This is a genomic window from Veillonella sp. S13054-11, from assembly GCF_002959795.1.
GTDB classification, from domain to species: domain Bacteria; phylum Bacillota; class Negativicutes; order Veillonellales; family Veillonellaceae; genus Veillonella; species Veillonella parvula_E.
In genome coordinates, this window is record NZ_PPCY01000004.1 from 115,344 (window position 1) to 230,686 (window position 115,343).

98 protein-coding genes and 1 riboswitch (2 of these 99 cut by a window edge) are annotated in these 115,343 nt (G+C 39.6%); of the genes, 75 read left to right on the top strand and 23 right to left on the bottom strand.

Annotated features, from left to right (window positions below):
* The 10 genes from VPHSUH08_RS04440 to dcuC form a co-directional block, all read left to right on the top strand.
* Positions 1–615, top strand: the 3' end of a protein-coding gene (locus tag VPHSUH08_RS04440) for an Nramp family divalent metal transporter (protein ID WP_105086847.1). It extends 645 nt beyond the left edge of the window; only the last 615 of its 1,260 coding nucleotides appear in the window; its start codon lies off the left edge, out of view; its stop codon occupies positions 613–615.
* Positions 616–1,003: 388 nt separating this feature from the next.
* Positions 1,004–1,606, top strand: coding sequence for a hypothetical protein (locus VPHSUH08_RS04445; protein ID WP_004694153.1), 603 nt, complete (start codon positions 1,004–1,006; stop codon positions 1,604–1,606).
* Entirely contained in the window at positions 1,584–2,330 is a 747-nt protein-coding gene (locus VPHSUH08_RS04450; protein WP_105086848.1) for a YaaA family protein, read from the top strand. The genes VPHSUH08_RS04445 and VPHSUH08_RS04450 overlap by 23 nt, the downstream gene beginning before the upstream one ends.
* Before the next feature lie 4 nt (positions 2,331–2,334).
* Positions 2,335–3,453 (top strand): [FeFe] hydrogenase H-cluster radical SAM maturase HydE, encoded by a 1,119-nt coding sequence (gene hydE, locus VPHSUH08_RS04455; protein ID WP_105086849.1) that lies wholly within the window; start codon positions 2,335–2,337, stop codon positions 3,451–3,453.
* A 403-nt stretch (positions 3,454–3,856) separates the two neighbouring features.
* Positions 3,857–5,923, top strand: a complete 2,067-nt coding sequence (gene fusA / locus VPHSUH08_RS04460; RefSeq protein WP_105086850.1) for an elongation factor G — start codon at positions 3,857–3,859, stop codon at positions 5,921–5,923.
* A 282-nt stretch (positions 5,924–6,205) separates the two neighbouring features.
* Positions 6,206–6,682 carry a YhcH/YjgK/YiaL family protein gene (locus VPHSUH08_RS04465; protein ID WP_105086851.1) on the top strand — a complete coding sequence of 159 codons (477 nt, stop codon included), beginning with the start codon at positions 6,206–6,208 and terminating at the stop codon, positions 6,680–6,682.
* Position 6,683: 1 nt separating this feature from the next.
* Positions 6,684–7,628, top strand: a complete 945-nt coding sequence (locus tag VPHSUH08_RS04470; protein ID WP_105086852.1) for a DMT family transporter — start codon at positions 6,684–6,686, stop codon at positions 7,626–7,628.
* A 224-nt stretch (positions 7,629–7,852) separates the two neighbouring features.
* Positions 7,853–9,148, top strand: coding sequence for an amidohydrolase (locus tag VPHSUH08_RS04475; protein WP_105086853.1), 1,296 nt, complete (start codon positions 7,853–7,855; stop codon positions 9,146–9,148).
* A 62-nt stretch (positions 9,149–9,210) separates the two neighbouring features.
* A complete protein-coding gene (locus VPHSUH08_RS04480; RefSeq protein ID WP_105086854.1) occupies positions 9,211–10,455 on the top strand; it encodes a M20 family metallo-hydrolase in 1,245 nt (414 codons plus the stop codon).
* Positions 10,456–10,669: 214 nt separating this feature from the next.
* A complete protein-coding gene (dcuC, locus tag VPHSUH08_RS04485; RefSeq protein WP_105086855.1) occupies positions 10,670–11,923 on the top strand; it encodes a C4-dicarboxylate transporter DcuC in 1,254 nt (417 codons plus the stop codon).
* A gap of 301 nt (positions 11,924–12,224) precedes the next feature.
* Here dcuC and VPHSUH08_RS04490 read toward each other — a convergent pair whose 3' ends face one another.
* On the bottom strand, positions 12,225–13,109 hold the full coding sequence (locus VPHSUH08_RS04490; protein ID WP_105086856.1) for a LysR family transcriptional regulator: 885 nt from the start codon (positions 13,107–13,109) through the stop codon (positions 12,225–12,227).
* Between the two features lie 198 nt (positions 13,110–13,307).
* Between VPHSUH08_RS04490 and VPHSUH08_RS04495 the strand changes: the two genes are divergently transcribed.
* From VPHSUH08_RS04495 to VPHSUH08_RS04505, 3 genes are read left to right on the top strand one after another with little or no spacing between them, the layout of a single operon-like run.
* The gene (locus VPHSUH08_RS04495; RefSeq protein ID WP_105086857.1) at positions 13,308–15,605 is read left to right on the top strand and encodes a hydratase; all 2,298 of its coding nucleotides are present in this window, start codon (positions 13,308–13,310) and stop codon (positions 15,603–15,605) included.
* 24 nt (positions 15,606–15,629) lie between these two features.
* Positions 15,630–16,769, top strand: a complete 1,140-nt coding sequence (locus VPHSUH08_RS04500; protein ID WP_105086858.1) for a 2-methylaconitate cis-trans isomerase PrpF family protein — start codon at positions 15,630–15,632, stop codon at positions 16,767–16,769.
* A gap of 2 nt (positions 16,770–16,771) precedes the next feature.
* Positions 16,772–18,193 (top strand): anion permease, encoded by a 1,422-nt coding sequence (locus tag VPHSUH08_RS04505; protein ID WP_008603176.1) that lies wholly within the window; start codon positions 16,772–16,774, stop codon positions 18,191–18,193.
* A 205-nt stretch (positions 18,194–18,398) separates the two neighbouring features.
* Here VPHSUH08_RS04505 and VPHSUH08_RS04510 read toward each other — a convergent pair whose 3' ends face one another.
* Complete coding sequence (locus VPHSUH08_RS04510; RefSeq protein ID WP_004697911.1) at positions 18,399–19,577, bottom strand: MFS transporter; 1,179 nt, start codon at positions 19,575–19,577, stop codon at positions 18,399–18,401.
* 632 nt (positions 19,578–20,209) lie between these two features.
* Between VPHSUH08_RS04510 and VPHSUH08_RS04515 the strand changes: the two genes are divergently transcribed.
* The 6 genes from VPHSUH08_RS04515 (at position 20,210) to trpA (ending at position 27,321) form a co-directional block, all read left to right on the top strand.
* On the top strand, positions 20,210–21,679 hold the full coding sequence (locus VPHSUH08_RS04515) for an anthranilate synthase component I family protein (RefSeq protein WP_105086859.1): 1,470 nt from the start codon (positions 20,210–20,212) through the stop codon (positions 21,677–21,679).
* Positions 21,679–22,245: an aminodeoxychorismate/anthranilate synthase component II gene (locus VPHSUH08_RS04520; protein WP_105086860.1), complete on the top strand. Its 567-nt coding sequence runs from the start codon at positions 21,679–21,681 to the stop codon at positions 22,243–22,245. Before VPHSUH08_RS04515 ends, VPHSUH08_RS04520 begins: the two co-directional genes overlap by 1 nt.
* A 587-nt stretch (positions 22,246–22,832) precedes the next feature.
* Positions 22,833–23,843 (top strand): anthranilate phosphoribosyltransferase, encoded by a 1,011-nt coding sequence (gene trpD, locus VPHSUH08_RS04525; protein ID WP_105086861.1) that lies wholly within the window; start codon positions 22,833–22,835, stop codon positions 23,841–23,843.
* Between the two features lie 3 nt (positions 23,844–23,846).
* Positions 23,847–25,301: a bifunctional indole-3-glycerol-phosphate synthase TrpC/phosphoribosylanthranilate isomerase TrpF gene (trpCF, locus tag VPHSUH08_RS04530; protein WP_105086862.1), complete on the top strand. Its 1,455-nt coding sequence runs from the start codon at positions 23,847–23,849 to the stop codon at positions 25,299–25,301.
* A gap of 42 nt (positions 25,302–25,343) precedes the next feature.
* The gene (gene trpB / locus VPHSUH08_RS04535) at positions 25,344–26,537 is read left to right on the top strand and encodes a tryptophan synthase subunit beta (protein WP_105086863.1); all 1,194 of its coding nucleotides are present in this window, start codon (positions 25,344–25,346) and stop codon (positions 26,535–26,537) included.
* Entirely contained in the window at positions 26,530–27,321 is a 792-nt protein-coding gene (trpA, locus tag VPHSUH08_RS04540) for a tryptophan synthase subunit alpha (RefSeq protein WP_105086864.1), read from the top strand. Before trpB ends, trpA begins: the two co-directional genes overlap by 8 nt.
* A 141-nt stretch (positions 27,322–27,462) precedes the next feature.
* Here trpA and VPHSUH08_RS04545 read toward each other — a convergent pair whose 3' ends face one another.
* On the bottom strand, positions 27,463–27,759 hold the full coding sequence (locus VPHSUH08_RS04545) for a hypothetical protein (RefSeq protein ID WP_105086865.1): 297 nt from the start codon (positions 27,757–27,759) through the stop codon (positions 27,463–27,465).
* A gap of 173 nt (positions 27,760–27,932) precedes the next feature.
* Here VPHSUH08_RS04545 and VPHSUH08_RS04550 point away from each other — a divergent pair, with 173 nt between their 5' ends.
* The 3 genes from VPHSUH08_RS04550 to VPHSUH08_RS04560 all read left to right on the top strand — a co-directional run bounded on the left by VPHSUH08_RS04550 (position 27,933) and on the right by VPHSUH08_RS04560 (position 30,247).
* The gene (locus VPHSUH08_RS04550) at positions 27,933–28,820 is read left to right on the top strand and encodes a DUF805 domain-containing protein (protein ID WP_008715195.1); all 888 of its coding nucleotides are present in this window, start codon (positions 27,933–27,935) and stop codon (positions 28,818–28,820) included.
* A 3-nt stretch (positions 28,821–28,823) separates the two neighbouring features.
* Positions 28,824–29,393, top strand: a complete 570-nt coding sequence (locus tag VPHSUH08_RS04555; RefSeq protein WP_105086866.1) for a DUF805 domain-containing protein — start codon at positions 28,824–28,826, stop codon at positions 29,391–29,393.
* 218 nt (positions 29,394–29,611) lie between these two features.
* A complete protein-coding gene (locus VPHSUH08_RS04560) occupies positions 29,612–30,247 on the top strand; it encodes a DUF805 domain-containing protein (RefSeq protein ID WP_077707982.1) in 636 nt (211 codons plus the stop codon).
* 86 nt (positions 30,248–30,333) lie between these two features.
* On the opposite strand, the gene VPHSUH08_RS04565 is transcribed toward VPHSUH08_RS04560, so the two are convergent.
* Genes VPHSUH08_RS04565 through VPHSUH08_RS04575 form a run of 3 tightly spaced genes read right to left on the bottom strand, consistent with a single transcriptional unit; the run spans position 30,334 to position 32,257 of the window.
* Entirely contained in the window at positions 30,334–30,978 is a 645-nt protein-coding gene (locus VPHSUH08_RS04565) for a hypothetical protein (protein ID WP_024062209.1), read from the bottom strand.
* 13 nt (positions 30,979–30,991) lie between these two features.
* A complete protein-coding gene (locus VPHSUH08_RS04570) occupies positions 30,992–31,606 on the bottom strand; it encodes a hypothetical protein (protein ID WP_024062208.1) in 615 nt (204 codons plus the stop codon).
* A 9-nt stretch (positions 31,607–31,615) separates the two neighbouring features.
* Positions 31,616–32,257, bottom strand: a complete 642-nt coding sequence (locus VPHSUH08_RS04575; protein ID WP_024062207.1) for a hypothetical protein — start codon at positions 32,255–32,257, stop codon at positions 31,616–31,618.
* Between the two features lie 121 nt (positions 32,258–32,378).
* Between VPHSUH08_RS04575 and VPHSUH08_RS04580 the strand changes: the two genes are divergently transcribed.
* Entirely contained in the window at positions 32,379–33,035 is a 657-nt protein-coding gene (locus tag VPHSUH08_RS04580) for a hypothetical protein (protein WP_146104593.1), read from the top strand.
* A 460-nt stretch (positions 33,036–33,495) separates the two neighbouring features.
* Positions 33,496–36,330, top strand: coding sequence for an isoleucine--tRNA ligase (gene ileS, locus VPHSUH08_RS04585; RefSeq protein ID WP_105086867.1), 2,835 nt, complete (start codon positions 33,496–33,498; stop codon positions 36,328–36,330).
* 81 nt (positions 36,331–36,411) lie between these two features.
* Here the strand turns inward: ileS and VPHSUH08_RS04590 are convergent, their stop codons facing one another.
* Complete coding sequence (locus VPHSUH08_RS04590; RefSeq protein WP_105086868.1) at positions 36,412–38,784, bottom strand: tetratricopeptide repeat protein; 2,373 nt, start codon at positions 38,782–38,784, stop codon at positions 36,412–36,414.
* Positions 38,785–39,095: 311 nt separating this feature from the next.
* Complete coding sequence (locus VPHSUH08_RS04595; RefSeq protein WP_101928688.1) at positions 39,096–39,878, bottom strand: basic amino acid ABC transporter substrate-binding protein; 783 nt, start codon at positions 39,876–39,878, stop codon at positions 39,096–39,098.
* 173 nt (positions 39,879–40,051) lie between these two features.
* On the opposite strand from VPHSUH08_RS04595, the gene VPHSUH08_RS04600 reads away from it, so the two are divergent.
* The 4 genes from VPHSUH08_RS04600 (at position 40,052) to guaA (ending at position 44,582) form a co-directional block, all read left to right on the top strand.
* Complete coding sequence (locus VPHSUH08_RS04600; RefSeq protein WP_105086869.1) at positions 40,052–41,233, top strand: amidohydrolase; 1,182 nt, start codon at positions 40,052–40,054, stop codon at positions 41,231–41,233.
* 29 nt (positions 41,234–41,262) lie between these two features.
* A complete protein-coding gene (locus VPHSUH08_RS04605; RefSeq protein WP_105086870.1) occupies positions 41,263–42,444 on the top strand; it encodes an HAD hydrolase family protein in 1,182 nt (393 codons plus the stop codon).
* A 149-nt stretch (positions 42,445–42,593) separates the two neighbouring features.
* Entirely contained in the window at positions 42,594–42,791 is a 198-nt protein-coding gene (locus tag VPHSUH08_RS04610; protein WP_105086871.1) for a 4Fe-4S binding protein, read from the top strand.
* 255 nt (positions 42,792–43,046) lie between these two features.
* On the top strand, positions 43,047–44,582 hold the full coding sequence (gene guaA, locus VPHSUH08_RS04615; protein ID WP_105086872.1) for a glutamine-hydrolyzing GMP synthase: 1,536 nt from the start codon (positions 43,047–43,049) through the stop codon (positions 44,580–44,582).
* A 181-nt stretch (positions 44,583–44,763) separates the two neighbouring features.
* Here the strand turns inward: guaA and VPHSUH08_RS04620 are convergent, their stop codons facing one another.
* Positions 44,764–45,948: a HEPN/Toprim-associated domain-containing protein gene (locus VPHSUH08_RS04620; protein WP_105086873.1), complete on the bottom strand. Its 1,185-nt coding sequence runs from the start codon at positions 45,946–45,948 to the stop codon at positions 44,764–44,766.
* 338 nt (positions 45,949–46,286) lie between these two features.
* Between VPHSUH08_RS04620 and VPHSUH08_RS04625 the strand changes: the two genes are divergently transcribed.
* From VPHSUH08_RS04625 to VPHSUH08_RS04670, 10 genes are all read left to right on the top strand, one after another.
* Entirely contained in the window at positions 46,287–47,987 is a 1,701-nt protein-coding gene (locus VPHSUH08_RS04625) for a hypothetical protein (protein WP_105086874.1), read from the top strand.
* A 242-nt stretch (positions 47,988–48,229) separates the two neighbouring features.
* Positions 48,230–48,553, top strand: a complete 324-nt coding sequence (locus tag VPHSUH08_RS04630) for a hypothetical protein (RefSeq protein ID WP_105086875.1) — start codon at positions 48,230–48,232, stop codon at positions 48,551–48,553.
* 107 nt (positions 48,554–48,660) lie between these two features.
* Positions 48,661–48,858 carry a hypothetical protein gene (locus VPHSUH08_RS04635; protein WP_233189881.1) on the top strand — a complete coding sequence of 66 codons (198 nt, stop codon included), beginning with the start codon at positions 48,661–48,663 and terminating at the stop codon, positions 48,856–48,858.
* Positions 48,859–48,878: 20 nt separating this feature from the next.
* Positions 48,879–49,343: a GNAT family N-acetyltransferase gene (locus VPHSUH08_RS04640; protein WP_199176057.1), complete on the top strand. Its 465-nt coding sequence runs from the start codon at positions 48,879–48,881 to the stop codon at positions 49,341–49,343.
* A gap of 106 nt (positions 49,344–49,449) precedes the next feature.
* Positions 49,450–49,869: a GNAT family N-acetyltransferase gene (locus VPHSUH08_RS04645; RefSeq protein ID WP_105086877.1), complete on the top strand. Its 420-nt coding sequence runs from the start codon at positions 49,450–49,452 to the stop codon at positions 49,867–49,869.
* 29 nt (positions 49,870–49,898) lie between these two features.
* Positions 49,899–50,381: a GNAT family N-acetyltransferase gene (locus tag VPHSUH08_RS04650; RefSeq protein ID WP_105086878.1), complete on the top strand. Its 483-nt coding sequence runs from the start codon at positions 49,899–49,901 to the stop codon at positions 50,379–50,381.
* 56 nt (positions 50,382–50,437) lie between these two features.
* Positions 50,438–50,627: riboswitch (cobalamin riboswitch) on the top strand.
* Positions 50,628–50,828: 201 nt separating this feature from the next.
* The gene (locus VPHSUH08_RS04655) at positions 50,829–52,001 is read left to right on the top strand and encodes an ABC transporter substrate-binding protein (RefSeq protein ID WP_105086879.1); all 1,173 of its coding nucleotides are present in this window, start codon (positions 50,829–50,831) and stop codon (positions 51,999–52,001) included.
* Between the two features lie 102 nt (positions 52,002–52,103).
* On the top strand, positions 52,104–53,276 hold the full coding sequence (locus VPHSUH08_RS04660; RefSeq protein ID WP_105086880.1) for an ABC transporter substrate-binding protein: 1,173 nt from the start codon (positions 52,104–52,106) through the stop codon (positions 53,274–53,276).
* Positions 53,277–53,292: 16 nt separating this feature from the next.
* A complete protein-coding gene (locus VPHSUH08_RS04665) occupies positions 53,293–54,342 on the top strand; it encodes an iron ABC transporter permease (RefSeq protein WP_105086881.1) in 1,050 nt (349 codons plus the stop codon).
* A complete protein-coding gene (locus VPHSUH08_RS04670; RefSeq protein WP_105086882.1) occupies positions 54,339–55,118 on the top strand; it encodes an ABC transporter ATP-binding protein in 780 nt (259 codons plus the stop codon). Before VPHSUH08_RS04665 ends, VPHSUH08_RS04670 begins: the two co-directional genes overlap by 4 nt.
* Before the next feature lie 188 nt (positions 55,119–55,306).
* Here VPHSUH08_RS04670 and VPHSUH08_RS04675 read toward each other — a convergent pair whose 3' ends face one another.
* The 4 genes from VPHSUH08_RS04675 to VPHSUH08_RS04690 all read right to left on the bottom strand — a co-directional run bounded on the left by VPHSUH08_RS04675 (position 55,307) and on the right by VPHSUH08_RS04690 (position 59,184).
* Entirely contained in the window at positions 55,307–56,407 is a 1,101-nt protein-coding gene (locus VPHSUH08_RS04675; RefSeq protein WP_105086883.1) for a metal ABC transporter permease, read from the bottom strand.
* A complete protein-coding gene (locus VPHSUH08_RS04680) occupies positions 56,404–57,369 on the bottom strand; it encodes a metal ABC transporter permease (RefSeq protein ID WP_105086884.1) in 966 nt (321 codons plus the stop codon). Before VPHSUH08_RS04680 ends, VPHSUH08_RS04675 begins: the two co-directional genes overlap by 4 nt.
* Complete coding sequence (locus tag VPHSUH08_RS04685) at positions 57,366–58,097, bottom strand: metal ABC transporter ATP-binding protein (protein WP_004697906.1); 732 nt, start codon at positions 58,095–58,097, stop codon at positions 57,366–57,368. Before VPHSUH08_RS04685 ends, VPHSUH08_RS04680 begins: the two co-directional genes overlap by 4 nt.
* Positions 58,098–58,242: 145 nt before the next feature.
* Positions 58,243–59,184, bottom strand: coding sequence for a metal ABC transporter solute-binding protein, Zn/Mn family (locus VPHSUH08_RS04690; RefSeq protein ID WP_105086885.1), 942 nt, complete (start codon positions 59,182–59,184; stop codon positions 58,243–58,245).
* A 459-nt stretch (positions 59,185–59,643) separates the two neighbouring features.
* Between VPHSUH08_RS04690 and VPHSUH08_RS04695 the strand changes: the two genes are divergently transcribed.
* The 7 genes from VPHSUH08_RS04695 to VPHSUH08_RS04725 all read left to right on the top strand — a co-directional run bounded on the left by VPHSUH08_RS04695 (position 59,644) and on the right by VPHSUH08_RS04725 (position 68,879).
* Complete coding sequence (locus VPHSUH08_RS04695) at positions 59,644–60,021, top strand: energy transducer TonB (protein ID WP_012863799.1); 378 nt, start codon at positions 59,644–59,646, stop codon at positions 60,019–60,021.
* Positions 60,022–60,031: 10 nt separating this feature from the next.
* A complete protein-coding gene (locus VPHSUH08_RS04700) occupies positions 60,032–60,379 on the top strand; it encodes an energy transducer TonB (protein ID WP_105086886.1) in 348 nt (115 codons plus the stop codon).
* A gap of 229 nt (positions 60,380–60,608) precedes the next feature.
* Positions 60,609–62,225, top strand: coding sequence for a PAS domain-containing protein (locus VPHSUH08_RS04705; protein ID WP_105086887.1), 1,617 nt, complete (start codon positions 60,609–60,611; stop codon positions 62,223–62,225).
* Between the two features lie 341 nt (positions 62,226–62,566).
* The gene (locus tag VPHSUH08_RS04710; protein ID WP_105086888.1) at positions 62,567–64,195 is read left to right on the top strand and encodes a phosphoenolpyruvate carboxykinase (ATP); all 1,629 of its coding nucleotides are present in this window, start codon (positions 62,567–62,569) and stop codon (positions 64,193–64,195) included.
* Positions 64,196–64,425: 230 nt separating this feature from the next.
* Positions 64,426–65,331, top strand: a complete 906-nt coding sequence (locus VPHSUH08_RS04715; protein WP_105086889.1) for a LysR family transcriptional regulator — start codon at positions 64,426–64,428, stop codon at positions 65,329–65,331.
* Between the two features lie 400 nt (positions 65,332–65,731).
* Entirely contained in the window at positions 65,732–67,918 is a 2,187-nt protein-coding gene (gene cooS / locus VPHSUH08_RS04720) for an anaerobic carbon-monoxide dehydrogenase catalytic subunit (RefSeq protein ID WP_105086890.1), read from the top strand.
* 598 nt (positions 67,919–68,516) lie between these two features.
* Positions 68,517–68,879 (top strand): hypothetical protein, encoded by a 363-nt coding sequence (locus VPHSUH08_RS04725; protein WP_008603073.1) that lies wholly within the window; start codon positions 68,517–68,519, stop codon positions 68,877–68,879.
* A 120-nt stretch (positions 68,880–68,999) separates the two neighbouring features.
* Here the strand turns inward: VPHSUH08_RS04725 and bioB are convergent, their stop codons facing one another.
* Positions 69,000–70,028 (bottom strand): biotin synthase BioB, encoded by a 1,029-nt coding sequence (bioB, locus tag VPHSUH08_RS04730; RefSeq protein ID WP_004694042.1) that lies wholly within the window; start codon positions 70,026–70,028, stop codon positions 69,000–69,002.
* A gap of 327 nt (positions 70,029–70,355) precedes the next feature.
* Here bioB and VPHSUH08_RS04735 point away from each other — a divergent pair, with 327 nt between their 5' ends.
* The 6 genes from VPHSUH08_RS04735 to hemQ all read left to right on the top strand — a co-directional run bounded on the left by VPHSUH08_RS04735 (position 70,356) and on the right by hemQ (position 79,285).
* Positions 70,356–71,627 (top strand): DNA repair exonuclease, encoded by a 1,272-nt coding sequence (locus VPHSUH08_RS04735; RefSeq protein WP_105086891.1) that lies wholly within the window; start codon positions 70,356–70,358, stop codon positions 71,625–71,627.
* Positions 71,617–74,499, top strand: coding sequence for an AAA family ATPase (locus VPHSUH08_RS04740; RefSeq protein WP_105086892.1), 2,883 nt, complete (start codon positions 71,617–71,619; stop codon positions 74,497–74,499). The genes VPHSUH08_RS04735 and VPHSUH08_RS04740 overlap by 11 nt, the downstream gene beginning before the upstream one ends.
* A gap of 264 nt (positions 74,500–74,763) precedes the next feature.
* Positions 74,764–75,807, top strand: coding sequence for a uroporphyrinogen decarboxylase (hemE, locus tag VPHSUH08_RS04745; RefSeq protein ID WP_105086893.1), 1,044 nt, complete (start codon positions 74,764–74,766; stop codon positions 75,805–75,807).
* 4 nt (positions 75,808–75,811) lie between these two features.
* Entirely contained in the window at positions 75,812–76,711 is a 900-nt protein-coding gene (gene hemH, locus VPHSUH08_RS04750) for a ferrochelatase (RefSeq protein ID WP_105086894.1), read from the top strand.
* Positions 76,708–78,324 (top strand): protoporphyrinogen oxidase, encoded by a 1,617-nt coding sequence (hemG, locus tag VPHSUH08_RS04755; RefSeq protein ID WP_105086895.1) that lies wholly within the window; start codon positions 76,708–76,710, stop codon positions 78,322–78,324. Before hemH ends, hemG begins: the two co-directional genes overlap by 4 nt.
* Before the next feature lie 229 nt (positions 78,325–78,553).
* A complete protein-coding gene (gene hemQ, locus VPHSUH08_RS04760) occupies positions 78,554–79,285 on the top strand; it encodes a hydrogen peroxide-dependent heme synthase (protein WP_105086896.1) in 732 nt (243 codons plus the stop codon).
* A gap of 701 nt (positions 79,286–79,986) precedes the next feature.
* Here the strand turns inward: hemQ and VPHSUH08_RS04765 are convergent.
* Positions 79,987–81,324 carry an MFS transporter gene (locus tag VPHSUH08_RS04765; protein WP_105086897.1) on the bottom strand — a complete coding sequence of 446 codons (1,338 nt, stop codon included), beginning with the start codon at positions 81,322–81,324 and terminating at the stop codon, positions 79,987–79,989.
* Positions 81,325–81,679: 355 nt separating this feature from the next.
* Between VPHSUH08_RS04765 and VPHSUH08_RS04770 the strand changes: the two genes are divergently transcribed.
* The 10 genes from VPHSUH08_RS04770 (at position 81,680) to VPHSUH08_RS04815 (ending at position 94,499) form a co-directional block, all read left to right on the top strand.
* The gene (locus tag VPHSUH08_RS04770; RefSeq protein ID WP_105086443.1) at positions 81,680–82,366 is read left to right on the top strand and encodes a Crp/Fnr family transcriptional regulator; all 687 of its coding nucleotides are present in this window, start codon (positions 81,680–81,682) and stop codon (positions 82,364–82,366) included.
* A gap of 71 nt (positions 82,367–82,437) precedes the next feature.
* Positions 82,438–86,115, top strand: coding sequence for a nitrate reductase subunit alpha (locus VPHSUH08_RS04775; RefSeq protein WP_105086898.1), 3,678 nt, complete (start codon positions 82,438–82,440; stop codon positions 86,113–86,115).
* Positions 86,105–87,538: a nitrate reductase subunit beta gene (narH, locus tag VPHSUH08_RS04780; RefSeq protein ID WP_004697947.1), complete on the top strand. Its 1,434-nt coding sequence runs from the start codon at positions 86,105–86,107 to the stop codon at positions 87,536–87,538. Before VPHSUH08_RS04775 ends, narH begins: the two co-directional genes overlap by 11 nt.
* A complete protein-coding gene (gene narJ / locus VPHSUH08_RS04785) occupies positions 87,531–88,055 on the top strand; it encodes a nitrate reductase molybdenum cofactor assembly chaperone (RefSeq protein WP_004697895.1) in 525 nt (174 codons plus the stop codon). The genes narH and narJ overlap by 8 nt, the downstream gene beginning before the upstream one ends.
* Complete coding sequence (gene narI, locus VPHSUH08_RS04790; RefSeq protein ID WP_004697658.1) at positions 88,052–88,723, top strand: respiratory nitrate reductase subunit gamma; 672 nt, start codon at positions 88,052–88,054, stop codon at positions 88,721–88,723. Before narJ ends, narI begins: the two co-directional genes overlap by 4 nt.
* A gap of 324 nt (positions 88,724–89,047) precedes the next feature.
* Entirely contained in the window at positions 89,048–89,650 is a 603-nt protein-coding gene (locus tag VPHSUH08_RS04795; RefSeq protein WP_021147669.1) for a hypothetical protein, read from the top strand.
* Positions 89,651–89,927: 277 nt separating this feature from the next.
* Positions 89,928–91,199, top strand: a complete 1,272-nt coding sequence (locus VPHSUH08_RS04800; RefSeq protein WP_105086900.1) for a putative porin — start codon at positions 89,928–89,930, stop codon at positions 91,197–91,199.
* Positions 91,200–91,337: 138 nt separating this feature from the next.
* A complete protein-coding gene (locus VPHSUH08_RS04805; protein WP_021147671.1) occupies positions 91,338–91,943 on the top strand; it encodes a hypothetical protein in 606 nt (201 codons plus the stop codon).
* 291 nt (positions 91,944–92,234) lie between these two features.
* On the top strand, positions 92,235–93,440 hold the full coding sequence (locus tag VPHSUH08_RS04810) for an MFS transporter (RefSeq protein ID WP_008715280.1): 1,206 nt from the start codon (positions 92,235–92,237) through the stop codon (positions 93,438–93,440).
* 174 nt (positions 93,441–93,614) lie between these two features.
* Positions 93,615–94,499 carry a LysR family transcriptional regulator gene (locus tag VPHSUH08_RS04815; RefSeq protein ID WP_021147672.1) on the top strand — a complete coding sequence of 295 codons (885 nt, stop codon included), beginning with the start codon at positions 93,615–93,617 and terminating at the stop codon, positions 94,497–94,499.
* Positions 94,500–94,639: 140 nt separating this feature from the next.
* Here the strand turns inward: VPHSUH08_RS04815 and VPHSUH08_RS04820 are convergent, their stop codons facing one another.
* Positions 94,640–95,254 (bottom strand): LysE/ArgO family amino acid transporter, encoded by a 615-nt coding sequence (locus VPHSUH08_RS04820; protein WP_105086901.1) that lies wholly within the window; start codon positions 95,252–95,254, stop codon positions 94,640–94,642.
* Positions 95,255–95,389: 135 nt separating this feature from the next.
* A complete protein-coding gene (locus tag VPHSUH08_RS04825) occupies positions 95,390–96,430 on the bottom strand; it encodes a YeiH family protein (RefSeq protein ID WP_105086902.1) in 1,041 nt (346 codons plus the stop codon).
* Positions 96,431–96,777: 347 nt separating this feature from the next.
* Between VPHSUH08_RS04825 and VPHSUH08_RS04830 the strand changes: the two genes are divergently transcribed.
* The 4 genes from VPHSUH08_RS04830 to VPHSUH08_RS04845 all read left to right on the top strand — a co-directional run bounded on the left by VPHSUH08_RS04830 (position 96,778) and on the right by VPHSUH08_RS04845 (position 101,746).
* Positions 96,778–97,323, top strand: coding sequence for a carbonic anhydrase (locus tag VPHSUH08_RS04830; protein WP_038125766.1), 546 nt, complete (start codon positions 96,778–96,780; stop codon positions 97,321–97,323).
* Positions 97,324–97,875: 552 nt separating this feature from the next.
* Positions 97,876–98,628, top strand: coding sequence for a dethiobiotin synthase (bioD, locus tag VPHSUH08_RS04835; RefSeq protein ID WP_105086903.1), 753 nt, complete (start codon positions 97,876–97,878; stop codon positions 98,626–98,628).
* Positions 98,629–98,830: 202 nt separating this feature from the next.
* Positions 98,831–100,219: an adenosylmethionine--8-amino-7-oxononanoate transaminase gene (gene bioA / locus VPHSUH08_RS04840; RefSeq protein WP_105086904.1), complete on the top strand. Its 1,389-nt coding sequence runs from the start codon at positions 98,831–98,833 to the stop codon at positions 100,217–100,219.
* Positions 100,220–100,405: 186 nt separating this feature from the next.
* A complete protein-coding gene (locus VPHSUH08_RS04845) occupies positions 100,406–101,746 on the top strand; it encodes an anaerobic C4-dicarboxylate transporter (RefSeq protein WP_008603031.1) in 1,341 nt (446 codons plus the stop codon).
* A gap of 104 nt (positions 101,747–101,850) precedes the next feature.
* On the opposite strand, the gene VPHSUH08_RS04850 is transcribed toward VPHSUH08_RS04845, so the two are convergent.
* The 3 genes from VPHSUH08_RS04850 to VPHSUH08_RS04860 all read right to left on the bottom strand — a co-directional run bounded on the left by VPHSUH08_RS04850 (position 101,851) and on the right by VPHSUH08_RS04860 (position 104,017).
* Positions 101,851–102,258, bottom strand: a complete 408-nt coding sequence (locus tag VPHSUH08_RS04850; RefSeq protein WP_105086905.1) for a Fur family transcriptional regulator — start codon at positions 102,256–102,258, stop codon at positions 101,851–101,853.
* A gap of 186 nt (positions 102,259–102,444) precedes the next feature.
* Entirely contained in the window at positions 102,445–103,263 is an 819-nt protein-coding gene (locus VPHSUH08_RS04855; protein ID WP_105086906.1) for a metal ABC transporter permease, read from the bottom strand.
* Positions 103,256–104,017, bottom strand: coding sequence for a metal ABC transporter ATP-binding protein (locus VPHSUH08_RS04860; protein WP_105086907.1), 762 nt, complete (start codon positions 104,015–104,017; stop codon positions 103,256–103,258). The genes VPHSUH08_RS04855 and VPHSUH08_RS04860 overlap by 8 nt, the downstream gene beginning before the upstream one ends.
* A 147-nt stretch (positions 104,018–104,164) precedes the next feature.
* Between VPHSUH08_RS04860 and VPHSUH08_RS04865 the strand changes: the two genes are divergently transcribed.
* The 5 genes from VPHSUH08_RS04865 to VPHSUH08_RS04885 all read left to right on the top strand — a co-directional run bounded on the left by VPHSUH08_RS04865 (position 104,165) and on the right by VPHSUH08_RS04885 (position 108,285).
* Positions 104,165–105,079: a metal ABC transporter substrate-binding protein gene (locus tag VPHSUH08_RS04865; protein WP_021147681.1), complete on the top strand. Its 915-nt coding sequence runs from the start codon at positions 104,165–104,167 to the stop codon at positions 105,077–105,079.
* Positions 105,080–105,310: 231 nt separating this feature from the next.
* The gene (locus VPHSUH08_RS04870; RefSeq protein WP_105086908.1) at positions 105,311–105,880 is read left to right on the top strand and encodes a hypothetical protein; all 570 of its coding nucleotides are present in this window, start codon (positions 105,311–105,313) and stop codon (positions 105,878–105,880) included.
* Between the two features lie 48 nt (positions 105,881–105,928).
* Positions 105,929–106,600 (top strand): hypothetical protein, encoded by a 672-nt coding sequence (locus tag VPHSUH08_RS04875; RefSeq protein WP_105086909.1) that lies wholly within the window; start codon positions 105,929–105,931, stop codon positions 106,598–106,600.
* A gap of 299 nt (positions 106,601–106,899) precedes the next feature.
* Positions 106,900–107,583 (top strand): hypothetical protein, encoded by a 684-nt coding sequence (locus VPHSUH08_RS04880; RefSeq protein WP_105086910.1) that lies wholly within the window; start codon positions 106,900–106,902, stop codon positions 107,581–107,583.
* A gap of 72 nt (positions 107,584–107,655) precedes the next feature.
* Positions 107,656–108,285 carry a hypothetical protein gene (locus VPHSUH08_RS04885; protein WP_105086911.1) on the top strand — a complete coding sequence of 210 codons (630 nt, stop codon included), beginning with the start codon at positions 107,656–107,658 and terminating at the stop codon, positions 108,283–108,285.
* 55 nt (positions 108,286–108,340) lie between these two features.
* On the opposite strand, the gene fliB is transcribed toward VPHSUH08_RS04885, so the two are convergent.
* A complete protein-coding gene (gene fliB, locus VPHSUH08_RS04890) occupies positions 108,341–109,246 on the bottom strand; it encodes a flagellin lysine-N-methylase (protein WP_105086912.1) in 906 nt (301 codons plus the stop codon).
* 160 nt (positions 109,247–109,406) lie between these two features.
* On the opposite strand from fliB, the gene VPHSUH08_RS04895 reads away from it, so the two are divergent.
* From VPHSUH08_RS04895 to VPHSUH08_RS04905, 3 genes are all read left to right on the top strand, one after another.
* Positions 109,407–109,970 (top strand): PepSY domain-containing protein, encoded by a 564-nt coding sequence (locus tag VPHSUH08_RS04895; RefSeq protein WP_012863831.1) that lies wholly within the window; start codon positions 109,407–109,409, stop codon positions 109,968–109,970.
* A gap of 516 nt (positions 109,971–110,486) precedes the next feature.
* Positions 110,487–111,107, top strand: coding sequence for a hypothetical protein (locus VPHSUH08_RS04900; RefSeq protein ID WP_004693968.1), 621 nt, complete (start codon positions 110,487–110,489; stop codon positions 111,105–111,107).
* 158 nt (positions 111,108–111,265) lie between these two features.
* A complete protein-coding gene (locus tag VPHSUH08_RS04905; RefSeq protein ID WP_004693966.1) occupies positions 111,266–111,544 on the top strand; it encodes a PepSY domain-containing protein in 279 nt (92 codons plus the stop codon).
* A 405-nt stretch (positions 111,545–111,949) separates the two neighbouring features.
* Here VPHSUH08_RS04905 and alr read toward each other — a convergent pair whose 3' ends face one another.
* A complete protein-coding gene (alr, locus tag VPHSUH08_RS04910) occupies positions 111,950–113,062 on the bottom strand; it encodes an alanine racemase (protein ID WP_105086913.1) in 1,113 nt (370 codons plus the stop codon).
* 278 nt (positions 113,063–113,340) lie between these two features.
* On the opposite strand from alr, the gene VPHSUH08_RS04915 reads away from it, so the two are divergent.
* Positions 113,341–114,291 carry a 2-hydroxyacid dehydrogenase gene (locus VPHSUH08_RS04915; RefSeq protein WP_105086914.1) on the top strand — a complete coding sequence of 317 codons (951 nt, stop codon included), beginning with the start codon at positions 113,341–113,343 and terminating at the stop codon, positions 114,289–114,291.
* A gap of 14 nt (positions 114,292–114,305) precedes the next feature.
* Here the strand turns inward: VPHSUH08_RS04915 and VPHSUH08_RS04920 are convergent, their stop codons facing one another.
* Positions 114,306–114,869, bottom strand: a complete 564-nt coding sequence (locus VPHSUH08_RS04920; RefSeq protein ID WP_105086915.1) for a TetR/AcrR family transcriptional regulator — start codon at positions 114,867–114,869, stop codon at positions 114,306–114,308.
* 200 nt (positions 114,870–115,069) lie between these two features.
* On the opposite strand from VPHSUH08_RS04920, the gene VPHSUH08_RS04925 reads away from it, so the two are divergent.
* Positions 115,070–115,343: the 5' portion of a cation-translocating P-type ATPase gene (locus tag VPHSUH08_RS04925; RefSeq protein ID WP_105086916.1), read on the top strand. The gene runs 1,622 nt beyond the window's last position; the window shows 274 of its 1,896 coding nt (coding positions 1–274); the start codon lies at positions 115,070–115,072; its stop codon lies off the right edge, out of view.

Here is a 115,343-nt window from a genome sequence, read left to right on the forward strand (position 1 = left end):
TTTTTGCACTCTGAAATCATCCAAAGTCGCCAGTTTAATACACAAGATCCAGCGATAATGAAACGGCAGTTACGCTATGAATTCCTCGATACTTTGTTATCTATGGGGATTGGGTGGATGATTAACTCCGCCATGATTATATTGGCGGCGGCCGTCTTCTTTGCTCATGGTATTGAAGTAACAGAACTTGAACAGGCTGAGGAGTTGTTGCGACCACTCATTGGACCCGCAGCGGGTATTATTTTTGCGATAGCATTGTTATTTGCAGGCTTTGCCTCATCTGCTACGGCAGGTATGGCGGGGGCAAGTATCTTTGCAGGAATGTTTGGCGAGTCTTACGATATGAAAGACTTCCATACGCGATTAGGCTTGGCACTAACATATGTTCCAGCCTTATTATTGATCGTGTTTATTACAGATTCCTTCCAAGCATTATTGTTCTCTCAAATGTTCTTGAGCTTGCAATTACCTATCACCATCTTCTTGCAACTTTACATGACAAGTAGCCGCAAGGTCATGGGAGAATACGCGAACCGTAAATTTACAAATATTCTTTTATGGGGCATAGGTATCATCGTTACAATTATGAATATTTACTTATTGATTGTAGGCTAATAGAATATTCTTTGTTAGTTTCCAAAAGGTTTCTTATAAAATCAACATTAGAATACAGCATTAGAATACAAGATTAGAATACAACATTAGAATACAAGATTAGAATACAAGATTAGAGTACAACATTAGAATACAACATTAGAATACAAGATTAGAGTACAACATTAGAATACAAAGGACCGCTACGGCGGTCCTTTTGTCATGTCGCTAACGTATCTATTATGTGAAACACGTATCTTTGAATACCCAAGAGGGGTATAAAATATGGTACAATTAAAAATAGTATAATTAAGAAAAATATTTTTAAGAATAATATTTTTAAGAATAATATAATATCTGTTGAGAGTATCACTCAGCAGTGTGATATATGGAAAATTAGGAGGCCCTAATGGCAAAGGAAATCAACGTACAAGAGACAATACAATCTGATTTTAGTGTTGTGGTTAACGATATTGCTGAAGAGTTATTGACGCGCCTCAATATGGATGAGGATGGTTCTGTTATCGATATGTTCCAAACAGGCTCTTTTGATCCTTGGCAGTTATTCGTATTTTTTGGTGCTTTAGAAAAAGCCCTTATTGAGTTCAGAACGGATAAACGGAAGAAAACAGTTATCGTTCATGCACAACCTGAGGCTCTTATCGGCATTGGCCGCGTAGTGACACCTGTATCTACTATGCTTGAGCATGTATTGATGTCTCGTTTGAACGATATGAGTGAAGGCCGCTTGGAAACAGGCATGCTTACAGTATCTGCTGAAAGCATCGATTATGAAGGTGTAAACCTTAAAGGGCGTCACGTGGTTATCGTATGCGATCTTGTAGATGAAGATTCTAATTATCTTAAAGAATGCATTAAATTATGTAAAGAATTGAAAGCAAGCCACGTAGTGGCGGTGCCTCTCATGTTGTGGAACCCTGAATTGATCGACAATTTGACAGAGGAATCTATTAAGGCGGAATTATCTCATGAAAATCGTCCTCTCTCCTAGTAAGACAAAAACCATTACCGATGCTGCTAGCAACGATGAGGCAGTACATCATGTAGTCCGAGATGGCCAATTTCAGCCGAACATCACGAAAGAAATTGTAACACATGTACAATCCCTTGATGTAGCGGTTCTTGGAAAGGCATTAAAACTTAAGGATGATAAGGCGCAAGCTCTTTTTGATTTTTATCAGTCCTTTGAGGCTCATCCCGTAGGTCGTGCCTGTGAAAGTTATGATGGCATTGCTTTCAAATATTTGGACTGGTCGAACTTATCTGACGAAGCCAAGGCTTTTGGTGAAAGCCATCTCGTTGTGCTGTCTGCATTTTACGGTGTCGTTGAACCTAATATGGGGGTGCGCGACTATCGACTCGATATGGTCGATAAGGTGGGCATTAATCTATACGATACATGGCGTGAAGCGGTGGACGCATACTTTCACAAGGAAGATTGGATTCTAAACCTAGCATCTAAAGAATATGCAAAAATGGTGAACCATCCAAAGGTGATAACCGTTGAATTTTGGGAATTACGGGGCGATACGTTTAAGCAGATGAGTACGTCCTCTAAAATGAGTCGCGGTGTGATGGCTCATGAATGTTTAACTCGACAAGTGAAACATGTGCGGGACTTGCCCCGCGAAGTTAATGGATTTACTTGTGTCTCTGACATTGAATCCATTACCATACCAAGCGAATCGATGACGGTTCGTTACGAAAGGAAGTGATTGTTTGCAAGTGCAAGACATTCTTGCAAAAGACCTCGTCGGCGATGAATGGCTGACAGAGGAGGAATTGCGATTTCTCATGTCTGTAACTGATGAAGAACAGTTGCAGTTGATATATAAAAAGGCCTACGAAGTGAAGGCAAAATACGTAAAGCCTGTAGCGTATTATCGCGGTCTCATTGAGTTCTCAAACCGATGCATTAAAAATTGTAATTATTGCGGTATCCGTCGTGAAAATGACAAGACGGAACGCTTTGATATGAATCGCGAAGACATCATCAAGATGGCGCAATGGGCATACGATCATGAATATGGTTCCATTACACTCCAATCTGGTGAACGCTGTGATGATGCCTTTGTGGACTATGTTGTGGATTTAATTCGCGACATTAAAGCCATCGGCGATGGTTCTCTTGGTATTACGATGTGCGTAGGAGAACAAAGCGAAGAGGCGTACCGTCGCATGCGTGAAGCCGGTGCGAGTCGTTATTTATTACGCATTGAAACAACCAATACAGATTTATACCATAAGATTCATCCTCGTGATGAATTGCACTCCTTTGAGACGCGCGTAGAATGCTTACGTCGTTTGCGCCGCGTGGGCTTCCAAGTTGGCACAGGTGTTATGATTGGTCTACCTGGGCAAACAGAAGAAGATCTTGTGAATGATATCTTGTTCTATCGCGATATGGATATCGACATGATTGGTATGGGCCCTTATGTAGTGCATCATGATACGCCTCTAGGCCAAGAAGCATTGGCAATGGGCATTGATGATGAAGAGGGCAAGTTGCGACGAGTTCAACTGGGCCTCAAGATGATTGCCTTAACTCGTTTATTCTTGAAAGACGTAAACATTGCGGCAACTACTGCATTACAAGCACTAGATAAACTAGGCCGTGAAAAAGGCTTAGCCGCAGGTGCAAATATCCTTATGCCTATCATCACCATTCCTGAACACCGTGCAAAATATTTGCTATATGATAATAAACCATGCGTAGACGACAATGCAGAACAATGTAAAGACTGCTTGACGCGCCGCGTAATGTCCATCGGTGATACAGTGGGTTGGAAACAAAATGGGGACTCTAAACACTACGGCAAACGGACGGGGAAATTTTAGTATTCTATGTTTTAACTAAATTATTTAGTGAATTAATATATTTACCACTAGTATTGCCTATATATAGATGGGGCCCCGTTACATAAAGACAACTTAATTAAAAAAGACGGTCTATACTTGCTTGCTCCTCGTTCCTGATGTCGCGGCACAAGTACAGACCGTCTTTTTTATAACTTTGTGAGGACACTAGTCCCATCTATATATAGGATATACCGATAAAGTCTTATTAATAATTTAATTAAGTTTAGGATCTACATAGGAATACTAAAATTTTTGTTCTAATTTAGTATTAGTATATAATCCTCTTTTTCTAAGAAATTTTTCTCAGAAAAAGAGGATTTTTTTATTGTAGTGTCGAAATGTATTAGCAAAGCCGTAATTTGCCAGTAAGGAGGCGATTCCAATGAAAGAGTACAGTAGTGATAAAATTAGAAACGTTGCTGTTGTTTCCCACGATGGTGCGGGCAAAACAGCTCTTGTTGAATCCTTGTTGTTAACTTCTGGTGCGGTTGATTTCGTAGGTAAAGGTCAAGATAATAAACATATTATGGACTTTGAACCGGAAGAAATTAAACGTAATGTAACTATTCAATTGGGCATGGCGCCATGTGAGTGGCATGAACATAAGGTTAACTTCATAGACACTCCAGGCTATAACGAATTCCATGGCGAAGTTCGTGCCGCTTTGCGTGCTTGTGATGGTATGTTGATGGTGCTATCCTCCACATCTGGTGTAGAAACTGACACAGTTCGCGCATGGGATTATGCAGTTGAATTACAAATGCCTCGCATGGCATTTATCAATAAAATGGATGTCGATGGTGCTGATTTCTTTGGCACTATTGAAAGAATGCGGGAATTATTTGGCAAAGGCATTATGCCATTGCAGATTCCTATCGGTGAAGGCGCCGATTTTGAAGGCGTTGTAGACGTAGCGAAAATGACTGCGTTTACTTATAAGGACGGCCAACCAACAGAGGTCGCTGTACCAGCTCACCTTATCGAAAAGGCTCAAGAAATTCGGGAAATGACCGTAGAAGCCGCGGCTGAAGGTAGCGATGAGTTGTTGGAAAAATATTTAGAAGGCGAAGAATTATCCTTAGAGGAAATCCGCCAAGGCTTGCGTGAAGGGATGATTAGTGGCCGTGTGTGCCCAATCATGTGTGGCAGTGCCACATCTCGTATTGGCTTAGATCAAGTATTGGATCGGATGATCCGTTACATGCCGGATGCAACTAAAAAAGTGATGACCGCAACTGATGCGGAAACCGGCGAACAATGTGTTGTACATGTAGATAAACCATTAACTGCATTCGTATTTAAAACATTGTTAGACCCATTCGCAGGCAAACAAAGCTTTGTACGTATCTTCTCTGGTGAACTGAAAGAAGGCGATCGCCTTTATGATGTAAACCAAGGTGTAGAAGAAAAATGGGGCAAGATGGTTACCCTTATCGGGAAGCAACAAATCCCTGTATCTGCTGCAAAAGCTGGCGATATCGTAGTTATACCGAAATTGGCCAATGCTAAGACCGGCGATACATTAACGGCTCCTGATTTTAAAGTGACATACGATGCTATTCGTTTCCCTCAACCTTTATATACAGTGGCTATGGAGCCAGTAAAAAAAGGTGAGGAGGAAAAATTAGCTAGTGCTGTTCTTAAAGTGGCGGAAGAAGATCCTACTTGCGTAGTAGTGAAAAATGCTGAAGCTCGCCAATTACAAATTGATTGTATGGGCGAGGTACATCTTGAGCATATCCTCAACAAAATGGACCGTAAATACGGCGTACAAGCTAAACTTGTGGCCCCATATATTCCATACCGCGAAACTATCAAAGGCTCTGCTGAAACCGAGTCTAAATATAAGAAACAAAGTGGCGGTCATGGTCAATATGGTCACGTTAAGATTCAAGTGGATCCATTATATGATGGTAGCGAATTTGCATTCGTAGACAAAATTTTTGGTGGTGCTGTACCTAAACAATACATACCAGCAGTGGAAAAGGGTGCCAAAGAAACCCTAGATAAAGGCCTAATTGCAGGATATCCTATGATTGGCGTGCAAGTGACACTCTTGGATGGATCTTACCACAGCGTAGACTCCTCAGAGTTAGCATTTAAAGTAGCTACGTCACAGGCTATCAAGGATGTGATCCCTAAGGCGAAACCAGTCCTATTAGAACCAATCTATGAAGTTAACGTGTTTGCACCAGATGCTTTCATGGGCGACATCATGGGTGATTTGAATAGTCGTCGAGGTCGTGTATTGGGCATGGAACAAAGTGAAAGAACAGGTATTTCTGTTGTTAAAGCACAAGTACCATTGGCTGAAATGTCTGATTATGTGACTGCATTGCGCTCCATTACACAAGGACAAGGCGTATTTAACCGTCAGTTCTATACCTATGAAGAGGTTCCACATAAGCAAGCGGAAGAAATTATCGCTGCTCATAAAAACCAAGAATAAGGTAATGACCACATGCTGTATCTAATACAGTTTGAATCACTACAACTGAATAGACAATTGCATAATGTAACAATTTAATACTGTAACAATTTCATAGTGTAATGATTGACGTAAGTCATAAATTTGAATAGTATTTTACTGAGGCCCTCCATACATGTAGCGTATGGAGGGCTTTTACATAAGAGAATAGCTAGTTCTTTATGTATATATGTGCTAACATAAAAGGTAATATAATTGGTTTATTGTGGTGCCATATCCATAGATATTGTGAAAGGATTGTGTATGTTTTTCTCTAGTATTACCGCAGATTATACAAAAATGGGCTATCCTAAAGCCATTGTGCGCGCTTTGGATTTCTTGAAAAACACAGATTTGAAAGCGTTGCCTGGAGGACGTCATGCCATCGAGGGTGACATAATGTATGCTAATGTAGATGATGTAGAAACAAAACTATTTGAAGCTACAAAACCGGAATCGCATCGTAATTATGTAGATATCCAATTTATGGTGAGCGGCGAGGAAAACATGGGCTTTTTCGTAGATAAAAATCTTGTTAAACCTGTGGAGTCCTATCCGGATCGAGATTGCTATTTTTATCCTAACGAAGCTGTTGATGAAGGGCAAATCCATTGCCCAGAAGGGTACTACACTGTATTCTTCCCGTCTGATGTTCATCGGCCCTTGCTTGCTGTAAACGATAAACCTATCAAAATCCGTAAGGTGGTTGTGAAAGTTCACGTATCTTTGCTCGGTGAGTAGTATGAAACAATATGAAGTTATTGGTGTTATTATAACCCTATTGGGGGCTGTTTTATGGGGTGTATCAGGTGCATCCGTACAGTTCTTAAGCAATTTTAGAGATATGAATTTGGAATGGCTAGTAACTATGCGATTGATTACAGCAGGTTTGCTAACTGTTATTTATGCATGGTTTAGATTTGGAAATTCTATCTTTAATGTATTTCATAGTGTAAAAGATACGCTAGGACTCATTGTTTTTGGCGTATTTGGCATGGCCTTATGTCAATATACATACTTCAGATCCATTGCTTTATCGGGAGCTGGCATTGCAACGGTATTGCAATATCTGGCGCCATCTATGATTATTATTTACCTGCTAGCTCGTTATGGTAAACGACCGTCTAAGGGCGAGATTGTTTCTGTTATACTTGCTTTAGTGGGGACCATTTGTTTGATGGGCAATGATGATGGCCTTTTTATTGAAAGCTTTCCTTTAATGGTTCTCGTATGGGGGCTTTTATCTGCTGTCGGTGTAGCCATATATAGCATTTCTCCTGTTGATTTACTCTATAAATATGGTACATTACCTATTGTAGGCTTCGGGATGCTCATTAGCGGTATTATTGCGGCTATACTATTCCATCAACCGAACTCATATGCAGTGTGGGATGCATGGACTGTTATTGGTTGTTTTAATGTCATATTTCTCGGGACGATAGTATCTTTCAATGCCTATTTAGAAGGGGTTAAACGAATTGGAGCCGTACCAGGATCTATTTTGTCATCTATAGAGCCTATTTCGGCAGCTTTCTTTGGGTGGACTTTTTTAGGAAATGAATTTAGTCTATTAGGACTAATTGGTATGGCTATGATTATTGCTACCGTTGTTATCATCGCTTGGGATAGACAACGAACTATTAAACGAGAAGTACTGGCAAAACTGAATAAAACAATATTAGAATAAATCGATAAGAGCATATCAATATAAACATATCAATAAAATATGTCGACAGGAAAACATCAAGAAGAACACATATATCACAGAAGTCGTTTCGTGGTATATGTGTTTTTTGTTATAACATACAGTATATTTTAGATACTGTATACATGCGCCATTTAGTTGACTATTTACATATCAATTCATATAGTAAATATATACGTGATTATTAGTTTGTTAAGGAGGTATTTATGTCTGTAAAAGATTTTGTGCAACAACGACGCGATGTGTTAATCGCTATGCGTCGCGACTTTCATATGTACCCTGAGCCTGCTTGGCTTGAGTATCGATCTGCTGCGAAAGTGGCGGATACGCTTATTTCTTTGGGCTATGATGTGGCGTTAGGCGCAGATGTACTCGATTTAGAATCTCGCATGGGCTTGCCTAGTGATGAGGTTATGAAAGCTGCTATGGATCGAGCCATCAAAGAAGGCGCAAATCCTGAGCTTGTTGAAAAGATGGGCTATGGTAAAACGGCCATTGTTGCAACTATGAAGTTTGGTGGTGAAGGCCCTGTAGTAGCATTTCGTGTAGACATGGATTCCAATGATGTCATTGAAGCTAAAGAGGATAACCATGTACCAACAAAGGGAGGATTCCGTTCTTGTCATGATAAGGCGATGCACGCCTGTGGTCATGATGCACATATGACGATGGGGCTAGGCCTAGCTGAATACTTGGCTACGCACAAGGATGAATTCAAAGGCACTATCAAACTCATCTTCCAACCAGCAGAGGAAGGTGTACGCGGTGCTAAAGCGATGGCGGAAGCAGGCGTAGTAGATGATGTAGATTTGATGTTTGGCATGCATATTGGGTTTAACGAAAAATTATCCAATTGCTTTGCTTGTAGCGATCATGGCTTCTTGGCGACTACAAAACTTGATGCGGTGTTCCACGGTTATTCTGCTCATGCTGGTGGCTCCCCAGAAAAGGCACAAAATGCAATGCTCGCAGGCTGTACAGCGGTTCTTAACTTACAAGCCATCGCTCGTCATAGTCAAGGGGCTTCTCGCATGAATGTAGGTGTTTTTGAAAGCGGTACAGGCCGCAATGTGACTCCTGATGTGGCGGTTCTTAAACTAGAAACTCGTGGTGCTACGACAGAAATCAATGATTACATGATTGAACGGTCGAAGACTATTATTAAAGGTGCTGCAGAAATGCATGATTGTACCTTTGAAATCACAAAACAAGGAGAAACTCCTGCAGGTCGCATCAGCGATGATTTAGCTCATGAAGTACAAGCTATCGTGGAACCACTTGGGATCTTTAAAGAGGTGCCATTCGATTACAGCGGTGGCGGCAGTGAAGACTGTGCGTACTTCTTGAATCGTGTCATCGAACGTGGCGGTAGAGCGACCTACATGGTAGTAGGTTCTGCTATTAAAGCGCCACATCACAATCCGCTCTTTGATATCGATGAAGAGGATATGTTAAACGGTATCGTAGCGTTGGGGACAATTGCTGCTCACTATTTAAAATAAGGTTTACTGACTAGCACCATATGGTTTATCAGTCATTGATGTAATAGATTGTGAGGTGTTATATGATTCAACGAGAGCGATTAGTTAAGGATTTTGATGCTATGGCCCAATTGACGGCACCTGGTGAGGGAATTAATCGCCTTGCTTTTACCGATGCAGACTGGGCGGGGCGTCAATATATTATAGACCGTATGACTGATGCGGGTTTATCTGTTGAAATAGACGATTTTGGTAATGTCATTGGCTATAAGATTGGTAAGAAACCAGATCTACCAGTTGTCATGGTAGGGTCTCATACAGATAGCGTACCCAATGGAGGTAATTACGATGGTGTGGTGGGCGTGTTATCTGCCATTGAAGTAATTCGTAGCATGACTGACGATAGTTATGAACATGACCATACCATCGCTGTGGTATCCTTCATGTGCGAAGAGTCCGGTCGTTTTGGGAATGCTACACTAGGTAGTAAGGCCATGCGTGGTGAATTAAGATTACAAGACTTACACCGATTGGTAGATAAACAAGGAATTTCCTTGTACGAAGCATTGAAAGGTCGCAACTTAAATCCCGATGGGATTGAAGAAATGGAATATAAACGACCTGTAAAGTCTTTCACAGAAATTCATATAGAACAAGGAAAGGTACTGGAGCACGAACAGAAAACGATTGGCATTGTGACTGGTATTGCAGCGCCAGAGCGATTCTATGTGACCATTCGGGGCAATGCCGATCATAGTGGCGCTACGCCGATGAACTTGCGTCATGATGCCCTATGTGGAGCCTCAAAAATCATCCTCGGCATCGAGGAAATTGCATCCATGCAAGAAGAACCACCTGTGGTGGGCACTGTCGGTGTTGTGAAGGTTACGCCAGGGGCGATGAATGTCATTCCTGGAGCTGTGAAGCTAGGTGTAGATATTCGCAGCATATCTAAGGTAGCTCGCAATTCTGTAGTCACTCTCATTAAGGAATTTATCGATATTACTGCCGGAAAACGGGGATTATCTTATACGATTGAGCCTATTGCACAAGACCATCCAGTGGCGATGCACCCTGCGATGATTCGAGAAATCGAAGAGGCTGTTAAGTCTGTAGGTGTAGAATATATGACTATGCCGAGCGGTGCCGGTCACGATGCGATGCATTGGGCGGAGGCAGTTCCGACGGGAATGATCTTTATTCCATGCCGTGACGGCATCAGTCATAATCCTGCAGAATTTGCTGAAATGGATGATATTGTAACGGGTGCAGAGGTACTTGATAAGGTGCTTAGAAAACTTAGCTTGGAAGAAACAAAGCTTGTTTAATATACTTCTTTATGTAGTTATGTAGTTATGTAGTTATATGATTATACTGTATATAATTAAGTGATTACTTTTACTATTGTTAGGCCTATTAGGTGTAAGACATAGATAGGACTATTGTATTTTGTATTTAGTGTTGTTAGTTGTGTATTGGGTGTAAAGTGTTTATAGAGGGGATATAGCTATCTTGCATCCTATGTACACGGATAGGAGGGTTATGGTTATTACAGGTATTGTTATCGTAGTAGCGACGTTTATCGCTATTATTAAACAGTTTGAAACGCGGCTCGTTTTACTATTATCGGGCTTACTGATGTGCTTTATTGGTGGGCAGCTTGGTGCTGGTACGACGGCCTTTGTGAAAGAACTTACGAATCCAGGTCTTGTACCAACAATCTGTACGGTGTTAGGTTTTAGCTATGTTATGGAATATACAAAATGTACAGAGCACATGGTGTATTTCATTTCTGCAGGCCTCAAAAAGATGACGAAAATCATCATTCCTGGCGCTGTTATTATTACATTTTTAATTAATATTGCATTGCCTACAGCGGCAGGTTGTGCTGCGGCCGTAGGTGCATTATTGATTCCTGCCCTCATTCGTTCTGGAGTACATCCAGCGATGGCTGGTTCTGCTATCTTCTTAGGTACATGGGGTAGTTCCTTGAGTCCAGGCCTTATGTTCAACCCTCAAGTGGCACAACTAGCGGGGGTAGACGTAATGACAGTTATTGCCAGCTTCTCCATGCAAGCAATTATCGGTATCGTAGTAGCCGCTATTTTGCTTAACATCGTAGCTATCGTTAAGAAGGAGCATACCGGGTATGTAATGAAAAACGATACTGCAGCGGAAGGTAAAGAATTCAAAGTAAATTATTTCTATGCAATCATTCCCATTATTCCTCTTGTATTACTTGTATTAGGTAGTAAACAAGTGGCGGTTATCCCAGAAATCTCTGTTCCTGTATCTATGCTCATCGGTACTGCTATTGGTATCATTGCCGTGCGTCCTAATGTGGCAGAAGCTGTTAAAAAGTTCTTCCGCGGTACTGGCGATGGTATGTGTGATGTCGTTGGCCTTATGGCTGCAGCAGCTTGCTTCACAGCAGGGATGCAACTCATCGGGCTTACAAGTGCCCTTATTGATGGCATGAAGAACTCTCAACAAATCGCCCAAATCGGGGCAGCCTTTGGTCCGTTCTTATTGGCGGTTATCTCTGGTTCTGGCAATGCGGCAGCTCTTGCCTTTAACGGTGCTGTCACACCTCATGCAGCAGACTTTGGTTATGGCATTATGCAACTCGGTTCCATGGCTCAATTGGGTGCTGGTATCGGTCGTAGTATGAGTCCAGTAGCTGGTGCAGGTATCATCATCGCAGGACTGGCAGGTATTAACCCTATGGAAATGGCTAAACGTAATGCCGTGCCTTGCATTATCGCGACTGTAGTCATCATGCTATTGTTACTCTAGTTCAATAAAACTATATTGTAAAAGAAAACCCGTCATGATTGTTGTAATCATGACGGGTTTTCTTTGTTATAACTTTAAATAGCCAATCAATATATTTGTATCAAAGCACCAATTCATATGATTTAAACTAGCATGGTAATCAAGATGATTATATATAAGAGACTAATCAATTGATTATATGTAAGCGGCTAATTATATGATTTTTACGCATATATTGAAAGTTGAGATATAAGTAATATTTATGGATGCCAAAGAAAAGAGCAATTTGTTTTTATTGCATTTTCATAATATATTATATGTATTAAAAGAATAGTTGATATACCTTTGTGTCAGCCCATGTTTTCATAAATGAGTAAAAAGCCTGTACTGGCTTGGATTCAAGGGCACTATGACGGGTGTACATCCACGTATCCCGAGTCATGATATGACCATCAAGAGTTTTCAAGGTTTCCTTAAATAGGTTAGGGTAATCATTACCACAGCTTTGGGTGAGGATAGTAAAACCAAGTCCTTGGTTGACGAGCTTCATACATGTATCGATGTCGTTCACCTCAATGGTGCGCATCGGTGGTTGTGAGTAGTGGGAATACCACCAATCATCAATGGTCTGCTGTAAATTCGGATCTGTTTGATAGTGAATATAGGGCAGACGAGGTAAATCCTCTACGGCACAAGGCGTTTTGTTGAAGAAGCAGAATGGTTCAGACCAGATATGTTCTTTCGACTCTGTCCAAGTGTGGGCACCGCGAATGATGGCAGCATGTAAGCGGCCTTCAAGGAAGTCATGGTATAGCTTATAGCTAAGTCCCGTATACATGATGATATCAATATGTGGATAAGCCTCTTTAAAGGTGGATAAGATATGGGGGATATGATACTTTGCGAATACATTTGAGCATCCTAGGTTTAATGTACCGCGTGGTTCACTACCCATAGCTAATAGCTCTTGGCGCACCGAAGTATAGGAATTGAGCAAATCTTCGGCGTATCGTACAAGGCGTTGACCTTGATAGGTAAACTCTACACCACGAGCTTGTCGGTTGATGATGGGACAGTTAAATTCCTTTTCTAATTTTTTTATCCGTTCACTCAATGCAGGTTGCGTCATAAATAGACGACGTGCCGCATAAGTAATATTATTTTCCTCTGCTAAGGTTTTTAAAATTGTACAATCTTTCGTGTCCATAAACTCTCCTTTATATATGTATTATTGTACTCTATCCCATAGAGTTGGTACAGACGAGGGGACGCTAGGGCTATACAGATTAGATATAACTAAAGACTAGGTACTAGTAAGAGTAATGGAACTTTCACCAATAAACATGGTGAAAATATAGTGTTTGTAAAGGTTTACACATGCCTGAAAGTAATAAAGGAGCAAGTCATGGTTGAGTTAATTTCAAATGGTGTATTTTTATATCACGGTACGGATATCGTTCCTGCGGATTCTAGTGCAGCCCTTGATCAGCAAGAAGTTTTTAATAAAGAGCGCGCCTATAAGGAAACGATGGCGTACCGTATTTTAATGGACCACCAACAACACGAAGGTGATCAAGATTTACGCATCAAATTCGATGCCTTAACATCTCACGATATTACCTATGTTGGTATTATTCAAACGGCGATTGCCAGTGGTCTTGATAAATTTCCAATTCCTTACATTTTGACAAACTGTCATAATAGCTTGGCAGCAGTAGGGGGCACGATTAACGAAGACGACCATGTGTTTGGCTTATCCGCGGTTCAACGCTTCGGCGGCGTGTATGTACCTCCTCATCTTGCAGTTATTCACCAATATATGCGTGAAACAATGGCAGGCTGTGGCAAAATGATTCTCGGTTCCGACAGTCATACTCGTTACGGTGCTCTTGGTACTATGGCGATTGGTGAGGGCGGTCCAGAGCTTGTAAAACAATTGCTTGGCCGCACGTATGATGTACAACGTCCAGAAGTTATCGCTATTTACCTCGATGGAAAACCTAAACACGGCGTAGGTCCACAAGACGTGGCACTCGCTATTGAAAAAGCTGTATTCGCAAACGGCTTTGTGAAAAATAAAGTAATGGAATTCGTAGGCCCTGGTATTAAACACCTATCCATGGACTTCCGTAACGGCATCGATGTAATGACTACAGAGACTACATGCCTTACAACTATTTGGAGAACAGATAGCAATACGAAAGAATTCTTGACACTTCATGGTCGCGGTGATGCGTACAAAGAGCTTAACCCTGGTGATGTAGCTTATTATGATGGCCTAGTAAAAGTTAATCTTGGGGAAGTGGAAAGTATGATTGCTATGCCATTCCATCCAAGCAATGTATATACAATTAAAGAAATCAACGAAGGTGGTCGCGATTTATTAGCAGAAATCGAACGTCAAGCGGTAGAGCAATTAGATAATAAATCCTTGTCTTTACAATTGCCTGAAAAACATTTTGACGGCAAATTGCATTTAGATCAAGGTATCATCGTAGGGTGCTCTGGTGGTTTATATGAAAACATTATGCAAGCGGCTAACATCGTACGCGGTAAGAGCGTAGGTTCCGGTCGTTTCGCATTTAGCGTTTATCCTTCTAGCCAACCAATTTACTTAGAACTTATGAAAAATGGTGCTCTTGTAGATCTTATGAGTGCTGGTGCCATCGTGCGTACAGCTTTCTGCGGGCCATGCTTTGGTGCAGGTGATACACCTAACAATACTGGACTCAGTGGTCGTCATGCGACACGAAACTTCCCGAATCGCGAAGGTTCTAAACCTGGTAACGGACAAATTTCTTCCGTTGCACTTCTTGACTCCCGTTCCGTAGCAGCTACGGCTATTAACGGTGGTGCATTGACGGCGGCTACTGATATCGAATATGATGATGTGGTGCCAGCTTACCACTATGATGATAAACCTTATGAAAGCAAGGTATATAGTGGTTTCAATGAACCGAATAAAGATACTGAACTTGTGTATGGCCCATCCATTAAACCATGGCCTTCTATCGAAGAATTGACGCCAAATGTATTGCTCAAAGTAGTAGCTTATATCGATGATCCTGTAACAACTACAGATGAGTTGATTCCGTCTGGCGAAACATCTTCCTACCGCTCTGACCCATATGCATTGTCTGAATTTGCCTTGAGCCGTAAGGTTCCTGAATATGTAGGTCGTGCTAAAGCCGTTCGTGATTGGGAAAAATCTCGTCAAGAAGGTGAAAGCGCAGCGGATTTAGTAACTGCATATGAAGAGGTAAAACAAGCGCTTGGTCTTACAGAATCCGTAGAAGATATGGCTAAGTCTACAGCCGTTTCTAGTATGGTATATGCTAATCGCCCTGGCGATGGCTCCGCACGTGAGCAAGCAGCATCCTGTCAACGCGTATTGGGTGGCGGTGCTAATATTGCTATTGAATATGCTACAAAACGTTATCGCAGCAATGTTATTAACTGGGGCATGCTACCGTTCCTAACTAGCGAAGAAGACTCCAAAACTATGGCAGTAGGCGATTATGTTTATGTGCCAAATGTGCGTGACCAATTATTCTCTGACTCCGATGATTACAAAGCATATGTTATCAGCGGTGGCGTGAAGAAAGCAGAAATCACATTGCACTTAGGTCACCTCAGCGATGAAGAAAAAGATATTATCGCAGCAGGTTGTCTCATCAACTACTATGCAAATAGCAAAGCGTAAGTGGTGAGCATAAAGGAGTAAGTTATGAACGGGTATAAAGAAATTCCTGTTACCTATATGCGCGGCGGTACTAGCAAAGGGGCGTATCTGTTAAAAGATACGCTTCCAACTGACCAAGCTGCTCGGGATCGTATGATTTTAGATTTATATGGCTCTCCTGATGCGCGTCAAATTAATGGTATCGGTGGTGCTGATCCATTGACGAGCAAGGTGGCTATCGTAAACCCTTCTGACCGGGATGATGCGGATATCGACTACACCTTTGGCTATGTCGGTATCGCTGATGCGGTGGTAGATTACGAAGGTAATTGTGGCAATATTTCTGCTGGTGCAGGGGTATTTGCTATTATGGAAGGCTTTGTGAAAGCAGTAGAACAAGAAACAGTGGTTCGTATCTTTAACACAAATACAAATAAGGTTATTGAAGCGCACGTGCCAGTCCAAGAAGGCAAACCTGTTATTGACGGTGATTTTGCTATCGATGGCGTACCTGGTACAGGTGCTCGTATTACATTATATTTCTTGGAGCCTGGCGGTTCTAAGACAGGTAAGCTACTACCAACAGGCAATGTACAAGACACAATTACATTGTCTGATGGTCGCACAATCCAAGTCAGTCTCGTAGATGCAGCTAATCCAGCTGTATTTGTAAAGGCTACAGACCTTGGTTATGAAGGCACGGAGTTACCGGCTTTCACAGAAACGGATGGCGGTGTATTACTCAATACACTTGAAGATATTCGCACTACTGCAGCTGTAATGATGGGATTTGCTCCATCTAAAGAGGCTGCTAGTCCTGCAGTTCCAAAGGTATGCATGGTGTCCGCACCACAAACCTATGTGGCAAGCGATGGTCGAACTATCAAGGGGAATAGTATAGACATCGTGGCTCGTACAAAGGCACTCGCTGTAATGCATAAAGCGTATGCTGTTACAGGTGGTATTTGTACAGCTACAGCAGCGCTTATTACGGGGACTGTGGCGAACGAAGTAGTGAGCGAACGTGCTAAAGAAACGAATCAAGTTACTTTAGCGCATCCATCAGGGAAATTTGATTTCGAAATATGTTTAACCAAAGATAAGGGTTGGCATGTGGAGAAGGCGGGCGTCGCTAGAACAGCGCGACCGATCATGAAAGGCATAGCTTATGTAAAAGGAGAGTAAGAATGAATAAGCTACTTAAAATTGCAATTATGTTTGCCATTCCTCTGGCAATGTGGTTCATTACACCACCAGAAGGTTTGAGCGTTGGAGCTTGGCGACTGCTAGGTTTCTATTTAATGGCTATCGTTGGTCTTGTTGTTAAACCTTGGCCAGCACCAATTATCTTGTTATTATCTATTGCAGGTTCTGCAATTTTCTTGAATGCTACGAAAAACGTATTGTCTGGTTATGCATCTACCACAGTATGGTTAGTATTCTCTGCGTTCTCCCTCAGTGTGGCGTTCGTAAAAACAGGCCTTGGCCGTCGTATTGCGTACCTATTGATTAAATCCTTAGGTCACACTACATTGCGTCTTGGCTATGTAACTGCTTTATTAGATCTTATTATTTCCCCAGTAACACCTTCCAACACAGCACGTTGTGGCGGTATCGTGTTCCCAATCATGAACTCTGTAGCAAAAGCGTTAGGTTCTGAGCCTGGTGAAAGCGCTAAAAAAGCTGGTTCTTACCTCATGGTTAACACATACATGGTAACTAAGGTAACAAGCTTGATGTTCGCTACAGCAATGGCACCAAACTTATTGGCTGCTGACTACATGAACAAAATCCTCGGTGTAGATATTAACTGGGGCCTTTGGGCATTAGCACTCGTAGTACCAGGTCTTGTAATGCTTCTCATTACACCTGCTTTGGTATACTACTTAGACAAACCATCTATTCAACACATCGACTCTCATGCGATTGCTGATGAAGGTTTGAAAGAACTTGGACCTATGTCTGGTCGCGAGAAATCTCTTATTGCTATCTTTATTCTTGCCTTAGTTGGCTGGGCGTTGCCTTCCATCTTGACGCAAGGCTTTGGCATTAAATTCTCCCTTGATGCAACAGCAGTAGCTATCGTAGCCATGGTAGCAGCGCTTGTAACAGGCGTAATCAAATGGGAAGATATGCTTGAATCCAAAGGTGCTTGGAACACATTGATCTGGTTCGGTGGTATCATCGGTATGTCCAGTGCGTTGTCCAAGGTTAAATTCTTTGAATGGTTAGCTGACTTTATGGGGACACACTTCAACTTCGGCGACAACCCGATGTTGGCTCTTATTATCATCGGCGCTATCAGTATCGCTGTTCGTTACTTGTTCGCTTCTGGTAGTGCGTATGTAGTTGCAATGCTTCCAGTATTCCTTACTGTAGGTAAAGTAGCGGGTGTAAACCCAATGGCGTTGTCCTTGTTACTAGCTGCTACAAACTCCTACGGTGGTGCGTTGACTCACTACGGCGGTGCAGCGGCTCCAATCGTATTCGGTGCTGGTTACAACACAGTTAAAAGCTGGTGGATTATCGGTGGTATCTTCGCTATCATGTGCTTCATCGTAAACCTTACAGTGGGCTACGCATGGTGGGAAATTCTTGGTATCCTATAATACCTAACTAGAGACAATAGTTATTCTATACATATAGAATGATCATCCCCTAGATAGTGAAAGTTTCTATACTTTTACAAACAACATAATAAAAGAGCTGTTTCGGAATCAGTACACACACACATCTGAGTTCTGAGAACAGCTCTTTTTATTTGTTTATATAGTTTCTTTAATGCATTTGCACTATTTTCGTTGTATTACGGCATTACTTTAGTTTTAACGCAACCCATAGTGCAGCGCCGATAAAGGTAAGGCTACATGCCCAGAAAAGGGTTGTGAAGCCAAATTGAGCGGCTACAATGGAACCACCAAAGGAGCCTAGAAAGTAACCCATAGACAAACAAGACTGATTGTACGAGAATATTTGTCCCGTATATTCCTTAGGTGTTTTTGATGCTAAATAGGTATTGAGCGCAGGTAACATACCACCTAGCCCAAAACCTTGCAAGAAACGGATAAACCCAAGTACATACACAGAGTCCACATAGGCTTGCGGTATATTGAGTAGACCTACATAGATCATCGAGTAGATGAGCACCTTTCTAGGGCCTATACGGTCTACTAATTTCCCGAGTGGAGAGCTACTAAAGAATTGGGCGATACCCATGGCAGAGAACACAGCACCAGAAATAAAGGCTATATTTTCCGTATTGCTTGGTAGCATTCCTTTAATGTAAACCGTCATAATGGGGGAGATGGCGGTAACCGAAATGGCATACAGGAAGGAGGTTGCAGATAAAGCGACTAAACTAGAAAACTCAGGTAAGTGAGTTTTTAGATTTCTAAAGGTTTGCTTCTCAACAAGTGGCTTTGGAACATAGTTTTCATGTACCAGCATTGCCGTCAAGCCAAAAGAGATAAGCATAAGGGCCCCGATGATAAAGAAGTCATTTCGAATACCTACTACATCACTGAGATACCCTCCTACAAGCGGACCGGCTAGTGAGCCTGCAAGGCTAAAGGATCCTATAATCCCTAGAGCCCAACCTGTATGGTTTTGCGGTGTTTCTGACGCGATAAGTGTTACCGATGCGGGGTAAAAACCGCTTACTAACCCTTGCAATGTACGAACGAGGAACACACCTTCTGGTGTAGTCTGAAAGCCCAATAATATACTACATATAGCCATACCAAGACTAGAGCGTATGAGGGTAATCTTACGTCCCTTACGGTCTGCTAATCGGCCCCAGAAGGGAGCTGCTAAGCAGACAATGAGGAAGGTGATGCCCATGGAGGCACCGGACCATTGTGCTATCGATCCTGTATCGCTTAAGCCCATTTCATGGAAGTATAGAGGAAGAATAGGGCTTACCTGACTAACCCCGAGGGACATGAAGAATATGCAGAATGCGCAAATGTACACCGTTCGTTTCCACGTTTCCAAAATATTCCTCCTTTCTTAGTCTTAGCACGTTCTTAATAAAAACTCATACTCTCTCCTTCGCATAATAATCAGTAGAAGCTGATAACATATGTAGTTTCAGTATACCATTAGTATTTAGAGGAATACAATATAAATATTCTGAAATTGGAGGGGCTTAGGGAAATCAGTAATTGGATTATATATGGATATTATATGATGAACGAATGTAAGGATAAGGTGAAAGTTCAGATTTTCCTTGACTTTCATTCTATAGAAACATTATAATCAGATTATAATTTTATACTCGCCTGAAAGAAACCGATGAGGTGGAGATAAAAATAGGAAATGCACTCACAGAGAGCGGGATTAGCTGAGAACCCGTAGTACGCAGCTTATTAAATGGACCACCGAGGGCGCATGGAACAGAATGAACTTTCACAGTCATTCCTAGTATGGTGCGACGTCACACGAGCGTTAGTCGTGAGGGATATGTTAGTATCCTGCGAAAGGGGAATGCACTGCATTCAAACAAGGTGGTACCGCGATTTATAGCACATACAATCATATTGTAATAATAGAACTATAAACTCGTCCTTGACGTTATATTGTCATGGGCGAGTTTTTTTATTGGCAAATGCCAGATGGAGGTTCTCATGATTTTTCCTGGTTTTGACCGTGTGAAAGCTATCGCACCGGGCTACGATATCGTGCCTGTATATATGGAAATTTTATCCGACGTACGAACACCGATTAGTGTGTTGAAAGCGTTAAAACAAGTGAGCAGTCATACGTATTTGCTTGAAAGTGCGGATAATAGTAATCATTGGGGCCGGTATTCCTTCTTGGGCTACGATCCTAAGATTGAGCTATTCTGCAAAAACCATACAATGACCATCAAAGAAGGTACAACATGTACCTTTGAGTGCTCTGATCCAGCTGCAGAGATTCGCAATATTTTGAGCCAATATAAAAGTCCTCGTTTAGAAGAATTACCAACTTTTACAGGTGGCTTTGTAGGCTACTTTGCTTGTGAATACATTCGCTATATCGAGCCAACATTGGACTTCCCAACGCCGGATGATGACTCTGCGATGGTAAATGATGTAGACCTTATGCTCTTTGATAAGGTTATCGCTTTTGATCACTATAAAAATAAAATCTACTTAATCGCTAACATCAGCACAAATGATTTAGAACGTAATTACAACAAGGCTGAGCTTGAGTTGAAAGTATTAGCTGATCTTGTAGTGAACGGCAAAGAGGCAGATGTTCCAAAAGGCGTTCTTAAAACAGAGTTTACCTCTGAGTTCACAAAGGATGAGTTTGAAGCCGTTGTTAAAAAGACACAGCACTACATCAAAGAAGGGGATATCTTCCAATGTGTTGTATCTAACCGCCGCGAAGCCGAGTTTGAAGGGAGCTTGTTAAACGCATACCGCGTATTGCGTACTTTGAATCCATCTCCGTACATGTTCTACCTATCCGGTGGTGATGTAGAGCTCACAGGGGCATCTCCAGAAACCTTGGTGAAACTGACAGACGGTAAAATGTACACATTCCCAATTGCAGGTACGATGCGCCGTGGCAAAAATGAAGCAGAGGACCTTGCTATTGAAGAAAAACTTATCAATGATGAAAAAGAATTGGCTGAACATAATATGCTTGTTGACCTTGGCCGTAACGATTTAGGTAAAATCTCTAAATTTGGTACTGTGAAAGTAGAGGCGTTACATATGTTGCAACGTTTCTCCCATGTCATCCATATTACATCTACTGTAAGTGGTGACATACAAGACGGCAAAGATGCACTCGATGCAATCGGTGCTACACTGCCAGCAGGCACGTTGTCTGGGGCGCCTAAGATTCGTGCTATAGAAATTTTACACGAACTTGAAAAAAGCCCGCGTGGTGTATACGGAGGCGCCGTAGGTTACATAGATTTCTCCGGTAACATGGATGTATGTATCGGTATTCGCATGGCTATGAATAAAGGCGGTAAGGTCTATGTTCGCGCTGGTGCAGGTATCGTTCGAGATAGCGTTCCTGAAAGCGAGTTTAATGAAACCTTGATCAAAGGCCAATCCATGATTTCCGCAATTACAGATGCACAGGAGGTAGAATAATGGTACTCCTTATAGATAATTACGATAGCTTTTCCTTTAATTTATATCAATTAGTAGGCTCTATCGATCCAGATATTAAAGTCATCCGCAGCGATGAATTAACAGTTGAAGAAATCCGTGCGTTGAAACCAGACTATGTAATACTTTCACCAGGTCCTGGTAGACCAGCTGATGCGGGCGTATACGAAGACCTATTGCGCGAATGCAAAGGGGAATTTCCAATCCTCGGCGTATGCCTGGGACACCAAGCCATCGGCGAAGTATTTGGCGGCACCGTATCCTATGCAAAACAAGTTATGCACGGCAAACAAAGCGTAGCGAAACAAGTACACACATCCAAAATCCTTAAGGGATTGCCTGAACAATTCGAAGTCGCTAGATACCACTCCTTGGCGATTATCGACGAAACCATGCCAAGCGAACTCATCGTTACATCCATTACAGACGACGGCGAAGTAATGAGCGTAGAACACAAAGACTACCCGATTTATGGAGTCCAATTCCATCCGGAATCCATCATGACACCAAACGGGGAACAAATGATTCGCAATTTCTTAGAAAAATAACCACTGTTTAATTTAGGTATCGAGGGGCCATTCTTAGGATCTAGAACGATTGGGCAGAAATAAGGTCTCTCGGAACTCCAAGTGGCCACCGCCCCACTACGTGGGGCCGCCAAGTCGTTCCTTAAGACCTTATTTCCTGCCAACTCAACCTTGGCATTACCTACTTAATAGCCCCTCTACAATATATATATCGAACAGTAACTATATTTTCTAAAGAAATATGCGAATCAGAACCCCTAATATAAGAGAAAGTGGTGCGTAGCACCACCATTCCCACTCTCCCTATAAAGGGATGACCTGTGCGTTACTCCATATAATGCGCAGGATCATTTAAGAGATATTGAATTGTTGTTCATTTTATTGTGTGTGTGACAGTGAGTAGGGCATAAAAAAGATTAAGTGTCCTAGTGTTTATGTGAGTTCACGGGGTTCTAGGCCCGACTTTGGCCCTGCGAAGGCCGCAGGCCGTAGTCAGACCCGGCCAGTGGAGGGCATAGGTCCACGTGAATCACATGTAGCATTAAAGTAGGTATATGCCCTATTAACGTTGAACCAAAGAAAATGAACAACAAGTAAGGAGCTATAAAATGATTAAAGACGCATTATATGCAGTAACGCACGGTCAGAATTTATCCTACGACCTTGCTAAAGATACAATGAACAAGATTATGAGCGGCGATGTACCCGAGGTTCCTATGGCTGGTTTCTTGTGTGCTCTTGCAGCAAAAGGTCCTACTGTAGATGAGGTTACGGCTTTTGCAGAGGTTATGCGCGAGAAGGCTGGTTCTGTTCCTCACGAAGGCACTGTTGTAGAGATCGTAGGTACTGGCGGTGATGAGGCTAATACATTCAACATTTCTACTACATCTGGCTTTATCATTTCCGCCGCAGGTATTCCTGTAGCAAAACATGGTAACCGTAGTGTATCTAGTAAATGTGGTGCTGCTGACTTAATTGAAGCGTTGGGCGCTAAATTAGAGCTTAACGGTGAACAAAACGAGGCGGTGTTGAACAAAGCGAATATGTGCTTCATGTTTGCGCCTGTATATCACCAAGCCATGAAATATGCGGGCCCTGTACGTAAGGCGTTGGGCGTTCGTACTGTGTTTAACATCCTTGGCCCTTTGGCAAATCCAGCCGGTGCTACTGTGGAGTTGATGGGCGTGTATGATAAATCCTTAGTAGAACCATTGGCTCGTGTATTGGCTAATCTTGGCGTTAAACGCGGTGCTGTGGTACACGGCTTTGACGGCCTTGATGAGATTACGGCTACTAATAAAACGTACGTATGCGAAATTAATAATGGTACTTTCACAAGCTACGAATTCGATCCTAAGGAATATGGTTTCGAATATGCTGATAAAACCGAGCTTGAAGGTGGTGATGCTACGGTGAATGCTGAGATTACACGTTGCGTTCTCGGTGGTGAACAAGGTGGTAAACGCACTGCGGTTGTTCTTAACGCGGGCATGGCGATTTACCTTGCGAAAGACGGCATTACATTGGCAGAGGGCATCGAAGAGGCGAAACACATGATCGATTCTGGCAAGGCACTTGCTACACTAGAACAGTTTGTGAAAGCAACCCAAGAGGTGTAACCATTGATTTTAGATAAGATTGTAGAGGCTACTAAAGTTCGAGTAGCCCAAGAAAAAGAGGTGGAAACGCCTGAAGCTGTGAAAACAGCGGCTTTGGCATTACCTGCTGATACAGGATTTCCTTTTGAAGCGGCCCTCCGTCAGCAAGATTTCAATTTCATTTGTGAAGTGAAAAAGGCATCTCCATCTAAGGGGATCATTGCTGAGCACTTCCCATATTTAGACATCGCTAAAGAATATGAGGTTGCTGGTGCAGCGGCTATCTCTGTATTGACGGAGCCAGACTTCTTTAAAGGCGATAAAAAATATTTGCAAAAGATTGCAAGCACCGTAAAAATTCCCGTGCTTCGCAAGGACTTTATCATCGATGAATACCAAATCTACCAAGCAAAGGTATGGGGCGCTAGTGCAATCCTCTTGATTTGTGCATGCCTTGATGTGCCGATGCTGACAAAGTTCCGTGAACTAGCAGATTCTCTTGGCTTATCCTCCTTAGTAGAGGCTCATGATGAGCATGAGGTACAAATGGCCATCGATTGCGGTGCCCGCATTATCGGCGTTAACAACCGCAATTTGAAAGACTTTACTGTAGATGTACAAAACAGTGTACGCTTGCGTAATCTCGTGCAAGATGATGTGATTTTCGTATCTGAAAGCGGCTTAGAAACGCCAGAGGATATACAAGTATTGCGCGATAACAATATCGGCGTAGCTTTAATGGGTGAAACTTTTATGCGTTCTCCAAACAAGGTGGAGAAACTAGCATATCTCTATGGTCCAACCTACTACACACCAAAGGTTAAGATGTGTGGTATTTCAAAGGTAGAAACAATCCCTGCCGTAGTAGAAGCAAAACCAGACTATATGGGCCTTGTATTTGCACCAAGTAAACGACAAGTCACTGTAGACCAAGCTAAAACATTAGTTGAAGAACTACATAAGCAATATACTAAAAGATATAACAATGGTGCTGAACAGTCTAATAATGATGAGATTAAAACGGTAGGCGTTTTCGTCAATGAAACGCTAGATAATCTCGTTAGCATTGCTACAGAAGCCAATCTTGATGTGGTGCAATTGCACGGTGATGAAGATGAAGCTTTCATCCAATCCATAAAAGAACGTAGTAATGTAGAGGTTTGGAAGGCTGTTCAAATCCGCAATGCTGCAGATGCAGAGGCGTGGATCGATAGCAGTGCGGATATGCTATTGTTTGATGCGTATCACAAAGACGAGCGCGGCGGTACGGGGGAAGTATTCGACTGGTCTTGCTTAGATGAGTTTGAACGTCCATTTATGCTCGCTGGTGGTATCGATAGCACCAATGTGGCACGTGCCATTCGCACGGTTCGCCCTTATGGTATCGATATTAGCAGTGGCATTGAAACAAAGGGTGTGAAGGATGATGAGAAGATAAAAGCTTTCACTAACATTGTGAGAACAATAGCAATGCCATAATATGGTGTGCTAGCAGGAATGGTATATAGAAAGGTAAGTTATATGAGTGAACAAAGACATGGCTATTTTGGCTCCTTTGGTGGCCAATTTATGCCAGAAACATTGATGAATGCAGTCATCGAATTAGAAGAGGCGTACAACAAGTACAAAGATGATCCTGATTTCGTACATGAACTTGAGGATTTACATAAAAAATATACAGGTCGTCCATCCCTTTTATACTATGCAGATCGCATGACAAAGGACCTTGGGGGTGCCAAAATCTATTTAAAACGTGAGGATTTAAACCATACTGGCTCTCACAAGTTGAATAATGTAATCGGTCAAATGTTATTGGCAAAACGAATGGGTAAAACTCGCGTTATTGCTGAAACCGGCGCAGGTCAACATGGCGTGGCAACGGCTACTATCGCTGCGTTGATGGGTATGGAATGCGAAGTATACATGGGTGCAGAGGACTGTGAACGTCAAGCACTTAACGTTTACCGTATGGAATTGCTAGGTGCTAAGGTGCATCCTGTAACAACGGGGACTAGTACATTGAAAGATGCGGTTTCCGAAGCATTGCGCGAATGGACAAACCGCATGTCCGATACGCACTATGTATTGGGATCCGTCATGGGTGCACATCCATTTCCTATGATCGTACGCGATTTCCAATCCATTATCAGCCGTGAAGCGCGTGAGCAAATCCTCGAAGCAGAAGGAAAATTACCAACAGCTGTTATGGCTTGTGTAGGTGGCGGCTCTAATGCGATGGGCATGTTCTATCACTTCATTTCAGATGAAAGTGTTCGTCTCATCGGTTGTGAAGCAGCAGGTCGTGGCATCGATACAGAAGAACATGCGGCGACAATCGCGAAGGGCTCTGTTGGTATCTTCCACGGCATGAAATCGTACTTCTGCCAAGACGAAGACGGCCAAATTGCTCCAGTATATTCTATCTCTGCAGGTCTTGATTATCCTGGCATCGGTCCTGAACATGCGTACTTGCACGATAGTGGTCGTGCTGAGTACGTGCCGGTTACAGATGACGAAGCAGTCGATGCCTTTGAATACTTATCTCGCTTGGAAGGTATTATTCCAGCCATTGAAAGTGCTCATGCGGTGGCACATGCACGTAAAATTGCTCCTACTATGAGCAAGGACGACATCATTATTATTTGTTTATCCGGTCGTGGCGACAAAGACGTGGCGGCTATGGCGAAATACAGAGGGGTGGATCTTCATGAGTAAAATTAAAGACGCTTTCACAAAGGGCAAGGCATTCATCCCGTTCATTAGCGCTGGTGACCACGGTATTGAGAATACAGAACGTTATATTCGTATTATGGTGAAAGCCGGTGCGGACATGGTAGAGATTGGTATTCCCTTCTCTGACCCAACCGCGGAAGGCCCAGTTATTCAAGAGGCGAGCACGCGTGCTCTCTCCACAGGCGTAAAAATCAATGACATCTTCGATATGGTACGTCGTTTACGTACTGGTGATGATGCGGTGACTATACCGCTCGTATTCATGACCTATTTGAATCCTATTTACGTATTCGGTCGTGAAAAATTCTTTACCCTCTGCGAAGAGGTTGGCATTTCTGGTGTTATCGTGCCAGATATGCCGTTTGAAGAAAAAGGCGAGCTCGCTAGTGTGGCTCACAAACATGGCGTTGAAGTGGTATCCTTAATTGCGCCAACATCTGAAAACCGTATCGAAATGATTGCCAAAGACGCAGAAGGCTTTGTATACTGTGTATCTTCCCTTGGCGTTACAGGCATGCGCAGTGAAATTAAGACGGATATTAAGTCCATCGTTGAAACGATTCGCAAATATACAGATATCCCTGTAGCTGTTGGTTTCGGTATTTCCAAGCCAGAACAAGCGGAAGCTATGGCGCGCGTATCCGACGGTGCTATCGTAGGCTCTGCTATCGTTAAAATCGTGGCAGAACACGGTGAACATGCGGATCTAGCGTTGTTTGATTACGTACAATCCATGAAACAAGCTGTTCTAAAGGCTGGCGCATAACATAATAACTCATATAGCCTTGGGAAAAATTATATAGGGGATAACACAAAAGGACGTTATACAATGTATAACGTCCTTTTCATTGGTTGGTTAATTTAGTTTTGTATTTTTAGGGCTAGTAATATGTATTATGCGCAAGGCTTAGTCATTAGAGGATTCAGAACGTTGATGTTGTTCACTGCGTTTTGCTGTTGCATTTTTATCATGCTTTTCACGTTCAGATATTCTATGCTTTCTGTGCTTTTTCTTTTTATCATTTACTTTGTACCATGGATGATCGCTACTATCTACTGTGCCATCATCATTTTTTATCATGCGATGATTTTCACCGATTTTGAAGTGGTAATCTTTGGCTTGGACTACATTAGTACCAATACCAACTGTTAAGAAGGCACCTAAGCTGGCCAAGGCTACTGCTTTCATTAATTTAGCTTTCATAATTATCTCCTGTATAATTGATTGTACAAATTTTAGTTGTAAGAAATATATCTGTAGTATAGGCATATTTCATGAACAAAAAATGAATCAACTAAGTTGATAAATCATAGTATAATAGGAATATCTATATATGTTTATTATTTAATATTATCTAAGATTATAGTAGGAGCTTTATGAAACAGAGAGTATACGAAATCCTCTATCGTGAGCTAGTGGAAAACTATGCGAACAGTAAGGGACGTACCAATACAGCCGATTTTTGGCTCACCATAAGTGCTATATCCTTTGTATATGGCTTAATTATATGTATTACAGGTCTTGCAACCTACATACCGTATGGATTTCTTTATGCTGTCTCTATCGGTGGCGGCGTATTATTTGTATTGTCCATCCTGTTATGCTTGCCGAAGATTATGTTAATGGCAAGACGGTTACGAGATTCTAATAATGATCCAACGTTGATGATTTTACTATTGGTTCCTATTTTAGGCTGGCTTGCATTATTGTATCTATTCTGTAAGCGCACATCGCCTGTATCTAATGAATTAGAGGAAAAACGTTCCGTTTCGGGCCTCTTTATTGTGTCCATATTAGTATTAGGATGCCTAGCCACTAGTGCAGGTAGTACAATGATTAATCATAATTTTATGGTAGAAGAGACTGCTTATGGCAATTTGGAACCTAGTTCGTTAACGAAACAAGCAAATCGTCTTTTACAAAGTGAAACGGCTACAACAGAGGGGCGTACTGTGGTAAGTAATTATTATGAAGCCCTCAACAAAAAGGATTATCATGGTGCATATCGTTATTTGAGTGCTCGTGCTATGGAGCGATATGGTACCTTTGAACTATGGGAACAAGCCATGACTAAGGAAGAGGTTCCTAAGGTGAAAGCGATACAGCTTGACTATGTTTCCCAAGACCAAGATGATGATATTGTTGTAAACTATATGGGCTTTACCATTACCTTTGAAGATAATCTAGAGCCCGTATTAGTTCGTTTGCATAATGAAGGCAAAGGCTGGGGCATTGTTGCTATTGAAGCCGCGGAGGAGGATTAGGTTATGTCAACCATAAATATATATGATTTGAATTATACCGATGCCTTCAAATTAGGCATTAGAAACTATGCTAATTTTAATGGTCGTGCTAGTCGTAGTGAATATTGGCGATTCGTGGCAGGCGTTACGTTGATACAAGGATTACTTGGGATTTTGGCTTTACTATGTAGTAACTTGGGCTTTCCTAATTATGAAGCGCTTATCGATAATGTTACTGTAGGGGTATCCCTTTTCTTTATAGTTCCCAATATAGCTATCACAACACGGCGTATGCATGATATTGGCCGGAGTGGTTGGACGCAGTTAATCTCATTTATTCCTGTTATAGGCTTCTTTATATTCCTCGTTTACGAATTGCGTCGTGGCGATGAAAGAGAGAATTCATATGGTGAAAGAACCGGCTATACACCTATCACTCCTGAGATTAGCAAGGCTACAGGACTAGAAGAAACTCCATCCCGTCGTCAAGATTGGGCGATGGGGATTGCCATCTTTATTATCCAATCTATTATTATTGCCGATATCATTAGAGAGATATTATGGTATGGTATTAATGGGAATGGATACATGTAATAGATACCTATATTTATTAACAATCTCATTATTTTATTTTATAAAAGTTTAACATCTCCTTTATAGACAATATAACACTTTATAGTAAAATGAATTTCAGATGAATTTAAAAACTTAGATATTAATAAATAAAGAATATCTTAGTTGTTATATGTGTTAAGTACAGCAGGACATCGTAATCTTTGCTGATTTCTGTTTGTAGCTAGAAGGAGTTTATTATGAAATCTTGTCCCTATTGTGGACATGCAGTGTTGAAAACAGATTGTTACTGCCCAGAATGTGGGCATGTTAGTAGACCACAAATCTCGTTAGATAAATACAATCTAGGCTTGATTGAAAACTTTAAACAATGTTTGGTTTATAAATATGCTGATTTTGATGGTCGTGCAAGTCGTAGTGAATATTGGCATTTCTTGTTAGTCTATCAATTGTTGTTTGTGGCCATTCTATTTACTTGTGCTTTTTTGAGCTATATTAGCCCACTATCTAGCGTAGTAGGCGTAGGTTTTGGTTTGGTCATCCTTGTCCTCTTGTCCGTGATTATGGTTATCCCTGGCGTGGCCGTTTCAGTACGACGTCTACACGATCAAGGCCGCTCAGGGGGCCTTGTATTTATTGGATTCATCCCTGTAATAGGGACTATTATCCTGTTGATCCTTATGGCTCTGCCTGGTGAAAGCCAACCAAATCGCTTTGGTCCCCCTACAGGTCAAGTGGTTGTAACAAAACAAATGGCCCGTGAATTAGGTCTTATTGATACTACGCCATCTATGGGACTAACTGCAGGACTATTCTGCGCTATCTTTGTGCTCTGGTTCTTGGTGGATAAACTACTTATGACTAGTGCGATGTAAAAAAATACTATATAAAAAATAATCTTATTATAAAATGCACCCCAAAATTGGATACAATTTTGGGGTGCATTTTATAATAGTAGGATTTATTTATTATTAGTTAACAAACTATCATCAAATGTGATTTTATCAATAATGACAAGATTGTGGTTAGAACCGATAGCACGATTACCATATTTATGGAATTTTGTTTCTAATTCAATCCGTCTAGCATTTTGCATTTGCTTTAAAATATCATTAGTTACATCTGGAGATGTTTCTTTTTTATATCGAATACCATTAATTAATAAAGTATTGTCTTTTTCGATATATCTAATGATTGTACGACCTTCATCGTAGCTGAGTTGATTTTTATACTTATTTTTTTCTTTATCATCTTTTTCATTTTTGGGTGTAATCTCTTTAGCTGTTGTTGTTCGAGAGTCTTTTTGAAGAATAAAGTTGATGTTATACGTATTATTGGCTTGCTTTACACTATCATCAAATGATGGGAAAAGGCTTCCATGGGGTTTAGGATAGTTCTTCTCTGATTTATAAGCTAGTTTATCTTCTGTTACCATATATTCTTTGCCATTTTCTTGGAATGTTATACGGTACATAACATTGTTGCCATCATAGCCAACCCAAGTTCCTAAATACTTGTTTTCGTTTTCACTTTTGCCGCAGCCTACAATAATAATAGTAGATAACAGCATAACCATAATTAAGCCGAGTTTAAGAATGTATTTCATATGCTATATCTCCTTATTTGGCGGTATCTAAAATAGAATCATTAAAGGAAAAATCAAATTGAATTGTTGGCTTTGGTTTGAAACTACCAAATGTATCTTTTTTACGTTCTTCCACAACAAGTTTTTTCATATCTTCTTTTAAGTCTGGTAAATATGCTTTAACAGAATTATCATCAGATTGTTTTTTGAAGATTACTTTGTCGAAAACTAAGGTACCATCTTTTTCATTATAAATAATAGGTTTCGGACCTACGTCTAATTTATTTTCATTGGCAGAAATAAGCATGTTGTGTAAAGAATCATTAGATTTTGTTAAGATGTAATCTGCATTAGCTGGAGCTGTATCCCCACCGCCTTTAGTGCTGTCGGCTTCATCGAGTCCACTAGAAAAGTAATCCATTAAAGGATAATAGGAGTAATCATATAAAGATACCAATAGTTGTCCATCGATATTTTCAATGATTAATTCTTGAATATCATCTTTATCATCAGTTTTATTATAAGCAATCCAAGTACCTTCAAATTTGCTGTTAGCATTATTGTTTTTGTCATTATTATCACTACCACATGCAGTTACGAAGAGCATTGTAAAAGTGAGTAATAGTGTAATTATAAAGTTACGTTTCATATAGTCTCCTTATGCTGCATCGCCATAATATTTACGACGTAAGTAGAAGATGTATCCACCACCAATGACAGCAATGATAGCTACGCCGATGCCAATATAGAATAACCAACTGTGGCTTGGTTTAAAGATAAAACGAATATGACTATTTTGAGTGAAGGTAACAGTGTTTTTATCTGTTAATGTTCCAGTTTGAACACTTACTGGATCAATTACACCAGATACGGTAACTGTCGTTTTGCCTTGAGAAGTTCCTAAATCTACAATATAACTACCAGAAGTTGTTTTTTCTAAGGCGAGTAAAGGCCCTTGATCTTTATTTCTCAATGTCATGGCATCTCTAACTTTATTGAGTTCTTCTACGTTGTTGAACTTTGATTTAACGGTCCAAACATTATAAGGTGTTTTGTCACCATCATCTACAGTAATCTCTTTTCCTTGATCGTCAAGAGCCTTGATTGTATAGTCTTGAATATTGTATTCGTTTATAATCTCCGTAATAGAGTCTTTCGGCAACGGGCCAGCTTGTGATTTTACTTGAGCGTTCCAAGTACCGCTACCATCACTGTCAATTTTTACATCTGAATCTATTGTGGCACATCCAGATAGTAGTAACATACATAAACTTAGAATCATAAGTGATAATTGTCTCATAGTATTCCTCTCTTTCACACTACAAATTTTAACTATCTATAAAATGCTAGTCGTGATATATTGTACATTAATTATATAATTATAGGCAATATATAGTGCGGAAAGGGTTAATGAAATGTTAATGAAGTTTAAACAACTTGGGATTGCAAAAAGTATACTAAGTATTATGGTGGTAATTGGCGTACTTGTGAGTGCTGGATATGGATTGTACTATCAATTTGTGTATAAGCAATCTCCAGAATATTCGCTTCAAGTACTTTATAAAGCAATTCAAGATGGGGATACGGATACATTTTTTATGATGGTTGATGGTGAAGGAATTTTGCATAAGGTATATGATCCGTATATTGAAAAATTGTTAAAAGAATCTGATGGACGGAATATATCTCAAACTAATTCAAAAGGAGAAACTAAGATTTTAAATCTTGGAGAAGCGTTGTTGTTTACAGCAATAGATAGTTATTATTTAGATGTAAAAGAGGTATTACTTAACCAAGATTTAAGAACACATATACCTCATAGAGCTGACCCCAAAGATCCATTTAAAGATAATTTACAGACGTTAAAAGAGATAGGGCGATATGAATTAATTTCTATAGAAGAAAAAAATAAGAATGATGGAGTTGTTAATATAGAAATTCGTGCATTGGATACTAAGACTAATGAAACTAAAGTATTTCCGATAGAAATGACTCAAATGGATAATAAGATGTGGCGGATTACTGGATATGATTATAAGACGTATAGTTTACCATATGATGGATTTGATAGAATTTAATTAGATGACGTATTCTGTTTTGAGATGTTTGATTGCTATCGATAAAATTTAATTGTTATCTTCTTGATGAGTCATGGTTTCCTAGTTGACAATTTCCCCGTTTGAGTCCTATAATTATCTATTATATGAATATTGCGTTGAAAAAGACGGCATGTCTCAGACGGATTTAGTAGAGACCAAACTCATGGGCTGAAAGGTTTGGAAATCTAGAGATTTGCGGATCACTTTGGAGCAAGCGGCAATGCCGCCGGTGAACACCGTTATATGTTTAAGTGGCTTTCACAATATGAGAGATGAGTTGCGTCTTATGTGTTACAATCATGTGCTAGCATGGTGTGACAATCGCAGAAATGCGGTGGCGCTAGCTTTCACAAGTAACGAGAGTCAGTAGGGTGGTACCACGGATATGACGTCCGTCCCTTCGGGGACGGGCGATTTTTTTATGTAAAAGGAGCACAGCATGGATTACGGTAAGACGTTACATTTGCCTGAAACAGAATTCCCTATGCGCGGCAATTTGCCTAAGCGCGAACCAGAAATCTTAAAGTTCTGGGAAGACAACAAAATTTATCAAAAACGTTTGGAATTGCGTAAAGACGCAAAACCTTTCATTTTGCATGATGGCCCTCCATATGCAAACGGTAAATTGCACATCGGTCATGCCCTCAACAAAACGTTAAAGGACATCATCATGAAATACAAAACAATGACTGGTCACTATACTCGCTACATTCCTGGTTGGGATACGCATGGTTTGCCAATTGAACATGCGGTTATTAAAAACACTGGTCTTAACCGTCATGAAATGGCTCCATTGGACTTGCGCAATAAATGTAAGGAATATGCATTGGAGTGCGTAGAAACACAAAAACAAGACTTCATTCGTTTTGGTGTATTAGGCGAATGGGACCGTCCGTATTTGACATTGCGTCCTGAGTTCGAAGTTAAACAACTTGGCATCTTCGGCGAAATGGCAAAACGCGGTCACATCTATAAAGGTCTTAAAACTGTATACTGGTGTACGCACTGCGAAACTGCATTGGCAGAAGCAGAAATCGAATATGCTGAGAAAAAATCCTTCTCCATTTACGTAAAATTCCCTTATGTATCCGAGAAAAAAGTTACATTGCCAGCTGGCGTAGATCCAAAACAAGCATACTCTGTTATTTGGACAACTACTCCTTGGACAATGCCTGCCAACGTAGCTATTTCCGTTAACCCTGAGCTTGAATATGGCTGGGTAAAAGTAGGCGACGAATACTACTTGATGGCTACTGAACTTGTTGACGCAGCTATGAAAGATATCGGAATCGAAGACTATGAAATCGTAAACCGCTTCTCCGGCGCAGATTTGGAATTGGCTGAATTCAAACATCCATTCGTAGAACGCACTTCCACTGTATTATGCGGTGACCATGTAACACTTGAAGCCGGTACTGGTTGCGTACATACAGCTCCTGCACATGGTGAAGACGACTTTAACATCGTTATGCGTTATAACAAGGAAGGTAAAACTGAACTTCCTATCGTATCCCTTGTAAATGAAACTGGTAACTACACTAAACAAGTAGACGACAACCGTTATGGCGATACTGAATTCCCATTAGCTGGCGTAGAAATTCACGATGCAGAAGTGCCTGTAATCAAAATCTTAGCACATAACAATGCATTACTTCACAAATCTAGCTTGCGTCACCAATACGCTCACTGCTGGCGTTGTAAAAATCCTGTCATCTACCGCGCTACAGAACAATGGTTCTCCTCTGTAGATGGTTACCGTCAACAAGCGCTTGATGCGATCGACAATCAAGTGCAATGGATTCCTAAATGGGGCCATGACCGTATCTTCAACATGGTGCGCGATCGCGGTGACTGGGTAATTTCCCGTCAACGTATTTGGGGCGTGCCAATTCCTATTTACTATTGTGAAAGCTGTGGCGAGCACATCATCAACGATGATACTATCAAAGCATTACAAGAAAAAGTAGCCGTAGAAGGCTCCGATGCTTGGTGGGCTCACAGCGCTAAGGAATTATTACCAGAAGGTTTCAAATGTCCTCATTGCGGTCATGATGAGTTCAAAAAAGAAACAGACATCATGGACGTATGGTTCGACTCTGGTTCCTCTTGGGCTGGGGTGCTCGAAGTAAATGATCTTGATGTACCATGTGCTATGTACCTTGAAGGTTCTGACCAACATCGCGGTTGGTTTAACTCTTCCTTGTTGACTGCAGTAGCCACAACAGGTAAAGCACCGTACAACTCCGTATTGACTCATGGCTTCGTAGTGGACGGCGAAGGTCGCAAAATGTCTAAATCTGTAGGTAATACAGTAGCTCCTAGCGACATTATCGACGTATACGGCGCTGACGTTATGCGTTTGTGGGTATCTTCCGCAGATTACCAAGCAGACGTACGTTTGTCCAAAGACATCGTAAAACAATTATCCGAAGTATACCGTAAGATCCGTAATACATTCCGCTTCTTGCTTGGCAATTTGGATGACTTCAATCCAAACACCGATAAAGTGGCTTACGCAGATATGTCCGAATTCGATAAATGGGCATTGTTGCGCTTAGAAGAAGTACGTCAAAAAGTTACTGATGCGTACGAAAACTATGAATTCCACATGTTGTACCATGCAATTCATAACTTCTGTACAGTAGACTTGAGTTCCATCTACCTTGATGTAATGAAAGATACTATGTATGCTGAAAGCAAAGATAATGTAGCTCGTCGTTCTGCTCAAACAGCGATGTACGAAATCTTGAAAACATTGGTAGCCATGGTATCTCCAGTACTTTCTTTCACAGCGGAAGAAGTTTGGAAATACATGCCTAAAGAAGAGGGCATGCGCGAATCCGTTATGCTTCAAGATTGGCCACAAGGTCATCCAGAACACTTCAACCAAGAATTGGCTGACAAATGGAACCAATTGTTAGACTTGCGTACATCTGTACAAAAAGCATTGGAACTTGCTCGTCAAGACAAAACAATCGGTCATCCATTAGATGCATCCGTTACAGTATACGCTAAAGGTGCTGCATTTGATGCATTGAACGCCCTTGGTGAAGAAGGCTTGGCTAAACTCGTTATTGTATCCGAAGCTCACATTGTGAACGGCGCTGCACCGGCAGAGGCTGTCAAAGACGAAGAAACTGGCGTTGCCACAGTTGTTGTTGCCTCTGGTCTCGAAAAATGTGAACGCTGCTGGATCCACCGCGATACAGTAGGTCAAGATAGCGCACATCCTACACTTTGTGCACGCTGTGCCGATGTTGTAAAAACACTATAATAAAAAAAGACCATCCTCTGAACTTTGCTTCCAAAATTTATGTCCAATTTTTGGAGTATAGTTCACTGGGGATGGTCTTTTTTATGTTTGTAAATCCTTTGGCACTGTTAATTGTTTCCAATTATCTAGTTCAGGGATTTCCAAGGTATTTATCGTTTTTTGAATCCAATAGTTTAAGGAAACTTCGTTTCCCACATATTGTTCAAATAAGTAGGTCTTACCAGGCGTGTCTTGTTGGTTTCCATCGTCATCAATGGTATGACGGGCCGACTCTTTCAGATAGAGCTGCACCCTAAATGGGGCCGACTGATTACCTTTAAAAATGAAATAGGATGGGCCCACAAAGTCATGAGTACGAATATTAATTTGTTCGTACTTTTTCTCTTTTAATCCTTGCAAGGCAGCCTGAATCATAGCGTTTGCATCATCGTATTCCTCTAGCAAGAACGGCTGTTGATCCACATCGAGCACGTAATGCCAGGTTGGTTTTTCTTCGTTTTTTTCGATAGTCCAATTATCCTCGAGGCTAGGCAATTGATGATTATCGTAAAGCTCTTTCAATAGGCTTAAGGTATCTTCTTTGTTGTATACGGCCTTATAGACGATTTCCTGTCCTTCTGTTGGATCATAGCCGTGCAGCCTTACTTGATAATGATTTCGTAGCATCCGCGTTACATCGAGCTTGAAGATATTGCGCAATGCATCTGGAATGGATAGGAAATGATTGTAAAAGCTGAGCTTCATTTCTTCCTGTGACTCTATGGCGGTTTCAATGGTTTGCCAGTCGTACAAGGTCGTATCCCATAGGAAGTCGTCCATAGTTACAGATAAGCGGGCCGCATTTTGAGGCCAGGTGGTAGGCGCAGGACGTACCGTAGTAGTGGATTCGGCAACGCCTTCTTTGTATTGCCAATGACCATCGACCTCCTCGAAGGCTGCTAAGCGTTCTTCTGCTTCGTCGTCGATAGGAATATCTTTTAGCTCCGGATCCAAATTGGCTTTGTGAGACAAGATATATTGATGGGATTGCTCGTAATAGGATACGGCTTGATCTAAATCTGGCTTGCCAGTTACATAGCCTTTTTCGTAGGCATAACCTAAGGCAACACGTGTTAAAGCGCGCGTAATGTCGTAGAAAAGAACGCGATTCTCCTCTTCAAAGGCTCGTTGTTCTTCGTCTAAGACACGCAGTAATGATTGCACACCAAAGCGTATATTTTTCGTTACCCCTAAACCGTGGATTCGCATGTATCCGATATAGGGCAAGGCGAATATGAAACGATCTTTTGTGGCCGCCATATGTGTTAAATCTGCAATGAGTCCCCAGTCGAGAGGCAGGTGGCCTATGTGAAAGATATACCCAAAGGCTGCCTGTAAGGCGGTATATCCTGCATCACTAAACTCTTTTGTTGCCGCACGGCGATAGAGACCGATAGCTTTTACCGGATCGTAGGGAATCGTAGAACGTAACGCTTTAGCATCATAGAAATGATAGTAATAATCCGCTAATTCTGCGATACTTTCAGATTGACCTAAGGCGGCACCTTTAGTGAACCACGTGAAAGCATCCTCAAATTTACCATTTTCATGGCAGTCGAGGCCTGTATATAGCATCATGGCGGGGTTACCAAGTTCGGCCGCAGTCCTAGCAACACGGCGCGCATTGGTAAAGTCGGCTTCGTCGATATAGATATTGCGCAAGTTCCCTTGGAACATAGCAAGACCGTTGTCGAGGGCCTTGTTAAACCACTCTTTCGCAAGGTTAGATGCATTTTCTTGCAATGTTTCATCTGGCACAGTGCCTTGCAAAGCGGCAATGCGATCCTGCACAGAGTTTGCTGTGAGGCTTCTTTGAATGCGTTTAGTCCAACTCATAGGCGGAGGTGTTAGCATAGTTTCAGCGGAGCTGATGCGATTGTCATCACGCCAGAAAAAGACATTGCCTATAACATATTGGCAATATGCATCGCCTTGGTTTGCGTAATCATAGACAATGCGAAATGCTTCGTCGAAGGAAATTTGCATATCCTTCTCCACGGTAGGGGTGATGGAGCCTTTGATGCGCAAAGCTTGTAATGTGCCGATAGGGCTACAGCGGCGAATGCTATCATGCAAGCATTGATAGGTGCGCATATTATCCTCTGGGAAGTTAGATTCTTCCCAGGTAAAGCGAGGCCCTGCATAGACGCGCGCCAAGAGGGCATACGCATCACCTAGCTCTCGAGCCTCTGGATCATTGGCTATCTTCAGAGCGTCCTCTTTATTGTCTATATCACTTTCAAGACGGCTTGTCTTGTCGTTTCGTAAGGCTCTATCTTTTAGTTGACTGGGATTTTGCTGATTATTGATGATGAGCTCCAATTGACGTAAGCCTTTTTGAGCCATGTTTTGATTATAGGATGTAAAAATCATGTGGAAGACCTTTTGCAGGCGTTCCGTAAAGTACTGTGCCATTAGGCCTCCTTTTATACATGTATACAGTAAATACATATTTATTATATAACGAACGCGAGGTACCGTAAAAGAGAAAATACTAGTATATCTGTATGTTCTCTATTGATATCATACTGCTATCGGTTACCTGTTCTCACAATATACTAAGCTATTTCTAATTTATATCTATGCATAATACAGAGCCTTCAGCATGTATTGGATTCAAATGATAAAAAAATCCCCTCTGAAGAAAATCTGCTGTCACAAATTTTATGTGATGTCTGCAATCTTTCAGAGGGGTTATTATGTATCCTAGTTCTTAGGAATACATATTATTTTTTGTTGTAATCGCCGAACCATTTGTCGTAGATTTTTTGGTAAGTGCCGTCTTCTTTAAGTTCTTTAAGAGCTTTGTTAACAGCTTCTTGTAAAGCTTTGTTGCCTTTTTTCACGCCAAGAACTGTACCTTCAGCTTTAGTAGGTTCGCCTACAAGTTTAAGGTCTTGATCAGCACCTTGTTTGAGGTAGTACATAGCTACAGCGTTATCGATGATAGCACCGTCGATTGTACCAGCTTTCAATTCCATGAAGATATTAGCATTAGAATCGATTTGTTTTACTGTTGTACCAGGAATTTTTTGAGCCATTTCAACCGGGATTGTACCGATTTGAGCGCCTACAGTTTTACCTGCTAATTCATCCATGTTGTGGATTGTTGTGTTGTCTTTACGAACAACTGTGATGAAACCGCCTTGATCAAAGTACACATCGGAGAAGTCCAATGCTTTTTCACGTTCAGGTGTAGCATTGATGCCTGCTGCGATCATGTCGATATCGCCAGATTGAACTGCTGGAATCAAAGCATCGAAGCCCATGGATTTGAATTCCATTTTTAAACCGAGTTTTTTAGCAATTGCTTCGGACAAATCAACGTCGAAACCAACGTATTTGTCGCCTTCAGTGAATTCGAATGGTGGGAATGTAGTTTCAGAACCTACACGCAATACACCTTCTTGTTGTGTCATTTTAGGTTTGTCGTTGCCACAACCAGCCAATAAACCCATTGCTGCTACCGCTACGAGGGCGATGGCTGTCAATTTTTTGAACTTAAACATAGTATCCTCCTCAAACATCCATATACATGGTTTATACATTTCTGTTTATATTGTACGGAATTTTACACCAATAGGCAATAACATTGTATAATTAAGAGTAAACGAGTTTTTTATTCTTTATTGTAGAGTATCATAATCCTTTACAATAATGTGGTTATATACATGGAGGCAATATGTCCCTTACAACTACTTTTGCTGATCTTTGTAAAAGCTTCGCACCTGATGCGTTTGCCATTAATTACACATTAGCCAAGAATCCTGAGATTTCCAGTCAGGAGTTTGAGTCCGTTAAAACCATAGGCGCTGTTCTTGAGAAATATGGCATGGATGTAACCTATGAATTCTGTAATTTGCCAACAGCCTTCAAGGCGTCTGCCGTGAAAGTAGACAATCCAAAAGGTCGTTTGGCGATCCTCTGTGAATATGATGCATTACCAGAGGTGGGCCATGCGTGCGGTCACTCCGCTAGCGGCTCTATGAGTGTGTTAGCTGCACTAACACTACGTAAAATGCAACAAGAGGGCGTAGCTTTCAACATGGACATCGATATTATCGGTACACCAGACGAAGAAGCGATGGGGTGCAAGGTGGATATGTGCAATGCAGGGGTGTTCAAAGAATACGATTTTGCCATCATGGTCCACCTTGACGGCGAGGAAACGCGTCCTAACTCACAATTCTTGGCACTCGACTGCTTCCGTGCTAAGTACCATGGTAAGCCAGCTCATGCAGCTGGCGAGCCTTGGAATGGCATCAATGCGGTGAATGGTGTGCAACTCGCTATCCATGCTATGGATATGATGCGCCAACAAGTGCGCCCTGAAACGCGTATTGGCACATGGATCATTGCGGGAGGTACTGCATCCAATGTGATACCTGCCTTCGGTGAATTAGAGGTCACCGTGCGTCACACAGAACGGGAGTACTTGAATGGTTTATCCGAGCAAATCAAAAAAATCTTTGAAGGGGCGGCCCTTTGTACAGGTACAACTGTGGATGTTGAGTTTTATGGAAATCCCTATGATGATATGAACCAAAACAATCGTGGCACAGCGCTTATCGAAGAGGTAATGACCGACATGGGCCTTGATTTTGAGCCCGGCCCAGCAGCCCTTGGAGGTAGTTCAGATATTGGCAATGTAAGCTATCAATGTGCAGCATTCCACCCTAAGTTACGTTTGGTCGGCGAGCCAAAGGTGTGCCATTCTAAAGAATTTGCTGCTGCCATGTTAGAGCCTACCATTGAACAGACCATCATCGACGGTGCAAACATCATTGGTGGCACAGTATTGCGATTGGTAGAAAAACCAAAAATCTTAGAAGAGATTGTAGCCGAATTTAATAATACTAAATAAAAGTAATAGAAGGAATAGAAGGAGGATGTATGGCCACGACTGAAACATTAGAAATAAAAAATTATATAGGCCTCACTGGGGAGAAGCCCATTCGATTCATCGCATCAGATGTAGATGGTACCTTGGTAAATGATGCAAAGGCGATTCCTGAGGATGCCATTGATGCGATTCGTGCCGCTCGTGAAAGTGGCATTCTCGTAGCCATTGCTTCTGGCCGCGCTTGGAATGAGATGAATGATGTCATTGAAAAACTGCCGTGCTTGCGCTATTTCATGTGCACCAATGGCGCTTACGTGATGGATAAGGATGAAAACCGCAGTCTATTCCACGTAAGTTTTGATAAAGAACAAGCATTACATTTATTGCGCAAACTATTAACCTATGGTGTCTATGTAGAGGCCTATGTGAAAGACCAAATCTTTGGCATGTATCCTCCATCTAGATGTATTACACCTGAACGCTTAGGAGTATGCGCTAGCGAGCGCTTAGGTGTATGTGCTAGCGAACGCAATGAGGAAGATAAAAAGACTGTATATGGCATACTAGATAATCATCTGCCTAATACTAAAAATCAGATTTCTGGTATAGGGGACACTCGTCTGCCTGGAGCAACGTACGATCACTATGCATTGGCAGAAGGTAATGAAGCCGCAAAGGTAAAGATGTCTGAATGTGAAATAGAGCAATCTAATTTCTTCTTTAGACCTAATATTCGCCCATTTATCTTGGCTACGCGGACAATGGTATGTGATCTACTAGCCCATATGGAATCCTTAGACGAAGGGCCTGAGAAAATTCAAATCTTCTACGGTGATGAACCGATGCGTCAACGTATCTTGCAAGACTTACGCGATGAATACCAAGGGCTATCTCACGACGGTACAGGTCGAGAACGCTTTTATGATGTGCTGCTCTCTAGTGAAGGTAATTTAGAATTTGTCTTGCCCCACACTACAAAGGGTACAGCCGTAGAAGCCTTGGCAAAACATTGGGGCTTAAGCCCTGACGAGGTAATGACACTAGGGGATAGCGAAAATGACCTATCTATGTTACGCTTTGCGGGCGCTGGCGTGGCCATGGGCAATAGCAAGCCGAACATTAAAGAAGTGGCACGATACGAAACGACAGACAATAACCACCAAGGCGTGGCAAAGGCAATCTATTCTGCTATTGCGTATAATGGTGAATTAAATAAGAAAAAACAATTATAATAGCTGTTCTTGTATTGAAATATTTTGAATATATTCTTGAGCTAGCGTGATGTTTGTGATCTTATATATTTAAAATATGAATTCTACTATTTAAAAGTAGATAATATTAAGCTTGGCACAGATAAAGAATGCATAGGAGGTGATGTATAATGGGAAATCTAAAGTTTAATATTGACGATACTTGCGTTAAATGCGGTGCTTGCGCTGAGGATTGTCCTGTTCAATGCATCACCGAAGGTAAGACTCGATTTATCATTGGGAAAGGTTGTATCAGTTGTGGTGACTGCTATTCCATCTGTCCTGTGGGGGCTGTAAAAATGTATAAGCGAGAGACCCCTAAAAAGTGATAGCTATATATTTTAGCATGGTTAGCAAATTGACTTACATAGGGAAGGTTCCTAAAGAGTGATAGTTAGAAATCCGAACATTAAAGATTTATTTATAATCTAAATACGGAATATATGGAGTCGTTATACTTCCTATGGTATAATAAAATGTAATGAAAATTAGCGTTTGGCTTGGAAAAACGCGCCCCAGTACAGAAACGTATGGGCAAAAAATAGTGAATATACTTTCACAAATAGATGCATATGGAGGAAGGCATGGAAAACAAGGAATTTGTAATTGTTGTTGACTTTGGTGGTCAATATAACCAATTGATCGCGCGCCGTGTTCGTGAAAATCACGTATACTGCGAAGTATATCCATACAACAAAGCGCTGGATAAAATTAAGGAATTAAAACCGCAAGGTATCATCTTCACAGGCGGTCCTAACAGCGTGTATGAAGAAAACTCTCCAAAAATTGACAAAGAGATTTTTGAACTTGGTATTCCTATTCTTGGCATGTGCTATGGTATGCAATTTATGGCGCATACATTGGGTGGCGAAGTTAAATCAGCGGATAACCGTGAATTTGGTAAAACACCTACTAAAGTGGACACTACATCTCCATTGTTCAAAGGCTTGGAAGAAGACCAAGTTGTTTGGATGTCCCATGTTGACTATGTAGCAAAAGTTCCTGAAGGCTTTGAAATCGTAGCACATACTAAGGATTGCCCTGTTGCATCCATGCAAAATAAAGAACGTAAACTATATGCTATGCAATACCATGCAGAAGTATTGCACACTGAACATGGTAAAGAAATGCTTCACAACTTCTTGTACGAAGTATGTGGCTTCACAGGCACATGGACAATGGCAAACTATGCAAAAACTGCGATTGAAGACATCCGTAACACTGTAGGCGACGGTAAAGTATTGTTGGCATTGTCCGGCGGTGTAGATAGCTCTGTTGCAGCAGCTCTTATTTCTAAAGCTGTAGGTGATCAATTGACTTGTATCTTCGTTGACCATGGTTTAATGCGTAAAAACGAAGGTGACGAAGTTGAAGCAGCTTTCAAAGATTCCGGGATGCATTTCATCCGTGTCGATGCTGAAAAACGTTTCTTAGATAAATTGGCTGGCCTTGAAGATCCAGAAGCTAAACGCAAAGCTATCGGTGAAGAATTCATCCGCGTATTCGAAGACGAAGGCCGTAAAATCGGCTCCGTTGATTTCTTAGCGCAAGGTACAATCTACCCTGACGTTATCGAGTCCGGTACTGGCGAAGCGGAAGTTATTAAATCTCACCACAACGTAGGCGGCTTGCCTGCAGTTGTAGACTTCAAAGGCCTTATCGAACCATTGCGCAACCTTTTTAAGGATGAAGTGCGTGAACTTGGTTCTGAATTAGGTTTGGCTGATTACCTCGTATGGCGTCAACCATTCCCAGGCCCTGGTCTTGCTATTCGCGTAATGGGTGAAATCACTAAAGATAAACTCGACATCTTGCGTGATGCGGACTATATCTTCCGTGATGAAATTGCAAAAGCTGGCCTTGATCGCAGCATCAATCAATACTTTGCAGTATTAACATCTACACGTACCGTAGGCGTTATGGGTGACTTCCGTACATACGACTACACATTGGCATTGCGTGGCGTAACAACAACAGACTTCATGACTGCTGACTGGGCGCGCATCCCTTACGACGTATTGGACACAATCTCCCGTCGCATCGTAAACGAAGTACAACACATTAACCGTATCGTGTATGATATTACATCTAAACCACCTGCTACAATTGAGTGGGAATAATAAGTATTTTTAACAGGTATTTTATTTGCAAGACGTAGCTTATAAGGCTGTGTGGTTAAGTAAGTTCTGTTGAACTGTTAAAAAAAATCTAATAATAGCTCAAATAGCGTTATTGATGAATATAAACAGACCGTAGCTTGGCTGCTACGGTCTGTTTTGAGTTTTATTTATAAATCTAATATTATAGAGTCATCCACATTTTTAAAATATAATCAATAAGATATTTTATTTTAGCAAAATCATATTTTTTATAGAAGTTTTTATGGAATGATTTGATTAATAAATCTTTTGGTTCAATGTTTCCTTGATATTGTATTAGTGTTTTATCAAATCCTGTCCATCTAACATAAATATCTTCTTTAACTGAGGTATAATCTAAGAAGCACTCTATAGAAACTGCTTTTCCATTGATGTTTTCGAAGGATTCTCCTTGAGGGCCTTTGCACTTGAAGTTGTTAAACTCTATATGGTTAGGAAGAGTGATGACTTTTAAATTTTGTGGTAAGGTTATCTGTTTAATATCGTTGTATACAGAGTAACCAGCTGTATCGTTATCTAAAATAACTAATATATTATTTTGAATATTTATTTTAGATAATCCTTTAATAAAATTTTTTAAATTACCGGTGCCGGTAAAAGGATAATTCTTTTCCATATCTATATAATCGAAAAAATCAGAAATATCATTGTATAGTAAATCGATACATTTTTGAATAATATTTGTATCGGTACTTCCCTCTGTTACAATTAGAATTTTTTCTTTAGGTGTTAATCTAGGTGTTATATCTTTTTCTAAAAGACATCCAGTTTCCACAATATCTTCAGTTCTCCAAATTAAATCTAAATCTAGATTATTCTTATTTTCAGATAAAATTCTTAATGTAATATATGGTGAAAGATTTTCTAAAAACTCGCCAATCATGTAGATATCGTTATTAAATAAATTTTTTAATTCTGGAATTTCATTTATAACGCATTTTCTTACATATTCACCTAGATCATAATCTCTTTCGTATTCAGCAACTGTCATATCAATTTCTTTTATATTGATACTTTTTAGTACATCGCAATAATCAGTAAAATTAATGGAGAGAGAAATATTATATAATTGATTAAAATATTCTATTTCTTCATCAAACATATTTTCAATTTTCTTTAAGGTATAGCCTAATAAATTCAACCTTCTTTTTATTGAATTCATATTTTTTAGAAAACCTTTTTTATATTTTACTTCATTGTAAGGGTAGTAATATGGAACTGTTTTAAAATCATCTTGTTGAAATAAAAATGAATGACTATCATCAATATTATTTTTTCTCCAATCAATTTCCATTCTATCAATTCCTAATCTAATCATAGATTCCATTGTTATTTACCTCATACGCTAGGATATGCTATTAAATTCTTTTAGGATCAGCTCTATTAGCAATAATTTTGGTGTTATATCTTAATAGTTGTTATATTTTAGTAAAATCTAAGTACTAGTATTAAAGTAGTACGATTTAAACACTAATGTCAATCTAATAATGGCTTTAAGGAAATAAAAATTATTTAAGGTTCATCTCAAGGAGGTTGATTGTAGAATTTATATCAAAAATTATAACATGAGGCCTGAGAGCTAAAAAATAGAATTAGAGGAAAATCTTGAAACTGCTGGGTATGCTGACTATGCTTAATGAATACTATTAATAAAAAGGGGGAAATATGGAGCTGGTGAAATTTGTAGCCGTTGGAGATAAAGGTGGTAAATCAGATTATTATAAATATATACAATCAATATTGACAGGGCTTTACGAACAAGGATATATAGATTCCTATACTTTAGATGTTAATATTCACACATGTTGCCTTTACGCTATTTGTGGTCATATATGTAAGGAGGACTTTATTGTTGATGTAGCTTTTGAAATTAATATATTCAATAATGTAAAACAGATATTGATTGATATTAGATCCGATAGTTATGAAATTGATATTAATAGAACTTATTTAGAGGATTTGAAGTTATGCATAAAGAGGATAATTATTAAAGATTGGGAAAAAATAATATGGTTATATGATGAAGATGCTTACCTGTTGTCAAAAGAATTATATAGTTATCTTTATATTGTAGAAAATAAAATTCGTAGATTTATTAACGAGTTTATGGTTAAGACCTTTGGAACAAATTGGTGGGATTATTTATCCGATCAGACTATTAAAGATAAGTATAATGCTAGATATAGCATGTACAAGAAAGCCGTGACCGGGTTTAATAATGTCGATGATCATTTGTTTTCAATTGATGTTGGTGATTTGTATAAAATGCTAACAATGAAAATAATGTCGTGGAGTCCAGTTTACGATACAGATATTGAAGCTTTGTTAGTGGGGAGAACCGAGGGTAAAGAATACTTAATTGTTGAGAAAATAAAAAAACAGTTGATTGTAAAAGATGACTTTTGGGAAAACTATTTTAAGCTTTATTTTGATAGTGAGTTTTCAGAAAGTTTTAGGCAGTTTGGGTTAAATAGAAACCACATTGCGCATAATAAAATATTAGATAGAGCTGCATATAATGTTATTCGTAGATCTATAGAAAAAATTGATAAATATTTTGATAATGCATTGATAGAACTTTATAGGAATGAAAAATCATTTGAACCAATACAAGGAGCATTACTGAAATATAAAGATTTACTAATAGAGACAAAACAAAATGATTCAGGTATAGAGATTAGAGACAATAGTAGAATAATTGCTTTGTTTAAGGATGTTCTTTTAGAAACATCTATTGATATAACAGATGCATTAAGATTTAGAGAAGATATCAGTATTAATACATTGGATTTTGATTACAATAATTTGGAAGGTAAATTATTTTCAGCAAGATCAAAAGTTACTAATCAACAATTAGACTTTTTTTACTCTATGAAAATTAATGATGAGGAAGGCTCTGAGAGTATCTTAACAATAACAGGTACTCCAAATTTTAGTAGTCATAATGAATTTAGTGTTGATATTACTTATATTAATGGTGCTGTAGAGTATAATGATGAACAAGGCTATTATATGCCTATTGCTAATGATGGGATTCTTAAAGCTGATTTAGATAATTATTTAGATAAAGTAGTAGATTTTATAAATGTAGAACTGGAGAGTCTTAAAGAATATGTGGATTCAATAAGTTATGAGCGAGTGAAAGATGGAGGAACTTTACCTATTGCTGATGGAGTTTATTGTGACGAATGTGAAGAGGAATATATATGTATTGATGAAGGTGTAGCAGAAGTAGGTATATGCCTAAATTGTGGAGCACATTATAAAATTTCTGTATGTGAAAGATGTGGTCAATACTTTATTGATTATGAAGATACCGATATTAAAATATGTGATCAATGTAAAGCATATTATGATAGAGAATAGATATGTATTGAGTTTTATTCTTTTTAGAATTTGAAAATAAGATAGATAAAAGTGTCAAATACTAGAAAGTAATAATAGTATTTGTAATGTAATTCTCATAAAAAAATAATATATGAAAATCAAATTTTACAAACAAATATTAAAGCGATTATAGGCGAAGTGAATTTTCTATACTTACTGTAGTCTGTAATTAGGTGAGTTACAGACTAAGGTTAGTTAGATATAATTGAATGAGGCCTAATATGAGCAATTTAGATTTTACTATTAGCTGTACAGTTACGTTCTTCAGTAAAAAGAGAACGAGTCCACCGAATTTAAATTATGGAATGTACTATCCTCATATTGTTATAAAAGGTACTGAGGAGTATCTTGGCATCAACTTTATTGATGGTGAAGATCTCATCTTTGATAAACCGATTCAAGCGAATGCTTTACCAGTATATGAAACCGTAGATTATTCTGCTATACAAGCAGGTGCAGAGTCCCTTATCATGGAAGGTGGCAATATTGTTGGTGAAGGGATTGTAAAAGCTATCTTTCAACATAAACCATATGGGAGTAAATAGTCATGGGTTATAAAAATGTATGTATAAACTGCCGGATTTCTTTGTCAGAGGGCACAAATTACGAGTTATTTAACAGGAATAAAACTTGCCCCACCTGTAAAGGTAAAATGTACTTTGTGAACGAGAAGTTCAAGGCTCCTAAAAAATCTAATGATAAAGAATGGAAGATTATCGAGTATTTGTTGTTGAGCGGTTATGATTTCCGAAATCCTTATTGTGGTCATGAAAGCTGCATTTATTTTGAGTTCCCTAAGAACCTACAAGAGGCAGAGGCGTTTATTCATGAGATGCGAAAGTTAAAGTAATCACTATTATTGGAGTTTAAATGATTAAGATTGTTGATGGAAAACCTTATTTAGATCAGGTAAAAGCGTTAATTATAGAATATACAGAATGGCTTGGCCGTGATTTAACCTTTCAAAATTTAGATAAAGAATTGGCGGATATTGCTGAGAAATATACGGCGCCTAATGGTGAATTATTGGTAGCCATTGATGAAAATGAGATAGTGCTAGGTATGGTGGCCTATTATCAGCATAGTAATACGCGCTGTGAAATGAAACGCCTCTATGTACGTCCTGAGGGACGTGGATATGCTTTAGGTGATCGTCTTATTGAAAGTATCATGGACCACGCTAAGGCTTCTGGATACACAGAAATGGTATTGGATACAATAGAACCATTGGAGGCAGCTATTCATTTATACAAAAAATACGGTTTTACTGAATGTGAGCCGTACTATCATAACCCTATGGATGATGTTATCTATATGAGTAGGGAGCTCGTTTAATAGAGACTATTTAGTTCAATAGTGATTATTTAGCTTTATAGTCTATTTAAATGATAGATATATCTATTTGATAGTGTATATCTCGGGATTTGTTGGAGGAGCTTTTATGGCGATTACGTATACCGAAGAAAAGAATTTTACACCCCAACAAGTAGCAGAGTTGTTTCTGTCAGTTCGCTGGGTGGTGGGCAAGTATCCTGACCGATTACATAAGGCTTTGATGAATTCATCGCGCGTGATTTCTGCTTGGGACGGTAATCGTTTAGTAGGACTTATCCGAGTCATAGATGATAGCGAACTTGTGTGCTTTATAAATTATGTGTTGGTTCATCCTGATTATCAAGGTCAAGGTATTGCCGGTCATTTGTTAGAAATGGTGAAAGACGCTTACAAGTCGTATTTGTATATTAATGTTATGATTGGCGACAGCAAGAATGTGAACTTTTACGAGAAATATGGTTTTAAAGTAAAAGAGAATTCCTTACCGATGCAGTATCGCAATGTGCCTAAGTATACGGAGAAATAAATATATAAGTACATAAAGAAGGATATAATATGTTAATACGAAAAGCGATAATCGATGATTTAGATTTAGTGACACATGTCGAAGCAACTTGTTTCCCTCCGGCAGAGGCGGCGCCTCGTGAGGCTTTTAAGGAACGGTTAAAGTATTACGCAGATTATTTCTTGATTGCCTTTGATGGAGGCACTCCCATTGGTTTCATCGATGGTTTTGTGTCTGATGATGAAATCTTAACTGATGAGATGTTCGCAGATGCTTCCTTACATAACCCAAGTGGTGCTTGGCAGATGATATTTGGTTTGAATACAATGCCTGAGTATCGGAACCGTGGCGTAGGAGGCAGACTGATTGAGGCTTTCATAGAGCTAGCAAGAGAAGAAACGAGAAAGGGCGTTATTTTAACTTGTAAGGCGGAAAAGATTCCTTATTATGCCAAGTTTGGCTTTGTAAATGAAGGTGAATCAGAGTCTGATCATGGCGATGCTAAATGGTATCAAATGCGGATTAGACTATAGCAGTACCCCTATGTGTTTATTGACATGGTATGCCCCTCATGCTACGATGAGAAAAATCACATATGATTGGGTTAGGTGTCTATTGACTTAATAGAGAATTTGGTACAAGCCAAAGCGGTCACGCCACTGTAACAGCGAGGTACTTTGCATAGAGGATAAAATGCTCTCGGTCACTGAAGTTTTTGGGAAGGCGCAAAGTAACGTTAAACTGGAGCCAGGAGAACTGCCTAATTAACAATTGCCGATTGACCTGCGAGAGACAGGGATGGGGATTGATATAGATGAATTTATACTAGCTATGCATAGTTGAAAGCTCATACTATATGCTAGCTTATTAGGCGTGGTAGTTAGTCTAACTGAGATGATAGCCCGTTTCCTCTTCGTGGGGAAACGGGCTTTTTATGTGCACTTATAGTGATAGTTTTAGTTGAGAGAAGAGGGATACTTATGTTTAAACAAAAGAAGTTTATGGCGTATTTAGTCACGGTTTTTCTCCTAATTGTGAGTATGCTTATCGCTGCATGTGGAGGTCCTAGTGAGACAAAGAAAGATACGGCGCAAAGTAACAAGCCTATCGAAATCACAGACGTAACAGGGCGTACGGTAACGCTCAAAAAACCAGCGGAGAGAGTTGTTTTACAATGGAGTGGCGCTGGTGGTCCATTCTTTACGATTTCTGCACTTATGGGCAAGGATACACCGAAGGTTATTGCTGGCATGGATACATCTTTACAGGAATATAGAGCGGATATGTGGAAGCACTTTACTACTGAAATGCCTGAGTTAGCTAAGATTCCTGTAGTGGGGACTATCGGTGATAAAACATTTAATGTGGAGCAAGTTATTTCCTTGAACCCAGATGTTATTTTCATTCCTGTTGATTTGAAAGAACAATATGAGTCCGATGCTAAGCCAAAATTAGATGCAGCAGGTGTACAAACGATTTACATTGACTACCATGCTGAAAAACTTGAAAGTCATCAAAAATCCATCGAAGCCATCGGTAAGGCTTTGGGTAGAGAAGAACGCGCTGCAGAAATTAGCAAGTTCTATACGGATCGCGTGACAAGAGTTCTCGACCGTGTTAGTAAAATTAATAAGCCAAAACCAACAGTTTACCTTGAAGTTGGTATGAATGGCCCGGAAGAATTTGGTAATTCTTTTAGTAGTAATTACTCTTGGGGGGCATTAGCTACCATGGCTGGTGCTGATGTCATCACCAAGGATGTTATTAAGAAAACGTCTCCTATTAATCCAGAGTTTATACTTGAAAAAAATCCAGATATCATCATGATCATGGGTTCTTACTGGCCTAAGAAACCAACCTCTATGCGTTTAGGTTTTGAAGCAACCGAAGCTTCATCTCAAGAGTTGTTGAAAGCTTTCACAACAGAGCGTCAAGGTTGGAGTGATTTAAAAGCTGTTGAAAATAAACAAGTTTATTCCGCGCATCATGGTCTTCCACGCGAAGTATTTGATGCGGCCGTATTCGAATATTTAGCAAAAACATTCTATCCTGAAGAGTTTAAGGATGTTGATCCAGAAGCTACACTTAAAGAGTTCTATGACAAATTCTTGCCATACTCTTATAGTGGTATCTGGTTTATGCATATGAACTAGGATTTTGTGTTGTGTCGATAGGGGTTGATTGACCGAGGTTTTGAAAGTTATTTTCTGATGTTATCATTTGAAATTATTGTGTTTTAGATATGAGGTGCTTTTATGGTTAAGAAAAAGAAATTTATGGCCTATCTTGCCACCGTGCTCCTGCTAGTTGTGAGTATGATTATGACTGCTTGCGGTGGTCCAGCAGATACGAAAAAGGATGCTGCTCAATCTGGTAAACAAATTGAGATTACAGATGTAACTGGTCAAAAGGTGACATTGAAAAAACCGGCTGAACGCGTAGTAGTACAATTGAGTGCTTCCGGTGGTGCGTTCTTGACTATGGCTGCATTGCAAGGCAAAGATGTAGCTAAGACCATTGTTGGTATGGACCCATATTTGAGCAAATTGCGTACAGATATGTGGGATCACTACAAAGCGGACGTTCCAGAATTGGAAAAAATTCCTCTCATCGGTAATGTAAATGACAAAACATTTGACGTTGAAAAGGTCATCTCTTTGAATCCAGATGTCATCTTCATGCCATTGTTCTTTAAAGAGCAATATGAAGCCGACTACAAGCCTAAAATCGATGCAGCTGGTATTCCTACTATCTATATCGACTACCATGCTGAAAAGCTTGAGAATCACCAAAAATCTATCGAAGCTATCGGTAAAGCTTTGGGTAAAGAAGAACGTGCTGCAGAAATCAGTAAGTTCTACACTGATCGCTTAAATAGAGTTATGGATCGCATTGGTAAAATCAATAAACCAAAACCAACTGTTTATATTGAAACAGGCAATGAAGGTCCAGAAGGTTTAGGTTTTGCGTATAGCGCAAACGTAGCATGGGGCGCATTAGCAACTCAAGTTGGTGGCGACCTTATTACAAAAGATGTGGTTCAAAAGGCCGGTCCAGTTAACCCAGAGTTTATTTTGGATAGAAACCCAGATATTATCATGATTATTGGTTCTTACTGGCCTAAGAAACCGACTTCTATGCGTTTAGGTTTTGATACAAACGAAGCTAAATCTCAAGAGTTGTTGAAAGCTTTCACCACAGAACGTCAAGGATGGCCTGAATTGAAAGCTGTTCAATCTAAAAACGTATTCTCTACTCACCATGGTTTACCTCGTGAAGTATATGACGTTGCAGTATTTGAATACTTAGCTAAAACATTCTATCCTGAGGAATTCAAGGACGTAGATCCAGAAGGCACACTTAAGGAATTCTATGAAAAATTCCTTCCATTCTCTTACGGTGGCGTTTGGTTTATGCATATGAACTAAAAAGGGGTTTTGTATAGTGACTGAAGTTAACAATCAGTACGATTATAAGAAGCAAAGTTATAAAAAGCTGTTGTTTATTATCATCGGTCTGATCATTTGTACGGTAAGTTTTGTTACCGATATTATTGTGGGTCCTGCATCACTCACCTTGAGTGATGTGTGGCTCGCCTTGACAGACCCAGCAGAGGTTTCCAAAAACGCTTATGTCATCATTTGGTCGATTCGCTTACCGACGGCCATTATGGCATTGCTCGTGGGTGCTTCTTTGGGCATTGCTGGCGCTGGCATGCAGACCATTCTAGATAACCCACTATCCAGCCCGTATACTCTTGGCATATCTGCAGGTGCCGGATTTGGGGCATCCCTCATGGTAGTTGTGGGGGCTAGTGCACTAGAGTTTTTAGGTGTCTTTATGGTTCCTTTCGGTGCCTTTGTATTTGCTAGTTTGACGAGTTTCTTTATCTATTCTATCAATAAGATTAAGAATTTCTCCTCTGAAACGATGATTCTCGCCGGTATTGGTATGATGTTCCTGTTTCAAGCGCTTCAATCTTTGATGCAATACATGGCATCTCCTGAGGCACTTCAAAACATCGTATTCTGGACGATGGGTAGTTTAGCGAAGGCTAACTGGATAAATATTTCTATCGTGCTCATCGTACTAGCTATCATGCTTCCTCTTATGATGCGTGAATCTTGGCGCTTGACGGCGCTAAAATTAGGCGATGAAAAGGCTTCTGGTTTAGGTGTTAATGTTGAAAGTTTACGGGTAAAAGTATTCGCTTTCATTTCTATCATTACTGCCGTTGCCGTTTCCTTCGTGGGAACCATTGGTTTTATTGGTATTGTAGGTCCACATATTGCACGTATGCTCGTTGGTGAGGATCAACGTTATTTCTTACCACTATCTGCAGTGTGTGGCATGGCGATTTTGTCACTAGCATCAATCGTTAGTAAGATGCTAGTTCCTGGGGCGATGTTCCCAATCGGTATTGTGACGGCAATCATCGGGGTACCGTTCTTCTTCTCGTTGGTATTAACTAGGAAAAGGAGCTATTTCAAATGATTGAAGTTCATAATCTAACCTTTGGCTACTCCTCCACGGAAGACGGACAAATACTAAAGGGCGTTGATTTTGCCGCTCAGACTGGTAAACTAACGGCTCTCATCGGTACCAATGGTGCTGGTAAATCTACACTTTTAAAAACAATCATGGGCATCTTGAAAGGCAAGGGTGAAATTTCCGTCAACGGAAAGTCTGTATCTGAATATTCCAACAAGGATTTCAGCAGTACAGTCAGCTATTTGTCACAAGATAATGACTGTAGAGTTAATTTGACTGTTTTTGAAGTGGTCATGTTAGGGCGTATGGGATCCATGTCCTTCCGCGTTAAGGATGAGGATATTCAAGCAACACAAGAGGTGTTGGAACGGTTGAACTTGCAGCGGTTTGCATCTCGCAACATTATGGAGCTCAGCGGTGGTCAACGCCAGCTAGTGTTCATGGCTCAAGCCCTTGTAAAAGAACCTAAAATCTTAATTCTTGACGAACCTACCAGTGCTTTAGATTTGCACAAGCAATTTGACTTGTTAACATTGCTAAAAAATCTGACTCAAGAAAATGATTTTACAACACTCGTAACATTGCATCATCTTGATTTGGCAGCTATGTTCGCAGATGAAATCATCGTGCTCAAAGAGGGTACAGTATACGCTCAAGGCGCGCCGAAAGACATCTTTACAGAAGCCATGATGGAAGATGTATACCGTGTTAAAACAAAAATATATATCGATGATAATGGGCTACCTCATGTAATTCCATTAGAAGCTATTATTAATTAATAGGATTCTTTGTGATTGTGTTGAGCTTATTATAGTGTTGGAACTATTTATTATAGATAATCATTGACGTGAATCCAGTTATATTAATAGGCTGTAAAATAATTAGTTAATAATAAAAGAAGCTGAAATCTTTGCAGAGCAGCATTGATTTCAGCTTCTTTTTGTTGGGAAAAGTAGTGGTATTGTATTTAAATAATCTCTTTAACTTGTGCTATACCCTTATCAGTAAGCACGTAGTGTCCATTTGTCACATATAATAGACCTTGTTTCTTTAGCTGTGAAGCAGCTTGATGCGTATAGTCAGGTCTCCAGTTCAAATGCTCGTGAATGGTACCGATGCCGTTTTCAACGTGCGCAATAGGTGTATCCATATGCGTATAAATGTGGCACAGCATCATCGTTTCTCGATAGTGACGACGCAAATGACGTTGACGGCGGTATGTGGCGATATAGCCTGTCTTTGGTGTTGCAATAACAGCGATAATCAGTGCGATACCGATGGTGGTTGCAATAGAACCCGCGATGGATACGTCCATGGTGAAAGATACTTCCGTACCGACGACAGCACAGATAATACCGATGATGATACTGCTAGTAAGCATGGCTTTCACAGAGTCCGTCCATAAATAAGCGATGACCGCAGGCCCAATCATGAGGCCGATGACGAGAATGGCACCTACCGCTTGGAATGAGGCTACAACGGTGAGGGATACCATGGTCATCAGCACGTAGTGGATGAGGGCAGGCATAAAGCCGAAGAGCCCTGCTAGTAGCGGATCAAAAGTAGATAATTGCAATTCCTTGTAGAATAGCATGACTAAAATTAAATTGATGAGCGCCACGCCTAGAGAAATCCATAGCGATACAGGCCCCAAGTCGATGCCGTTCACAATCCATCGATCAAAGGGGGCAAAGGCTATCTCGCCAAGTAATGCGGTATCTACATCGAGATGAGCGTTACCGCTGTATAGGCTGACCAGAATGATGGCTACAGAGAATAGAAGCGGGAAGATGATGCCGATAGACGCATCTTCGTTGACAAGCCCCGTATTGTGTATCATTTCTGTAAGCCATACGGTGCCTACACCAACTAAGGTAGCCCCGACGAGTAGAAATGGAGAGTTTAAATCTTCCGTCATAAAGAAGGCTAGCACGATGCCGAGAAATACGGTGTGCGTAATGGCATCGGCCATCATGGACATGCGGCGCAATACGAGGAAAACCCCAGGGATGGCACATGCGATGGATACCGCAATGGCAATGAGCAATATCTCTGTATGAACTGTCATGGGGCACCTCCTATGCGAGGTTGTGCGTCCTCTGCTATGTAAATACTTTGCTGTGCCTTGGATTTGGGAGCCCTTGTGGTTTCTAACAATAATGCGTGCTTTGACTGTCTATTTTTGCGGAACTGCCAGAGCATACCTCTGTTAGGAGCAAAGATGAGGCTCAATAATACGAGAATCGATAAAATGACGATGATAGCTGGGCCTGTCGGTAATTTTGGAACTGATGTACTCCAGATAGTACCGCCGATGGCGGATATCATGCCGAAAAATCCTGCTAATATACACATGGTGCCCAGTTTATTCGTCCACTGTCTTGCCCCAACGGCGGGTGCAATGAGGAGGGAGCTAATCAAGATAGCCCCTACCGATTGAATGCCGATAATGATGGTCATGATCAATAGTGAACGATATAAAATGAGTGTAAATGTGACGGGAATTTGCAATGTTTTAGCATATTCTACGTCAAAGGAAATGAGCTTTAGCTCTTTCCAAAATAAGGCTGTTAAAACGATTATGATGAGCGCTGCCACCGATGTAATGTACACGTCGCGGGCTAATATGGTGGCGGCCTGTCCAAATATAAATTTTGAAAGTCCCGCCTGACCTGCATTGTTTAGACTTTGAAGGTAGGTGAGTAGAACCATACCGAGCCCAAAGAAAGCAGATAGTATAGTAGCTAGAGCACCATCGAATTTGATTTTACTGTTTTCTACGGTGATGGTAATGAGCCAAGCCGCAGTGATAGAGGATAGAGCAGCACCTGCGATGAGAACTTCGATGTCCTTGATGCCCGTCAGCAAGAAGGCTATGACCACACCGGGTAATGCCGCATGTGATAGGCCGTCACCGATGAGGCTTTCCTTGCGAAGTACCGCAAAGGTTCCAGCGATACCACTAGCGAGGCCTAATAGAGCCGTGCCAAGCAGTACCATCTGCGTCGTATAGGATTGGAGTATGGTCATACAATCCTCCCCTTGCCGTAGGTGCGCTCAATAGCTTCGTCCGTAAATGTATCTGCTACGGGGCCATAGGCGACAGTTTGTTTGTTTACCATCGTTACCCAATCGAAATATTGGGGCACCGTATTTAAATCGTGGTGGACGACGATAACCGTTTTGCCTCGAGCTTTCATTTCTTGTAAAAGCGAAATAATAGCATGCTCTGTGGTTTTATCGACGCCCTTGAAGGGTTCGTCCATGAGGTAAATATCTGCCTCTTGGACGAGAGCTCTTGCGAGGAAGACGCGTTGTTGTTGTCCCCCTGAAAGCTGGCGAATTTGTCTGTCCACATAGTCGCTCATGCCCATTTTTTCAATCATGGAGAGGGCGAGTTCCTTATCCTTTTTGCTAGGACGCTTAAACCAACCTAGATGACCATAACGGCCCATGAGTACTACATCTAGTACTGTGGTAGGGAAGTCCCAGTCTACGCTGCCACTTTGAGGGACGTAGGCGATTTTTTTGTAATCGTTTTTGTCCATCGCTAAGTGGTGATCGATATAAAATTTTACACTTCCTGAGATAACTGTTAGTAGACCAAGCATGGCCTTTAATAATGTGGACTTACCGGCCCCATTAGGGCCGACAATGGCCGCTAAGGAACCGATGGGTACCTTCATATCTACGTCCCATAATACGGGTTTTGTCGTATATGCTACGGTCATATCTTCAACTTCAACGGCCCATTCCATGGAAACCTCCTTGTATTAATGCGTGCCACTAGCTAATATTGCTAGTAGCACATGTACTTACAATAACAAAGTAAATTTGAGTCTATTTAAGTTAGTATACGTAAATTTAATTTGTCTTATTTAATTAAGAAAATCTAGCAATTGATTATTTAAGTGCTTTGGTAATTGTATCAATATTGGCTTTTACCATGCCGATATATGTACCGCCTTCAGTGCCTTCGGAGCCGAGAGAGTCGGAATATAATTCGCCACCGATGGCAACATTCCAGCCTTTAGCCTTAGCTGCTTCTTGAACGGCTTCAATTGTTTTATGTGGTACAGAAGACTCTACGAAAATCGCTTTAATTTTGTGGTCTACGATATATTGAACCAGTTCATTCACATCTTGTGTGCCTGCTTCTGTAGCAGTGCTTACACCTTGCAAACCTTTTACTTCAAAGCCGTATGCGCGAGCGAAGTATTGGAATGCATCATGAGCTGTTACAAGTACGCGAGATTCTTTCGGAATAGATTCTGCTTGAGCTTTAACGTACGCATCAGTTTCATCTAACTTAGTAAGATATGCGTCATAGCGTTTTTTGTAATCTTCTTTATGAGCCGGATCGGCTTTAGCAAGACCTTCGTATACTGCTTTTGCTGCCAGCTTCCAGTTAGCAACGTCAAACCAAATATGAGGGTCTTTTGTTTTTACACCATCTTCTTCGTCAAAGTCGAGCAATGTAGATGGATCAATGGCATCAGATACGCGGATGGTCGCTTTATTTTGCTTTGTTAGATTATCGAAAATGGAGCCCATTTTACCTTCCAAGTGAATGCCGTTGTATACTACAACATCCGCCTTAGACATAGCTGTTACATCGCCTGCACTCGCTTGATATAGGTGAGGGTCTACACCTGGGCCCATGAGACCTTGAACGGTTACATGGTCACCGCCGATTTCTTTTACTAAATCCGTTAACATCGTCGTTGTAGCTACGACATTAAGTTTTTTCTGACTATCTTGGACAGTGTCTTTTCCGCAGCCTGCAAGGGCAAATAATATAAGTGCTAATGATACGACGACTAATACGATTCGATTGAATTTCATAATAAGCCTCCTTTTTATAGATACTAAATTTAAAAACGTTAACAATCTTGTTTGAGGGAAATGTTTTGTTTTAATAATGAATTAATTTGAAGAAGAATATTTCTCTGAATTTAAACGGAAAAATAGCCGCTACTAACGTAGCGGCTAGTGGCAGTTATACAGTCTTCTGCTAAGGTCAAAATAATTTAGGGAATAAGTGCTTGTAGATGGTTAGGCCCAACGAGGGCAACGATACCAAGTACCATCATGACCTTCATTTGAATACGCTTTCTACGTCTCATGATGAACCTCCTTTGTGTAGTTTTTTGTCATATCAACTAGATATGTGAGTCCGAACAGTTATCTTGAATTCAGTATATCATAAATGAGAAATTTTATCAATAAGAATTTATTCTTTTAATATTCATCTTTATTTAGTATGATATTATGCATAGGTAGAGGTTAATAAGGAGGCTTATTATGAATAAATTATTCCGATACGCTGCTGCAGCTGTACTCGTTGCATCTTTTGGCATGTTAAGTGATTATACAGCTGATGCGGCGAAGTTTTTAGAATCTCCAAGGGAGGTTACTATTGTAAAACCTGAGTTGCCTGAGATTCCTCAAACCGCTACGGTAGCGCCTGATATGCGCGTACGCTTTTTGATTGATAAAAAAGGTAATGTTAAAAATGTTTTCGTAGAGCGCTCTTCTGGCTATGCTCCAGTTGACGAAGCAGTAAAAAAAGCAATTTTACAGTGGAAATTCACACCTGCTATTGGCACAGATCAAAAGGCACACGAATCCATTATTGGGATGACAATTACTCTGCCTAAGCAAGCTGTGAAAGCTAAATAAGGAGAAAACGATGAATAAAGTGTTGCGTTGTATTATATTAAGCTCATTGTTTGTAATGAGTATGGTAGCTTCTGTGTTGGCAGCTCCATATGATCCACCAGTAGCTATAGCTACACCACCTATTGACCGAGCATTACTCGCTGCCTATGGTGAAGCGGCTCATGGTGCAGATATACGTTTTACCATCAGGGAAGATGGTTCTGTAGGGGATGTTGAAGTTGTTTCATCTAGTGGCTCTAGTGCTCTTGATGCAGCCATTGTTGATACTATTTCTAAATGGAGATTTAGTCCTGCTACAGATTCCAATGGTAAGCCTGTAGCATCTTCTAAAACTGAATATATTGATTTTAAAAACTAATCAAAGGCATTCATACAGAACTGCACTTCAAAAATTGGACACAATTTTTGAAGTGCAGTTTTTGTATGCCAAAATATTCTAAAAAATAAAGTAAGGTTATTCATTTTCATAACATTGGATTCGTAAATCTTAAAAATTAATCAAAATTGTATCTATAGCAACTGAAAATTACTTTCAAAATGGTATAATAAAAATATAATTATAGATTAGCCCGTGGAGGTACAAGCATATGAATCCATTAAAACAAAAGCTAGATATTAACAATGAACGTTACAGAATTATTGTGTCCATTAAAGAAGATTATTTAGATGGTAAATTGTCCTTAGAAGAGGGCAATCGCATTTTAAAAGAGAAACTAGGTACTTGTACACCTGATGAGTTTGCCTACGCAGAGCAAAGCTTGAAAGGTGTTTACAAGGATGAAGAAATCCTAGAGAAAATGGATGATCTCTTAGATTTATTTGACGGCGTTTTAGTACGTGCCGAAAATGAATACCCTGAAAACCATCCGTTGTGGGCATACTTGGAAGAAATCAACGCTGTTGAGAAGGTAGCCCTAGAAGCGGATGAATTATTAAAGCAAGAGAATTTTATCAAAAATCCGTGGCTTGGCGTTTTTGATTCCTTAGCAGAGTGGAGAACACATCTGTCTCGTAAGCAAAATCAACTGTATCCAATGCTTGAGGACCACGGCTTTGACCGCCCAACGCGCATTATGTGGACCTTTGATGATGCTGTGCGCGATGCTATCTCTGCATCCTATGCATTGCTTCGGGAAGATAAATACGAAGAATTCCTAGCGTCTGTGCCAGAAACATTGGCGAAATTGCGTGATTTGAATTCTAAAGAGTTAGAAGTCTTATTGCCTACCTCTTATAAATTGTTGAGTGACGAAGAGTTTGTGCGGATGAGTAAAAATGACCATGAAATTGGTTATGCTATCATCAATGCGCCAGGCTTATATGTAGTGCCAGGTATCAATGATTCTGCGGCGCAATTGAATGATAATAATTCAGCTCAAAGTGGTGCTGTATCTAACGAGTTCTTAAATGATTTAGCCGGCTTGCTATCTAAATATGTAGGCCCTGTTGGTGGTGCGCCCGTTGGTAAGGACGCAGTCCTCGATGTAGCCACAGGTAAATTGACATTAGAGCAGATTAATTTGTTGTTCCGTCATTTACCAGTAGATTTATCCTATGTAGATGAAAATGAACTAGTTAAGTTCTACAGCGATACGGCACATCGTATTTTCCCTCGCAGTGCGAACGTTATCGGCCGTGAGGTGAAGAATTGTCACCCAGCAAAATCTGTTCATATAGTAGAAGAAATCGTAGAGAAGTTCCGTTCTGGAGAACAAAGTCAAGTGGAATTCTGGATCAATAAACCAGGCTTGTTCATCTATGTTATCTACACAGCAGTACGCGATGAAAATGGTAAATTCCGCGGCGTATTGGAAATGATGCAAGATTGTACACATATCCGTGAACTCGAAGGTTCTCGTACATTGTTGACCTGGGATAAAACCGATTTTGTAGGCGATGGTGGTAAGGAAAAATCCTTGGCTCAAGAGGCTGCAGAAGAGGTAGAAGAAGAGCCGTTAACAACTGATGCGGATGGTCGATTCCATATCGATGCGAAAACGACATTATCTAATCTAATTAAACAATGCCCAGAAATTGTAGATCATTTGATTTCTTTAAATCCTAAATTTGAGAAATTAAAAACACCTATGGTAAAAGTAATGGCTAAGGTGGCAACAATCAAGATGATGGCAGAGCGCGGCGATTTTGAGGTAGATGATCTAATTAGTAAAATCGATGCATTTATCAATAAAGATAAGAAATAATTGTATTCTTTAAATGCTAAAGAGGCGAGTTCTTAAGAGCTCGCCCCGTTTTGTTATTTGATTGATTGCTTTGCAACTATGTCATGTTTTAACGTATTCTATTGAATACTAATAGTTTTATAAAAGTTAGACATTATTTTATTGCATTACGAATGTGTTGCACTAATTCAAAATAAACATACATTAATTTCCTATAAATCATCTGTTTTATGTATACAAATTTGATTGAACAAGGTAAAATAGAAAATAATGAAAGTATTTGCGTAAGCAGTGTTTTCGTATACAACATTACTTTTACAAGAGAAATTGCTTAAATATTAAAAGGTGAGGATCTAGATACTATGTCGACAAGACGCGTTTGGAAGCAAAGTGAAATTAAAACAAACCCATTATTTTCTATGATGCGCAGTACAATTGAAACTGCATTCTATGGGAACAATGTAACTCCTGTAACATCTGTGGCACAAGCGTATCAACTAGCCTCTGAAGAACCAGGTGTTATCGTCCTCGATATGCCGGTATTTAAACCATTAGAACAAGGTTTGCCAGCTGATGCAAAGGTCCTTGTTACAAATGATGGTAAAACTACAGGTCGTTATGCTAAAGCTCGTCGTATTATTGGAGACGAGGGCATCGATGAAGTTGAACTCGCGAATATTGCACGTGATGCTGTGTATGATAGCCGCAATAAAGAGTGGATTTCTGCAGAATCTATCGTTGGTCTTGATAAAAAATTCACAGCTCGTGCTCATTTGATGATTCCAAAAGATCACGCGTCCATTTTGTATTCTTGGCTCATGAACTTCAAGTTCTTTGATGCAGCTGTAAAAGAATTCTACAATGACAGTGTAGAGATTCCAGAAGGCGACATCTATATTTACTCTGATCCTGACTATGTTGTACCAGGTCATCCAGGCGGTCTTGCTATTTTCGACCCTGCTCATAACTGTGCTATGATTCTTGGTATGCGCTACTTTGGGGAGCATAAAAAAGGTACACTTACACTTGCGTGGTCCTTAGCAAATCGCTTCGACTATGTTGCTTGCCACGGTGGCATGAAACGTTACAACCTTGAAGATGGTAAATCTTACACTATTGGTGTATTCGGTTTGTCCGGTTCCGGTAAATCCACATTGACTCATGAAAAACATGATGGTCGTTATGATATTTCTATCTTGCATGACGATGCGTATATCATCAATACTGAGGATTTGAGTTCTATTGCTCTTGAACCTACGTACTTTGACAAAATGCAAGATTATCCTGTGGAACATCCTGCTAACGAATTCTTGTTGACGCTACAAAATGTAGGTGTAACGATGGATGAGGATGGCCGTAAGGTTGTACTGGCCGAAGATGTGCGAAACAGCAATGGACGTGCTATTAAATCTCAATTCTGGACAGATAACCGCGTAAACTACGTAGGTGAACCTGTTAATGCAATTGTATGGCTTATGAAAGATAAAACATTGCCACCAATCCTTAAGATTTCCGATCCTGTATTGGCTTCTACAATGGGTGCAACCCTTGCGACTCGTCGTTCTACAGCAGAAAAACTTGATGCTCACGTCGATCCAAATGCGCTTGTTATCGAACCATATGCAAATCCATTCCGTACATATCCATTGGTTCGTGATTATGAAAGCTACAAAAAATTATTCTCCAAATGTGGCGTAGAATGCTACATCATGAATACAGGCTTCTTCTTGGAAAACAAAATTCCTAAAGAAGTTACTCTTGATTTATTAGAGCGTTTGGTAGAAGGTACATTAGAATTTAAACCATTCTGTGAATACGAAAACCTTTCCTATGTAGAGGTTCCTGGCTTTGAACCTCCATTCGAAGTGCGCGAGTATCATCACCAATTGCACCAAGCTTTTGAGTTCCGTTATGATTATGTAGAAAAACTTAAAGGTCATAAAAACGAATTACCTCAAGAAGTATTGGATGTACTTAAATCTTTAATGTAATCTAAAAATTAAAAAGGGCTGTAATAGAATGCGGTTTTACCGCATACTATATGTAGTTCGTTTACCTTATAAGATATACCAAGAAATTTAGGTTTGTAAGACACTAAATTTCTTGGTATTTTTATTTTTCCCCATGTATATGTAACGTATATTTTAGTAATATATAGTTATAATAGAAATAATGTTTTATTATAAGACTTGTATATGTACATAGTTATAAGGACTCGTGTATGGACATAAAAGACATTAAATATATTAGTACCATCGTTGAGATGGCATCATTCTCAAAGGCATCTAAAAAATTATATATTTCACAGCCAGCGTTGAGTCAGGGAATTCGTCGTATTGAAGCAGAGCTAGGAGTTACGTTATTTGTTCGTGATCGTACAAAAGTCGTGCCAACTGCTGCGGCGTTACAAATTGCAAAAGAGGGCATGCCGTTAGTTTTAAAGGCGGAGGCTTTAACGCAATCTATCATTAATCAAGGCACAGATGTAGCCTATCATGTGCGTATCGGCTTGTCTCAATTCTATGGACATCATATGTTGGGGAAAACATTGAAAAGCTTTCAACAGATAGAGCCTTCTTGGGAATTCCATGTTGTAGAGGGCGAATCTCACTTCTTGGAACAGCAAATTTGTGATGGTTTAGTAGATGTAGGGTTATTCCCAACGCCGATTTATTCTCAGGATCTTGAAAGTTATCCCGTTCTAGATGAGCAGATTTTATTGGCTATTAGTATGGAAAATAAGAAGGCCATAGCCATTGCAGATTCGCTCATGACCGGTGATGGAATTCGAGAAATATCTCCTTTTGGAGCATTTCCGTTTATTTTGCTAAGAGAAGGTCTCAAATTGCGGACGTTGGTTAACCGTCTATGCCAAGCGGAGTCCTTTGTGCCAAAAGCCGTCATTGGCTCTGAAACGTTAGATTCATGTCGGTCCTTGGTAGAAGATGATTATGGTATTACCTTCTTGCCGAGCACACTCAATAGCAAGGGGGATGACGATAAGGTTAAATTCTATCCTCTTGCATCGAAACTTTGCTTCCGCCAATTAGTTCTTGTGGCGAGGTCTGATAGGGCAAAACGTTTCCATTTATCTGAAGTAGCACATATTATGCAGCAATTTTTGTAATGTATAGGTATAAAGATATTTAGATGGCATATCCTGAGGGAAGGATCATATTAATAAATTAATAATTAATACATAAATTAATACGTAAATCACTTAATCAATTATAGAGATTAATTCCTGTAAAGTTTGGGGATTAATCTCTTTTTATTTGTGAAAAGAAACTGAAAGAATCGAATTTAATAAATATAGTAATTATCATATTCTTAGATATAGATGCGTCAAAAATTTCTCAAATTTTAATTGACAAATGTCCTTTCAGAAAATATACTTATAGTAGTTTAAAACATATTTAGGAGATAGGATTTAAAACCCATTATTATAGTGGATTTAAAGTGAATTAAAAGTAGAATATGTTTTTGTTTTTATTGGTTGGCCTATGTAGGCCCCTAGGAGGTTTCAAATGAGTAAAGATGTGGAAAACAAAAATACCCATGACCATAATCATGGTGAACAACATGTTCATGGTCACGATCACGATCATAATCATGAACATCATTGCCACTGTGGCGGTCATGTTCATCATCACGACCACGATCATCAACATGACCACGATCATGACCATGGTCACGACCATAGTCATGAAAAGGCTCTTCCGACGGATAAATGGGTGCCACACACTCATGAACCAGGGGTACCTCATGAACATGGCGTAAACGACTATATGAAAGCCGTTGCTGAATATCGTAAAACATGGCCTACAAAACAAGATGTTATCGAGCAAACACCAGATCCTGCGGTACGCGAAATGATTCTTCGCATGGAGCAAATCGGTTGCGATACAGTATTTGACCGTTTTGATAAACAACAACCACAATGTACATTTGGTATTGCCGGTGTATGTTGTCGTATCTGCTTCATGGGTCCATGTAAAATTACACCTAAAAGCCCTCGTGGTGTCTGTGGTGCTGATGCAGACCTTATCGTTGCTCGTAATATGACACGTGCTGCTGCAGGTGGCTTGACTCAACATGGTGCGCATGCTCGTGAAATTTTGATTTCTTTGAAAGCAGCTGCTAATGACCAATTGGATATTCCAATTTTAGGGGAAGAAAAAATCCGTACTGTATGTAAAGCTTTCAATATCCCTGAAGAAGGCCGTTCCTTAAAAGAAGTGGCAAATGACTTGGCAGATGTTCTATTAGAAGATTTGAGCCGTGCATTACCTGGCGAATATAAAACAATTACTGCAATGGCTCCTGCTGAACGTCGTGAAGTTTGGAAAAACTTGGATATCTTGCCTATTTCTGCGTACAATGAAGCCTTTGATGCATATCATCGTACATGCGTAGGTACAGATGGTGATTGGGAAAGCAACATGAAACAATTCTTGCGTTGTGGTCTTGCTTTCACATTCACAGGCGTAGTAGCAGCGGACATCGCAACAGACGCATTGTTTGGTCAAGGTGGTCGTCGTACATCTAAAGTTAACATTGGTGCCTTGAAAAAAGGATATGTTAACATCGCTGTTCATGGTCATTTGCCAACATTGGTATCCCAAATTTGTAAAATTGGCGCTTCTGAAGAATATTTAGAAAAAGCAAAAGCTATCGGAGCTAAAGGTATCCAATTCTACGGTATCTGCTGCTCTGGTTTGTCCAGTATGTACCGTTATGAAAATGTTATTCCATTGTGTAACGCTATCGGTGCTGAACTTGTACTTGGTACAGGCGCTCTTGATTGCTGGGTAGCTGACGTTCAAGACGTTTATCCTGCTATCATGGACGTAGCACGTTGCTTCAACACAAAGGTTATTACTACATCTGATGCAGCTCGTTTACCAGGTGCTGAACACATCGGCTACGACCATCATCACACTAACTTGGCTGAAACAAAAGAATTGGCTCGCAAAATCTTGGATCGTGCTCTTGAAGCTCATGAATTGCGCAAAGGTATGCCTGTATTCATTCCGCCATACGAAATCACAGCAGAAGTTGGCTTCTCTCCAGAATCCACTGTTAAACATTATGGTTCCTTCAAACCATTGGCAGAGGCTTTAAAATCTGGTAAAGTTCGCGGTATCGTTAACGTAGTAGGTTGTTCCAACCCTCGTGTTATCTATGAAAAGGCAACTGTAGATATTGTTGATACACTTATTAAAAATGGCTGTATCATCCTTACAAATGGTTGTGCATCTTTCCCATTGATGAAACTTGGCTATTGTAATACAGATGCTAACAAGAAATGTAGTCCTGCATTGCAAGAGTTCTTGGGTGATGATCAACCACCAGTATGGCATGTGGGTGAATGTGTAGATAATGCGCGTTCCTCCGGTATCTTCGGTGGTATTGCGGCAGAACTTGGTCTTAACTTACCTCAATTGCCATTTGCTATGTCTAGCCCTGAATGGTCTAACGAAAAAGGTATCGATGCATCCCTTGGCTTCCGCTTGATGGGGATTAACTCTTACCACTGCGTTGAGCCACCTACACAAGGCTCTGATGCTGTTACAAAATGGCTCAAAGAAGACACTAAAGATATCTTAGGCTCTGTTATGTATGTAAATACGGATCCTGCTAAAGTAGCTGAGAAAATCTTGGCAGATATCGATGAAAAACGTGCTGCTTTAGGTTGGGCTGAAGTAAAATAGTAAGATAGAAATTAGTAAATTGTAGTTTATAATAAAAAACGCTCAAAAGCGTAATGGTTATCGTATTTCCTTAAGCTTTTGAGCGTTTTTTTTAAAGAATATAGTATTACTTGTTAATTCGTGAGTCCTTATAAACCCTTTACTATTAACCCTTATGGTAATATGTATGTAGACTTAACAATATGTATAAGTTTATGAAGTAACGAAAAAAGGACTCTGTATAGAGTCCTTTTTTCATGTAAGGGGAGTGTTAGTATTAATATCAAATGAAACATGTATTTAAACAAGTAGTAGGTTTGGGGTTAGTATTACTTGTCGGGAGATAAATACACGTACGGTAACCAGGGAATTGTTACCTCTATTTATCATTTGACATTATCATTATAGGAAGGGTAAATGAGTTAAAAATGAAGAAATTTAATAAATTTCTTTAAGTTTCTTATATTTGTAAAAAACATGGTAATTAATTTTAATTATTGTTGATAAATATGGGACAATTTTGGTATTATATAAAGGAGAAGTTGTATATTTTATAAAGGTTTATCCACATTAAGCTTTTATAAAATATACAGCTCGATAGCATGAGAGGGGCAGTCATATGAGTAAAATATTCACCATATTAACACTTTTGTGGCTACTCAGTATAGGGGGGACTACTAACGCAACGGACTGGTACTATGTTGGACCAGATGCATCAGGAAACCAATTATTTATTGACAATGACAGTGTACAGAAGAGTGATTACGATGCACTTTTGTGGCTGCGAGTTAATGAACTGGGTGGCGACGAATTGCGATATAAAGTTTATATCAGTAGATATAATCGAACCATGGAAACATTGAAGGTAGATGCGTACATGTCAGACGGGACGCCGTATGAGAATGTAGAATTTAATGAGAATCCTGAGCCCATTGCGGGTAACACAAATGGTCAAGCCATTTACATTTTATTATGGAAATAAAAGAACCATCTAGTACAGCAAACTAGATGGTTCTTTTTATGTGTAAAATATTTATAAAGCATTAGGGAATAATTTATATACTACATCCTCTAGATATGGAGAATGGTATATATGAGGTTTTTAGACTTGAGCTGTATTGCGAGTCAACTCCAAGTCTTGAATCATTTGGAGATCGTCTTGAGGTGAACGACCGCCAGTGGTTAAGTAGCCACCAACCATGATACCGTTTAGGCCACCTTTTAGAGCATAAGCTTGTAAGTCCCGTAGATTTACTTCGCGACCGCCTGCAGTACGAATCAATGCATTTGGCAAGATGAAACGGAATACGGCGAAGGTACGTAAGATATCCAATGGACGTAAAGCTTCGTTGCTTTCAAATGGAGTCCCTTTAACAGGATTCAAAATGTTTAATGGCACGGAGTCAATATGTAAACGTTTAAGTTCGAACGCCATTTCTACGCGTTGTTCTAATGTTTCGTTAAGGCCAAGAATGCCACCAGAGCAAACACGGATGCCTGCTTTTTGTGCATTATCTATGGTAAACATTTTATCTTCGTAGGAATGTGTAGTACAAATATCTGGGAAGTGACTAGGTGCCGTTTCGATATTGGAGTGGTATCGAGTAACACCAACTTCTTTTAATTTGAGTGCTTGTTCGTAAGTTAACAACCCAAGAGAACAGCAGATTTCAAGGCCAATTTCGTTTTTGATACGGCCTAATACGTGGATGATTTGATCAAATTCATCAGGGTTATTAGTATTACGACCACTTGTTACGATGGAAAAACGAATGGCACCAGCCTCTTTAGCTTTACGTGCTGCTTGGAGAATGCTTTCTTCATCCATGAAAGGATACTCCTGAACGCCTGTGTTGTGGTGTGCGGATTGAGCACAGAATTTACAGTTTTCAGGACATTTGCCGGATCGAGCATTAACAATGGCGCATACATCTACAGAATTATCATTGAAATGTTGGCGAATTTTATCAGCCATAGCGAGTAGAATCATAGTATCATCATCTGAAGTATGAATTAGCTCGATTGCTTCTTCTTTTGTAATTTCGCCGCCGTTCATGATGCGGTTTGCAATGGTAAGTATTTTTTCGTATGTACCCACTTGGGATGGTTGTTGATCTATAGGCAAAGCCATAATAGCCTCCAGGAAATTGTTAACTTAATAAAAACATAATATATTGACAATTTGATTGTAAACGTTCGCGTATAAATTGTCAACTTAATGCGTGAATTGGTTAACAAAAATAATAACATATTATGATTTATCTCTTATGATGAAAGAAAATGTGCTTATCTTATAATTTATATTTATTAATAGTTAAGAGAAGTTTAGTTTAACTATATCTTTTTGATGGTAAATGATAGTTATTTTTAACTTATCTTTAAGGTTTTGTAGTATAATAAACTATTGTAATTACTATATATAACTATAATAAGAATATTAATGGAGGAGTGGATATAGATGCAGCCGTTTCGATTTATACACTGTGGTGATCTGCATTTAGGGGCACCCTTTCAATATGCTACAGGTATTAGCAGCGCTGTAGATCGCGTTGTAAGTGAAGCAACCTATGTAGCCTTAGATAAAATTATTGATACTGCTATTACAGAACATGTTCATGCTGTTGTAATAGCTGGTGATATTTATAATAGCGAAGACCATAATTTAGAGGCTCAAGTCCGTTTTGTGCGCGCCATGTATCGCTTGGCGGAGCATCGTATTGATGTCTATATGGTACAAGGTAACCATGATCCTGCTGAAAGCTGGAAAGCACAATTACAGATGCCAGATAATGTACATGTATTTTCTAGCGAACAGGTACAGCGTTTCCCGCTCATCGTTAACAATATAGAAATTGGTGGCGTATATGGTATTAGTTGTGGTCATGGTAATGAAAGCGACAACTATGTTCGTCAATACAGAGCTTTTGAACGGGATGAGTTTTCTCTTGCTGTTATGCATGGTACTGTAGGTTCTAGTGTAGGCTCTGAAAATCATAATGTAATAGGACCTTGTAACTTAACTGATTTAACAGAGGCCGCTATGGATTATTGGGCATTGGGCCATATTCATAAATCTCAAGTTCTTAGCGAGGAGCCTCTCGTAGTTTATGCTGGTAATTCGCAAGGATTGCATCGTAAAGAACATGGACCAAAGGGATGTTATCTTGTATCCGTATCTCATAATGGTCATTGTGATTTGCGATTTATCGATACCTGTGCTGTCCGATTTGAGGAAATCAAAATCGATATTGCTGGCATGCAAAATGAAACGGATTTCTTAGAGATTTTGCGCCGTAAAAAAGAAAATTTGCGAAAGCAGCATAAGAAAAACATCTTGCTATCCATTGTTTTGTCTGGTACAGGACCTCTACATCGCCTATGTACGCAAGAGGGGATTCGAAAACTATGGTTGCAAGAGTCTCAAAATGAAGAGAAAAGCAAATCTATATTTGTTATGCCTTACCGTATCACTTCTAATACAAGACCTAGTATTAATCTAGTTGAACGACGTCTATTAACAGATGTAGTAGGTGATTACTTGCGTGCTTATGATGATATGGTAGATGGGGATGCGATACAGACTGCGCGCCAAATCATGGCGGATCGTCCTGAATTTAAGCGCTTAGGCGCATATGCCGATTTATTGAGTGATGAATTATTGGCGCGAGCTTTGAAACGTTGTGAAATTGAGGGTGTTACTGTATTGATGGGGGCTAATGATGAACATTAAACGCATACGATTTGATGAATTTGGCCCGTATCGCGACTGGTCTTTCACTACGGGTGACAATGGGGTTCAACTCATGTATGGCCCTAATGAAAGTGGTAAGACATCCTTGCTCGAAGGGATGCGCACCTTGTTGTTTGGTGGTACTCATAAGGCTTATGGTCCTATGACGGGGGCCCTTGATGTGGACCGTAATGGTGAAAGCTATTATATCGGTCGTAAGGGTAAGCAGTTAGACTTTTACAGTCCTGGTAATCCTGCCATCCATGAAGAGCCGGCTCAACATTGGTGGCATGGCATCGATAAAAAAACATATAACCGCATATTTGCGTTAACATTAGACGACCTACAAGGCCTTGATGTATTACAAGAGGTAGAGGTTCGTTCCCGATTCTTTGGCGCTGAAGGGGGAGAACACTTAGGTGGCGCTGTTAAGGATGTTGAAAAAGGGGCTACAGACCTACTTGTAGCATCCTCGAATGGTAAACGTCGCATCAATGTATTGATGGATGAGCTTAAAGAAAACCGCCAAAAGCTGAGTCAGTTGGCGGAGCATGAAGCGCAATATGTGGAATTACAAACCGTCTTTCACAGTACGGAGCAAACCGAAATGGAATTGCAAAATCAGTTGAAAGAATGGAAGGAATATCGGGATGGTATCGATGTAGTATTGCGTGCGTGGGATACGTATCGTCGCAGTGAAGAGGCACGTATGCACATGCAGCAGTACAATAGTGAGCTCGCCTTGAGTCGTGATGAGTTTCTTCGCCTTGATGAAGAAATTAAACGGGCTCGTGACAATATGCAATTATGGCAGGAAAAGGAAGCGGCATTGATGCCAGCTAACTTTAGTCCTGATAGCCCATTTGGAACTTATGGCCAAGATATTGAAGATCTTATTCAACAAGGTGCTAAATGGGAGCAGTTACGCCGTGAGTGCGAAGAAGGCGATGCGTACATCCGTAAGGTTAGGGAACAATTGGAGTTTTCACGCACCTTACATTCTGCGTGGCGTCATGATGAGCCAATGGCAGAAGACATCAATTGGTTTGATGGAGAACGTTTGGCAAGTCGTTTGCGCACCGCAAAAGAACAACTTTTACATTGGCAAGACCGCAAACCTGCAGAGGCTACCGATGAGTTGCCGACGGCGAACCTTAAAGGGGCATCCTTACCTAACTTTAGTGAAGAAGAATTAGCTAAAAAAGAATATTTAGAACGTGAATTAGATCGTATCTTAATGGATATAGATCGAGTAGAGGCTAGACGGAATAGTCCTGGTTCAGATGCACAGCCTACAATTCTGCCAAAATGGCTACAACGCATTAGTGGTATAGGCGCTGTTATTGCTGTATTGGTAGTATTAGCAGGCCTGTTGGTTCTTGAATCGGCATTATATACTATAGGTGGTTTTATTTTTTTGATTCTATCTATGGGGCTATTCTGGTATGCTACAAGGAGGCTTCATAATGGTAACTCTGAAGTGTCTAAATTAAACTATGAGTTACAAATTTTATCCTCCCGTAAATCCGATGTAGAGCATCAGCTAGAGGCTTTGATCAAGGCTGCTACACCTACAGCAAGTCCTGTACCATCCTTAGAAGGGGCGGCACATCTTGAACGCTGGATTCAGGAAGGGCATACATTACAAGGTATTTACGATGAAGCTCTCGCAGCATGGCAAAACTGGTTACCACAAGGGGCGGCTAAGAGTCTCGATGAAGATGATTTCTTTGGCCTCAAACATGAATATGATCAATATCATGAGCAACTACGTACTATAGAAGGCTATGAAAAGCGTTTAGCGGAGCATAAAGAAGGTCTACGTATTATTGAAGACCAAGCGATGGCTTTGTGGTATAACCTTGGGATAGAGGCGCCAGTATCTCCAACAGAGCTAAAACGCATTTATAACCAATATAAGAACTTCCAACAAAATAAAATTGTATGGGAACAAAAGGAAGCACAACGTAAAAGCTTCCGCAATGAATACGATAATTGGCATCGCAAGGAAAAAGAGTTACTACTTCGTCAACAAGAACTGCTCCATAAAGCGGGTATGGAAAGTTCCAATGAGTATCGTCAACATCTTATCGATGAGGACCAATATAAACAGTGGCAAACCATCTACAAGCAAAGTCAAGTGCAGCTTGATTTGCTTGCTCCTGACGCGGAGAATAAAGACTTGTTCTACCGTCGTTTGCGTGAAGGCAACAAGGATAACTGGTTGGATGAACTGGCTCATTCTGAGCGTGAAATAGCCTCTATCGAAGATAAATTGGCTACCTTGTACGAGCGTCGCGGTCAAATCGTTGAAGCCATGCGTACACTTGGATCTGACCAGGAACAACACCAAATGTTGCAAGAACGTGAAGCTTTACGAAGTGAATTAGAGTCTGCTCTCGAAGATTGGGCTACGCAAGTATTGATAAGTCATTGTATGGATAAGGCTCAACAATCATATGAACAAGAAAAACAACCTCATATGTTAGAGCTTGCCTCCTCTTATGTTGAAAGACTAACTGGTGAGAGGTATACGCTTGATATTCTAGGTATCAATAAAGGGGTAGCACTTATCAACAACAATGGGGAACGACTAGAACTTAAATTCTGGTCTAGTGGTCTAGCTGACCAAGTATACTTGGCATTGCGTCTTGCCCTAGCCAAGGTATTCTCTTATCAAGTAGAATCCTTGCCGATTATCTTGGACGATATTTTGGTGCGTTTTGACGAAAACCGTCAACGTAGTGCCTTGGAACTGTTGGCCGAGCTTGGAAAGAATCAACAGATTTGGCTCTTTACCTGTCAACGCTCTGTATATGATATGGCTCAATCTATTATGGGCATCGATTGCCATAGACTAAGTCGTAGTTAAATAAATTTCGGACTTGAATTAAAGACTCAGTCAAATTAAAGTAGTGGTTACATTACAGTACTAGTAAATTTAACGACATACTTGAATTAAAGTCTTAGTTAAATCAAAGTGGTAATGAAATAATAATCCCTGTGGAGGCACATGCTTTCACAGGGATTATTAGGGATTATTAAAGAATAAATAATGTGTGTGATTGTAACCAAAGTAACTGTTTTAGTTACCATAGTGTGTTAGTATACATTTAGAACGAAAGGGGTTGAGTACTTGAACACAGCTTATTTGGACATGATCCAAGGGAAGAACCCTGGTGTAACGCCTGTGTGGTATATGCGTCAAGCTGGTCGTAGCCAAGCGGAATATCGCAAAATCAAAGAGAAATATTCATTATTTGAAATTACAAAAGAGCCCGAGTTATGTGCTCGTGTTACGGAATTACCTGTTAAGGAATACGGCGTTGATGCGGCAATTCTCTACAAAGATATCATGAGCCCAATGGTGGCTATGAATGTAAATGTTGAGCTCAAGGCCGGTGTGGGTCCTGTGTTTAGCACGCCTATCCGTTCTATGGCTGATGTAGAGGCTCTAGATTCCTTTGATCCTACCAAGGTAGAGTATATCGGTAAAACGATTACACTCTTAACATCTGGCATGCTCGACGTGCCACTCATTGGTTTTTGCGGTGCGCCGTTTACGATTGCATCCTACCTTATCGAAGGGGGACCAACGAAGAACTACAATAAGACTCGTGGCATGCTCATCGGTGCTCCTCATGTGTGGAATGCATTGATGACTAAACTGGCGGACATGTCCATTGCGTACTTATCCATGCAAGCCGAAGCGGGTGCCAATGCACTTCAAATCTTCGACTCTTGGGTAGGGGCTGTTAATGCAGATCAGTATAAACAAGGGATTTACCCTCATATGGAACGAATCATTAAGGCTGTAAAAGCTAAATATCCTCATTTACCAATGGCCATGAATGGCGTTGGCACTGACCATTTGGTGTCTATTTGGTCTCATTTGCCATTAGACGTCATTGCCCTTGATTGGCGTAGTTCCATTGTTATGGCGAATGAACGGGGTGTAACGCAAACCGTGCAAGGTAACTTGGATCCAGCGTATCTGTTCGGGGACGAAAAAACATTGGCTCACGAAGTAGATCGTATTTTGCTCGAAGGAGTTCGCTATGGTCGCCATATCTTTAATTTAGGTCATGGCGTATTCCCCGAGGCAGATCCTCAAAAACTCCATTGGCTAACGGACTATGTGCATGAACGTAGTCGTGAAATTTGGGCTCAAGAGAGGTAAATTAGTGAAAGTAGAAAAAAAAGGATTATTATTCCTGTCTTATGGTAGCCCTTTAAGTAAGGATGATTTAGTACCCTATATGACGAGTATTCGTCGTGGCCGTGTACCAACGAAAGAAGAGATTGCTAATCTTACTAAGCGTTATGATACAATCGGTCAATGGGAAAATGTTGAACTTCAAACTATGGCAGAGTGCCAATATAGAACCTTGCTTACTCTGTTGCCGACTATGCCTTCCGCTATTGGTTTTTTACACATGAAACCGTCCATTGCAGATGCAGTTGACTCCTTAGTCCAGCAAGGAGTGGAGCATATTATCGCTATTGTAACGGCTCCATTCTTCACCGCTCTCGGTACTGGAGCTTATGAAAAACAAGTGCAAGTAGCTATTTCCAACCATGATAATATGACATTCGACTTTATCCGTTCCTGGTGGGATCAACCAACTTTCAAGGAATACTGGGTAAAAGCAGTTTCAAAGTGTGTGAATATTAATAAAGATTTATTTGTTATTTTTAGTGCTCACAGTATACCTCTTATCAATAATCATGGTGGCGATTCGTATGCGTTAGCTTTAGAGGAAAGCGCCAAAGAGATTGCTGAACATTGTAAATTACCGAAATGGACTGTGGCGTGGCAAAGTGCAGCTCCTCATGGACAATGGTTGGGCCCTACTGTAGAGGATGCTATCAACGAAGCCTTACAAACTGGTGCTGATCGCATTGTTTTTGTACCATTTGGATTTGTAAGCAATCACGTTGAGGTATTGTACGATAATGATGTGGAGTGTAAAGAACTCGTTGAAGCAAAGGGCGCAACATATATGCGTGCACCCATGCCAAATTGTAATGAAATATTTTTACAAGCAATGGCGAGTGCAATAATAGAAAGGATTCATTCGTGAACGTAACAATTGTGGGCGGTGGCTTAACAGGGCTAACAGCGGCTTATTATCTAGGTCATGCAAAGCCAGAATGGACCATTACTCTTTATGAACAAGCACCACGATTTGGTGGGAAAATACAAACGCAACATGTGGATGACTTCGTAGTGGAACTCGGTCCTGACTCCTACTTGGGTCGTAAAACAGAAATGACAGATCTTGTGCATGATCTTGGACTAGGGGATACCCTTGTGTCTAATGAAACAGGCCAAGCCTTTGTATATGATAAGGGTTCTATCCACCCAATTCCAGGCGGCTCCATCATGGGCATTCCTACGGAAATGATGCCCTTTGTGAAAGCAACGCTCATTTCTTGGTCTGGTAAATTGCGTGCGGGTTTAGATTATTTTAAGAAACCATACCAACTCGATGAAAATGGTGATGTATCCATTGGTCATTTCTTCAAATACCATTTAGGTCAAGAAATGATGGATAAACTCATCGAGCCCTTATTAGCGGGTATCTATGGTGGGGATATTTATAAAATTAGTCTATTGTCGACATTCCCTCATTTTATTCAAGTAGAACAAAAATATGGGAACATGGTAAAAGGTATGATGGCTGCTAAGATGAGTCACTCCAAAGCAGGTGTCTCTAAGGCCGCCAAAGGGGCTGTTACTGAAGGTGATGTGCCTCGAGCTGGTAAAGGAACCATGACGGACCGTCAATTTGAAAGTCACGAAGCTAAGACTAGTCAAGATAGTGCTGCTAGTAATAGTGTAAACGGCTCTAGCCATGTGACAAAGACTAGTTCTAATCATCAGTCTGCTAAGGCGCAAGCGGATATGGAAAGTAGAAAGGGTACTGCTGCTCAATCTGGTATGTTCCGTCAATTGACAGGCGGCCTTGAAAGCGTTATTACCGCTATCGTCAAGGCCATGCCTAGTAATGTACACTTGCATACAGGTGCGCTAGTTTCTGATATTCGATATATTGATGGTGTATATGTAATCGATGTAGTGAAGTCGTGTAACGATTCTTGTGGCTGTCAATCTACGGCAGACCATGTGATTATCACTACACCGCCGGCAACATATACTCAATGGTTCAAGGATGATGCGGGTTTTGATTTCTTGCGATCCATGGAGCAATCTAGTTGCGCCATTGCTATTATGGCCTTTGATAAAAGCACCTTTGATGGTGATTTAAAAGGATCGGGTCTGCTTATTACCCGTAATACGGATACACCTCTTACAGCGTGTACTATTCTTAATCAAAAATGGCCTCAAACTACCCCTGATGATAAGGTGGTTTTGCGCGTCTTTATTGGTAAGCCAGGTAATGATGTAGTAGAACGACTCAGTGAAGAGGAACTTTCAGAATTGGCAGTCAAAGAAATTCAGCATGTTATGAATTTTTCTGCCAAGCCAGAGTGGGTGCGCATCAATCGTCTCATTCACTGCATGCCTCAATATAATGTAGGCCATCGTGCAGGTATTAAAGTCGTACGTGAACATGTAGCCGAGCAGTATCCAAATCTACACCTCATCGGCACACCTTTTGATGGAATCGGGATCCCTGACGGTGTAAAACAAGCAAAAGAACTCGTAGAAAAACTTGTGAATGACAAGTAAAATAGTGACTTGCTTAAAAGAGTTAGTACAGTATTAAGCAACATAGGATTATCTCAGCCTAAAAGCAGTAATTTAGTCTTAACTAAAGAATATACTAATAAAAAATCTCAATAGAAACTAAATTGAAAAGACTCTATATGCTATAATAGTAAGTGGAGTCTTTTGATTTCCGTAATTATAGATATACATTATTATTTTGATATAATCACCATAGATAGGAGTGATCATAATGGGAAAAGCAATCCCTACAGTAGAAGGTTGGCATAGCCAACACATGGTATTCGCCATGGATTTCAGCGCATGGAACTGCTTCACAGAGGATGAAAAAGCAGCAGCGCGCAATGAATTAAAAGCATTCTTAGCCGACCTTGAAGCTGAACATCAAGCTAAAGAAGGTAGCTATGCATTCTATGATTGTAATGGAGCAAAAGGGGATTTAATCTTATGGATTCTCGGTCCATCCCTTGAATACTTGGCTCAAGTAGAACGTAAATTCCGTCGTTTAGCTATTGCAAGCGTGTTGGTGCAAACTTATTCTTATACTTCTGTAACAGAAGTAAGCACCTATGTTAAGGCCAAGTTAGATACAGAGGAGGTTAATCAAAAATTATATCCTCATGTACCTCGCGATAAATATATCTGTTTTTATAATATGAGTAAAAAACGCGAAGGTGATGACAATTGGTTCATGTTACCACCGCAAGAGCGCGGTGCTTTGATGAAAGCTCACGGTGAACTTGGTAAAACATACTTGGATGTATTATCTGAATTCACTACTGGTGGCTGTGGCCTAGACGACTGGGAATGGGGTATTACTATCTTTAGTAACGACGACATCCAATTCAAAAAAATTGTATACGATATGCGCTTCGAAGAAGCCAGTGCAAAATACGGCATCTTCAGCGATTTCTACGTTGGTACCATCATCGACGATGCACTACTAGAAGAAATCTTTGGATAATAAAAAGGGACTGCTTGGCAGTCCCTTTTTGTTATTATTTAATTCATATATATCGATAAATAACTGCTTATTTTATCGTATATTCGTTCGATTTATAATGTTCTTAAGGTAGTCGGCGAGGTTGGGTCTCTCTTCGTTATAGAAGGGGGTGAGCTTATGAGTGACTTTGAACTTATTACAGTTATCATTGGAATATTGACATTAGTCGTTTCCTTTGGTGCACTTATAGCGCTTATTTGCCTTACAAAAAGCAAATAGCCCTCCGTTACCCAGTGTAATTAGATAAACAGAAAGGCCATTTCCTATATGTTTTGTTTTTGAGATGCGCCTGACGTTCCTACTCGTCTGACTATCTATTTATATTATAGAGATAAAGATATATATCGTCAAATTAGAATGAATGGACTGCTTAGCAGTCCATTTTTCTTCCCTCAAAATGAAGGCTATAATTTTGAACAGAAAAGTTAATATACGCACTATACTTCGTAAAATATAATTCACAATATATGAGTATCGCATTCGCAACTATATTCTCATAAAAGAAAACCCCGCATCGATCCGACTTACGAGGTCAAGGCCCTAGGCCGCAGACCTGATAAGTATGGAGGAGAGATGCGGGGTTTCTTTTATCACTTAGTTTAGAAAAGTGAATTATATTTTGTTGTACCGTCCAGTGAACGTAAATTTTCTGTTCCAGAAAATTATACGTTCATATTGGCGCTTTTACGCACATAGAACCAGTAGCATACTGCTACAGTTACGATGTTGAAGGCTAACAATACAGCAAAGGCTGGATGGATATTACCAAATGTGGAATATACAAAGCCGAAGATTTTAGGTGTAATAAAGGCACCGTATGCAGCTACGGCAGCAACGAAACCTGTAATTAAAGAGGAAAGCAATGGATTGCCAAATACGTGTGGAATCATACGGAATGTTGCACCTGTTGCGAAACCACAGCTTACGAAGGTCAACACGGACATAGCAAAGAAGAATGGGAAGTTGTGCATATCTACGCCAACTGCAATTAGCGCTGTTGTTACACATAGACCGAGAAGGCTTACAAAGGTAACTTTTGTACCGCTGTTAATTTTATCAGATAACCAACCGCCTACAGGACGAAGGGCACCTGATACAAGAGGACCAACAAATGCGATAGAAGCAAATGGAACTTCAGGGAATTCTTTACCTACTAATAAGCCAAGTGCTGCCGCATAACCAGAGAAAGCACCGAAGGAACAAGTGTATAGCAATGTAAGCGCCCAAGTGTGTTTGTTCCCAAAGATTTGTACAAGATTTTTAGGATTTGGTTTTTCTAGTGGTAAGTTATCCATGAAACGTGTCATAAGTGCAAGGATAACAACGAGTGGTACGATCCACATGAAAGCCGCATTGGCAAGGTATACTGCATTACCTTTGATGATAGCTGGTGTTACACCAAATACGCTACCTAATGCAGCGGAACCCATAGCGAATGGAGCTAAGAAGTAGATTACGGAGATACCAAGGTTACCAACGCCGCCGTTGATACCAAGAGCTGTACCTTTTTCAGATTTAGGGAAGAAGTTGCCAATGTACGCCATGGAGGACGAGAAGTTGCCGCCCGCTAAACCGATAAGGGCAGTTAAAATCATGAATGTCGTATAAGAAGTTGTTGTATCTTGAACGGCAAAGCCAAGCCATACAACAGGAACTAATAAAATAAGTGTAGAAATAAATGTCCAGTTCTTACCACCGATTAAGGCTGGCATGTAGGTATATACGAAACGTAATGTAGCACCTACAAGACCTGGTAATGCGGCTAATGTAAATAATTGATCTGTTGTAAAGTTAAAGCCAGCGCCATTTAGTTGTGCTGCAATGGTTGCCCATAAATACCATACACAGAATGAAAGGGTTAATGCAATTGTGGATATAACCAAGTTTTGTTTAGCAATTTTTTTACCAAACTTTTCCCAAAATTCTGGATTATCTGGTTGCCAATTAGCCACAATTTCGCTACGGCTTGCCCCTACTTGAGGCATTTTTAGTTCGCTCATTTTGAACTTCTCCTTACTGAAAAACTATACATGCAATGAAGACATGGAAGATACAATTATCAGTCAATGTATATGAATATTGCAATTTATAGAATTTCTATAGAAAATATTCGAATTACTTAGAGAACTGAGTTATAATTATTGTATCAACAAAATTTGCAATGTCTTATATCACAAATATATTATATATTGTAAAATTTTTTGTGAATGTGATATAAAACACACATATTCTGAAATTAATAAGTTATAATAATCTTATATATACAAAAAAGTATATAATACATGTACTTTTACTATAAATAGATTAGTATAACTAATGGATTTTATTTTAAAAGTACAATGGAGTGGTAAAGGTATGGATAAAAATTTAATTAACCAATTACTTGCTTTGCCGGGCGAGGAACTCCATCTTAAAAAAGGTGATTTTCTCTTCCACGAGGGGGACAAGGCAGAACACTTTTACGTAGTGTTAAAAGGTAGAATGAGCATTAAGAAATTCGAATCTAGTGGGCACATTTTTGCGTTGCGTCTAGTAGGTCCGAATAATGTAATTGGTGAGGTTCCGTTGTATGAGGAGAACACAAGAACTTATGTGTTCAACGCCATCGCTCGGGAGGATTGCTCTGTTTATTCCATTCGCTATGATGTGTTAGAGCCAGCTATTGCAAAAGATCATTCATTGGCTATTGCGATGATGCAAATCTACACATTACATATGCGTCGTCAACAGGCAAAATACCGAGACTTGCTACTATATGGCAAGAAGGGAGCATTTTATTCTACCTTGTTGCGCTTAGCCAATAGTTATGGTGTAGAGCGCGAGGATGGTATCTTTATCGATATCGCCCTAACAAATCAAGAGTTGGCTGAATTTGCTGCCACATCAAGAGAAAGTTTAAATCGCATGCTAAGTGAGTTGCGTAAGTTGGGCTATGTAGCCTATGACAAACACCATCTAGTAATCTGTGATTTTGATGCTTTAATCGGATTGCTTGATTTAGAGGTTGATAATATAGACCCTAATATTAGTAATATCGAATAACAGTATTTTCTCCTTTGTGTTAGCTCAGCTAGCACAAAGGATTTTTTTGTAGTTTTGAAGGAGGACACGAGATGAGCTTGTTGTCTCAAAAGTTTAAGTTTCTTCGCAAGAAGAACGTATCTCCAAGCGGCCATCAAATAACTGAAGATGGCGGTCGCGAGTGGGAAAATTTTTATCGTGACCGTTGGTCTTACGATAAAGTTGTCCGCACAACGCATGGCGTAAACTGTACTGGTTCTTGTAGCTGGAATATCTACGTTAAGAATGGTGTTGTAGCGTGGGAAAATCAGGCTACTGATTACCCTGAAACACCAGATGATATGCCGGATTACGAACCACGTGGGTGCCCTCGTGGTGCAACATTCTCTTGGTATCTCTATAGCCCATTGCGCGTAAAATATCCATATGTGCGCGGCGAATTGGCTGAGCTTTGGAGAGAAGCTAAAAAGCATGCTAAGAACCCAATCGAAGCTTGGAAATCTATCGTAGAAGATCCTGAAAAAGCGAAGAAATACAAATCTGCCCGTGGTATGGGTGGCTTTGTGCGCTCCACATGGGATGAAGCGACAGAAATTACTGCTGCATCCTTATTATATACTGCAAAAACATACGGCCCTGACCGCAACGCAGGCTTCTCTGTAATTCCAGCGATGTCCATGTTGTCCTATGCAGCAGGTGCTCGTTTCCTTAACTTAATGGGTGGTTCACCATTGTCTTTCTATGACTGGTATGCCGATTTACCACCTTCTAGCCCTCAAGTTTGGGGTGAACAAACTGATACACCTGAATCTGGTGACTGGTACAATGCTGGTTACATCATGACTTGGGGTTCTAACGTACCATTGACTCGTACGCCAGATGCTCACTTCTTAACAGAGGTTCGTTACAAAGGTACAAAAGTAGTATCCGTATCCCCTGACTATGCGGAATCTACAACTTCTTCCGATGCTTGGCTCAATGTAAAAGCCGGCACTGATGCGGCTCTTGCTATGGCAATGGGCCACGTAATCTTAAAAGAATACTACATCGATAAAGAGACTCCATACTTCAAAGAGTATGCTAAAGAGTTCACAGATATGCCATTCCTTGTACGCGTTGAAGAAATCAACGGCACTGTACAACCAGGCCGCTTCTTGAATGCTAAGGATTTGGGTCGCCAAGAGGAAGGCGCTAACTTCCAAATGGTATTAATCGATGATACAACTAATGAAATCGTTGTTCCTAATGGTACAATGGGCGAACGTCACACAAATCCACAAAAATGGAACTTACGCCTTGAAAATCGCGATACAGGGGCTAAAATCGACCCTCGCTTATCCGTGTTTGATCAACGTGAAGATGTGACTGTTGTTAAGTTACCGTACTTTGGTGATGAAGAACACGAAGGTATTATTGAACGCGCTATTCCAACTATTACAGTACAAACTGTTGATGGTCCTGTGAAAGTGACTACTGTATACGATCTCATTCTTGCTAACTACGGTATTGACCGCGGTATCGGTGGTGAGGTAGCGACAGCTTACACTGACGACACACCTTATACACCTACATGGCAAGAAAAAATCACTGGTGTAAAAGCGGACATTGCTATTGCTACAGCACGTGAATTTGCAGATAATGCTGAAAAAACGAAAGGTCGTTCCATGATTATCATGGGCGGTGGTATCAACCACTGGTACCATGCCGATGTTATTTACCGTACTATTTTGAACCTTATCATGTTCTGTGGTACAGAAGGCGTTAACGGCGGTGGTTGGGCCCACTACGTAGGTCAAGAAAAGCTTCGTCCTGTTGAAGGTTGGGGTGGTATCATGACTGCCAATGACTGGAGTAAGGCTCCTCGTTTGCAAAATGGTACATCTTGGTTCTATTTTGCTACAGAACAATATCGTTCTGACTGCATCGACTTGGCAGACCGCGTATCTAAATTGGCTAAACCTCGCTATCGTCATCCTGGGGATTACAACGTCTTAGCAGCTCGTTTAGGTTGGTTGCCATCCTATCCTACTTTCAATAAAGGTAGCCAAGAATTGATTAATGATGCTCGTGCAGCCGGTGCTAGTACAGAAGCGGAAATCAACCAATATGTGGCACAAGCTTTGAAAAATAAAGATTTACAATTCTGTGTAGAGGATCCAGCAGCTAAAGAAAACCATCCACGTAACTTGTTTGTATGGCGTGCGAACCTTATCGGTTCTTCTTCTAAAGGCCACGAATACTTCTTGAAACATTTATTAGGCACAAAAAATGCCGTATTGGAAGATGATGATGCTCCTACACGTCCAGAAGAAATTAAATGGCGTGAAGCAGATGGTGCGGGTAAGCTTGATCTCTTAATTGATATCGACTTCCGTATGGCGTCTACAGGTTTATATTCTGATATCGTGTTCCCCGCAGCTACATGGTATGAAAAAGAAGACTTGTCTTCTACGGACATGCATCCATATGTACATGTATTCCAAGCAGCTGTTGATTGCGCATGGGAAACTAAATCCGACTGGGATACATTCCGCACTCTTGCAGAAACAGTATCTCGCGTAGCAAAAGAATCTGGCTTTACAGAATATGAAGATATTGTAGCTACTCCACTTGGCCATGATAGCCCAGGCGAAGTAGCGCAACCAGAAGGTAAAGTTCTTGATTGGAGTAAAGGCGAATGTGAACCAATCCCTGGTAAAACAATGCCGAACCTCGTTCATGTAAAACGCGATTACAGTCAGATCTTTGAAAAATACATTGCTTTAGGACCTAATATCGAAAATAAAATGGGTGCTCACGGTTTGGCGTGGGATGTATCTGACGAATATCAAACATTGTATGGTCAAAATGGTACGATTGATAATCCAGACTTCATTTCTCATGGCCGTCCAAGCATTTACGAATGTAAGGAAGCTTGTAATGTTGTATTAACATTATCTTCTTGTACAAATGGTAAATTAGCGGTTCGTTCTTGGAAAGCGATGGAAGAAAAAACAGGTCTTTCTGGGCTTGAAAAGAATGCAAAAGGTCGCGAACAAGAAAAGATTACTTTCGATGACATGGTTCGTCAACCACGCTTTATCATTAGCTCTGTAACAAGTACAGGTAAGAACGATAAAAACCGTCGTTATTCCCCATTTACAACATCTACAGAAGATAAGGTACCATTCCGTACTGTAACAGGTCGTCAATCGTTCTATTGTGATCATGAAATGATGCGCGACTATGGCGAAGCTATGGCATTGTACAAACCTGTATTGTCATATAAACCAGTACAAGGTGATTATAAACAAGAAGGTATTCCAGAAATTACGTTGAAATACTTAACACCACATAATAAGTGGTCTACACATAGTATGTATTTTGATAGCCAACAAATGTTAACATTATTCCGCGGAGGCCAAACAATTTGGCTCAACGAAGATGATGCAGCAGAAATTGGTGTTAAAGATAATGACTGGGTAGAAGCTTTCAATAAAAATGGTGTAGTTGCAGCTCGTGCAGTTGTATCTCCACGTATTCCTCGTGGCATTTCTTATATGCATCACTCCCAAGACCGTCACATCAACGTTCCTGGTACGCAAGTTAAGAAAGATCGTCGCGGTGGTACACACAATGCGCCAACACATATTCACATGAAGCCGACACACATGATCGGCGGTTATGGTCAATTGAGCTATGGCTTTAACTACTATGGCCCAACTGGTAACCAACGTGATATGACAATTGTGGCTCGTAAATTGAAGGAGGTGGATTGGCTTGAAGATTAAAGCTCAAGTATCCATGGTCCTAAATTTGGACAAGTGTTTAGGCTGTCATACATGCTCTATTACTTGTAAAAATACATGGACGAACCGCGAAGGCGCGGAATATATGTACTTTAATAACGTGGAAACCCGCCCTGGCGTGGGTTACCCACGTAATTGGGAAAACCAAGAGAAATGGAAGGGTGGCTGGACTCTCGATAAAAGCGGTAATTTGGCGCTTTCCACAGGCTCTAAAGGCTCTCGATTGATGAAGTTGTTCTATCATCCAGAACAACCAGAAATTACGGATTACTTTGAACCTTGGACATACGATTATGAAACATTGATTCATACCGGTCGTAAAAATAATCAACCTGTAGCACGTCCTCGTTCCTTGCTAACAAAGCAAAAAATGGAAGTAACATGGGGCCCTAACTGGGATGATGATTTGGCTGGTGGTCATCATGCACGGGAAGATGTGAACTTGGCTAAGATGGGTGATGATATCGTATTTGACTACGAAGAAGTATTCATGCGTTATTTACCACGTCTTTGTAACCACTGTTTGAATCCTGCATGTGTAGCAGCATGCCCATCCGGTGCTATCTACAAGCGTGATGAAGATGGTGTTGTACTTGTTTCTCAAGATGTATGCCGCGGTTGGAGACATTGCGTTCCATCTTGCCCATACAAAAAAATCTTCTATAACTGGGAAACGAATAAAGCTGAAAAATGCGTATTCTGTTATCCTCGTTTGGAAAATGGCTTGCCTCAAATCTGCGCTGAAACATGCGTAGGTCGTATGCGCTATGTTGGTGTAGTTTTATACGATATGGACAAAGTTCAAGAAATGGCAGCTACGAGGGATGAACAAGACATTTACCAAAATACAGTAGATTTAATCTTGGACCCTAATGATCCAGAGGTTATTAAAGCCGCTCGCGAAGCAGGTATCTCTGAAGCATTCTTGAAAGCAGCTAAAAAATCTCCTGTTTACAAGCTTGTAAAAGAATGGGGCGTTGCGTTGCCGTTGCATCCAGAGTATCGCACATTGCCAATGGTTTGGTATGTGCCACCGCTCAGCCCAATTTTACAACGTGTTACATCTGATGTATACTTGCCAGATGCACATGAAATGCGCGTGCCTGTACAATACTTAGCTAATATGTTTACTGCTGGTAATACAGATATTTTAGCTCGTGTATTACAACGCATTCTCGATATGCGTGAATACATGCGTCGCCGTGAAACAGGTGATGAAGCAATCGCTCATGAAGTAGATCTTACAGAAGAGCAAATGTATGCTATGTACAAATTGTTAGCCTTGTCTAAATATAATGATCGTTTTGTTATCCCATCCGATGTTAATGTATCTCGCGAAGGTCGCTTAGAAATGCAACACAATCGTGGTTTTGCATGCCCGACAGGGGGTTGCCATAATGGATGATGCACAAAAAATAGCTCTCATTGCTTCTTTTTTGCTTCGGTATCCAGATGAATCTTGGTACAATGAACTTGGTGAATGGAAAGAGGATACTCGCTCTGTTGAGCATCCTCAACTTCGCCAAGGATTGTTAGAGTTCTTTGATTACATTGAAGAAACGGATCGTAAGGCCTTTGAAGACCAATACGTACGTATCTTTGACTTCAGTCGTAATACGACGATGTACTTATCAACTTATGAATTGCAAGGTACAGGGGAACAAGCAGAGGAACTCGTTAAATATAAAGCCTTCTTCCTAGAAAATGGCTATGATTTACCAAAGGAGATGCCTGACTATATTCCAGCTATTCTAGAGTTATGCGCTGTTATCGAACCTGAAAAGGCTCGTGAAGTGTATGATTATTGTAAACCAAAGCTAGAATATATTAGGGATCGATTGATCGAAGCAAAACTGACCTATGCATTCTTATTTGATATCATATTGTCGGTTGCAAATGGATTGGAGGACGGTGCACGATGAATCTATTTTTATGGGGCGCTTTGCCATATATTGCGTTTACCTTCTTAATCGTAGGCACACTTGTTCGTTTCTTCTACTTTGAAAGAAACTGGACTACAAAATCAAGTGAATTTTTAGAGAAAAAACAATTACGTATTGCCAATCCATTGTTCCACTTTGGTTTGCTATGCGTTATCGGCGGTCACGTAGTAGGTGTATTAGTACCTAAAGCTTGGACTGCAGCTTTGGGTATCAATGACCATATGTACCATGAAGGTGCATTATATATGGGTGCTGTAGCGGGTATCATCTTCATCGTTGGTTTCTTGCTCTTGATGAAACGTCGCTTTACTGTACCTGCTATGAAAGTAAATACATCTGGCCTTGATAAATGGTTATATTTATTCTTAACATTAGCTATTTTTAGTGGTATGGCTGGTACATTGCTTAATGCATCTGGCTTCTTTGACTACCGTGTATCCATCGGCCCATGGTTCCGTAGCTTACTATCCTTTATGCCTGATCCATCCTTGATGGAAGGCGTACCATTCATGTTTAAATTCCACATGTTGGCATGGATGGTGGTTGCTATTATCTTCCCATTCAGCCGTTTGGTACACTGCTTGAGTGTTCCACTCAACTACTTAACACGTCCGTTTATCGTATATCGTAAACGGGATCAAAAATAATTAGGATGATGATTAATTTGTATGCCTATATATAATAGGATTCATTAATCTATGGCCCCTTGTAGTGGTGAAAGCATATGCTCACAACTATGAGGGGCTTTTTATTTACCGATTCTGTATTAGTAGATTACAATGTATTCCCTGTAGAGAAGAAATTTATTCATTGTAATAAGCTTAGAATGACTATAATAAGTATTTTAATTTAGAATTATTCTTATAATATATACTATGTATCTAATATAAGTAATCTACAAAATTCGATTTAAATGATAAACTATATCGTATAGATTGAATTTTTTAGGTATTATTTTCGAGAGGTATATGATGAATCAAGTTGAAACAAAACAGAAAAAAAGTATTTACCATATCTTTGTATGGATTGCTATTTTCTCCTTAGTTATGATCGGTTTATTAGAGTGGGGTTACATCGCAGGTGGTCGTGCCTTTGGTAACTATAAAGTGTATACGGGTCTTGTGCCATGGTGTGTATGGATCGTCATGACCTATTTAACGACTCGCCCTAAATGGTTTACAAGCCGCTATAATTTAGGTGACATGTATAAGGTACACCGTGCATTAGGTATTGCCACTGTAGCTGTTATTGCATTCCATTTATATCTCTATTTTGGTAAAGCGGCTAAATCCATCCTTGGTTGGTGGGGCGGATATGTGGCTCTTACCTCCTTTAGTATTGCTACAATCTCTGGCCTTGCGTTTTTAACTCCAAAACTTAGAAAGGTTACACCATCTGGTCGTAATGTAGGTATTTGGTTACATCGATTAAATCTTGTAGCACTTGTTGCTGCAGATATCCATATTCATGGTTTTAATCGTATTTCTAAAATGGTGCCATTTTTACAAGTGTTTGATATCATTACATACGGTCTCGTTCTTTACTGCATTTACTTGATATTTAAAAAGAAATAATATGAATTACTAGAATCCCTTCTGTATCATGCAGAAGGGATTTTTCGTTACATTTATAGTTTCTAGTAAATTAACATAGGATATTAACATAGGATCTTAACATAGGATATTATCAGTTTGAGTCATAAATGATTTTGAGATTGATATACATTTTCCCTTTACTCATATAATGAAAATTGTTATTATCTGTATGTTAAACATGATAATGATAATTAGGTTCACAGATTCATTATCTATTCATTTTTATTCTTGTTATTTTTATTGTGTGAGGTTTAGTATGATTAAACGTAAAATGATCAGTGCTTTTGCAGTGGCTGCCATGATGGGTGTGGCTACAGCTTTTGCTGTTAACCCATTTTCTGATGTTCCTTCTGATAGCTGGGCTTATCAAGCAGTAGATCAATTGGCTACAGCTGGTATTATCAATGGATATCCTGATGGTACTTTCAAAGGCCAAAATAACATTACTCGTTACGAAATGGCCCAAATGATTGCGAAAGGTATGGCTAATCAAGATCGGGCAAATGCGGAACAACAAGCTATGTTAAATCGCTTGGCGGATGAATTTTCTAATGAATTGAATACACTCGGTGTGCGTGTAGCTAAATTGGAAGACCGCGTAGGCAATGTAAAAGTTACTGGTGATGCTCGTATCAATTATATCGGTAAAGAGGGTGGCGATGGTTATGATTACGAAGATAAGATCACAGCTCGTGTACGTTTAGGTCTCGACGCAAAGGTTAATAAAAATACCTCTGTTAAAGCCCGTATTACATCAGGTTCTATTGAGCTAGGTGATAGCTCTAAAGAGGCACAAGCTAATTGGGATTTAGCATATGTAGAGCACAAATTCGGTAAAAATGTTGTGGTCGATGCGGGTCGCTATACTCAAAAATTTGGTGGTGGCTTGATTTATAGCTCTAACTTTGATGGGGTAGGCGCTACAGCTAAGCTTGGTGATAAAGTTACATTAAATGGCGCTTATGGTTACATGACAGCAGGTCGTTTTGCTAAGACTAGTAAAGCTGATAATGGTGATGTAGGTCTTATCAATGCTAATGTAGCTGTTAATGATCGCTTTGGTTTTGGTGGTATGTTTGCTCATGTAGGTACAACGAATGTACGTATGGGTAATGGCAAGAAAAATAACGAATTCGATAATGTATATGGATTTAATGCTAAGTATAATATTGGTAAATTCGGTATTGATGGCGAGTGGGTAAAAGCATCTGGCTTGAGTGATTCCGATATTTGGAACGTTGGCGTTAAATGGGGCGACTATAAAATTAATAAGAAGAACTCTTGGGCTATCCGATTAGATTACTTTGATCAAGCTAAGAATGCACCTGTATTTAAAACACAAAAATATGAATCTAATGATTTATTAAAGAAAACACGGTATGAAGGCTATAAAGCATGGCAATTAGGTGCATCCTACGCACCAGAGAAAAATATCGGCATTAATGCATACTACGGCTTCAATGCTAAAACACAAGAAGGCAATCGCGTAAATGATTACTATCGTGCGGATCTTAACTTCAAATTCTAATTTAATGATTGGATTTTAAGTTAATCAGTAATTAGTTCTAAGTAGAATGCTATAGGGTGAGAGTGTTTTATTAGCATGCTACATTAGGCCAAACTAGATGTATACTTGTAGATTGTATAAGACATAGAGAGGTTTATTATGGCAGAAGTTGTAAAAAAACAGTTTAAGAGTAAATACCATATTTTAATTTGGATTGCAGTTTTATCCTTAATATTTATGGGCATGGTGGAATATGGTTATGTAACAGGTGGTAGATCATTCGGCAATTGGAAGGTTCACTTAGGCCTTATTCCTTATGTTGCATGGCTTGTATTAACATACATTGCAACAAAACCAAAATGGTTTATCAAACGATACAATCCAAAAGAAATGTTTGAAATTCATCGCATCGTAGGTATTGTTAGTGTGGTTCTCGTATGTGCACACTGGTATGTATACTTCTTGAAAGCTTTGAAATCCTTCTTAGGATTCTGGGGTGGTTATATCTCCCTTGTGGCTATGTTTATTGCTCTTATCTTTGCGATATTATACTTAACACCTTGGGTAGGGAATATGGCAAAATCTGTATCTCGTAAAAAAGCAATCTGGATTCATCGCTTGAATCTTGTTGCTATTATTGCGGCAAATATCCATGTTCATGGATTTGGACGTTTATCTAAAATGGTGCCATTCTTACCTGTGTTTGACGTAGTGACTTATGCGCTTGTTATTTACTATATTTATTGGATGTTCAAACAAAAATAATATATCGTAGGCATCTCTTTCTTTGGTAAAAGTAGGAGAATCACACGATAAAAAAGACCATCGCTGACCCTTATGGGTATAAGCGATGGTCTTTTTAGGTTGTTTGCGATACAATAGAATTATAAGTATATATTCTATGGATTTATGTAAATATATGCTGTTGCATTCTTTTGAGGTAAGATTAAAAATCTGTTCTATAAACATTTCTTTTGTATTATAGTATTCTTTAGCTCATATCGATATGTATATTACTACCTTTATAGGTAATTTTAAATAAGAAAGAAGGATATTATGGATTCTTCTTGGAAACGAATTATATACCTAATCTGTACTATACAGGTTGGTGGGGGTATAACAATTATTGGTGTATTATCCTTTCTTCCGTTATTTTTAGCTGAGCTAGGTCTTCATGATCCAGGAGAAGCCGCCATGTGGGCAGGCCTTGTATCAGGTGTAACGCCTTGTATGGTGGCACTGAGTGCACCCTATTGGTCGCGTAAGGCTAATCAGCTTGGTCCGCGTAAGGTGATGATGTTCATCTTGTTTACCCTGATGGTGACTGTTGGCGCCTGTGCTTTTACACAAACACCATGGCAGTTATTAATGTTACGTATATTGCAAGGTGTGGTAGGGGGCTATGTTCCAATAGGATTGGCTATTATTATTCTCGTAACCCCTGAAAATAAGGTACCTTGGGCAATGGGCTTATATCAAGCCTCCATGGTTATGGGCCTCGTTTTTGGACCACTCATGGGTGGTTTGGTGGCGGACTTATTAGGTTATCGTGCACCATTTGTTATGTTCTCAGCCTTAACAGGGCTTTGTATGTTGGGAATTTATCTATTCATGCCTAATCTACAGTTTGAGCATAAGGTAGATGCTAGAGAGTCGCAGCTGTCTCTAATTAAATCCTTTTTGGTCATACCTCGAGTTCGCCTCTTGGTAGGGCTATTGTTCTTATGTAATTTTGGTATTACTGGTATTGGTCCCATTTTACCACTATACATTAAGCACTATATGCATATGAATGATGAGTTTGTAGCCACTATTGTTGGTATAATCATCTTTGGCGCCGGTTTGTTTAGTGCTTTAGCTTCAATCTCCATTGGCAAGATAACAGAACGTTTAACCATGCCTCGTATTGTTTTTACTGCTACATGGGCTGTAGGGACTTTGTTTATACTTCAATATATAATGCCTAGTATATGGGGCCTTGGCATATTCCGTGCCATTGCAGGATTCTTCATGGGTTTTATTACACCGATTGCCAATACGCTCATATCCAAGGCGGTTCCTATTGAGCGACGAGGTATCGTGTTTGGTGCGGTGTCTAGTGTGGCCATGATGGGAAATGTATTGGGGCCTGTCCTTAGTGGCATGATTGCTCGTGCCTTTGGGTACGGGGCGGTCTTTTGGTCTACAGCAGCTATATTCTTTGTAGCGGCGCTGTTTATTTATCGTAGTTTAGTTATTCCCAGTGAAAGTCAATCGGCATAGCTGATTTGCTTTCACCGTTTTAGACATAGTTAAATATATTTAGTAGTATGTATAGAATCTATAAATACTATGTAGAGGAAATGTATGGCAAACTCCAATATGGGGCCGTATGTTGCGAAATGTTTCAAAGATATTGAGCTGTCTAATCTGCAAGAGAGATGAGAGTGCATCGTTATGTTATTAAAACAATTAGAGTATTTTGTGTGTGTAGTAGATAACAACAGTTTTACACAAGCTGCAACTGAGCAATATGTATCTCAATCTGCTATATCTCAGCAAATCAAAGCTCTTGAAAATAGCCTTGGTGTTGAATTAATGGTTCGAGAGAAACGAAGTTTTCATCTAACACCAGCAGGACAATATTTATATCGATCTGGTAAGAAGCTATTAGAACGGTTCCATGATATTAAGGTAGAAACGACGCGCATTGGTACAGATGCACGGGTGAGTTTGCGCATTGGCTATTTGAACCGTTATAGTGGGATTGCTATGCAGCAAACTGTGATTCGCATGGCAAAGCGTTATAAAAATTTAGATATTCGTATGTACAGCGGCAGCCATGAAGAGCTATATGGCATGCTCAGCGATCGTCGTGTAGATGTAGTATTTAATGATCAATGGCAAATTTTATCTGATGATTTTGAAAGTCATTTAATTGATAAAGCCACTACATTTATAGAGGTACCACAAGGATATACTAATGAAGATTGTGTAGAACTAAAGCATATCGATGATTTACCACTTATTTTATTGTGTCGCGGGAAATATACCTTGTCTGAAGAGGAACACTATCGCAAAGCCATAGGTTATAATGGCGCCTTCGCTTATGCTCGCACGTTAGAAGAAGCACGATACCTGGTTGCAGGGCAGCAAGGGCTATTACTATTAGATTGTTTTAAATACTTAACAGATCCTATGCCAGGTATCGAGCGTAAGGTATTGACGAATCATGGTAAGCCTATGGAACGCCACTACTACTTTATATCGCAACGAAATCAAAATAATTCGTATATTGTAGCTCTTAGAGATATGTTCCGGCAGGTACTTGAAGAATTATAAATGAGATTATAAATGAAAAAGTCGTTAACAACTTGTTAACGACTTTTTTCTTTTTCTGTACATCATTTATTTGTATTTTTCTTATATAGTTATGATGGTATTAGTGATTTAGACTTTTCTTTGTATCTATGAGTATAACCTTACAAAAAGGCTCTTAACATCATGAAGCCATCAATAGATAGTTTGATACCATAAATGACGAGAACCGAACCACAGAAACGGTTAATCCATGCCATATGAGTAATTTTAATTTTTTTAGCTAGTAGATGCATTGTAGTAGCTAGAGAACCAAACCAAATTGGTGTCATAACTAAGAAACCAGCGAAGAAGTGGTAGATGCTTTCTTTTGGAATATTAGCTTGAAAAGCACCGAGCATCATTGTCGCATCTAGAATGGCTTGAGGATTGCCCCATGATACCGCAATGGCTGAGACAATAATTTTTCTAATTGGGATATGTGTGTCCACATTGTGCATGTCTGGTTCAGTTTTAAATATATTAAAGCCCATATAAACAATGAGGAGGCCTCCAAAGAGGAGAACTATGAGCTTTGTGAGTGGCCACATTTCAAGAACGGCACCAATACCATAGAAGGCGGCAGCACTTAAACTCATGTCAAAAAACGCTAGTATGATTAGCGTCAATATAATGCGACGGACAGGTTGCACCAAGGCCGTATTAATAATGAAGAGGTTTTGCATGCCAACAGGGGCAAACGTAGCGAGGCCGACAAGAAGTCCTTGTAAGAAGTACATATTAACCCTCCTGACTATGGTATGATAAAGTACTAATAAGGTGAATAGTAGCACGAAACCCCTCCATTACTGGAGGGGTCCTTACTATTCTATTCATATATAATTATAACATAATATACAATATATGTATATTTTCTACCATAAACCTATCATATGTTGTGCCATAAGGCTTACGGCGGAGATAGCAATCCAGCAACAAGCGCCTAAGGCTAGGGCAGAGCCGCCGGATTTTAATAATTTTACAATATTTGTATTAAGGCCGATTGCTACCATGGCCATTGTAATAAAGTATTTGGAAATTGTTTTGAAGATACTCAAGAATTGAATATCTACATTAGCATAGGATAATGCTGTTGTAATAAGGGAGCAAAGTACAAAGTATAAAACGAATCTTGGGAAAATCTTAGCAATACTAACGTTTGCACCATCTGTCTGAGAGGCATTTTTCTTGGCTTTGTATACTTGATAACTAGCGAGGCCTAAACATATAGGAATAATAGCTAGGGTACGTGTTAGCTTTACGATAGTAGCATATTCCAAAACTTGAGTGCCCGTACCTTTCATACTATCCCATACAGCAGCTGTTGCTGTTACAGAAGAAGTATCGTTAACTGCAGTACCAGCGAACAATCCAAAGCCCATGTTAGAGAGTCCAATGGCGTCGCCTAATTGAGGAAATACGAAGGCGGCTACTACATTGAAGAAGAATACAACAGAGATTGCTTGTGCAATATCGTGATCCTCTGCTTTAATAACTGGTGCCGCTGCAGCAATAGCGGAACCACCACAAATGGATGAACCAACACCGATGAGAACAGCTGAGTTAGAGTCAATATGGGTTAATCGATAAATAATATAGGATACGATTAACGATGTAGCGATGGTAGAAATGATGACAGGTAAAGAAATCCAACCTACATGTAGAATCTGTGTAATGTTAAGACCAAAGCCCAACAAAATAACGGCCCACTGTAAAATCTTTTTGGATGTAAATCCAATGCCAGCACCTGTTTTTTCCCGTTTCCAAGAGGTGAAGATAGAACCGATAATTATACCTAAAATGATGGCAAAGATTGGACTACCTACTAGATGAAATTGCTGTCCTAGTAGCCAACAAGGAATAGCGAGAATGGCACAGAGCAAAATGCCTGGCAACGTTTTTTGATTGATACCCATTATAAAACCTCCTTACTGTACATACAGTTCACGTCATATGCGGTATCATGTGGCGTTTGCTTTCTATAGTGTTAATAGTACCATAGGAAGGGTTTTTAAATCTACTATATATGTCAGAATTATACAGAATATTCATCGCATTTTTGAAGTTTTTATATGATTGATATAAATAAAAACAAATTATAAGATAGAAGTTAATATTATTGAGTTAAAGATTTTGTATAATCGTAAAATTCATAATAATAATTTATAAGTTGAAATTTAAACTTGTTTTGTGATGAATAAGGTGTATATAATGAATAGAATCTATTTCAGGTGGGAATAGAGTATATAAAGTGAGGACCCTTATGATTGATATTACAAAAATAATTGAAACCAATAAAGAATATGTGAAACAACACCCTGAGCTACCAAAGGCAAGATTAACAAGCCATCCTACAAAAAAGTTAGGCATCGTAACTTGTATGGATACCCGCTTAGTAGGTATGCTAGAAGAAGCACTAGGCTTTAATCGAGGTGAGATAATTGTCATCAAAACTGCAGGAAATAGTGTAACACAACCTATCGATAACATCGTGCAAAGCTTGCTCGTTGCTACCTATGGTATGGAAATTGAAGATGTGCTAATCATCGGTCATGAAAACTGCGGTATGATTGATTTTTCTGCTACAACATTCATGGAATCTATGAAAGCGAAAGGTATTAGTGAAGATGCTATTCGCATGATTGAACCGGGCCTTATCGACTGGATGGATCGATTCCATATCTCTGAAGACAATGTAATTTATACAGTTAACTTCCTACGCCACCATCCACTATTTCCAAAAGGAATGGGGTTCTATGGAGGCATGATGGATCCTGATACAGGCGAATTCCGTTATATTGAGATTTAGTGGTGGCCTCGATGGGGCCCCATTAGATAATTACATTTAGGTAAAAAAGAGTGATGACTAATCTCTACGCTCCAAAGCGAGCTAAGTCGCTAATCGATTAGTCATTACTCTTTTTATAACTGTATTTGTGAACTCGTCCCATCGAGTCTATCCATAAATCAATAAAACAAAATTCACTGTATCAAAAGAGAAAGGGAATGGCTTAGCCATTCCCTTTCTCTTTTCCCATATAGCCAACCTATTATTATCGTATTCAAAGTAGCGGTCTGTGACTCTATGGGACTAATACTGCGATAATGTTATAAAAAGCTGTGTTCCTAAGCGAAGTGCGACTTAGTTTACTATGGAGCGCGGAGGTTAGGGACACAGCTTTTTAGCTAAAATGTAGCGATGTATTCGGGACCCATAGAGTCATAGCATCGTAAACTTGAACAGTAATAATAGGTTGACTATATATTCCTTTTCGCTGTATATTGTAATTAGATTGTAAACTTAATTATATAAATTAGTTAACCTATGCGGCAGTAAGTATTCGCTTGAGAGGAGCTTTGTATGAAGCAGTTAGGTATTTCTATAATTGGTACAGATACAGATGTAGGTAAGACGTTTGTGACAGGGTTATTGGGGGCGATGGCTGTAGACGATGGCTTTGCTGTTGGTATGGTGAAACCTGTGTCTTCTAGTGCAGTTCCTTTCCCTGAATGTGTGACGATGGATGAGGATAATTATAATATTGGCCTTGAGAGTAAAGATGCAACACATTTGATGCGCTCGGCAGGTATTTCTGAATCTCGTCGTCATGAAGTGAATCCTTATGCTATTGCCGGTGATTTCTCTCCTCGCCTTGCAGCGGAATTGGCTGGTATCGAGATTGACTATGATGGCCTTGTAGAACATACATTAGATGTAGTGAGTCGCTATGACATAACCTTTGTAGAAGGTGCAGGCGGTATCACGACCCCTCTCTATGGAGATAAAACTTTCACGGATTTTATGAAAGATATCAAATTATCAGCTATTGTTGTAGCAGATGGTCGCCTTGGATCTATTAATCGCGCCGTTTTGACTTGCGAATATGCTAAGTTGCATGGTATCGAGGTGAAAGCTATTATCGTAAATGATACAACAGCTGTAGATCTGTTTTTGTTGAAAACAAATGTGGCAGATATGGAGCGTTACACAGGTGTTCCTGTAGTAGCTGTAGTGCCGCCATACCAAGGTCCGGATATTCACAAGGTTCAACTTGGTTGGGCTCGATCTTTTATTGATTCCAAGGAATTATGGAACACAGTATTAGGTCTATAAATAATAATTGGCTGATTTTATATTAGCTATAGTAATTTAGTATATATTAACAGTGATTTTGAGTACATATTAACAGTGATTTTGAGACGTATTAAATTTGTAATTTAGCATACCTTAGATAGGGCAATTTAATTTAGTTTATATAAGGTATATGTAATAGAGAGTTATAGTTTGTAAAGCTTAGTAAGTATGAGGTGACGAAATGGCAAAGAAACAGCTTTCACAAGCAGCACAATGGGACCACGAGTTTGTATGGCATCCATTTACACAAATGCAAGATTGGCTAGCACAAGAACCAGTAGTAATTGAACGCGGTGAGGGGGTATACCTCATCGATGAAAACGGTAAAAAGTATTACGATGGCGTATCCTCTTTGTGGGTTAATATTCATGGTCACAACCATCCTGTATTGAACCAAGCATTGAAGGATCAAATCGATAAAATTGCGCATAGCACGTTATTAGGCCTCGTAAGCCCTCCGTCTGCACAATTGTGTAAAGAACTTGTAGAGCTTGCTCCAGAAGGCTTAGATAAAGTATTCCTCTCTGATGATGGCAGTACGGCTATCGAAGTGGCTATTAAAATGGCGTACCAATACCGTCAACAAGTAGGGCAAACGAAAAAGACTAAGTTTATTGCCCTCAATGCAGGCTATCATGGGGATACATTAGGTACCGTATCCGTAGGTGGTATTCAATTATTCCACCAAGTATTCCATAATCTATTATTTAAACCATTAACATTGCCAAGTCCTGGTGTGTATAGAGATTTGGCAGATCGAGATAAAGCCTTTGAAGAGTCGTTGACTGAATTGGAACGCATACTTAACGAAGAAGGTGATGAAATCACAGCTCTTGTTATGGAACCATTGGTGCAAGCAGCAGCGGGCATGCTCGTAATGCCTCACGGCTATTTGAAACGAGTTCGTGAGTTAACAGAACAACACGATGTATTCCTCATCGTTGACGAAGTAGCTACAGGCTTTGGTCGGACTGGTAAATTCTTTGCTTGCGAGCATGAAGGGGTATCTCCAGATTTTATGACCTTATCGAAAGGCATCACTGGTGGGTATCTTCCATTAGCGGCAACATTGACTACAAAACGCGTATTCGATGCATTCCTCGGCACCTTTGAGGAAAAGAAAACATTCTATCATGGTCACTCCTATACTGGTAATGCCTTGGCCTGTGCCGTTGCGTTGGCTTCTTTGAAAGTATTTCGTGATGAAAATGTAATTGAACAATTGCCGGCTAAAGTAGAAGCTTTCACAAAGGCTCTAGAACCTATTAAATCTTTGAAGCATGTTAAAGAGGTTCGTCAGCGGGGCCTCATCGTAGGTATTGAACTTGAAAAAGATGTGTCCACCCACGAAGCGTATCGCCCAAATGATGCGGTAGGTGCTAAGGTGGCAATCCTTGCCCGTGAACAAGGTCTTATTTGCCGCCCTATTGGCGACGTGGTTATCCTCATGCCTCCATTGGCATCGACTGTGGAACAATTAGAGGACATGGTTCGTATTGTGGGTGAAAGTATCCAACGTGCCACTGAGGAAGAGGGGATACTTGAAGATATGCGTCCAATTATTTTGTAATGCTAAATTAATTATTGAAAAGCTACACCTATTGTCTTTTGTTAGTAGTTTAAGGCAATGGAGTGTAGTTTTTTGCATAACATAGCGAAATTTCGTCATATTTTAAACTATAGACTATACATTGCCAAAATTCGATGATTATTTAGCATATCTATGATACTATATATGTATAAAGGAGGTCATCGTATGGACATTTATGTAATTATGCAAGTTATTATTTTATTTGGTGCCATCTTCCTCGGTGTTCGCCTAGGTGGCATGGGCATCGGTTACGCTGGCGGCCTTGGGGTTGTGTTGTTAAGCCTTGGTATGGGGATGTTTCCGGGACAGATTCCATGGGATGTAATTCTGATTATCATGTCTGCTATCGCAGCCATCTGTGCCTTACAGTTAGCCGGCGGTCTTGATTATTTGGTGCGCATTGCTGAAAGTATTTTGCGTAAAAATCCTAAGCACATCAACTACTTAGCGCCAACCGTTACGTATTTCTTAACTATTCTAGCAGGTACTGGTCATACAGCATTCTCTATGATTCCAGTAATCGTAGAGGTGGCGAAAAGTGAAAACATTAAACCATCCGTGCCATTGTCCATTGCCGTTGTAGCGAGTCAAATTGGTATCACAGCGAGTCCTGTATCGGCAGCAGTAGTTGCTATGAGTGGGTTCCTTGAGCCATATGGTGTTAACTATCCTACATTGCTCGCCATCTGTATTTCCACAACATTTGTAGGGGTTATGATTACGGCATTTATCATGTCTACCTTTGCGAATAATGATTTATCTTCTGATCCAGTGTATCAAGAACGTTTGGCGGCAGGTCACGTGGCGCCACCTCGTGAAAAAAGCACTGATTTCCACTTAAAACCTGGTGCAAAAACTTCAGTATTGATTTTCTTGATTGGTATCATTTGTATCGTATTCTACGCAACAGCAATTTCCAAAAACATTGGTATTATTAAACCAGTTATCTTTGGTCGAAATGATGCTATCATCGGCTTTATGATGATTATTGCGGCTGCTATCACATTCTTCTGTAAGCTTGATACAGCAGAACTTGTTAATACAAGTACATTCAAATCCGGCTTATCCGCTTGTGTCTGTGTACTAGGCGTAGCATGGTTGGGTGATACCTTTGTAAAAGGTCATATCCCTGAAATCAAAGCGCTCGCTTCTAGCATGGTAACAGCATATCCGTTCCTATTGGCGGTAGCGTTCTTCTTTGCAAGTACATTGTTGTATAGTCAAGCGGCAACTACGCAAGCTTTGGTACCAGCTGTAATTCTAGCTCTCGGTATTACACCAGAGAACACAGGATCCGTTTATATTATTATCGCATCCTTTGCAGCTGTATCTGCACTCTTTGTATTGCCTACATATCCAACACTTTTGGGGGCTGTACAAATGGACGATACGGGCTCTACACGAATTGGTAAACTCGTATTTAACCATCCATTCTTTATTCCAGGCGTACTTGCTATTGCCATCTCCGTAGCACTCGGTTTCCTAGTGGCTCCGTTGATGCTGTAATTGGTGAAAACTAAATAAGGTTAATACAAAACATATTTAAAGCTAAAAAGGACGTAACTATCAGTTGCGTCCTTTTTGTTGTTTAAACATTAGTTGTCTATTTTCTACTTCTTGTTTTTGCACTTCTTACAAATTCCTGCGATCTCAAGGTGATGTTCCGTCACAGTGAATCCTGCTTCGCTGAGTTCTTTAGGCATTTCTACGACGGGGCAGGTATGGAGTGGTAGCATCGCACCACAGCTCGTACATACTGCATAGTGGCGGTGTGTATGAGGGGTGATTTCATAATATGCCATATCACTACCCATGAGCGTGGTACGTGTAACGATACCCTTAGTTTCTAATAGTTCAAGTGTACGGTAGATAGTAGACATCCAAGTAGTACTACCATTACCTAAGCGTTCTGCGATTTCAAGGGCTGTAATAGGTTTATCTGTAGTTGTTAATACAGACCAAATGGCTTCGCGCTGTTTGGTCTTTTTTATGCCTTCCGGCCAAGCTGTTGTATTCATAACTCTTTTTCGATTCTGTTTTAATACTAAAACTGTTATACACTTGTATAGTTAGATGATTTATATGGCTAATAATATATCAAATATACTATCGGATTTAGTTAGCTGTATTTTTTTATTTAATTAATTATATTATTCTAACTAGCTATGTTGTTTATATCTAAACATATTAATGATTGTTTTAGTTTATTTGCTAAACTGCATGCGTCGTATGATAGCTCGAATATTCTTAATGACTAATACTACTAGTAAAATACCTACCGATGTTAGAGATACGAAGCCACCAGGAGCTACGTTAAGGAAGTAGGATCCAAAGAGTCCAATGATCATAGCGAGCAAGCTAAATCCAATGGAGCATAATAAAGTTATTTTAAATCCTTTTTCTAATTGTAATGCAGATGCTACAGGTAACGCAATCATGGCACTCAATACGAGGACACCAACAATTTTAATAGAAATTGATACGGCTGCAGCCATTAAGATGGCAAAGATATAGTTAATAAAATCTACCTTAACACCTGCTACACGAGCGGCCTCTTCGTCATAGGCGATGTAAAGAAGTGAGTTGTATAGGAAATATAAGGTGAGTACAGATAAGATTGTAAGCACAGCAATACTAATCATATCAGTTGCGTTTACCGTTAGGATGCTACCAAAAAAGAATACATTTGCATTAGCCTTTAGTTTGCCTGAGCTAATAAGCGTAATAGCTGTACCAATGCTGAGGGATAAGATTATAGTAAGAATCAAATCGAGATGGTGTGAAAAATATTTTCGCAAGAACTCGATGAGTGCACCACAGATAGCAGTAAAGATAAAAGCTCCTAAAATTGGATTAGTATTCGTCAATAAACCTAGCGTAATACCTGCTAGAGATGCATGACTCATGGTGTCCCCAATCATACTGGAACGGCGTAGCACCATGAAGATACCAATACATGGACATAAAAGAGAAATACAAATCGCTACGAAGAAGGCATTTTGCATGAAATCATAATTAAACATGGTGCACCTCCTCAATTGTGGTATCATCGGCCTGAGCCTGAGACTCTGTTGTTACATCTGTGAAACAGGAGCAGTTTTCGTGATCTATTGGATTGCGATCTGTACTGTGCATGATTTCACTAGCATATTGCTCAGGGGAGCAAAGGTGACCTTGACCATTTGCAATATGGTAGATATTAGTTGAGTTAGCTAAGGCCATTTCGATATTGTGCTCAACAGAGATAATCGTAATATGGTGCTCTTGGTTCAAATTGCGAAGTAGAGCATAGATGCCCTCTTGGCTTTTTCTGTCGATACCCGTTGAAGGCTCATCGAGAATGATAAGATCTGGCTTACCGATGAGGGCACGGGCGATAGATACACGCTGAGCTTGTCCACCTGAAAGTTTGCTGATGAGACGGTCTTTAAATTCCGTCATATGGGTAAGCTCTAATACGCGATTGACTTCCTGCTTATCCTTAATCTTTAAAAGTTTTCGGTAGGAATCGAGGATTTCTTTTACCGTAATAGGAAAGCCTGCGTGAGAGAAGTCATTTTTTTGAGACACATACCGAATATTATTGGTGCTTCGCTTGATAGAACCTTTTACCGGTGTAAGAAAACCTAAAATAAGACGGAGTAAGGTACTTTTACCACACCCATTATCCCCAACGATGGATATATAATCACCACTGTGAATATGTAAATTAAGGTCGTTTAGCACATAAGGAGGTTGACCTTGATAGGAAAAATAAAGATGTTCTATTGATAACATATGAAAACCACATTTCTGATTGACAAAATTCTAAGTAAGTTTATACTATAACTATATTACAAATGCAACTGAGTCGCAACTGCAACTAAAGAATAGAGTGTATTCTGTATAGGCATAGCGATCAGGATTTTACAAAGGAGGACTACGATGATCAAGAAACTGATTTTGTTAGTTGTAGGTATTATGATGGCTGCTTTATTTGCAGGTTGTGGCAATGATGCACCGAATGCACAGAAGGAACAAGCAGGTAAAAAAATCCAAGTGGTAACAAGTTTTAATGCAATGGCTGAGTTTACAAAGGCTATTGGTGGTGACAAGGTAGAGGTATCTACTATTATACCAGATGGTGTAGAACCACATGATTTCGAGTTGAAACCTGAAAATATGAAACAATTGGCAACAGCTCAAGTGTTTGTGTATAACGGTTTTGGTATGGAGCCTTGGGCAAAACAAGCTATCGAAGCAGCTAAGAATGATAAACTCGTATCTGTTGTAGCTACTGAAGGCGTTGAAGCTATTAAAAATACTGATCCAGAAGAAATTAAAGAACATGGTGCAGAAGATCCTCATGCATGGTTATCTTTGAAAAATGCTAAAATTGAAGTGAAAAATATCAAGGATGCCCTTGTAAAAGTTGATCCAGCAAACAAGGATTATTATGAAAAGAATTATACTGAATACGTTGCTAAATTAGATGCAATGATTAAAAAATATGAAGATCAATTCGCTAAAGCTCCTCATAAAAACTTTGTTACAGGCCATGCAGCATTTGCGTACTTATGCCGTGACTTTGGTTTAGAACAAAATAGTGTGGAAGATGTATTTGCTGAAGGTGAACCTAATGCAGCACAATTGGCTAAACTCATCGAATACGCTAAAGAAAACCATATTACTACTATCTTTGCAGAAGAAATGGCTAGTCCAGAAGTATCCAAAACTTTGGCACAAGAAGTAGGAGCTAAGGTAGAAACTATTTACACTATCGAAAGTAACGAAGATAATAAAACATACTTAGAACGTATGGATGAAAACCTTACAAAAATTGCAGCATCTTTGCAATAAGATAAATAAAAGAGCAGCCCCTAGTGGGCTGCTTTTTTGCGTTATAATAGGCTAAAATAATATCTTCAAAGTTAGATTATATAGTATAATATATTATCAGATTAAATAAAAAGGAGACTTGATATGGTTATCATTAATAAATCAGGGGTTGCTGATGAAAGGTCTCGACCATAATTATTATTTTGAAGGGAATCAATTAATTAAAAGTGAAAAGTTATAAGGTATAGTATTATGAATGGTTTGTTTGGTTTATATATAGAAAAATGGATGCATTTAGTGACTATAAAAAATATGTTATTACTTGCTGTGGGATCCCTAATTATAACTGACTTAGGTTTATACGTATTAATGTTGATTTTTCCAAAGAGTCCTTTTTTTAAAACCTTTATTTGGGAGGTTATAGGTCCAGTAGAGTTAGAGGCACTTCCTATTATTGGATATATACTTGGAATTGTAGCATTTGTTCTTGTAACTTCTGGTATTTTATATGGTATTTTTAAAATTTTTAAGGGACAGGTTACCTATAAGCAGCTAGTGGCAGACTTACTTTTAAATAGCTGCATTGCTAGTTGGATTCATTTAATTTTTGTAATTATTGCGGCACCTATTTATCTTTTTTTAGATTTACGTATTAGTGGTGGTTCGGGTGGATTAAGCACCATGGAACTAGTTAATGTCTTTATTATGGCTCAACTTATGTCTAAGCAATTTGGTCTAAGTCCTTGGATAACGGGAATTTCTTTTTACATAGTATCCTTCATCTTTGGTGTGGGAGGTATAATGTTGTCCATGACGGTTTAAATATAGTTTGTGTTACAATTAGATAGATATAGGTGTTTTGGAGGTTTTATGGAAACAAAATGGTATTCAGATATTTGGCAACTTGTGGTAGCTCCATTTAAACGTGGTATTCCACAGATTGTAGAGCATGGATCTTGTCGCAAAGGGTTCTATGCTACAGTAGCTTTGGCATTGGTGGCATTCGTATTTTCAAATATTCTACCTACTTTTTTGAGTATGATATTTGTGGATAAACTTAGTGTTGCACTTACTGGTGCGGCGGCTCTTTCTGGGGCCGGTATATTAGGCCTAGCGGTTGGCTTGCTATTTGCTTTTATTGGTATTGCTATTTATTCTGCTATTTTTTCTTGGGTCGCTAATAAATTTGATGCCAATACTACATATGAGTCTGTGTTAAAAATTATGTGGTATGAACAAGCTTATAATCAGATTATGGGCCTAGTATATTTCATTGGATTCCTATTACTATCATTGCCATTTTTGTTGCTACTAGGATCTAATCCTGATTCTACAGTAGGTGGTATCGTATGGATAATTATTATTATATTCGCAACGATAGCTTTTGCAGTCTATACATTCTGGGTATGTTTAACATTGTTAAGTCGCCAAATTAATAAATCCCGTTTAGCAACTTTTGGCATTTCTATTATTACGAGTTTAATTCCCATAATCGTTTTAGGTATCTTGATTGGCATCATAGCACTTGCTACTTCCAGATAATTACATAACATGAAAACTATCAAAGGGGCTGTAATAAAATAGTCCTTACTACTAAAAAAGCTATTAGCTGATTATATATAATCAGCTAATAGCTTTTTTCTGTATTTTATAAAGAAAAGGACCCCGAAGGATGCATTTCATTGGGATAATTAAAGTATGAAAAGATGTCTCTTTTGTGCTATAATGATGAACGGAAAATGAAAAGTAACTATTTTTATAGTTCCTTTTGGTGTGTTGTATGTTATAGTATTTAAACTTGAATGGTATGTATGTATATTGTGTAAAAGGTGGTGATACTTATGATGGTAGGTTTAATGCAGTTTATCTATCGTTTATTAAACCCTATTGAAGAGAATAATCCTCGTATGTATCACTTTGATATTGCCTATGGGCAACTCATAGGAATGTTGCTATTAACACTTATATGCTATCAATTTACTATTGTAGGTGAAGGCGTATATTTAGATGCTATACGTGCGTTTATACGTAATTCTTCGTTATTGGTAAGGTGGGAATCACTATCTCTTCCAGTAGGTCAACATGAAATACAACTTTTTTTGGAACAGATGGGTAGTCCTAGAGAATTTTGGAATGTAGGTCGCTTTGCATGGGTAATCGGAAAAGTCATTCTCATGGCATGTATCATTATAGTCTATGCGGTTGCTCAACAGCGTAAATTCTATGTTCGAACTGTTACAACCGGTATTTTGCATATCATGTCATTTGCTCAACTTGTTGTGGCACTGATTACTTTTACAGCAGGGATTATGCTGATTCTAACTTCGGTACCATTAATACTGCAAGCGATCATTGGCTTCTGTATGATTGTGCTATGTATTTTAAGTACCGTATTATTGTTACAAACTATGGGACGTATTGTGGGAGCATGTATTAATGGGACCCCTTATGAAGGTCTGATTTTAATGTTGATTGCTCTTTTAGTAGCACACGTGTTTGAATGGATTTATATGTTGACTCGATAAAATACATATGATATATCTAGGACGAGACATGGCTCGTCCTTTTTTACTAGTTTTAAACTAAAAGGAGCATTTATGACATGGTATAAGGATATATTACATTTATTTACCAAACTTAGCGAACAATCATTTCAAAATATTATCAATTACGGATCTCTTACGAGAGCCATTCTGAATCTAGTTGTATCTACTATTGTATTATATATAATGACCTATAGCTTACCGTTTATGGTGAAAGTTATATCTCCATTGCTTGGGATTAAACGGATTACTGGGTTAACTCACTTTGATTTAGTTAGCACTCTAGCAAGTTCTACATTCTTGATTTTTCAAATTATTATCGGTTCATTCGTCATATGGCGCTTACTTATTTTAGTAGGTGGACATGGTACGTATAGCGGCGTGCTGCGCAATTATATATATGGCATAGCTTATACAAATGCGCTTCGCACGGTTGTATTACTATTAGTCCATATAATAGGGATTATTTTCTTCTCTCTATCCATTCAAAAATATGTTGGGGATATGGCCTATCTTATTACGATGTTTAGCCAATATTATGCTGTCTTTATTGTAGCTCAATTAATGCGACGTTATGTTGGACTAGGCATCGTTAAAACTTATATTGTTATGTTTATTGTGGCATTATTATCTGTATCAGCATTGCCTCAATGGATTCGCTTTGTCCATACATTATTCAAATAATATATTGTGATAAGAATTAAAACCGCAAGATACATATCTTGCGATTTTTTGCTCATTAATCTAGTTGAGCTTCGTAATGGTGTAATAAGAGCTCTACATTATCTTCGTCGTATTCGATTTGTTGTGACCATCTTGCAATTTGCTTTAAGGGCTGCCCCTCTAAGGCGCTAGCCATAAGTATATAGTCAGTACCATCCTTTGCATAAGCTAAAATAGATTCCAAGGAATAGTCTGATAGCATATCAATTTGGCGATACAATATATATTGGTACACTTTGTTAAATAGGCTCATATCCTCTTGCTGTATATAGGTCTGTACGGATGCGGTGAGTTGGTCTAGTTTACTAGATAATGTATTAACCTGTGCAGTCCAATTTTCATCGATGGGTTCCGTTTTTTTATATAGGTCTAATAATTCTTTGAAAGACTGCTTTGTGGGATTTGGCGCATATTGGAATAGATTAGGATCTAAATCAAAGGCCAATAATTCAAATACATTCTGAAGTGTTAATCGCTCCTCAGAAGTAAATTCGTTATCGTCATCTTCAATTGTAAAGAGGAGAAAGTCCATCGGTTCCTGCTGGGCTAATAGTTCAACCGATGCTTCACAAGATAATCCGACTCCACATAGCTCTAAGTCTTCAATATATTTATAAAAGCGCGGATGCATATGGCAGGTGTCGCAAAGTCCTTCTTCGCCCAATTCGAGTACAACCTTACACAGTCCATTTTCGTTGAGTAAGGGACACATAGGTTGTGTTTTGGAAAATACGAAATGACTACCTTCGTCATCAACCGTGATGGCTTGTTGTAAACTTTCACCAAGAGAACCTGTCATGGAATGATAACGTTCAGCAGTATGTTCATCTATATCGATGGTCCACAGCTGACAACATGTATTTTCGCATCGATTGGCCTTGCATTGAAATTCGTGATATATAGTGGGGTAAATTGAAATCATAGTTAGCTCACATGTAGTTACAAAAATGAATCTATGTGCATTGTATCATAGGGTGCAGGTACATGCACTAATTATATAAATAAAGATTATAAACCGTGTTGATTTAGTGTATAATTGTATATATATTGTTATGATAACTGTTTGAGATATGGAGGAACCAATGAGATCATTTTTTGTAAAAGGTAGCCTTGTATTGGCCTTGGCAGCGGCATTTGGCATGCCAAATGCAAGTGCAGCCCCTTTAGTAGCTGTAGAGCCAACTGTGGCAGTTGTTGATGGCAACCATGCAGCAATTGTAGGAGCTAATGGTTTATTAAATGCCTTTATCCAAAATCATCCAAATGCTGGAATTACGGAAATCGCCTTTGATGCGGATGGAGGTCAAATTAAGTATGATGTAGAAGGTTTTGATGAAACTGGCAAATATGAGTTAACGTATATCTATGCTACTAATCAAATCTTTGAAAAACGTGAAGGGGACTTCCATAAATCGTTAAAGAAAAAATCTTTTGATCCACGAGAAATTTTACCTCCTGCAGCAGTGGTGAACTTTGCTTATGCCCAAACAAAAGGCAAAGCTGTGAGCCTCAACGAATGGGCTGTGCGCTATGATAAAGGTAAAATCGTGTACAAAGTTAGCTTTGGTACAGAAGATAATAAAGAGGTACATGTACGTATGGATGCAATGAACGGTAAATTGCTATCTGTTAAATTTGATGACTAATATATGATTGACTAGTTATTATATCTTAATAGTGCCTAGTTATTTTATTCTGAATATAATAATTAAATGCCTTAATACTGTTTTTCTTAAAAAAATAACTAGTATTGAGGCATTTTTTGTGAAAGTTTGCTCATGAATGTGAATTTTTAGATATCAATACGTGTATTTTGAAAGCCGTTTATCCCTTATATATGGGGTAAACGGCTTTTGACATGTTATTCATGGAATTTTTAAGTATAAAGTAAATCCCATAGGATTTTATAGGAATTATATATAAATTCATTCTAAACTCACTATAAAATAAGCATTTAATGGTTCTTCTACATTTTGACTTCATAGACTATCGATAGTATGTGTACCAGTCGAAAGACAAACTCAACTATATCTGCAATTTCCAAACTATATATCTACAAGTCCATGCTAGATATATGTTTTGGAACTTACATGATGACATTGAGTTGACTGGAAATATACATGCGTAAAGTTGCATGTATATGAATTAATAAGGAGGACAATATGAAAAAATCTATTTTAAAAAGTAGTATTGCTTTAGCAGTGGCTGGTGTATTTGGTGCCACTGTAGCTGTAACAGCAGCTGAACCAGTAACTCCAATGCCTGTTACGCAAGAAACAGCGAGTACAGCGACTCCAGCACAACCAGTTACTGATCCAGTAGTTCCTACTGTAGCGGTGGCTCCAGATGTGGCTACTACTGCAGTTGCACCTAAAACTCCGGTAGCTCCTGTAGCAGAAGCTAATCAAGTAGGTACAGCAGTTCGTAATACTACACCAGTTCCAACAGCTACACAAGATGTTAAAACACCAGTAGCTCAAGAAACTGTAGTGCCTAGTACAGAAAATCCTGCAGCAGCGGTCCCTTCTATTGAAACTGCATCTGTAGCTAAAGCTCCTAGTGAACCAAGAGTAGTACGCAGTGGTGATAAAAAATCTGATTCTGTAGCGAAGCATGGTAAAGAAGTTAAAAATACTAAAAAAGCTGCAGTAGATAAAGCGCCTAAAGTAAAAGTTGTGAAAGACGAAAAAAAAGCTGATAAAGAAGAGCCTACTAAAGAGGAAAAAAAAACTCTAAAAGTAGAAAATCACAACCTAGCACAACCAACCAGCAAGAAGGCGTAGTAGACCAAAATAGTATTTTCGTAGCTGGTGCTAATTATTTAATTGACCAATTCGAAAGCAAATTTGGAAACTCCAAAATTACAAATGTATCTTTCAAAACTCAAGGTAAAACTGCCATCTATGAAGTAGCTGGTTTTAATACTAGTGGTGCTCATTCTATGACTCTAGATGTGGCTACTGGTAATGTAACGGATGGTACTCCTAAAGCATATGACGCATCTATGGAAGCTAGTGCTATTGATGCCGGAACAGTAATACCTCCACATGTGGCAATTAATGCAGCTTTTGTACAGTCTGGCAAGGTAGCGACTGGTATTAATGCGTGGTCTCTTGCTAATCAAAATGGAAAATCACTATATACCATAGAGTTCCATGATGCACAAAATAAACCGATATCCGTTGTATTGGATGCTAAAACAGGGACGGTAGCAAAATAAGTTGATCTCCTATTCTATAGCGCTGTAAAGTAAACCCTTTCAAAAACGAACACTAAGCACTCAAAACTATACACACATAACATAAGTACACTTACACACACATACACAACACATAAAACACACAAAAACACACACAATAAACAACACACACACAATAAACAATTACACACAGCCCTCTGGATTGGATAGATAAACATTGACTCTCTCCTATGCCGTCTATCGTTCAGAGGGCCCCTTATGAATTGTGGTTCCCTCCGAATCATAAGATTATATACTTGGTATATATACTCTCTCTCACAATAAGAACGTAACTGCTTTACAGCACGCTGGGTATAGGAGAGCAAGAAAGCCCGTATCACATGTAGACTTCTACATGTGATACGGGCTTTCTTTATTTTACATAGGTTAAATATATTGTCGTGGTACGCGCTCTGAGAATCCACAAAAGATCTCATAAGGAATTGTAGAAGCAAGGGCTGCAATTTCTAAAGCAGAAATGCTTTCATGACCTTGAGACCCTAGAAGCACCACCTTATCGCCAGGCTTTACCGTGATTGTATCCGGAACAGAAACCATGAATTGATCCATACAAATACGACCTACTACGGGACAACGAGTGCCATGAATCAGTACGGTGCCCCGATTGGATAAACTACGAGGGTAGCCATCCGCATAGCCTACAGGGATAGTAGCAATTGTCATTGGCTCAGCTGTGATATAGGTAGATCCATATCCAATGCCTTCGCCAGCAGGGATATGTTGTACATGAACAACTTCACTATGGAAAGATAAAACAGGTTTTAAGCCCAATCGATTTGGCACATCAAGGGATGGCATGATACCGTATTGAATAATACCAGGACGAGCATCTGTGAATAAACTATCTTTGACAGATAAGAGCCCTGCACTATTGGCGAGGGAGAAACGGTAATCTGCTTCTGGACGGAATGCTCGTATTTCATCTACCATGCGATGAAATTTTTGTGTTTGGCTATGGGCATGTGTTTGGTCCGCCGCATCAGCATTGCTCATATGTGAGAAGAATCCGTCTATTTCCAAATTTTCGTATGACTCAATGCGTTTGATGAACTCAATAGCATTTTCTGGCTTGATGCCAATACGATGCATGCCTGTATCAACGGCAACAGCAACGCGAATAATCATGTCGTGATTATCGGCTACTTTATCAAGTGATTCCAAGTCGGTAGATTCACAAACGGCAGGAATCGAATTAGTGTCTGCCACAAGTTCAAAGGATTGTGGCCTTGTGAGTCCTAATAAATAAATCGGTACCATAATACCTGCATTGCGAAGTGGTACGGATTCCTCTGGAATAGCAACGGCTAAGGATTCGTAACCTTCCTCCACGGCAATACGACCCATCATAACACTGCCGTGGCCGTAGCCATTGGCCTTGATGACAGCTGTAGACGTACTCCATTCAGGTAAACTATCTTTAATTTTACGCAAATTCTCGCGAACGAGACTTGTATTTATGGTCAAATAGGTAGGTCTCATTGTATTCCTCAATTCTATATAACATTACTCTTATTTTATAACTTTTGGGGAATTACACAATACTTTTGTGAAAGTTATATACAGAAAAATGAGTTTTATTTTGAATTTTATAGGCTTTATACATATATTATATACAATTATTGTGAAAGTATATTAATTGGTATAGGTAGTTGATATATAATAGAAGTTATTTTAGTATAAAATTATATAAATAATAGTATAATTTATATAGAAGTGGTATTACCTATGTTTTAGGCTATTCAATTTAGGAGGTTCTCATGAGCGAACGTGTAGTAGTGGTAAATGCAGGCAAAATGAATTATGACCATGCATTGGATTTCTCCATATTATCTAATGATGTGCAGGTCTACGAAGATAGTACGAATGCTGAGCTTATTGAACGGATTCAAGGTGCTCGTGTTGTGGTCACAAAAGAATTGCCTGTAAGTGCCGATCTGCTTTCACAATTCCCTAATACTGTAGAGCTTATCGTAGAAGCAGGTACTGGCTATAATAATATTGACCTTGACGCAGCAAAGAAAAAGGGCATTACTGTGTGCAATATTCCTGCGTATAGCACAGAGCGTGTAGCACATACGGTGATCATGATGATTCTCAATTTTGCATCCACCATGCAGCAACAAATTGGTATGCTTGTTAAAGGTGATCGCAGTAATTTCACGAAATACCTTCAAGTGAGCCATACAGAAGTGAATGGTAAAACCTTAGGTGTTGTCGGAGCTGGTCACATCGGTATGGAAGTTATCAAAGTTGCAAAAGCGCTAGGCATGAACATCTTAGTGCATACACGTACACCAAATGCTGATGGTGATGGCATTCGTTATGTGAGCCTTGATGAACTGCTAGAAAATAGTGACTATATTTCCTTACATTGCCCACTAAATGACCAAACTAAACATCTTATTAATAAAGAAACAATCAGTAAGATGAAGTCTAATGCAGTCATTGTGAATACTGGTCGTGGACCTCTCATTAATGAAGCAGACCTTTGTGAAGCATTAGCAGCTAAACGTATCGCTGGAGCAGGTCTCGATGTACAAGAGGTAGAACCACCAGCTGAGGATAGTCCTCTCTATTCACTGGATAATGTTATCATTACTCCGCACATGGGTTGGAAAGGCCTTGAAACACGTCAACGCTTGGTAGGCATTATTCGAGATAATGTACAAGCCTTCTTAAAGGGGGAACCAATCAATGTTGTATCTTGATAAATTTTAAATAATTATATAATAGGTTCTATAACGGCATGGAAGTAATTGTCTAATTCTGTAGGCGATTCTTTCATGCCGTTTTTTGCCCACCATAACACCATTTCCACAAAGCTACCTGAAATATGATTAATAATAAAGTCATCCGGTAGATTTGTATTTGCTTTACGGTCTTGGTTGATAAAATATCCTTGTACCAACTCATTTAGATGATCCCTGAAATAGCGCAAAAAGATTTCGTTATTATCACTAGCTAGTAGCTCCAGGATTTTATTTTCATTTTGCTGTAAATGTTGTAATAAATGACCAAATACTGAGACTGGATAAATACTTTGTTGATACAGCCCATGAGCATGAGGTAAATGATTAATACTATCTTTTATATGTAAAAATAAGTCTTCGCAGAGTGCTTCTAGTAATGCTTCTTTTGTGTCGAAATGAGCATAAAAGGTTGTGCGGCCAATGTCTGCGGCACTAATGATTTCCTGAACGGTGATTTTGTCATACGCCTTATTAGATAATAATTTGTTAAAAGCTATAAATATGGCTTTACGAGTTTTTTTCTGCCTACGATCCATATTAACTCCTGTCATTCTTTTAGTACAGAATAGCGTATATGTTCCGTAATGAACATATGAGATGTTTTATATATTGTATTAAAACCATAGGTTGATACAATTAAAGTGAACAAGGTGTTCGCTATCGTAATTATTGTACTGTAAGTGTAGTCATAATTCAATTCATATTGGTAGTGAAAGTGTGATAAGGGGATTGTTGTATGGTACATCGAATACATGATATATTATCTGGTTTATATATGACGATTTTAGCGGGGCTATTTTTACTGCTTGATGGGATTCCGCATTTGATAGAAGAGTTTTGTGGACAGAGACCATTTCAAAATATATTCCCTTTTGAACCTTCCTGGATTACCGTTATTATTTGTGGTTTTCCTCTTGTATATTTGTCTATACGAAGGATTGTATATAATAAGGGGATTAGTAAAATCTCGTCAGCTTTATTGATTTCTATGGCTATGTTTGCGGCCATTG

What these genes read in the sequence shown, in the direction of transcription:
- VPHSUH08_RS04630 (WP_105086875.1), top strand. Translation starts at nt 48,230, where the DNA reads ATGAGCAATTTAGATTTTACTATTAGCTGTACAGTTACGTTCTTCAGT.
- VPHSUH08_RS04685 (WP_004697906.1), bottom strand. Translation starts at nt 58,097, where the DNA reads ATGGAATGGGCCGTTGAAGTTGAAGATATGACCGTAGCATATACGACA.
- VPHSUH08_RS04470 (WP_105086852.1), top strand. Translation starts at nt 6,684, where the DNA reads ATGAAACAATATGAAGTTATTGGTGTTATTATAACCCTATTGGGGGCT.
- VPHSUH08_RS04545 (WP_105086865.1), bottom strand. Translation starts at nt 27,759, where the DNA reads ATGAAAGCTAAATTAATGAAAGCAGTAGCCTTGGCCAGCTTAGGTGCC.
- VPHSUH08_RS04865 (WP_021147681.1), top strand. Translation starts at nt 104,165, where the DNA reads ATGATCAAGAAACTGATTTTGTTAGTTGTAGGTATTATGATGGCTGCT.
- bioB (WP_004694042.1), bottom strand. Translation starts at nt 70,028, where the DNA reads ATGGCTTTGCCTATAGATCAACAACCATCCCAAGTGGGTACATACGAA.
- VPHSUH08_RS04820 (WP_105086901.1), bottom strand. Translation starts at nt 95,254, where the DNA reads ATGTACTTCTTACAAGGACTTCTTGTCGGCCTCGCTACGTTTGCCCCT.
- hemQ (WP_105086896.1), top strand. Translation starts at nt 78,554, where the DNA reads ATGGGAAAAGCAATCCCTACAGTAGAAGGTTGGCATAGCCAACACATG.
- VPHSUH08_RS04565 (WP_024062209.1), bottom strand. Translation starts at nt 30,978, where the DNA reads ATGAAATACATTCTTAAACTCGGCTTAATTATGGTTATGCTGTTATCT.
- bioD (WP_105086903.1), top strand. Translation starts at nt 97,876, where the DNA reads ATGAAGCAGTTAGGTATTTCTATAATTGGTACAGATACAGATGTAGGT.
- VPHSUH08_RS04825 (WP_105086902.1), bottom strand. Translation starts at nt 96,430, where the DNA reads ATGGGTATCAATCAAAAAACGTTGCCAGGCATTTTGCTCTGTGCCATT.
- narJ (WP_004697895.1), top strand. Translation starts at nt 87,531, where the DNA reads ATGGATGATGCACAAAAAATAGCTCTCATTGCTTCTTTTTTGCTTCGG.
- VPHSUH08_RS04550 (WP_008715195.1), top strand. Translation starts at nt 27,933, where the DNA reads ATGAAACAGAGAGTATACGAAATCCTCTATCGTGAGCTAGTGGAAAAC.
- VPHSUH08_RS04580 (WP_146104593.1), top strand. Translation starts at nt 32,379, where the DNA reads ATGAAGTTTAAACAACTTGGGATTGCAAAAAGTATACTAAGTATTATG.
- VPHSUH08_RS04570 (WP_024062208.1), bottom strand. Translation starts at nt 31,606, where the DNA reads ATGAAACGTAACTTTATAATTACACTATTACTCACTTTTACAATGCTC.
- VPHSUH08_RS04445 (WP_004694153.1), top strand. Translation starts at nt 1,004, where the DNA reads ATGGCAAAGGAAATCAACGTACAAGAGACAATACAATCTGATTTTAGT.
- VPHSUH08_RS04595 (WP_101928688.1), bottom strand. Translation starts at nt 39,878, where the DNA reads ATGTTTAAGTTCAAAAAATTGACAGCCATCGCCCTCGTAGCGGTAGCA.
- VPHSUH08_RS04600 (WP_105086869.1), top strand. Translation starts at nt 40,052, where the DNA reads ATGTCCCTTACAACTACTTTTGCTGATCTTTGTAAAAGCTTCGCACCT.
- VPHSUH08_RS04795 (WP_021147669.1), top strand. Translation starts at nt 89,048, where the DNA reads ATGAATCAAGTTGAAACAAAACAGAAAAAAAGTATTTACCATATCTTT.
- cooS (WP_105086890.1), top strand. Translation starts at nt 65,732, where the DNA reads ATGAGTAAAGATGTGGAAAACAAAAATACCCATGACCATAATCATGGT.
- VPHSUH08_RS04680 (WP_105086884.1), bottom strand. Translation starts at nt 57,369, where the DNA reads ATGACCATACTCCAATCCTATACGACGCAGATGGTACTGCTTGGCACG.
- VPHSUH08_RS04880 (WP_105086910.1), top strand. Translation starts at nt 106,900, where the DNA reads ATGATGGTAGGTTTAATGCAGTTTATCTATCGTTTATTAAACCCTATT.
- VPHSUH08_RS04860 (WP_105086907.1), bottom strand. Translation starts at nt 104,017, where the DNA reads ATGTTATCAATAGAACATCTTTATTTTTCCTATCAAGGTCAACCTCCT.
- VPHSUH08_RS04710 (WP_105086888.1), top strand. Translation starts at nt 62,567, where the DNA reads ATGTCGACAAGACGCGTTTGGAAGCAAAGTGAAATTAAAACAAACCCA.
- VPHSUH08_RS04765 (WP_105086897.1), bottom strand. Translation starts at nt 81,324, where the DNA reads ATGAGCGAACTAAAAATGCCTCAAGTAGGGGCAAGCCGTAGCGAAATT.
- VPHSUH08_RS04845 (WP_008603031.1), top strand. Translation starts at nt 100,406, where the DNA reads ATGGACATTTATGTAATTATGCAAGTTATTATTTTATTTGGTGCCATC.
- VPHSUH08_RS04695 (WP_012863799.1), top strand. Translation starts at nt 59,644, where the DNA reads ATGAATAAATTATTCCGATACGCTGCTGCAGCTGTACTCGTTGCATCT.
- trpD (WP_105086861.1), top strand. Translation starts at nt 22,833, where the DNA reads ATGATTAAAGACGCATTATATGCAGTAACGCACGGTCAGAATTTATCC.
- narI (WP_004697658.1), top strand. Translation starts at nt 88,052, where the DNA reads ATGAATCTATTTTTATGGGGCGCTTTGCCATATATTGCGTTTACCTTC.
- VPHSUH08_RS04870 (WP_105086908.1), top strand. Translation starts at nt 105,311, where the DNA reads ATGAATGGTTTGTTTGGTTTATATATAGAAAAATGGATGCATTTAGTG.
- VPHSUH08_RS04690 (WP_105086885.1), bottom strand. Translation starts at nt 59,184, where the DNA reads ATGAAATTCAATCGAATCGTATTAGTCGTCGTATCATTAGCACTTATA.
- ileS (WP_105086867.1), top strand. Translation starts at nt 33,496, where the DNA reads ATGGATTACGGTAAGACGTTACATTTGCCTGAAACAGAATTCCCTATG.
- VPHSUH08_RS04640 (WP_199176057.1), top strand. Translation starts at nt 48,879, where the DNA reads ATGATTAAGATTGTTGATGGAAAACCTTATTTAGATCAGGTAAAAGCG.
- VPHSUH08_RS04520 (WP_105086860.1), top strand. Translation starts at nt 21,679, where the DNA reads ATGGTACTCCTTATAGATAATTACGATAGCTTTTCCTTTAATTTATAT.
- VPHSUH08_RS04505 (WP_008603176.1), top strand. Translation starts at nt 16,772, where the DNA reads ATGAATAAGCTACTTAAAATTGCAATTATGTTTGCCATTCCTCTGGCA.
- VPHSUH08_RS04705 (WP_105086887.1), top strand. Translation starts at nt 60,609, where the DNA reads ATGAATCCATTAAAACAAAAGCTAGATATTAACAATGAACGTTACAGA.
- VPHSUH08_RS04475 (WP_105086853.1), top strand. Translation starts at nt 7,853, where the DNA reads ATGTCTGTAAAAGATTTTGTGCAACAACGACGCGATGTGTTAATCGCT.
- VPHSUH08_RS04500 (WP_105086858.1), top strand. Translation starts at nt 15,630, where the DNA reads ATGAACGGGTATAAAGAAATTCCTGTTACCTATATGCGCGGCGGTACT.
- VPHSUH08_RS04775 (WP_105086898.1), top strand. Translation starts at nt 82,438, where the DNA reads ATGAGCTTGTTGTCTCAAAAGTTTAAGTTTCTTCGCAAGAAGAACGTA.
- VPHSUH08_RS04655 (WP_105086879.1), top strand. Translation starts at nt 50,829, where the DNA reads ATGTTTAAACAAAAGAAGTTTATGGCGTATTTAGTCACGGTTTTTCTC.
- alr (WP_105086913.1), bottom strand. Translation starts at nt 113,062, where the DNA reads ATGAGACCTACCTATTTGACCATAAATACAAGTCTCGTTCGCGAGAAT.
- VPHSUH08_RS04815 (WP_021147672.1), top strand. Translation starts at nt 93,615, where the DNA reads ATGTTATTAAAACAATTAGAGTATTTTGTGTGTGTAGTAGATAACAAC.
- VPHSUH08_RS04735 (WP_105086891.1), top strand. Translation starts at nt 70,356, where the DNA reads ATGCAGCCGTTTCGATTTATACACTGTGGTGATCTGCATTTAGGGGCA.
- VPHSUH08_RS04490 (WP_105086856.1), bottom strand. Translation starts at nt 13,109, where the DNA reads ATGGACACGAAAGATTGTACAATTTTAAAAACCTTAGCAGAGGAAAAT.
- VPHSUH08_RS04575 (WP_024062207.1), bottom strand. Translation starts at nt 32,257, where the DNA reads ATGAGACAATTATCACTTATGATTCTAAGTTTATGTATGTTACTACTA.
- VPHSUH08_RS04885 (WP_105086911.1), top strand. Translation starts at nt 107,656, where the DNA reads ATGACATGGTATAAGGATATATTACATTTATTTACCAAACTTAGCGAA.
- VPHSUH08_RS04450 (WP_105086848.1), top strand. Translation starts at nt 1,584, where the DNA reads ATGAAAATCGTCCTCTCTCCTAGTAAGACAAAAACCATTACCGATGCT.
- VPHSUH08_RS04465 (WP_105086851.1), top strand. Translation starts at nt 6,206, where the DNA reads ATGTTTTTCTCTAGTATTACCGCAGATTATACAAAAATGGGCTATCCT.
- guaA (WP_105086872.1), top strand. Translation starts at nt 43,047, where the DNA reads ATGGAAAACAAGGAATTTGTAATTGTTGTTGACTTTGGTGGTCAATAT.
- dcuC (WP_105086855.1), top strand. Translation starts at nt 10,670, where the DNA reads ATGGTTATTACAGGTATTGTTATCGTAGTAGCGACGTTTATCGCTATT.
- VPHSUH08_RS04875 (WP_105086909.1), top strand. Translation starts at nt 105,929, where the DNA reads ATGGAAACAAAATGGTATTCAGATATTTGGCAACTTGTGGTAGCTCCA.
- VPHSUH08_RS04740 (WP_105086892.1), top strand. Translation starts at nt 71,617, where the DNA reads ATGAACATTAAACGCATACGATTTGATGAATTTGGCCCGTATCGCGAC.
- VPHSUH08_RS04770 (WP_105086443.1), top strand. Translation starts at nt 81,680, where the DNA reads ATGGATAAAAATTTAATTAACCAATTACTTGCTTTGCCGGGCGAGGAA.
- trpA (WP_105086864.1), top strand. Translation starts at nt 26,530, where the DNA reads ATGAGTAAAATTAAAGACGCTTTCACAAAGGGCAAGGCATTCATCCCG.
- VPHSUH08_RS04625 (WP_105086874.1), top strand. Translation starts at nt 46,287, where the DNA reads ATGGAGCTGGTGAAATTTGTAGCCGTTGGAGATAAAGGTGGTAAATCA.
- VPHSUH08_RS04560 (WP_077707982.1), top strand. Translation starts at nt 29,612, where the DNA reads ATGAAATCTTGTCCCTATTGTGGACATGCAGTGTTGAAAACAGATTGT.
- VPHSUH08_RS04715 (WP_105086889.1), top strand. Translation starts at nt 64,426, where the DNA reads ATGGACATAAAAGACATTAAATATATTAGTACCATCGTTGAGATGGCA.
- VPHSUH08_RS04675 (WP_105086883.1), bottom strand. Translation starts at nt 56,407, where the DNA reads ATGACAGTTCATACAGAGATATTGCTCATTGCCATTGCGGTATCCATC.
- fusA (WP_105086850.1), top strand. Translation starts at nt 3,857, where the DNA reads ATGAAAGAGTACAGTAGTGATAAAATTAGAAACGTTGCTGTTGTTTCC.
- VPHSUH08_RS04800 (WP_105086900.1), top strand. Translation starts at nt 89,928, where the DNA reads ATGATTAAACGTAAAATGATCAGTGCTTTTGCAGTGGCTGCCATGATG.
- VPHSUH08_RS04725 (WP_008603073.1), top strand. Translation starts at nt 68,517, where the DNA reads ATGAGTAAAATATTCACCATATTAACACTTTTGTGGCTACTCAGTATA.
- VPHSUH08_RS04905 (WP_004693966.1), top strand. Translation starts at nt 111,266, where the DNA reads ATGACTCTAGATGTGGCTACTGGTAATGTAACGGATGGTACTCCTAAA.
- VPHSUH08_RS04590 (WP_105086868.1), bottom strand. Translation starts at nt 38,784, where the DNA reads ATGGCACAGTACTTTACGGAACGCCTGCAAAAGGTCTTCCACATGATT.
- VPHSUH08_RS04810 (WP_008715280.1), top strand. Translation starts at nt 92,235, where the DNA reads ATGGATTCTTCTTGGAAACGAATTATATACCTAATCTGTACTATACAG.
- VPHSUH08_RS04660 (WP_105086880.1), top strand. Translation starts at nt 52,104, where the DNA reads ATGGTTAAGAAAAAGAAATTTATGGCCTATCTTGCCACCGTGCTCCTG.
- VPHSUH08_RS04610 (WP_105086871.1), top strand. Translation starts at nt 42,594, where the DNA reads ATGGGAAATCTAAAGTTTAATATTGACGATACTTGCGTTAAATGCGGT.
- trpB (WP_105086863.1), top strand. Translation starts at nt 25,344, where the DNA reads ATGAGTGAACAAAGACATGGCTATTTTGGCTCCTTTGGTGGCCAATTT.
- VPHSUH08_RS04670 (WP_105086882.1), top strand. Translation starts at nt 54,339, where the DNA reads ATGATTGAAGTTCATAATCTAACCTTTGGCTACTCCTCCACGGAAGAC.
- VPHSUH08_RS04645 (WP_105086877.1), top strand. Translation starts at nt 49,450, where the DNA reads ATGGCGATTACGTATACCGAAGAAAAGAATTTTACACCCCAACAAGTA.
- VPHSUH08_RS04605 (WP_105086870.1), top strand. Translation starts at nt 41,263, where the DNA reads ATGGCCACGACTGAAACATTAGAAATAAAAAATTATATAGGCCTCACT.
- VPHSUH08_RS04515 (WP_105086859.1), top strand. Translation starts at nt 20,210, where the DNA reads ATGATTTTTCCTGGTTTTGACCGTGTGAAAGCTATCGCACCGGGCTAC.
- VPHSUH08_RS04620 (WP_105086873.1), bottom strand. Translation starts at nt 45,948, where the DNA reads ATGGAATCTATGATTAGATTAGGAATTGATAGAATGGAAATTGATTGG.
- bioA (WP_105086904.1), top strand. Translation starts at nt 98,831, where the DNA reads ATGGCAAAGAAACAGCTTTCACAAGCAGCACAATGGGACCACGAGTTT.
- VPHSUH08_RS04495 (WP_105086857.1), top strand. Translation starts at nt 13,308, where the DNA reads ATGGTTGAGTTAATTTCAAATGGTGTATTTTTATATCACGGTACGGAT.
- VPHSUH08_RS04480 (WP_105086854.1), top strand. Translation starts at nt 9,211, where the DNA reads ATGATTCAACGAGAGCGATTAGTTAAGGATTTTGATGCTATGGCCCAA.
- VPHSUH08_RS04915 (WP_105086914.1), top strand. Translation starts at nt 113,341, where the DNA reads ATGAGCGAACGTGTAGTAGTGGTAAATGCAGGCAAAATGAATTATGAC.
- VPHSUH08_RS04650 (WP_105086878.1), top strand. Translation starts at nt 49,899, where the DNA reads ATGTTAATACGAAAAGCGATAATCGATGATTTAGATTTAGTGACACAT.
- VPHSUH08_RS04830 (WP_038125766.1), top strand. Translation starts at nt 96,778, where the DNA reads ATGATTGATATTACAAAAATAATTGAAACCAATAAAGAATATGTGAAA.
- VPHSUH08_RS04895 (WP_012863831.1), top strand. Translation starts at nt 109,407, where the DNA reads ATGAGATCATTTTTTGTAAAAGGTAGCCTTGTATTGGCCTTGGCAGCG.
- VPHSUH08_RS04900 (WP_004693968.1), top strand. Translation starts at nt 110,487, where the DNA reads ATGAAAAAATCTATTTTAAAAAGTAGTATTGCTTTAGCAGTGGCTGGT.
- VPHSUH08_RS04920 (WP_105086915.1), bottom strand. Translation starts at nt 114,869, where the DNA reads ATGGATCGTAGGCAGAAAAAAACTCGTAAAGCCATATTTATAGCTTTT.
- VPHSUH08_RS04850 (WP_105086905.1), bottom strand. Translation starts at nt 102,258, where the DNA reads ATGAATACAACAGCTTGGCCGGAAGGCATAAAAAAGACCAAACAGCGC.
- VPHSUH08_RS04805 (WP_021147671.1), top strand. Translation starts at nt 91,338, where the DNA reads ATGGCAGAAGTTGTAAAAAAACAGTTTAAGAGTAAATACCATATTTTA.
- VPHSUH08_RS04855 (WP_105086906.1), bottom strand. Translation starts at nt 103,263, where the DNA reads ATGTTTAATTATGATTTCATGCAAAATGCCTTCTTCGTAGCGATTTGT.
- VPHSUH08_RS04700 (WP_105086886.1), top strand. Translation starts at nt 60,032, where the DNA reads ATGAATAAAGTGTTGCGTTGTATTATATTAAGCTCATTGTTTGTAATG.
- VPHSUH08_RS04555 (WP_105086866.1), top strand. Translation starts at nt 28,824, where the DNA reads ATGTCAACCATAAATATATATGATTTGAATTATACCGATGCCTTCAAA.
- fliB (WP_105086912.1), bottom strand. Translation starts at nt 109,246, where the DNA reads ATGATTTCAATTTACCCCACTATATATCACGAATTTCAATGCAAGGCC.
- VPHSUH08_RS04635 (WP_233189881.1), top strand. Translation starts at nt 48,661, where the DNA reads ATGTACTTTGTGAACGAGAAGTTCAAGGCTCCTAAAAAATCTAATGAT.